Origin of the sequence: Marinomonas balearica, assembly GCF_004362145.1 — a bacterium.
In the GTDB taxonomy this organism is placed as follows: Bacteria; Pseudomonadota; Gammaproteobacteria; order Pseudomonadales; family Marinomonadaceae; genus Marinomonas; species Marinomonas balearica.
The window spans coordinates 1-101,842 of sequence record NZ_SNXC01000002.1; the positions used below are offsets into that span (position 1 = coordinate 1).

General features: G+C 43.8%; 95 protein-coding genes and 2 pseudogenes. 54 read left to right on the forward strand and 43 right to left on the reverse strand.

Annotated features, from left to right (window positions below):
- Positions 1-202 precede the first annotated feature (202 nt).
- The 11 genes from DFP79_RS00495 to DFP79_RS00545 are packed head-to-tail and all read right to left on the reverse strand — an operon-like array spanning position 203 to position 11,297.
- Positions 203-961, reverse strand: coding sequence for an enoyl-CoA hydratase/isomerase family protein (locus DFP79_RS00495; protein WP_133501915.1), 759 nt, complete (start codon positions 959-961; stop codon positions 203-205).
- Positions 962-984: 23 nt separating this feature from the next.
- On the reverse strand, positions 985-1,575 hold the full coding sequence (locus DFP79_RS00500) for a carboxymuconolactone decarboxylase family protein (protein ID WP_133501917.1): 591 nt from the start codon (positions 1,573-1,575) through the stop codon (positions 985-987).
- Positions 1,576-1,577: 2 nt separating this feature from the next.
- Positions 1,578-2,765, reverse strand: coding sequence for a CaiB/BaiF CoA transferase family protein (locus tag DFP79_RS00505; RefSeq protein WP_133501919.1), 1,188 nt, complete (start codon positions 2,763-2,765; stop codon positions 1,578-1,580).
- Between the two features lie 2 nt (positions 2,766-2,767).
- Positions 2,768-3,433 carry a glutathione S-transferase family protein gene (locus DFP79_RS00510; protein WP_133501921.1) on the reverse strand — a complete coding sequence of 222 codons (666 nt, stop codon included), beginning with the start codon at positions 3,431-3,433 and terminating at the stop codon, positions 2,768-2,770.
- Positions 3,433-4,221: an alpha/beta fold hydrolase gene (locus DFP79_RS00515; protein ID WP_133501923.1), complete on the reverse strand. Its 789-nt coding sequence runs from the start codon at positions 4,219-4,221 to the stop codon at positions 3,433-3,435. Before DFP79_RS00515 ends, DFP79_RS00510 begins: the two co-directional genes overlap by 1 nt.
- Before the next feature lie 2 nt (positions 4,222-4,223).
- Positions 4,224-5,426 carry a 3-oxoadipyl-CoA thiolase gene (gene pcaF / locus DFP79_RS00520; RefSeq protein WP_133501925.1) on the reverse strand — a complete coding sequence of 401 codons (1,203 nt, stop codon included), beginning with the start codon at positions 5,424-5,426 and terminating at the stop codon, positions 4,224-4,226.
- Positions 5,419-7,539, reverse strand: coding sequence for a 3-hydroxyacyl-CoA dehydrogenase NAD-binding domain-containing protein (locus tag DFP79_RS00525; RefSeq protein WP_208111371.1), 2,121 nt, complete (start codon positions 7,537-7,539; stop codon positions 5,419-5,421). The genes pcaF and DFP79_RS00525 overlap by 8 nt, the downstream gene beginning before the upstream one ends.
- A 10-nt stretch (positions 7,540-7,549) precedes the next feature.
- Positions 7,550-8,359 (reverse strand): alpha/beta fold hydrolase, encoded by an 810-nt coding sequence (locus tag DFP79_RS00530; protein ID WP_166637607.1) that lies wholly within the window; start codon positions 8,357-8,359, stop codon positions 7,550-7,552.
- Positions 8,352-9,890 (reverse strand): tripartite tricarboxylate transporter permease, encoded by a 1,539-nt coding sequence (locus DFP79_RS00535; protein ID WP_133501929.1) that lies wholly within the window; start codon positions 9,888-9,890, stop codon positions 8,352-8,354. The genes DFP79_RS00530 and DFP79_RS00535 overlap by 8 nt, the downstream gene beginning before the upstream one ends.
- Before the next feature lie 25 nt (positions 9,891-9,915).
- Entirely contained in the window at positions 9,916-10,344 is a 429-nt protein-coding gene (locus tag DFP79_RS00540) for a tripartite tricarboxylate transporter TctB family protein (RefSeq protein WP_133501931.1), read from the reverse strand.
- On the reverse strand, positions 10,341-11,297 hold the full coding sequence (locus DFP79_RS00545) for a tripartite tricarboxylate transporter substrate binding protein (protein ID WP_208111372.1): 957 nt from the start codon (positions 11,295-11,297) through the stop codon (positions 10,341-10,343). Before DFP79_RS00545 ends, DFP79_RS00540 begins: the two co-directional genes overlap by 4 nt.
- Positions 11,298-11,656: 359 nt before the next feature.
- On the opposite strand from DFP79_RS00545, the gene DFP79_RS00550 reads away from it, so the two are divergent.
- The 4 genes from DFP79_RS00550 to DFP79_RS00565 all read left to right on the forward strand — a co-directional run bounded on the left by DFP79_RS00550 (position 11,657) and on the right by DFP79_RS00565 (position 15,466).
- Positions 11,657-12,409, forward strand: a complete 753-nt coding sequence (locus DFP79_RS00550; protein ID WP_208111373.1) for a GntR family transcriptional regulator — start codon at positions 11,657-11,659, stop codon at positions 12,407-12,409.
- A 376-nt stretch (positions 12,410-12,785) separates the two neighbouring features.
- Complete coding sequence (locus DFP79_RS00555; protein ID WP_133501935.1) at positions 12,786-14,171, forward strand: ferredoxin reductase family protein; 1,386 nt, start codon at positions 12,786-12,788, stop codon at positions 14,169-14,171.
- 47 nt (positions 14,172-14,218) lie between these two features.
- Complete coding sequence (locus tag DFP79_RS00560) at positions 14,219-14,812, forward strand: transglutaminase-like domain-containing protein (RefSeq protein ID WP_133501937.1); 594 nt, start codon at positions 14,219-14,221, stop codon at positions 14,810-14,812.
- A 237-nt stretch (positions 14,813-15,049) separates the two neighbouring features.
- Entirely contained in the window at positions 15,050-15,466 is a 417-nt protein-coding gene (locus DFP79_RS00565) for a BLUF domain-containing protein (RefSeq protein ID WP_133501939.1), read from the forward strand.
- A gap of 50 nt (positions 15,467-15,516) precedes the next feature.
- On the opposite strand, the gene arfB is transcribed toward DFP79_RS00565, so the two are convergent.
- The 5 genes from arfB to DFP79_RS00590 all read right to left on the reverse strand — a co-directional run bounded on the left by arfB (position 15,517) and on the right by DFP79_RS00590 (position 19,545).
- Complete coding sequence (gene arfB, locus DFP79_RS00570) at positions 15,517-15,933, reverse strand: alternative ribosome rescue aminoacyl-tRNA hydrolase ArfB (protein ID WP_133501941.1); 417 nt, start codon at positions 15,931-15,933, stop codon at positions 15,517-15,519.
- An 85-nt stretch (positions 15,934-16,018) separates the two neighbouring features.
- Positions 16,019-17,737, reverse strand: a complete 1,719-nt coding sequence (locus DFP79_RS00575) for a flotillin family protein (protein WP_133501943.1) — start codon at positions 17,735-17,737, stop codon at positions 16,019-16,021.
- Positions 17,738-18,382: a YqiJ family protein gene (locus tag DFP79_RS00580; RefSeq protein WP_133501945.1), complete on the reverse strand. Its 645-nt coding sequence runs from the start codon at positions 18,380-18,382 to the stop codon at positions 17,738-17,740.
- A 30-nt stretch (positions 18,383-18,412) separates the two neighbouring features.
- Positions 18,413-19,096: a PspA/IM30 family protein gene (locus DFP79_RS00585; protein ID WP_243730162.1), complete on the reverse strand. Its 684-nt coding sequence runs from the start codon at positions 19,094-19,096 to the stop codon at positions 18,413-18,415.
- A 20-nt stretch (positions 19,097-19,116) separates the two neighbouring features.
- Positions 19,117-19,545 (reverse strand): YjfI family protein, encoded by a 429-nt coding sequence (locus DFP79_RS00590; RefSeq protein ID WP_133501949.1) that lies wholly within the window; start codon positions 19,543-19,545, stop codon positions 19,117-19,119.
- Between the two features lie 147 nt (positions 19,546-19,692).
- Here DFP79_RS00590 and DFP79_RS00595 point away from each other — a divergent pair, with 147 nt between their 5' ends.
- From DFP79_RS00595 to DFP79_RS00605, 3 genes are read left to right on the forward strand one after another with little or no spacing between them, the layout of a single operon-like run.
- Positions 19,693-20,037, forward strand: a complete 345-nt coding sequence (locus DFP79_RS00595; RefSeq protein ID WP_133501951.1) for a DUF6471 domain-containing protein — start codon at positions 19,693-19,695, stop codon at positions 20,035-20,037.
- Positions 20,031-20,318: a TfoX/Sxy family DNA transformation protein gene (locus tag DFP79_RS00600; RefSeq protein ID WP_133501953.1), complete on the forward strand. Its 288-nt coding sequence runs from the start codon at positions 20,031-20,033 to the stop codon at positions 20,316-20,318. Before DFP79_RS00595 ends, DFP79_RS00600 begins: the two co-directional genes overlap by 7 nt.
- Positions 20,318-21,334, forward strand: coding sequence for an oxidoreductase family protein (locus DFP79_RS00605; protein ID WP_133501955.1), 1,017 nt, complete (start codon positions 20,318-20,320; stop codon positions 21,332-21,334). The genes DFP79_RS00600 and DFP79_RS00605 overlap by 1 nt, the downstream gene beginning before the upstream one ends.
- On the opposite strand, the gene DFP79_RS00610 is transcribed toward DFP79_RS00605, so the two are convergent.
- The 3 genes from DFP79_RS00610 to DFP79_RS00620 form a co-directional block, all read right to left on the reverse strand.
- Positions 21,317-22,870 carry a coiled-coil domain-containing protein gene (locus DFP79_RS00610; protein ID WP_133501957.1) on the reverse strand — a complete coding sequence of 518 codons (1,554 nt, stop codon included), beginning with the start codon at positions 22,868-22,870 and terminating at the stop codon, positions 21,317-21,319. The genes DFP79_RS00605 and DFP79_RS00610 overlap by 18 nt on opposite strands.
- A 208-nt stretch (positions 22,871-23,078) precedes the next feature.
- The gene (gene hrpB, locus DFP79_RS00615) at positions 23,079-25,649 is read right to left on the reverse strand and encodes an ATP-dependent helicase HrpB (RefSeq protein ID WP_133501959.1); all 2,571 of its coding nucleotides are present in this window, start codon (positions 25,647-25,649) and stop codon (positions 23,079-23,081) included.
- Between the two features lie 151 nt (positions 25,650-25,800).
- Positions 25,801-26,130, reverse strand: a complete 330-nt coding sequence (locus tag DFP79_RS00620; RefSeq protein WP_133501961.1) for a 2Fe-2S iron-sulfur cluster-binding protein — start codon at positions 26,128-26,130, stop codon at positions 25,801-25,803.
- 91 nt (positions 26,131-26,221) lie between these two features.
- Between DFP79_RS00620 and DFP79_RS00625 the strand changes: the two genes are divergently transcribed.
- From DFP79_RS00625 to DFP79_RS00650, 6 genes are all read left to right on the forward strand, one after another.
- Positions 26,222-26,953 (forward strand): response regulator, encoded by a 732-nt coding sequence (locus DFP79_RS00625; protein ID WP_133501963.1) that lies wholly within the window; start codon positions 26,222-26,224, stop codon positions 26,951-26,953.
- A complete protein-coding gene (locus DFP79_RS00630; RefSeq protein ID WP_133501965.1) occupies positions 26,953-29,484 on the forward strand; it encodes a PAS-domain containing protein in 2,532 nt (843 codons plus the stop codon). The genes DFP79_RS00625 and DFP79_RS00630 overlap by 1 nt, the downstream gene beginning before the upstream one ends.
- 158 nt (positions 29,485-29,642) lie before the next feature.
- Positions 29,643-30,662 (forward strand): sugar ABC transporter substrate-binding protein, encoded by a 1,020-nt coding sequence (locus tag DFP79_RS00635; protein ID WP_133501967.1) that lies wholly within the window; start codon positions 29,643-29,645, stop codon positions 30,660-30,662.
- 131 nt (positions 30,663-30,793) lie between these two features.
- Complete coding sequence (locus tag DFP79_RS00640) at positions 30,794-31,879, forward strand: ABC transporter permease (RefSeq protein WP_133501969.1); 1,086 nt, start codon at positions 30,794-30,796, stop codon at positions 31,877-31,879.
- Positions 31,879-32,673 (forward strand): ATP-binding cassette domain-containing protein, encoded by a 795-nt coding sequence (locus tag DFP79_RS00645; RefSeq protein WP_133501971.1) that lies wholly within the window; start codon positions 31,879-31,881, stop codon positions 32,671-32,673. The genes DFP79_RS00640 and DFP79_RS00645 overlap by 1 nt, the downstream gene beginning before the upstream one ends.
- Before the next feature lie 48 nt (positions 32,674-32,721).
- The gene (locus tag DFP79_RS00650; RefSeq protein ID WP_133501973.1) at positions 32,722-33,678 is read left to right on the forward strand and encodes a substrate-binding domain-containing protein; all 957 of its coding nucleotides are present in this window, start codon (positions 32,722-32,724) and stop codon (positions 33,676-33,678) included.
- 47 nt (positions 33,679-33,725) lie between these two features.
- Here DFP79_RS00650 and dld read toward each other — a convergent pair whose 3' ends face one another.
- Positions 33,726-35,474, reverse strand: a complete 1,749-nt coding sequence (gene dld / locus DFP79_RS00655; protein WP_133501975.1) for a D-lactate dehydrogenase — start codon at positions 35,472-35,474, stop codon at positions 33,726-33,728.
- 294 nt (positions 35,475-35,768) lie between these two features.
- Between dld and DFP79_RS00660 the strand changes: the two genes are divergently transcribed.
- The 10 genes and pseudogenes from DFP79_RS00660 (at position 35,769) to DFP79_RS00705 (ending at position 44,770) form a co-directional block, all read left to right on the forward strand.
- Positions 35,769-36,986, forward strand: a complete 1,218-nt coding sequence (locus DFP79_RS00660) for a cystathionine gamma-synthase family protein (protein ID WP_133501977.1) — start codon at positions 35,769-35,771, stop codon at positions 36,984-36,986.
- A 124-nt stretch (positions 36,987-37,110) separates the two neighbouring features.
- A complete protein-coding gene (locus DFP79_RS00665; protein ID WP_133501979.1) occupies positions 37,111-37,992 on the forward strand; it encodes a LysR substrate-binding domain-containing protein in 882 nt (293 codons plus the stop codon).
- 90 nt (positions 37,993-38,082) lie between these two features.
- Positions 38,083-38,403: a hypothetical protein gene (locus DFP79_RS17935; RefSeq protein WP_133501981.1), complete on the forward strand. Its 321-nt coding sequence runs from the start codon at positions 38,083-38,085 to the stop codon at positions 38,401-38,403.
- Positions 38,404-38,565: 162 nt separating this feature from the next.
- The gene (locus DFP79_RS00675; protein ID WP_133501983.1) at positions 38,566-38,853 is read left to right on the forward strand and encodes a hypothetical protein; all 288 of its coding nucleotides are present in this window, start codon (positions 38,566-38,568) and stop codon (positions 38,851-38,853) included.
- Positions 38,854-39,857: 1,004 nt separating this feature from the next.
- The gene (locus tag DFP79_RS00685; protein WP_133501985.1) at positions 39,858-40,313 is read left to right on the forward strand and encodes a hypothetical protein; all 456 of its coding nucleotides are present in this window, start codon (positions 39,858-39,860) and stop codon (positions 40,311-40,313) included.
- A gap of 66 nt (positions 40,314-40,379) precedes the next feature.
- A complete protein-coding gene (locus DFP79_RS18135; protein ID WP_279526481.1) occupies positions 40,380-40,502 on the forward strand; it encodes a hypothetical protein in 123 nt (40 codons plus the stop codon).
- Between the two features lie 223 nt (positions 40,503-40,725).
- Positions 40,726-41,202, forward strand: a complete 477-nt coding sequence (locus DFP79_RS00690; protein WP_133501987.1) for a hypothetical protein — start codon at positions 40,726-40,728, stop codon at positions 41,200-41,202.
- 150 nt (positions 41,203-41,352) lie between these two features.
- A pseudogene (locus DFP79_RS18210) lies at positions 41,353-41,556 on the forward strand (transposase); the annotation flags it as partial.
- A 391-nt stretch (positions 41,557-41,947) separates the two neighbouring features.
- Positions 41,948-43,054: a GGDEF domain-containing protein gene (locus DFP79_RS00700; protein ID WP_133501989.1), complete on the forward strand. Its 1,107-nt coding sequence runs from the start codon at positions 41,948-41,950 to the stop codon at positions 43,052-43,054.
- A gap of 504 nt (positions 43,055-43,558) precedes the next feature.
- Positions 43,559-44,770, forward strand: a complete 1,212-nt coding sequence (locus DFP79_RS00705; protein ID WP_133501991.1) for an ammonium transporter — start codon at positions 43,559-43,561, stop codon at positions 44,768-44,770.
- 85 nt (positions 44,771-44,855) lie between these two features.
- On the opposite strand, the gene hisG is transcribed toward DFP79_RS00705, so the two are convergent.
- Positions 44,856-45,698 (reverse strand): ATP phosphoribosyltransferase, encoded by an 843-nt coding sequence (gene hisG, locus DFP79_RS00710; RefSeq protein WP_133501993.1) that lies wholly within the window; start codon positions 45,696-45,698, stop codon positions 44,856-44,858.
- A gap of 279 nt (positions 45,699-45,977) precedes the next feature.
- Here hisG and DFP79_RS00715 point away from each other — a divergent pair, with 279 nt between their 5' ends.
- Complete coding sequence (locus DFP79_RS00715) at positions 45,978-46,934, forward strand: acetylxylan esterase (RefSeq protein WP_133501994.1); 957 nt, start codon at positions 45,978-45,980, stop codon at positions 46,932-46,934.
- A gap of 69 nt (positions 46,935-47,003) precedes the next feature.
- On the forward strand, positions 47,004-47,732 hold the full coding sequence (locus DFP79_RS00720) for an esterase family protein (protein ID WP_133501996.1): 729 nt from the start codon (positions 47,004-47,006) through the stop codon (positions 47,730-47,732).
- 63 nt (positions 47,733-47,795) lie between these two features.
- Here the strand turns inward: DFP79_RS00720 and DFP79_RS00725 are convergent, their stop codons facing one another.
- Positions 47,796-49,640, reverse strand: a complete 1,845-nt coding sequence (locus DFP79_RS00725) for an ABC transporter ATP-binding protein (RefSeq protein WP_133501998.1) — start codon at positions 49,638-49,640, stop codon at positions 47,796-47,798.
- Positions 49,641-49,666: 26 nt separating this feature from the next.
- Positions 49,667-50,629, reverse strand: coding sequence for a LysR substrate-binding domain-containing protein (locus tag DFP79_RS00730; RefSeq protein ID WP_133502000.1), 963 nt, complete (start codon positions 50,627-50,629; stop codon positions 49,667-49,669).
- A 129-nt stretch (positions 50,630-50,758) separates the two neighbouring features.
- Here DFP79_RS00730 and DFP79_RS17940 point away from each other — a divergent pair, with 129 nt between their 5' ends.
- From DFP79_RS17940 to DFP79_RS00760, 6 genes are all read left to right on the forward strand, one after another.
- The gene (locus tag DFP79_RS17940) at positions 50,759-51,085 is read left to right on the forward strand and encodes a DUF1127 domain-containing protein (RefSeq protein WP_208111374.1); all 327 of its coding nucleotides are present in this window, start codon (positions 50,759-50,761) and stop codon (positions 51,083-51,085) included.
- Complete coding sequence (locus tag DFP79_RS18140) at positions 51,076-51,201, forward strand: hypothetical protein (RefSeq protein WP_279526482.1); 126 nt, start codon at positions 51,076-51,078, stop codon at positions 51,199-51,201. The genes DFP79_RS17940 and DFP79_RS18140 overlap by 10 nt, the downstream gene beginning before the upstream one ends.
- A 135-nt stretch (positions 51,202-51,336) precedes the next feature.
- Positions 51,337-51,612 (forward strand): hypothetical protein, encoded by a 276-nt coding sequence (locus DFP79_RS00745; RefSeq protein WP_133502004.1) that lies wholly within the window; start codon positions 51,337-51,339, stop codon positions 51,610-51,612.
- A 55-nt stretch (positions 51,613-51,667) separates the two neighbouring features.
- Positions 51,668-52,987 (forward strand): D-serine ammonia-lyase, encoded by a 1,320-nt coding sequence (locus DFP79_RS00750; RefSeq protein WP_341777636.1) that lies wholly within the window; start codon positions 51,668-51,670, stop codon positions 52,985-52,987.
- Between the two features lie 132 nt (positions 52,988-53,119).
- Positions 53,120-53,941: an ion transporter gene (locus DFP79_RS00755; protein WP_133502006.1), complete on the forward strand. Its 822-nt coding sequence runs from the start codon at positions 53,120-53,122 to the stop codon at positions 53,939-53,941.
- 345 nt (positions 53,942-54,286) lie between these two features.
- The gene (locus DFP79_RS00760) at positions 54,287-56,359 is read left to right on the forward strand and encodes an EAL domain-containing protein (RefSeq protein ID WP_133502008.1); all 2,073 of its coding nucleotides are present in this window, start codon (positions 54,287-54,289) and stop codon (positions 56,357-56,359) included.
- Positions 56,360-56,464: 105 nt separating this feature from the next.
- Here the strand turns inward: DFP79_RS00760 and DFP79_RS00765 are convergent, their stop codons facing one another.
- Both DFP79_RS00765 and DFP79_RS00770 read right to left on the reverse strand, forming a co-directional pair.
- Positions 56,465-57,031, reverse strand: coding sequence for a YbhB/YbcL family Raf kinase inhibitor-like protein (locus tag DFP79_RS00765; RefSeq protein ID WP_208111375.1), 567 nt, complete (start codon positions 57,029-57,031; stop codon positions 56,465-56,467).
- A gap of 64 nt (positions 57,032-57,095) precedes the next feature.
- A complete protein-coding gene (locus tag DFP79_RS00770) occupies positions 57,096-57,941 on the reverse strand; it encodes a helix-turn-helix transcriptional regulator (RefSeq protein WP_243730163.1) in 846 nt (281 codons plus the stop codon).
- A gap of 155 nt (positions 57,942-58,096) precedes the next feature.
- On the opposite strand from DFP79_RS00770, the gene DFP79_RS00775 reads away from it, so the two are divergent.
- The 5 genes from DFP79_RS00775 to DFP79_RS00795 all read left to right on the forward strand — a co-directional run bounded on the left by DFP79_RS00775 (position 58,097) and on the right by DFP79_RS00795 (position 62,540).
- Positions 58,097-58,462 carry a DUF6404 family protein gene (locus DFP79_RS00775; protein ID WP_133502010.1) on the forward strand — a complete coding sequence of 122 codons (366 nt, stop codon included), beginning with the start codon at positions 58,097-58,099 and terminating at the stop codon, positions 58,460-58,462.
- 328 nt (positions 58,463-58,790) lie between these two features.
- Positions 58,791-59,597 carry a transporter substrate-binding domain-containing protein gene (locus tag DFP79_RS00780; protein WP_133502012.1) on the forward strand — a complete coding sequence of 269 codons (807 nt, stop codon included), beginning with the start codon at positions 58,791-58,793 and terminating at the stop codon, positions 59,595-59,597.
- A 63-nt stretch (positions 59,598-59,660) separates the two neighbouring features.
- Positions 59,661-60,608, forward strand: coding sequence for an amino acid ABC transporter permease (locus DFP79_RS00785; RefSeq protein ID WP_133502014.1), 948 nt, complete (start codon positions 59,661-59,663; stop codon positions 60,606-60,608).
- Entirely contained in the window at positions 60,601-61,350 is a 750-nt protein-coding gene (locus DFP79_RS00790) for an amino acid ABC transporter ATP-binding protein (RefSeq protein ID WP_133502015.1), read from the forward strand. The genes DFP79_RS00785 and DFP79_RS00790 overlap by 8 nt, the downstream gene beginning before the upstream one ends.
- Before the next feature lie 218 nt (positions 61,351-61,568).
- Positions 61,569-62,540, forward strand: coding sequence for a sensor domain-containing diguanylate cyclase (locus DFP79_RS00795; protein ID WP_133502017.1), 972 nt, complete (start codon positions 61,569-61,571; stop codon positions 62,538-62,540).
- 47 nt (positions 62,541-62,587) lie between these two features.
- On the opposite strand, the gene DFP79_RS00800 is transcribed toward DFP79_RS00795, so the two are convergent.
- Together DFP79_RS00800 and DFP79_RS00805 are read right to left on the reverse strand one after the other, a co-directional pair.
- Complete coding sequence (locus DFP79_RS00800) at positions 62,588-63,160, reverse strand: nucleoside 2-deoxyribosyltransferase (protein ID WP_133502019.1); 573 nt, start codon at positions 63,158-63,160, stop codon at positions 62,588-62,590.
- A 76-nt stretch (positions 63,161-63,236) separates the two neighbouring features.
- The gene (locus tag DFP79_RS00805; RefSeq protein WP_166637609.1) at positions 63,237-64,277 is read right to left on the reverse strand and encodes a lactonase family protein; all 1,041 of its coding nucleotides are present in this window, start codon (positions 64,275-64,277) and stop codon (positions 63,237-63,239) included.
- Between the two features lie 85 nt (positions 64,278-64,362).
- Here DFP79_RS00805 and DFP79_RS00810 point away from each other — a divergent pair, with 85 nt between their 5' ends.
- Entirely contained in the window at positions 64,363-65,517 is a 1,155-nt protein-coding gene (locus tag DFP79_RS00810) for a mandelate racemase family protein (RefSeq protein WP_133502023.1), read from the forward strand.
- A 35-nt stretch (positions 65,518-65,552) separates the two neighbouring features.
- On the opposite strand, the gene DFP79_RS00815 is transcribed toward DFP79_RS00810, so the two are convergent.
- A complete protein-coding gene (locus DFP79_RS00815) occupies positions 65,553-66,137 on the reverse strand; it encodes an LURP-one-related family protein (protein ID WP_208111376.1) in 585 nt (194 codons plus the stop codon).
- A gap of 91 nt (positions 66,138-66,228) precedes the next feature.
- A complete protein-coding gene (locus DFP79_RS00820; protein WP_133502024.1) occupies positions 66,229-66,633 on the reverse strand; it encodes a hypothetical protein in 405 nt (134 codons plus the stop codon).
- A gap of 375 nt (positions 66,634-67,008) precedes the next feature.
- On the opposite strand from DFP79_RS00820, the gene DFP79_RS00825 reads away from it, so the two are divergent.
- Together DFP79_RS00825 and DFP79_RS00830 are read left to right on the forward strand one after the other, a co-directional pair.
- Positions 67,009-69,381 carry a bifunctional diguanylate cyclase/phosphodiesterase gene (locus tag DFP79_RS00825; RefSeq protein ID WP_133502026.1) on the forward strand — a complete coding sequence of 791 codons (2,373 nt, stop codon included), beginning with the start codon at positions 67,009-67,011 and terminating at the stop codon, positions 69,379-69,381.
- Between the two features lie 305 nt (positions 69,382-69,686).
- Entirely contained in the window at positions 69,687-71,594 is a 1,908-nt protein-coding gene (locus DFP79_RS00830) for a putative bifunctional diguanylate cyclase/phosphodiesterase (protein WP_133502028.1), read from the forward strand.
- Positions 71,595-71,729: 135 nt separating this feature from the next.
- On the opposite strand, the gene DFP79_RS00835 is transcribed toward DFP79_RS00830, so the two are convergent.
- The 5 genes from DFP79_RS00835 to DFP79_RS00855 all read right to left on the reverse strand — a co-directional run bounded on the left by DFP79_RS00835 (position 71,730) and on the right by DFP79_RS00855 (position 79,577).
- Positions 71,730-73,466: a SulP family inorganic anion transporter gene (locus tag DFP79_RS00835; RefSeq protein WP_243730164.1), complete on the reverse strand. Its 1,737-nt coding sequence runs from the start codon at positions 73,464-73,466 to the stop codon at positions 71,730-71,732.
- Positions 73,467-73,772: 306 nt separating this feature from the next.
- Positions 73,773-74,597: a nitrate- and nitrite sensing domain-containing protein gene (locus DFP79_RS00840; protein WP_133502032.1), complete on the reverse strand. Its 825-nt coding sequence runs from the start codon at positions 74,595-74,597 to the stop codon at positions 73,773-73,775.
- The gene (locus DFP79_RS00845) at positions 74,594-75,760 is read right to left on the reverse strand and encodes a methyl-accepting chemotaxis protein (RefSeq protein ID WP_166637610.1); all 1,167 of its coding nucleotides are present in this window, start codon (positions 75,758-75,760) and stop codon (positions 74,594-74,596) included. The genes DFP79_RS00840 and DFP79_RS00845 overlap by 4 nt, the downstream gene beginning before the upstream one ends.
- A 184-nt stretch (positions 75,761-75,944) precedes the next feature.
- A complete protein-coding gene (locus DFP79_RS00850; protein WP_133502036.1) occupies positions 75,945-77,669 on the reverse strand; it encodes a sensor domain-containing diguanylate cyclase in 1,725 nt (574 codons plus the stop codon).
- Positions 77,670-77,783: 114 nt separating this feature from the next.
- Positions 77,784-79,577, reverse strand: a complete 1,794-nt coding sequence (locus DFP79_RS00855) for a retention module-containing protein (protein ID WP_133502038.1) — start codon at positions 79,575-79,577, stop codon at positions 77,784-77,786.
- A gap of 146 nt (positions 79,578-79,723) precedes the next feature.
- Between DFP79_RS00855 and DFP79_RS00860 the strand changes: the two genes are divergently transcribed.
- A complete protein-coding gene (locus DFP79_RS00860; protein WP_133502040.1) occupies positions 79,724-80,014 on the forward strand; it encodes a DUF4386 family protein in 291 nt (96 codons plus the stop codon).
- A gap of 291 nt (positions 80,015-80,305) precedes the next feature.
- Entirely contained in the window at positions 80,306-80,749 is a 444-nt protein-coding gene (locus DFP79_RS00865) for a DoxX family protein (RefSeq protein ID WP_133502042.1), read from the forward strand.
- A 63-nt stretch (positions 80,750-80,812) separates the two neighbouring features.
- On the opposite strand, the gene DFP79_RS00870 is transcribed toward DFP79_RS00865, so the two are convergent.
- The gene (locus DFP79_RS00870; RefSeq protein WP_133502044.1) at positions 80,813-81,736 is read right to left on the reverse strand and encodes a LysR substrate-binding domain-containing protein; all 924 of its coding nucleotides are present in this window, start codon (positions 81,734-81,736) and stop codon (positions 80,813-80,815) included.
- Positions 81,737-81,817: 81 nt separating this feature from the next.
- On the opposite strand from DFP79_RS00870, the gene DFP79_RS00875 reads away from it, so the two are divergent.
- Positions 81,818-82,540, forward strand: a complete 723-nt coding sequence (locus tag DFP79_RS00875; protein ID WP_133502046.1) for a LysE family translocator — start codon at positions 81,818-81,820, stop codon at positions 82,538-82,540.
- Between the two features lie 93 nt (positions 82,541-82,633).
- Here the strand turns inward: DFP79_RS00875 and DFP79_RS00880 are convergent, their stop codons facing one another.
- Positions 82,634-84,106: an aminotransferase-like domain-containing protein gene (locus DFP79_RS00880; protein WP_243730165.1), complete on the reverse strand. Its 1,473-nt coding sequence runs from the start codon at positions 84,104-84,106 to the stop codon at positions 82,634-82,636.
- A gap of 20 nt (positions 84,107-84,126) precedes the next feature.
- On the opposite strand from DFP79_RS00880, the pseudogene DFP79_RS00885 reads away from it, so the two are divergent.
- Positions 84,127-85,002 (forward strand): annotated as a pseudogene (locus DFP79_RS00885) (NAD(P)-dependent oxidoreductase); the annotation flags it as partial.
- Between the two features lie 3 nt (positions 85,003-85,005).
- On the opposite strand, the gene DFP79_RS00890 reads toward DFP79_RS00885, so the two are convergent.
- The 7 genes from DFP79_RS00890 to DFP79_RS00920 all read right to left on the reverse strand — a co-directional run bounded on the left by DFP79_RS00890 (position 85,006) and on the right by DFP79_RS00920 (position 92,239).
- Positions 85,006-85,605 carry a LysE family translocator gene (locus DFP79_RS00890; protein ID WP_133502051.1) on the reverse strand — a complete coding sequence of 200 codons (600 nt, stop codon included), beginning with the start codon at positions 85,603-85,605 and terminating at the stop codon, positions 85,006-85,008.
- Positions 85,606-85,703: 98 nt separating this feature from the next.
- The gene (locus DFP79_RS00895) at positions 85,704-86,543 is read right to left on the reverse strand and encodes an AraC family transcriptional regulator (protein WP_133502053.1); all 840 of its coding nucleotides are present in this window, start codon (positions 86,541-86,543) and stop codon (positions 85,704-85,706) included.
- Positions 86,544-86,722: 179 nt separating this feature from the next.
- Positions 86,723-87,823 carry an SMP-30/gluconolactonase/LRE family protein gene (locus DFP79_RS00900; protein ID WP_133502055.1) on the reverse strand — a complete coding sequence of 367 codons (1,101 nt, stop codon included), beginning with the start codon at positions 87,821-87,823 and terminating at the stop codon, positions 86,723-86,725.
- 14 nt (positions 87,824-87,837) lie between these two features.
- Positions 87,838-89,739, reverse strand: coding sequence for a methyl-accepting chemotaxis protein (locus DFP79_RS00905; protein WP_133502057.1), 1,902 nt, complete (start codon positions 89,737-89,739; stop codon positions 87,838-87,840).
- Positions 89,740-90,320: 581 nt separating this feature from the next.
- Positions 90,321-90,851 (reverse strand): MerR family transcriptional regulator, encoded by a 531-nt coding sequence (locus tag DFP79_RS00910; RefSeq protein WP_133502059.1) that lies wholly within the window; start codon positions 90,849-90,851, stop codon positions 90,321-90,323.
- Positions 90,839-91,288, reverse strand: a complete 450-nt coding sequence (locus tag DFP79_RS00915; RefSeq protein WP_133502061.1) for a hypothetical protein — start codon at positions 91,286-91,288, stop codon at positions 90,839-90,841. Before DFP79_RS00915 ends, DFP79_RS00910 begins: the two co-directional genes overlap by 13 nt.
- 84 nt (positions 91,289-91,372) lie before the next feature.
- Positions 91,373-92,239 (reverse strand): DMT family transporter, encoded by an 867-nt coding sequence (locus tag DFP79_RS00920; protein WP_133502063.1) that lies wholly within the window; start codon positions 92,237-92,239, stop codon positions 91,373-91,375.
- A 289-nt stretch (positions 92,240-92,528) separates the two neighbouring features.
- Between DFP79_RS00920 and DFP79_RS00925 the strand changes: the two genes are divergently transcribed.
- The 11 genes from DFP79_RS00925 (at position 92,529) to DFP79_RS00980 (ending at position 101,665) form a co-directional block, all read left to right on the forward strand.
- The gene (locus DFP79_RS00925; protein WP_133502065.1) at positions 92,529-94,013 is read left to right on the forward strand and encodes a carboxypeptidase M32; all 1,485 of its coding nucleotides are present in this window, start codon (positions 92,529-92,531) and stop codon (positions 94,011-94,013) included.
- Positions 94,014-94,120: 107 nt separating this feature from the next.
- A complete protein-coding gene (locus DFP79_RS00930; protein WP_133502067.1) occupies positions 94,121-95,131 on the forward strand; it encodes a type IV toxin-antitoxin system AbiEi family antitoxin in 1,011 nt (336 codons plus the stop codon).
- Complete coding sequence (locus tag DFP79_RS00935; RefSeq protein ID WP_133502069.1) at positions 95,097-95,945, forward strand: nucleotidyl transferase AbiEii/AbiGii toxin family protein; 849 nt, start codon at positions 95,097-95,099, stop codon at positions 95,943-95,945. Before DFP79_RS00930 ends, DFP79_RS00935 begins: the two co-directional genes overlap by 35 nt.
- A 411-nt stretch (positions 95,946-96,356) precedes the next feature.
- Positions 96,357-96,770, forward strand: a complete 414-nt coding sequence (locus DFP79_RS00940) for a hypothetical protein (RefSeq protein WP_133502071.1) — start codon at positions 96,357-96,359, stop codon at positions 96,768-96,770.
- Between the two features lie 73 nt (positions 96,771-96,843).
- Positions 96,844-97,338, forward strand: coding sequence for a P-loop nucleotide/nucleoside kinase family protein (locus tag DFP79_RS00945; RefSeq protein ID WP_133502073.1), 495 nt, complete (start codon positions 96,844-96,846; stop codon positions 97,336-97,338).
- Between the two features lie 173 nt (positions 97,339-97,511).
- Positions 97,512-97,766, forward strand: a complete 255-nt coding sequence (locus DFP79_RS00950) for a type II toxin-antitoxin system Phd/YefM family antitoxin (protein ID WP_133502075.1) — start codon at positions 97,512-97,514, stop codon at positions 97,764-97,766.
- The gene (locus tag DFP79_RS00955; protein ID WP_133502077.1) at positions 97,759-98,022 is read left to right on the forward strand and encodes a Txe/YoeB family addiction module toxin; all 264 of its coding nucleotides are present in this window, start codon (positions 97,759-97,761) and stop codon (positions 98,020-98,022) included. The genes DFP79_RS00950 and DFP79_RS00955 overlap by 8 nt, the downstream gene beginning before the upstream one ends.
- A 623-nt stretch (positions 98,023-98,645) precedes the next feature.
- Entirely contained in the window at positions 98,646-99,842 is a 1,197-nt protein-coding gene (gene thrS, locus DFP79_RS00965) for a threonine--tRNA ligase (RefSeq protein WP_133502079.1), read from the forward strand.
- Positions 99,843-100,534: 692 nt separating this feature from the next.
- Positions 100,535-100,828: a YciI family protein gene (locus tag DFP79_RS00970; protein WP_133502081.1), complete on the forward strand. Its 294-nt coding sequence runs from the start codon at positions 100,535-100,537 to the stop codon at positions 100,826-100,828.
- Between the two features lie 102 nt (positions 100,829-100,930).
- A complete protein-coding gene (locus DFP79_RS00975; protein ID WP_133502083.1) occupies positions 100,931-101,119 on the forward strand; it encodes a hypothetical protein in 189 nt (62 codons plus the stop codon).
- A gap of 111 nt (positions 101,120-101,230) precedes the next feature.
- The gene (locus DFP79_RS00980; RefSeq protein ID WP_133502085.1) at positions 101,231-101,665 is read left to right on the forward strand and encodes a GNAT family N-acetyltransferase; all 435 of its coding nucleotides are present in this window, start codon (positions 101,231-101,233) and stop codon (positions 101,663-101,665) included.
- Positions 101,666-101,842: the final 177 nt, after the last annotated feature.

A 101,842-nucleotide genomic window follows, 5' to 3' on the forward strand; every position in this document is an offset into this window, starting at 1 on the left:
GTAGTGTGGGGGATCCCATGTGAGAGTAGGTCGTCGTCAAGCTTCTAATACAGAAAGCCCTGATCAGAAATGGTCAGGGCTTTTCTCGTTTCTGAGATACGCAATCCTGACAGAAGTCCTGAATCCTGAATTGAGATCAGAAACGAGAGACACACTTATTGAGGCGGTATGCTACTTTCTAGCAAACCGTATCGACTCAGCATTAATTGAAAAGAGGTTTTCTCTTTTCTTTAAAGGCTGCTAATGCTTCTTTAGTGTCTTTAGAGGCCGACAATATCTCAGTCTGAGATTGTTCGAATAAATACCCTTCGTGTAATGGTAGGTTTTCTGTCGTTAGAAAGGATTTTTTTGCAGCACGAACAGCAGATGGGCTCTTAGATGCAATCTCTTCAGCAATATTTTTAGCTAGCGGCATGAGCTCAGCTAATGGGACGGAATGAGAGGCAACATTCTTTTGTACGAGTTCAGGGCCAGAAACACGCTGAGCGGTCATAATCATAAGGCGAGCATTAGATTCGCCAAAATGACGACGTACATGAGAAACGCCTCCCGCTAAACCGACATTCACTTCCGTCATTGAAAGAAATGCTGTATCGGCTGTTACAATGATGTCACAGCATAATGCCAGTACGCAGCCTGCACCAATTGCAGCGCCATTTACAGCTGCAATCACAGGCTTTTTGCACTCAAAGACACAATCAAAACTCGCCCTGACTCTCCGGTTGTGCAGTGCATATGCACCTGCCTCATTAGCAGGACGCTCTTTAAGGTCTGCTCCTGCCGAAAAGGTTTTGCCTGCTCCGGTAAGAATGATGGCTCGCACATCCTCCTGATCGCCCAACTGGTCAAAGACTGTTGTAATTTCAGTTCTAAATTCGTTATTTTGTGCATTTACTGGTGGACGGTTTATTTCAACGATCGCTACATAATTATCGACTGTTACGGTGAAGCAATTTACCATGTTTATTCCCCAAGGAGAGTGAGTTAAGCCAGTTCTGGTATGGGATAAAGCCCACTGTCAGGAACATCCAATTGATTCTCTAGACCTTCAGGCATTGGAATTTCATGTGTGTTTAGTGTCATTGCAACCATTGAGTAATATCCGATGACTGCTGTTAACTCTACAACACCCTTTTCACCCCAACGCGCTACAATAGCTTTGTAAGTTTCAAGTTGCGATGTCCCATTCATAAGAATTTCACGGGCATAGCAATATACTTCTTCGCCTGATGTATCGTTGGTAAAGTCAGGTTTGCTTCCGGTTCGAATGGCCTCGATGACATCCGTCGAAAGTCCCGCTTTTTCAGCCTCTTTTGCATGAATAGACCACTCTACTTGAGCATTCCAGCGACGAGCTGTTAATACGATGGCTAGCTCATTGAGAGACAGGGGTAATGACGTTTCATAACGTAGTACCTTTCCTAGTTTTTGCCAGCGGTCGGCCAAATCTGGATTGTGAATAGCGGCTCTTAGTGGGCCAACTACCACGCCTCTTGGGCCAGCTACGACAGAGTCATATACTACTTTTTGAGCGGCTGACATGACTTCGCGTGTTGGTAAGCTAATTCGTCCCATATCTACTCTCCATCGATTCCTAATTCAGCTAAAATTTCGGAGGTATTTTCACCCAATTGAGGCGGCGCTTTGTCGAACTTAAGTGGTGAGTTAGTGAACTTCATTGGAGAAACAATTTGCGGCACTTTACCTGCTAATGGATGATCAATATATTGCAACATTTCGCGATGTTTAACCTGAGGCTCATCCAGGACCATAGGTACGGAATTAATTGGGCCGCACGGTACTTTGGCAACATTAAAACTGTCTAACCAATAGCGAAGTTCTTGTTTTTTTAGTTCGTCACAAATCAATGGATGAAGGACGTCGAGGTTATTCACACGTTCTTTATTTGTTGAGAAACGAACATCTTGTGACCATTCTGGCTTATTGAGTGCTTCTGAAAAGCGTTCAAACTGCTCGTCATTCCCTACGGCTAATACAATATGTCCGTCTTTTACCTCGAAAACATCTTGCGGCTGTATGTTGGGGTGCTTGTTGCCTTTACGAGAAGGTACATTTCCTGAGACAAGATAGTTCATACCTTGGTTTGCCAGCATAGCTGTTGCTACATCGAGCATGCCTATATCAATTACATCTCCCTCTCCGTTTTCTGCCCGTTTTGCTAACGCCGCTAATACTGAAATGGCTGCGTACATTCCAGTCATCATATCAATAATAGGAATACCTACTTTCTGAGGTCCCGCACCCGGAGAGCCGTCTGCTGCGCCGGTTACACTCATTAGGCCGCCCATTGCTTGGATCATGAAATCATAAGCAACATCTTTAGCTTGGGGGCCGTTTTGTCCAAAGCCTGTGACAGAGCAATAGATGAGCTTTGGATTAATCTGTTTTAAGTCATTTGCAGAAAGGCCATAGCGCTCTAAAGTTCCAACCTTAAAGTTTTCTAAAACAATGTCAGATGTCTTTGCTAACTCTTTAATAATGTTTTGGCCCTCGTTGCTTGCAAGATCGACTTCAATTGAGCGCTTGCCACGATTGACGCATAGGTAATACCCTGATTCCTTAGTTTCATTACCCTCAGTATCCTTCAAAAACGGAGGCCCCCAGCGGCGAGTGTCATCACCTACACCCGCACGCTCTACCTTAATTACGTCTGCGCCTAAATCGGCTAAAATCTGGCCCGCCCAAGGACCAGCCATAATACGGCTTAAATCTAATATGCGAATATGAGAAAGTGGACCAGCCATGCTTACTCCTTAAAAAACTGTATTTGAGGCGCTTTAATAGGAAACGCCGTGGATGAATCTTCAACTGCACTTGGATTTTCTTTGACTGAAGGGCGGTCGCTTACGTCTTGAGCCCAAGCTGCCAGCTCAGGGAAGCTTCGTCGCCATTCACTGCTTGACCATCGAAAATCTAATTGACCGAGAACGCAGAGAGTTGCGATATGACCGATACCAAACTTCTCTTGCCGAAACTGCTGTATATTGGTGTTTAAGTGAGCCATGGTCGCACCGACTTTTGTTTCAAAGTTGGCACATATCGCGGTTGATTTTGTATCTCCACGATTTATTTCTGTCCGCCATAACAGCAGTGTTTCGTTTAGGCCATCTGCTAGAGACTGCCAAATCAAATGGGTTGTATTTGCTTCATAATCTGTACCGTATAACGAGCCATTATGTGACGAATTAAGGTATTCACAGATTACTCTGCTATCCATTAAAACCTTCCCATTTTCTAAGATTAGAGCTGGGATTTTACCCAAAGGATTCACCTCTAAAATGGATTTAGGAGGTGTGATAGGTAACGCCAAATTGGTTAGCACTTTAGTCGTTTCGTCTTGCAGGTTTAGCTCATGCAAGACGATCGCGACTTTGCGTGCAAATGGCGATCTAGGGGACCAAAGTAGCTTCATTAGTACGCTTCCAAACGGTCAAAAAAGGGCGTTAATAATTGATTTACGTTATTTGGTTGTTCGTAGCAGGCCACATGTCCAGCTTTTGGTATCACGTGAAAATCAGCAACCGGAATGACGTGTGACATTCTTTCCATTGTATTTGGCATTTGCCCATCTTCAGCTCCTGCTATCAGTACACACGGCACAGAAAGGGACTCTAATACAGACCTATAGTCGTAGCTTTTTAGGGCGTTGGCGCTGGCAATAAAGCCAGCTAATGGCGTTGCGGCCATCATATCAAGAAGATCAAGGCGCTTCGCTGCGTGATTGTCTGGTGTGATCCATCGTTTAGACGTAGCATCGGCGAACATGGGAAGCCCGTTTTCTATTGCGGCTTCGATTCGGTTTTGCCATTGTTCGGCTGCAGCGGGTGCGCTATTGGGTTGACCGTCTATAAAAACCATCGCACAGAATGGCTCAGGCTGTTTTTCATAGGCTGCTATTCCGGTGGGAACGCCCATTGATAAACCGATAAATATGCATCGCTGGATGTCAAAATTCGATATCAGTCCTAATAGATCATCGGACAAAATATCGAAATTTAGGGGGTTTTCGGTTATTTCTGATCGACCGTGCCCCCGCTGATCATAGCGTAAAATGTTGAATCGCGATTTGAACTCATCGAACTGAGCGTCAAAAATAGACATGTCTGTCATTAATGAATTACTAAATACCAACCATGGAAGAGTTGGATCAAGTTGATTCACTGAGACATTTAATGAAGTGCTATTAACTGAAATTCGCATGATCACACTGCCTCCAACGCAATAGAAATACCCTGACCGACGCCAATGCACATGGTAGCAAGCCCTTGCTTACCTTTGCCTGCGGCAATGGATCGTGCCAATGTTCCTGTAATACGCACGCCAGACATACCTAATGGATGTCCTAGTGCTATACCACCACCATTAGAGTTAATAAAATCACCGTCATCGGGTAGATTTAAATGGCGGAGGACGGCAAGCACTTGGCTTGCAAACGCTTCATTTAGTTCAATAAGGTCAAAATCGGCGGGTGTAATGCCTAAGCGATCGCAGAGCCTTAAAGTAGAAGGAGCGGGGCCAAAGCCCATAATACGAGGCTCTACCCCCGCCGTCGCACCTCCTCTTATGCGTGCCATAGGAGTCAAGTGGTACTTACGAATACCTTCTTCCGTTGCTAGGATCATTGCTGCAGCACCATCATTCACTCCAGATGCATTACCTGCGGTGACGGTGCCATTCTCTCGAAACGGGGTTGATAACTTAGCGAGTGCCTCTGCGCTAGTGCTACGAGGGTGCTCGTCTTGGTTAAAAATAGTGGGATCGCCTTTACGAACTGGAATGCTGACAGATGTAATTTCTTCTTTAAACCAGTTTGATTCTATTGCTTGCGCACAACGTTGCTGGCTTCTAAGTGCGTAGGCATCTTGATCTTCACGAGAAATATTAAATTGCTCAGCCACATTTTCGGCTGTTTCTGGCATTGAATCGACACCAAACTGCCGTCTCATTAACGGGTTGATAAAGCGCCAACCGATAGTGGTATCTTCAACTGTGCTTTGACGAGAAAAAGCCGTTTGAGCTTTTGGCATGACAAATGGAGCGCGAGTCATACTTTCAACGCCTCCAGCAATAGCAATCTCTGCTTCCCCCATAGCAAGTTGTCGCCATGAAGTTAAGATAGCATCCATGCCAGAGCCACATAGACGGTTAATGGTTGTGCCTGCAATGCTGTTAGGCAATCCTGCGAGCAGTAGTGCCATTCTAGCGACACAACGATTGTCTTCTCCGGCTTGATTTGCGCAACCTAGAACGACATCACTTAGGTTTTTCCAATCGATGTTTGGATGTTTCTCCATTAAAGCTTTTAATGGGATTGCAGCGAGATCATCCGCCCTAATGGAAGAAAGCGCTCCTCCGAAACGTCCTATGGCCGTTCGGGTATAATCACAAATAAAGACATCATGCATTTGATTGGCCTCCTTTTTGAGTTAAGAATGAGACGATTTCAGAAACTGGGCCTGTCTTAAAACCATGGCCAACAGAATTAGAAAGTTGCTGTAAAATCTTTGTTAGGTGTATTGGATCTTGTTGGCTTGCCCAATAAATAGGACCGCCTTTATGGCGAGGGAAGCCATAGCCATTGGTGATAGCAACATCAATATCAGAGGCGCGTTGTGCTACTCCTTCATGAATCAAACAAGCGGCTTCGTTGACCATCGAGACAAGAAGTTGTTGCTGAATCTCTGATTCATCATAGTTTTGTATTTCAATTCCCTGATTGGTACGCGTCTCATTGATAAGCGTTTTGACGAATTCAGAAGGCAGTGCAGTCTTGTCTTGGTAGGAATACCAGCCTTGCCCTGTTTTACGACCAAAATGTCCCGCAACACATAGCGAATCGGCGAGGGTGACGTAACGCTCATTAGGATCTCTATCGGATGCTTTGCGTTTGCGCATCGCCCAAGCGATGTCTAATCCTGACAGGTCAGAGACTTCGAATGGACCCATAGCAAAACCGAAATTCTTGATTGCTTTGTCAACTTCGTAGGGACATGCACCATCAAGTACTAACAGTTCTGCTCGTCGTCTATAAGCGGCGTAAATGCGGTTGCCAATAAAGCCTTCGGCAACGTTTGCAACGACCGTTTGTTTGCCAAGCCTTTTAGAAAAAGCGAGAGAGGTTGCTAAAACTGATTCAGAGGTCTGCTCAGCACGTATAACTTCTAAAAGCTTCATTCGGTCTGCGGGACTAAAGAAATGCAAGCCAACAACGCGCTCGCGATGCTTGAGATTTTCACTCATCTGATTGATATCCAGATAAGACGTATTGGTTGCAAGGATGGTTGCACGAGGGACAATAGCATCAAGATCTTCTAACAACGCTTTTTTGATTTGCATATCTTCGAATACCGCTTCAATAATGAGCTCGCATTCTGTAACTGCCTCAAATCCAACAGTGCTGGATAAATTATCTAAATAATTCTGTACTTGATCTGGGCGATAGATCCCTTTTTTCTCTAAGTTTTCGTAGCTGGTTTTGATTGCTTGAAAAGCGCGTTCAGAGGATTCGCTGTCTCGCTCAATAAGTACGACTTTTAGCCCTGCATTAAGCACCGCCTTTGCTATGCCTTGCCCCATTGTTCCGCCGCCAACAATTCCTACATAAGTTATTTTGGTAGCTTTTGTATCATTGATAGCTTCGATTCTAGAGGCCGTTTTTTCAGCAAAGAAAAGGTAGCGCAATGCAAAAGCATCTTCACTCAAGCGCAATTTATTGAATGTTTGGCGTTCATCGATCAATGTTGCTTCCGCATGATCGTTACTGCTGGCTTGCACTAGACGTATTGCTTCACTGATGTTTTCACGGCCTTTATTTCGCTGCTTAATTTTGAAAATCGCCGCATTAAGCTCGCTTTCTGAATCTACAGGGACAGACTGCTCAATACTCAAACGTTTATCTAAAGGGTGATTATCTTCAATAAAGTGGATCACTCCTGAGAGCAAGTCACCTATACATACTGAATCGATAAAACCCATAGAAAGTGCCATTTCAGAGGTGACGCGCTTACCGCTACAGATAAGGTCAAGCGCTTTCAATTTCCCGATTAGACGCGGTAAACGTTGAGTGCCACCTGCACCAGGAATCATGCCCAGCAACACTTCTGGTAAAGCGACTAAGGCACCGGATTTTCCCACTCTATAATCACAACCAAGCGCAAGCTCTAAGCCTCCTCCCAGTGCGATTCCATGGATCGCAGCAATGACGGGAATCGGGTGCTGTTCAATCGCTCGTATCACATCGGGCACTTCAGGCGGAAGTAGTTTGGTTCCAAATTCTTTGACATCTGAGCCTCCTGAAAAGCCTCGACCTTCGCCAATAATGACAACGGCTTTTAGAGAGGCCGAGGTACATCCTTTCAACGATTCAACGATACCTGCACGAACAGGATGAGACCCCGCGTTTACAGGTGGATTATTAATTGCTATCACCGCAATGCCGTTGGCAATTGTTAAAGACACAGGGTTGCGACCTTTAGAGTCGACTTCTTTTAAGAGACTGTCTTTCATGGTTTTACTCATTGTCAGGTTCTTAGCTAGCGTTTAGGCTTTTTATGTACGTATGCATTACATGAGCGACCGCGTTGGGTTTTTCATCGGGCAGTGCATGACTTGCATCTGAAACGACCTCAACCGTAACTCGGTTCCCAAGCTCACTTACCAATGACATTCTTTGTTCAGGAATACGGAAAGGGTCTTGATCTCCAATGACATCTAAAATTGGAGCATCTCCTGCGTGCCACCACGTGCTTTTATCGGACGTTAATCGTATATGGCGTTGTGATGCGAGTAAGGTCGGTGACCATCCCTCTAGCCACTGCGGCTTTACGGCTTCCTTGCTCGCAAAAAATGCCTTGGCAAGCATGTCGATTTTTTCTTCTAGAGTGGCGCTTCCTTCGGTCAACAGATTGATAATCTGACTTAACTCTGGCGCAAAATTCTTTCCACCAGCGGCCAAAAGGATGATCGCTTTAATCGAGCTTGGAGATGCTGATGCACAAGCCCGTGCGACCATACTGCCAAACGCATGGCCTGCGACAATGGCTTGAGGAAATTCGTCAGATTTCTCTTTCTCGATAACGGCTAAAATGTCTTTTGCAACGTCCTCAAACAATAAGTTGTCAAGCGGACCTGTACTGCCATTTATGCCGCGAGGTTCGGGCAAGATCACTTTATAGTCTTGTGCGAATAGCAAATTGGCCAGTGTTACGAGATCTTCAGTGCCACGTGCAACCGAAGGTAATAAGCAAATGATTTGTCCTCTACCTATTGTACGATAGGCAATATTGCTATCACCTGATCGTATGTATTTACTGATAAATTCTGCAGTTGAGTTAGGCATTTTTTTCATCACCGGCTGTTACATTTTTCGCTTTCTTTTTCCTATTACCACGTGGACCTAAGAAAACTACAGACGCGACGGACAAAACAAGCAAAGCAATTGCGATTGGGTGATATACCAGCATTGTAATATCGCCATCCGTGATTAACCGGGCTTGGATAATAGACTCTTCAAGCTGGGGCGTTAGAATAAAGGCAACGATAAATGCAACAATTGAATAGCCAAACATACGCATTAGGTAGCCTACAACTGCCATTATTATGGCAATGAAGGCAGCGAACGTACCGCCATCTGCAACGTAAGCTCCGGTTAGACAAAGTAACAAAGCTGCTGCGAAGACCACTGTTTTTGGCGCAGAAATAACTTTTGCCCAAAAGCGCATACAAAACTGCGCAATGCCAAGGTTACAGAAGTTAGCAATCAACATAGCACCAAACATGCCGTAGACCAGCTCACCTTGTTCTTCGAATAATAGAGGGCCTGGTTGTATTCCGTGAATCATCAGTGCAGACACTAATAGCGCAGCGGCGATATTTCCCGGAATACCGAGCGTTAAAAGAGGTATTAAATTTGCACCGACAACGGCGCTGTTTGCCGTTTCCGTCGCAGCAATACCACGAGGATCCCCTGTTCCGAATTTCTCAGGATCTTTTGCACTCTGCTTGGTAATGGAGTAACTCAAGAACCCTGCTGTTGTTGATCCTAATCCCGGAATGGCGCCGATAATCGTACCGATAATCAAAGCGCGGAATGCGACAAATTTATTAGCGAGTACTTCTGCCCAACTAACGTGAGAGTCTTCTTTCGACTTGGAGTTGATCTTAATTGAGGCCGCAGATTTTTCCCCTCTGCGTGTGTTTACCATGCCATGCAGCAATTCGCTCATAGCTAAGGCTCCGATACTCAGCGCCGTTAAATGTAGACCATCGTAAAGGTCTAGCATTCCGAAGGTAAAGCGAGGGCTTGCAGTAGCAGGGTCTAATCCAACTGACGCCAATAGAAAGCCAAATGCGGCAGCCGTTAAGCCTTTGATCATAGAATTTCCTACGAGGCCACTGATAACCGTAAAGGCTAATATCATCAACGCAAGAATTTCTACTGGTCCCATTTGTAAGGCCAGTACGGCTAGAGGAGCGGCTATCAATATTAAGATAATATCGCTTGAAAGATCGCCAAAGAATGAATAATAAAGACCATACTTTAAGGCTTTAAGCGGCTTCCCTTTTTTCGCCATTGGGTGACCATCCAATGCGGTTGCAGCAGATTCTGGTGTCCCTGGAACATTAATAAGTATTGAAGGAACTGCACCGCCTACCGTTCCACCTTTGTTTACACTGATCAGAAACGAAATAGCGGTCAACGGATCTAATGCGAAAGTGATGGGGATAGCGATCGCAAGCGCCATAATGATGCTTAACCCTGGAGTCGCACCAACAATCTGACCGATAACAACCCCTGCGAGTATGTAGCAAATGTTAGTTAGCGTCATCGCGTTCGCTAACCCACTAATAATGAGATCTAAGTCAAACATAGTCGTAATCTTTCCAACATATCAGCTAAGGTAAAGGACGCTGTAAAATTTGTTCAAATAACAACCATGTCCCGATTGGTACACCTACAATGGTGAGCGCAATCCAATGAGGTCGCTTTTCAAATACCATTAAAACGATGACGGCCATTAATCCCATTGAATAGGGAAGGAACCCTACAATAGGCAAAAGGGACGTCCCAAGTACCATTGCTCCCACGAAAAGAACTAAGCGTCCCATTTCTTGTTTTGATGGCAGCGTTTCTTCCGACGGAGTTGCAAATAGAATTTGTAATCCCCCTAACACCAAAAATAGCCATCCCGCTATACGTGGAAAGAAACTGGGATCACCGCTTTCGGTGACTTCACCCGTTACGAATGTCGGAATTAAATAAAGTAAAAGGAGAGCGCCGAACAGCGCTCCTCCTACCCCTAAAAGGCGCTCTTTAAGGATCATTTTGCTAATGCCTCCTGATAGAATTTCGAGGTTGCTTGCAAATAGGATGTTGTACCCTCTGCGCCCAGATTAGATGCCGCAGCCTGAAGCTTATTCATCATGTCGGTGTACTCGGAGGATTCGGTTACTTCTGCGAGTGCTTCCGTTAAGCAGGTTTGAATCTGAGAATCGGTATGCTTAGGAGTGAAGAAAATAATATGGCCATCAATCGCGAGGTCTAAGCCGTTTTCAATTAAGGTTTTTGTTTCTGGGGCGTATGTCGCGCGTTCGCTAGTCAGAGTAGCAAGCTGAACCATTTTTCCGGCACGAATTTGTGATACATGTGCCGTTCCCTGAACTGTTGCATCGACATGGCCACCCAATGCATCTTTTAGTGCGCGAGAAGAACCCTTAGTAGGGATTGGGATCAAGCGCACACCATAATGCTTGGCGATATTTCGTACGGCAATTTCATATGACAACGAGCCGACGGATACGGTCGCTCGACCTTTATCACGAGCGTACTCTACAAACTCTTCTAAATTGGAATATGGCTTTCCTGATTTCGTTGTTAAGCCATAGTTCAGCATCATACCGGTGCCCATATAGTTGAAATCTTGGTAGGTATAATTTATGTCTTTGGACTTATATGGGTTGATAGCAAGTGTGGTGGTTGAACCGACGCCAATACTTAGTCCTTTGCTGTCGGCTTTTAGTAACCCTTTTGCCATTACGCCGCCACTTGCACCAGGGTGATTTTCAACATAAACCGTCCAGCCTTGCTGCTGCTGTAAGAGAGAGGCTGCTTTACGAGCGACTGAATCTGTACCGCCGCCCGCTGAGAAACCTACTTTCAGAGCGATGGGGCCATCTGGGAAGTCCGCAGGACAAGTCGCAGCAAGTGCAGGGGTTGCCAAAGCGCATGCTACTGTAGCGAACACGGGTGATGCTTTTTTCATGATGCTTGAGAACATATTAAGTCTCCGGTTTTTATTGTTTTTGTGTTGATATGCTATATTTATAGCACAATGATTTTAGGCCAGCAATATTCATATTTCGTTTTATTTATAGTCTAGTCGAAATGGTTTAGGTGACAGGAAAAAGAAAAAAATTGAGTGATTAACATACAATCTTGACAGTAAATCTCTTGATACTAAGCAATATGAAGGCGTTTCATTAGTGAAAAAATTAATGAAAATATGGAGTTAATTGAATCCAGAAAGCTTATGCCTTAATATAGCTTTTAGTAAAAAAGGCGATGAAACGATCGTTCTAACCGCTATATATGAGCGCCTCTTTCGCTTATTTAGCATCTACATTCAGGTGTAAAATTGTGTCTGTAAAAATAAAAAATACCACCGCTTCTGCGCTTGATAAGAGCTCGGTAGCTCGTTATATCCAGCTTGCAACGATTTTTCGAAAGCGCATAGAATCTGGTGAATGGACTGTTGGTTCTAAAATTCCGACCGTCGCTCAGTTAGTCGAAGACTGTGGCGTGGCCAGCATGACCATTCGGCAAGCTTTAGGACAATTGGAAAAAGAAGGGTTAATTGAGCGATTTAGAGCCAAAGGAACGTTTGTCAAAAAGCAGCCCCGCCGCGATATTTGGTGTGAAGTAAAAACCGATTGGAATGGCTTGCTCATTTCTAGAGCCGATGCACAGATTAGCGTCCTGTCTCAACGCAGTGATGTGGTTCTACAGCAAGAGAAGTTTGAAACAGGGAAGGTTGCAGCCTCTTATACGCATCTTACGCGCTTACATGTTCGTGAAGATGAGCCTTTCCTAATTGCAGATGTATATATAGACCAACGACTCTGCGAACAGCTGAGTGAATCTGACTACATGTCGAAAACTGCAATGCGCCTTGTGTTTGACCTACCTAATATTACGATTGTTGATGCACATCAAACGCTAACGGTAGACTCAGCGGATCTTGATACGGCGACTTATCTGGATATTGAACTTGCAGCGCCTGTAGTTAAAGTGCAGCGTATTGCGATCGATGACAAAGGAGACTTGGTTTTGATTGCGAATGGAGTATATAGAGGAGATATGGTGCGTATCGACATGCAGTTATTGAAATAGAATGTATTGTCCGCTCTATGCCTTCCAAGCACTTCCAATGTGACTTCGAATCCTTTAGTCATGATGTAAGGGCATTACGCATGCAGCCAAACAAGAGAGACTTACAGTTGAGCCGAACTAGCACGAGTTCGGCGTTCGCTTACCTATAAGGTCATTTGTAGAGATACTAATTGAATTACAACATGGCGACGAAGAACTGTACTTTGTTATGTTCCTCCACCGTAATAGTCAAATGAAGTCGACCATCGGCTATATCCGTTCCCTCTCATAAGACCAAGCATGTAATTTGTTGACCTATCGAGCCCCTCTTTAATATTTCCTTAAGCAATCATCCTTAATATTCTTAACTCACACTCTATCTTACTGGGAGATAAAAATGCGCCTTCCTGGCTTACTGTTGGTTGTCACTTTACTGCTTGTGCCAAGTTATGAGTTCTACACTCTTGCTGGTCAATATCCGGTTATGCCCTTAGTGAGTCAATTCTTTGGGGTAGCTGCGATCGTCGCGATGGGTTTTGTTCAGTTAATGGCAACTCGACTAACAGGGCTTGAGGCGCTCTTTGGTGGGATGGATCGTATCTATATATTTCACAAATGGCTGGGGATAGGGGCGTTAGCTTTGGTTCTATTGCATGACAATATAGATCCTGACATCCGCGGTTTGAAAGGTGGGAATCTGGCGGATTTTGGTGAGAGTTTGGGGGGCTTTAGTTTAGACGCATTGCAAGTTCTCATTCTAGTGACCGTGCTGACGACCATTCCTTATAATTTGTGGAAATTGAGCCATAAGCTAATGGGTGTGATGTTTATCTGCGGTGTTTTGCATTTTGTTTTTATTCCAAAGCCGTTTGAGCTGACCAGCTTTGTCGGTTTGTATACCTCAGTCTTTGGTGTGGTCGGTATTGTTAGCTATTTCTATTGTTTAGGTTTTCGGATATTTATGCGAAAGCACTATCGTTACCAAGTTGAAAGCGTTGAACGCAAAGGTAAAAGCGTTGCCATAACACTTTCGCCTATAGATAAAGCGATGAAACACTATGCTGGTCAGTTTGCCTTTTTGAAGTTCAATCAAGCTGACCTGTCGGAAGTTCACCCGTTTACCATCAGTAAAGCACCGGATTCAAAGGGTAATTTGCGCTTTACGGTAAGTGCTTTGGGGGACTATACCGAGCGCCTTCAAGCGCAAGTTGCGACTGGAATGCAGGCGACGATTACCGGAGCGCATGGTAATTTCCTCATGAAACGCACAAAGCATCCACAAGTGTGGGTTGCAGCGGGAGTAGGAATCACTCCCTTTGTTGCTTGGGCAAATGCACTGGGCAGTGAGCAAGAAGTTCATCTGTTCTACAGCTTTAAGGAAGAAAGCCATGCAATGCATTTGGATGAGCTAAGGTCCATTGCAAGAGAAAAGCCCAACTTCAAGCTACATTGTCTAGAATCCTCCCAAGGGGAGCGCTTAAGTACGGCTTTAATTACTCAAAAATTAAAAGGTAGTTGGCCAAAAATTTCGGTGTCGTTTTGTGGCCCAAAAGCAATGCGCCAAGACCTGCTGTCAAATTTGCGTAAACAGGGATTAAGTGGCCGACGGTTCTATTATGAAGAGTTTGAGATTCGTTCGGGTATTGGTTTGATGAAACTGATTCGTTGGGGAAATCGCCTATTTAAGTCGCGCTTCCCCGTACAAACTGTACGGTTCAATTTACTGTGGAAAGATGTGTGGAATAACACGGTTCGGCGTGTAGAATCTTGGTTGAAGTCATAAAGGTTGAATGACGAGCGTATCAATAGACATTGAATGGAAGAATGCACATGAATCAAGTATCTGGCAGTGTAGAAGACTATTTAGCGGAGTCGATCTACATAGACTGGCGTAATCCTAATATCGTGCAAAAAGCGAAGGCGTTAGCAAAGAGCTGCGATAGCGAATTGGAAGTGGTTAAGCGCTGTTTTGAGTTTGTTCGAGACTGTATTCGTCATAGTTGGGATTACAAGGCCAACCCCGTCACATGTAAAGCCTCTGATGTGTTAGAGAGTGAAACGGGTTATTGCTACGCTAAAAGTCATTTGTTAGCTGCGTTACTCAGAGCAAATGGCGTTCCAGCTGGCCTATGCTATCAACGGATTACTATAACGGATGATGTTCCTCCATTTTGTCTACATGGGTTAAACGCGGTTTATTTAAAAGAGTTTGGCTGGTATCGAATGGATGCCAGGGGCAATAAAGAAGGTGTCAATGCACAGTGTATTCCTCCAATAGAGCAGTTGGCATTTCCAATTAAAGTTGACGGTGAGTACGATTGTCAGGAAATTCATGCAGAACCGCTTGAAGATATTGTTGCGGTTTTGACGAGCAGTAAAACGTATTTAGACGTCGCAGAAAACCTTCCTGATATTGCAGAGTAGAGAGGGGTGATTGGCTTATTGATGGGTTTATTCTTATAGAGTAAAAATAACTGGGTGAGCCGAAGCTTCGTCGCCTATAGTTAGATACATTGTGAATAAAAAGTACCCACACGTCGAAGTGAGAGAGCGTGTCTGTTGTTTCTTTTAAGACATAAGTGTTAGTTAATAATCAAAGGTGAGTTTGTTGCCTGTGAGTATCTTCTAGCCAACCCCAACGTTCTCTAAAATGGATTTTCAATGTATTTAACCAGACTGATATACGCCAGCACGATCTCGAACGATATTTCACCTTCTGCGGTTGCGGATATTCTTGATAGTGCGAACAAGCACAATAAACTGAATGATGTAACGGGCGTCCTCTTTTTTGATGACAAGTATTTCTTACAATGTCTTGAAGGGTCTCGATATCAGACCAATGAAACCTACAGCCGGCTGCTTCTTGATAGTCGGCATTCGGATCTTGTGTTATTAGAGTTCAAAGACATTTCTGTACGCTCATTCCCTGATTGGACGATGGGTTTTATTCCTGAGTCGGTACTGTCTAAGTCTATCTACCTTAAATTTTCTCCGCAAAAAAGCTTTGATCCCTATAACTTAAGCAGTGAGAGTGCGTATAAAATGTTGTTGGAATTAAAAGAAGTGCTGCCAGAATAACGAGATCCCGAACCGTTAGAGGGGCATGAGTGATGCTTGAGCTTAGAATGTCAGTCCCAGTTCGATTTCCGTAAGGCTTTAACCTTCCCGCGTTGTTTTTTCGAATCGACTCGCTTTCTCTGTGAGGAACGAGTGGGTTTGGTTGCGCGCCGCGCTTTTTGAACTCGAGTAGCAGATAAAATGAGCGCTTTTAGTCGCTCTAAAGCGTCTTCTCTGTTTAATTCCTGAGTTCTGTGTTGCTGTGCCTTAATGATAATCTCACCTTCCTTAGTAATGCGTGAATCACTGAGCGACAGCAAGCGTTCCTTATAAAACTCGGGCAGTGACGACGCTTTGATATCAAACCGAAGATGAATGGCACTGGATACTTTATTCACGTTTTGCCCGCCAGCTCCTTGCGCTCGAATTGCAGTGAGTTGGATTTCATGAGGAGGAATGCTAACGGAGTGAGAGATGATAAGGTTCATTAGGAAGGTTGTACAAATACCCTAGTATAAAGGAACGAATTTAAATTCTTCATACTAGGGTAATGCATGTAGCGATGGATTTAAATCAAGAGTTGTTTAAATCGTTGCTGCTCTGCGTGCTATCAAGTGATTGGTTTAGCAAACTGTTGCCATTGACCAAGTCATTTAAACTGCCATTTTGGCTGTCTACTACGCCGAGCTCTTTTAACAACGAGTCCACCAACGGAGCATTTGCTCGGTAACTTAAGGCTGCATTCGTAACCTGATCTGCCATACTTGGGCTGGTGGATTCTCCCATCGAAATAGGATTAGATTGGCCGCCGTAGCCTTGTAAAATTTTAATTCCTTCGATGCTTTCAAGTGGTTTCACAGCATTTGCGACGAGTTCAGGAAGGACTTTTAATATTGCTAATGATTTTTGTAGGTCGATCTGTTCGTCCTTTAGCGTATTTTCGGCTTCATAGAGGGCTTCTTTACCGGCCGCTTCTACCGCCAATACTTTCTCATCTGCTTCTGCCTGAAGGATTTTTGCATCTGCACTTGCTTTCGCTTCTGTTAAAATTGCCTCAGCAGTGGATAGACTCGCTTCTTTTTTAGCGGCCGCTTCGGTTGTGACGCCAACGGCTTCTCTTTCGGCTTCTTTTTTAGCATCGATCACTTCAATGTCTTTGCGACGGTTTGCTTCTGCTAGATGCCTAACTGTGATGACCTCTTCTTCTTTTTGAGCTTTGATTTTTTCTGCTTCGGCAGCTTTTGCTCTTGCTGCAGATTCTTCCTCTGATTTTTCGGCTATGGCAATTTGTTTCACTTGCTCTGCAACTTCAACGGCTTGCTGTTGTTGGATCGTTGATTGTTCTAAGGCTTGGCGCTTCGCAATTTCACGTGTTTCTATTTCTTTAGATTTTTCAATTTCTGCGGTTTCAATTGCTTTTTCTTTGGCGATCATCGCCTCTCGTTCTTCGCGCTCTTTTTGTTCTCTTTGCTTCGCGATTTCCGCTTTTTGTTCCTGACGTTTGAACGAGAGAATTTGCTCTTGGTTTAGACGAGCTTCTTCTTCACTGCGCTTTACGTCCAACGATTGCTTTTCCGCTTCGAGGTTTCTTTGTTCGATTTTTATACGGTTTTCTTGTTGTATATCATTGGTTTCTTTACGTTTTTCTTCAATTATCTTTGCAAGTCTCGCTCGGCCTTCTGCGTCGAATGCGTTGTTTTCATTGAAAAACTCTAGATCTGTTTGGTCGAACCCTGTTAATGAAACGGACTCCAGCTCCAAACCGTTTTTCTCTAGATCATTGGCCACGTTTTGCTGCACTTTTTGAACAAAATCAGCCCTTTGTTCATGCATCTCAGTCATGCTCATTTCAGCAGCGACTGCGCGTAACACATCGACAAACTTGGACTCCATGAGCTTTTTGACTTCTTCAACCCGCGTGGTTCTTGTTCCAAGGGTTTGCGCTGCCATTGAAATCCCTTCGGCATTCGGTGCGACTCGCAGATAAAAGTCCGCTTTAACATCAACACGCATTCTGTCTTTAGTGATCAACGCGTCTTTTTGAGTTTTTTCGACTTCTATTCTTAGCGTGTTCATATTGACGGGGATCGTTTCATGGACAACCGGAAGCACGATAACACCACCGTCTTTTACTACTTTTTCCCCTCCTAATCCGGTTCTCACAAAGGCAACTTCTTTCGTAGCTCGAACATAGAGTCTCGCAAAGATTAAGCCGATGGCGATCAAAGCGAAAAACACTACACCGATTATGATGAGTGTGAAGCTTGCTGCTGTGTCGTTCAAAAATTCCATTTATTTCTCCTCATTGTTGATCATTGACGCACGCAGGAGTGAGCCTTTCCAAATCCCTGCGTCTTTTTCGATTAGTACAACCTGTTGCCCCTGCGAGAAAGTTTCTTCCGCTAAGGGTTCAACCATTACATAATGTTTTTGTTTATATTTATCGGTAAACGAGGCTTCGGCTGGGGAGCCTTGTCGCGCCGTTCCAATTGTGATGATGGCAACACCTCCGGTAAATGAATCGGTTGCCACTGCAGATGATTCATTGTTAGGCAATATTTTTATCAGGGCATTGCCCGCGATTCGAGTGATGAAAATACAGGCAACGAAAGCGATTGGCAGCGAAATCATGAAAGGTAAAGTGACGCCAAGCATTGCCCAAAAGACATAATTAGCCGTAAGTCCAGACAGAGAAAAGCTCGTGATTAACAGTATTAACCAGATGAGTACGGGGAGCCTGCCAAGGCACATCCACCCTAAAGTTTTGGTAAGCGCTCCTTCTGGAGCATCAATGTCTATTGGGGTTAAATTATCAATTAACGATGAAAAACTAAAACCCACCAGAGTGCAAAAACCTTCTAAACAGGCGATAACCAATACACTCGCCACGAGAAGCAGGTAGATGCTGTTGCCGTCCGCTATTATGAAATCAAGCATTTACGAATCTCCGATACTCTTAAATGCAGTTTATTCTGCGCGCGTTTTTATTTTGTCTAAAATGTTTTGAGCTGAAGTTACGTTTAGCGTAATGCCTGCGTTCTTGAGCTTTTCATCTAGGGTTGAGCGGCTCTCTAACTCTTGAGAAGCTTCTAGTCTCGCTTCAAAGTGCTCTTGTTTATTTCGAATGCGCTCCAAGCTTTCTTTTGCAGATGCTACGGAAGGTTTTCCTGTGAGAATATTGGCATGCATATTTTCTTGTGCTTTGTGAACTGAATCTGTTGCCTTCACTTGTTCTAATTGACGATAAAAGTCTGAAATGTCAGTTTCCGCTTTTTGGATCTGAGATCGCAATGTGTGTGCGCTTTTAGCGAAATGTTCTGCTTGGTCTTTGTTGTTTTTTTGTTCTGCTTCTAGGGTGGCGATGTGATGCGCAATCTCTAGTGCTAATGCTTCGTTATTTTGCTTTAGCGCGACAAACGCATTGTTCTCGTATTCTTCTATTTGGCTGGAGAGCTTTGCTATTTTCGCTTCCGCCTGTTTTTGGCTCGCTAACAGCGTAATTTCGCTCTCCTTAGCAAGATCCAATGACGCTTTTGATTCTCGTAGCTCTTGCTCAAGAATTCGAATTGCATTGTCATCAACAACGGCTTCTCCCATTTCTGAAGCGCCACCTTTTAAAGCGGTAAAAAGCTTACTGAATATGTTCATCATTCACTCCTTTGGATTTCAGTTTATGGCTTTAAGGTATTAAAACGGTACAGAGGTTCGAGCGTATCAATGACATGAAAGGTGTTCCTTACTAAGAGTTGCAGCTCTTCAATAATGACTTCGATCTTGGAGTTGGTTGAGAGCGCACCAAAAATGACATACCAATCAATACCGCCAATCGGTTGAATTCCTATTGTGCTTAATGGTAGATATTTGTGGGTTGTCAGAAGTCGGTAGTCGATTTCAGATGGATTTTCAAATTCATGTCGCTCCACCAAGGCAGCCTCTACAAGGATTTGCCCATCGCCTATTGCCATGATGATAGGCAAGTCTCCGAATTCATTGAAAATGAGGGTCAGTGTGCTTTCTTCAAAGGAAGCAGATACATGGTGTGATTGATAAAAGCCTGTCTGAGTAAAAGTGTTGTGAATACTTTCCAAAGTCCAATTCATGCTAACGTCCTTAAGCTTTTAGTTCTCTAAAACCATAACCATGTTTTTAAATATATTCAACAAAAATTAAATATATTTAACTAAAGTTGAAAATAAACGTTCATTTGCTATGCTGTCAAACACGTTACATTAGTGAGTCACATTGCCATGCCTAAAAAGGATCCTTCGATAAGCCAAGAAATGGAAAGCCTTCTTGTCGTGAGTAAAATGGAATGGAAAGAAACCTTAAAGAACTGGTTGCCTGCGTACATTAAGAGAGCTGGCCTCGATCATGAGACTCTGTCTAATCAACTGTGGGAGCAGTTTAATGTGCGTCAGAAAACGACGAATTTACGCTCAAAATTTAGTCAAGGCACGGTTGACGGGCAGCTATTGATGCAAATTCTTTTATTGTGCGACCAACAAGTGAATTTGACGGAAATCAGTGAGTGTTACGAAAGAGCTAAAATGAAAGTTAGGGATGCAACTACGCCGGATGACACAAAGTGTTAAAGCATGACGAAGGGGTTACGCATATTCGTCAACTTATGAATCTGGGCCCAAAAAGTGAGAAAGTACTCCACGATATTAACATTAAGAGTGTCGATGCTTTCTTGTCGGCAGATGTCTTTGATGCGTATAAGCGGCTCTATGAAAAGAGCGCGTCGGGAGTAAGTCTCAATATGTTGTATGCCATGATCGGGGCGCAAGAGAATGAGCATTGGCAACGTATAAAAGCAGAGCGTAAGACGGAGATCTTGTTACATCTGGATGACTTAGGAATTGCAAGGTAATGATTTCCCCTGAAATTTATATAAAGAGAGCGCTAAAAGCTAAGTATGTCGATCGGATCGAGTCTATTCAAACGTTATGGAGTGGCTATGGGGAAATTGTCCGATATAGGGTTCATGAGTCTGGGGTTATTGGAGAGCCTGACCCTCATTACGTCATCTTAAAATCCATCAGATTAGACAAGGTTAACGAGCATCCGCGAGGTTGGCAGTCTCACCATGCCCATGAACGCAAATTGCGATCTTATGACATGGAAGCGAATTGGTACGAAAACTGGTCAAGTCGGTGTTCTAAATCAGAACGTGTTGCGCAATGTTATGGCGTCTGGCGCAGCGATGATGCAATCTATATTTTAATGGAAGATTTGGATGCATCTCATTATTCGGTTCGAAAAGTGAAACTAGCGGTGCATGAATGTTTAGCCGTATTGGATTGGTTGGCCAACTTCCATGCTCGATTTCTGGGTATAGAAAATAGGACCGATTCTTTCGATCTTTGGCAGAGAGGAACGTATTGGCATTTAAGTACACGACCCGACGAGTGGCACGCTATGACAGACTCTTTGTTAAAGGAGCACGCCAATCGAATAGACTCTGCAATGGAAGGAGCCACCTATAAAACGTTATTGCACGGAGATGCGAAAGTGGCGAATTTTTGCTTCTCAGCGGATCTTAATCAGGTCGCGGCGGTGGATTTTCAGTATGTTGGGGTAGGGATCGGCGTTCAAGATGTCGCGTATTTTTTAGGGAGTTGCCTCAGCGAAGAAAATCTATCTGAAAACCTTTCGTTTTTATTAGAGCATTATTTTGGTGAGCTTTCGAGGTGCTTGGTTGCAAGGGGCGAATCGCCAGATTCTGCTGAAAAAGTTGTAATGGAATGGGACGCTCTATTTGTTGTTGCATGGGCCGATTTTCATCGATTTATTCTTGGCTGGAGCCCTGAACATGCCAAAAATACCGCCTTTAGTCGCAACATGGCAACTAAAGGCGTAGAGTTTGTTTTAAGACGCGATGGATAGACGAGCGTTCTCGTCGTCTTCTGCGTCATGTGCTAACGGTGACTCTTCAGATCGGGTTGGCGGTGGAGATTGTTGTTCTGGTTTCGCGTATATACGCTGCATATAAAGTCCCGCAATCGCCAAGAACACCCCAGTAACAGCACTGATGAAGGCTAATGAAGCGAACCAAACTAATGCAACTAAACCAACCGTCGATTTGGAAACCTCAATGGCTTGTTCCTTGTTTTCAACGTAAGCCGCCATACGATAAATTTGGTTTGAATTTACTAGGCGGTTTACTTCGTGTGCAATCAGTGTCTGTTGTTGCTTGTATTCGTAGATTTGAGCATCAATGCTCGTCACTTCAACTTGAATGCCATCGTACTGAGTAAGTAACTCTGTTTTTTCGTTATTTGCTCGGCTAACAGACACGCTGCGTGAGCGAGCAGCAACATCTTCTGTTTGTTCTAAGGTGGCTAACAAGGTTGCTTTTTGCGAACTGTTCTTTTGCTTTTGTTCTTCTATTTGCTGTTCCAAATATGTAATGCGATTTCGTACTAAGTCGATGCGTTTTTGGTAATCTTTGCCAAGCAACTGCAATTGATCTTGAAGCTGTTTTTCTGTTTGAGTGCGCTTTTCTAATGCGCCGTCGCCCGTGGTTCTATCTGTTACTTGATAGAGTCTTTCTTCTTTCTCTTTGATCAAAGCCCGATATTTCTTTTCTACCTGAGAGCGGGTAAAAAAGCCTGCATCAGCCACTTCACGTTCCATTTCCTTTTTCAGGTCTTCGAGCTCTTTTTCTTGCTTGCTTCTATCGCTTTCAGTGTTGTTCACATAACTGTTCAGCAACGCACGGAAACGTTTTTGCAGCGCGTTACGTTCTTGATCCCAAGCGTCATAGATGTCACGCTCTTTTGCGTTCAACGTTTGAATCTCTTGCTCATAACTGCCAGTGCCAACGTTACTTAGTCGATCAAGTTGTGCGTTTATGCGCTCTTTTTCTTGATTCATTTGAGCAAGGTAATAGCTATGAGCGGAATTAATTTTGCTACGGTAGTCCTTTTCGACTAATTCAGGGTCAATGGTATCTATTTCAGCCTTACGCGTTTCTAAATCGTCGATTTTGGCTTGAATCAGCAAAGACTCATTTTTTTGCTCATCAATGGTGAGGTTTAGATTCGAAAAGTTACGCTCAAATCCGTTCAACATAGTTTCAAATGTGATGGTCGCGAGTAGGGTTAGTCCTAAGAAAAACAGGATACGCCAGTAGAAGTGCTTCGCGTACATCATGGCTGTTGCCAATGGGATTTTTGCCGCTTCAACTACAGCCACTAAAACAAAAGGCAACGCAGCGACGACAATACTGCTGTAATCGCCCATTGAAAGTGATTCGCTTCCGCGGTTTCTATTGAGCTCGGTGTAAGCTGAAAATGAGACCACCAAAGAGATCATGAAACCGATGGAAACCGCTAGAATTTCCACAACCCATGCGAAACGTACCAATTTAACGCCGGTTTCAAAGAGTTTTTTGTTTGAGAGCGGGTTGTAAGTATCCATATAGTGAGGCGTCCGAGTATGAGATTAAAGTAAACGTAATGCTTATCGTATTAAAGAAGACTAATGATAAAAACATCTTATCTTTGTTCAACGACTGCCGTGTTACAGCCGAGATATAAGTGTAATATTTTGTTAAAAATAAGCAGCACAGTCTAACATAAAGCACGATTAGTGCCAGATTTAAGAATTCCTCACTTTCTTTCAAACATCAACGTTGAAGTGCTCGGTTGGTTTTACTAGTGGCCGTTGCAGTTAAAGGATCTTCAGGCCAAGGGTGTTTAGGGTAACGCCCTCGCATTTCTTTACGTACTTCTGGATACACATCCTGCCAAAAAAAAGTCAGGTCCTTAGTCACTGCAAGCGGTCTTCTCGCGGGTGAAAGTAACTCAATTTTCACCGGAATGCCCAATACTTTGGGGCTGCTTGTCTCGCCAAACATTTCTTGAAGCTTCACACTGAGAACGGGCTCACCAGAAGAGTAATCTACAGAATAGGACGACCCAGACGCGACTTTGATTCGTTCTGGTACGATATTGCCAAGTTGCGTTTGTATCGGCCAAGGCAAGTAAGCGTTAATAATTTGCTTAAGATCCAGTTTATTTAACTTAGCTTGGGATGTGACGCCGGTAAGGAAGGGAGATAGCCAATCGTCTAGTGACTGTATCAATCCGTTGTCTGATACATCCGGCAGTGAATCTGCCAGTGTTTTTAGATCGTTAGATACTGCGTTTCCGGCTTCTTGCATCGCGGAAGATTGAATAAAGCGCAACCGTGCGAGTAATGCTCTGCTGGAGTCATCCCAAGGTAAGGCATTGAGGCCTTCCGTTCTAACAAAATCACAAAAGGCTTGGTTTATCATGGATTGGCTGAGATCGTTTCTAGGAGTGGAAGAGATACAGAGTTTGTTGATCCATATTTGCTTTTCACCGATGAGGCGCTGTGTTTTTTTGTCCCACTCGGCCACTTCTTTTTTTATCAGTAAATTGGGACGATGTAGCAATAACGAGTTGATGTCGATTTCAGAAGCAAGAAAAATTCGATCGGAATTTCGGTTTGCGGCGCCGCCTAAATCTAATACAACAATATGTTCACAACGTGAAAGAGGGTCGAGCGAGCTGAGCGTGGCGGTGCGCCCATTGCTTAGCTTATAGAGTGTTTCTTCACCTTGTTGTCTAACTTTTTGAGCAATTCGGTCGGGGAAACCGTAGGACAGCATTAGACCCAAAGAACATTCAGAATCCATTAAGTTAGACTGCTCTTTTGCTGCCTTTATCTTTAACGCCGATAGTCGCTTCTCCCATGATTGAGCGGTATAAAGGTAGCGTTTTGCCTGCGCTTTTCCGTCACTTAGCCAAGTTAGTCTATGCTGTATATCGCTGTTATTCCCAGAATGTGATGGAAAAGGGTCTCCTTCATGAATCAGTGCGCACAGTTGTGTAATATCCCTTGGTTTCGTCGCGCCAGAGTGGTTCATCATAACGGCCAAACGAACAGGGGCGTTGAGCTTACTGATGTTATTGCCTGACGGTGTCAGTGACAACGTGTGTGGCGATGACAGTACACCAAGTTCAAACAGCAGAGATTGTGCTTGTCTCCAGTGCCCGTCTGGAGGGGGCGTAATCCAGTTTAATTCAGATTTGTTTTCGCATCCCCATAAGGCGAGCATAAGCACAACATCCGTAAGGTCTTCTAATTCGATTTGAGGCTGCGCTTGCTCCGACAATTGGTTTTGTTGCTCTTGAGACCACCATCGGTAGCATACGCCAGCTTGTGTGCGTCCCGCACGGCCTAAGCGTTGTGTGCTTTCTGCTTTTGTAACGCGGCGTGTGTGTAACCTTGTTGTGGCGGTATTAGCGTCTAAACGGGCCTCTCTGCTAAGGCCAGAATCAATGACCACTCGAATGCCTTCTATGGTTAAACTTGTTTGAGCAACGCTCGTTGCGAGCACTATTTTTCGTTTACCTTCTTTGGCGGGCGCAATGACCTTTTCTTGTTCCGCCATCGACAAATTGCCATACAACGGCAACACATCTACGTCGTCGAGATATCGTTCGGTTGTACGAGCGTTGAGTAATTCGCTCTCGACTCGTCGAATCTCACCTTGCCCTGGTAAAAACACTAAAATGGAGCCGGGCTCTTCAATTAAAGCTCTTAAAACGGTCTTGGAGACGACACTCGGAATCTCATAGTGTTTTAACGATTGGTTTGAATACTTAATCTCGACGGGAAATTGCCGACCCTCACTGACAATGCTTTGACATTTTAAGTGTTGCTCTAGCAACGTTGTATCTAACGTCGCTGACATGATCAGCAGTTTCAACGGGTCTTCATCACGAAATAATTGTCGACACTGTTGGGCGAACGCAAAAGCGAGGTCGGATTGTAAGTTACGCTCGTGGAACTCATCGAAGATGATGAGACCGACGTCTTCAAGAGAGGGATCATCTTGAAGCATACGAGTCAAAATCCCTTCGGTGACGACCAACAATTGAGTTCGTTGGCTTTTTTTTCCTTCTTGGCGTATTTGATAACCGACTGTTTCTCCAAGTGGCTCTCCCAGTTGCTCTGCAAGTCGTTTCGCGGCCGTTTTTGAGGCAATGCGGCGAGGTTCCAGCATGACAATAAGGCGATTTTCTAACCATGGCTCTTGCAATAATGCTAACGGAACAACTGTCGTTTTTCCTGCTCCCGGTGCTGCTTGCAGAATGGCTTCGTTATTATGAAGAAGCTGTTTTTTTACTTGGGGAATTACATCGTAGATAGGGAGATGTTCGTTCATGCTAATGTCATGGTCACTTACAGTCTGGTAGAAATAAAAGAAAACAGTATGACGCCAACGAGCTTGCAGCGGCGTTGAAACAACTCAGTGTAACGCATACTTAAGGTCTCATTATAACGGTTCTATAAAATATCCAATCTAGTAAAACGATCTATTTAGAGGAGCGTTTGGCGTATTTTGCTTTTGGAGGGCCAATAGTAACGGAGGTTTCGCACGTCGCAATGCAAGGTAATATATAGCCATCAAATTGTTCTTGTTCCGACAAACCGCGTGGAATCCGGTTGCTATAATGTATCTTGCCCTCTAGCAGAGGAGTAAGGCAGATTCCACACGCCGCATTTCGACAAGCGTGTTTAATATCGATACCCTCTCTTAGCAGAGCGTCAAGCAACGTTTCACCGTCTTGAACTGGGATTGTTACACTTTCTCGTTCTTTCGAGCTGTTATCAACTAGGCAGATCGTTATAGAATCTGAAGACATAATTGTGCGGATATCCAAATTGATGACGGTAAAATGGCGAATTCCGTAAGTCTGACTTAATTGTCCAATAATTAGAACAAGTATCATATTAATGACAGAATTAAGTAAAAAAACCTTGCTCGTGGTCGACGATGATCAAGATATACGAGAGTTGCTTTGCGATGTTCTATCGCAAAAAGGCTATGTCGTTATTACCGCCGAAAACGGTGCCGATATGTGGCCTCACTTGCAGAACCAAATGATTGATTTGGTTTTGATGGACCTGTTTCTACAAGAAGAAGACGGGCTGCAACTTGCTCGGCAAATCCGCGAACAGCATGCAATGCCCATCATGATGCTAACGGGGAAAGGCGATGAAACGGATCGAATTTTAGGGCTTGAACTCGCGGCGGACGATTACATGATGAAGCCGTTTAATATTCGCGAATTAACGGCTCGTATTTACGCATTGTTGCGCCGTGCGAGCGCGATACCTGTGACGCCAAACAGCGTCGAAGAAGAGCACGAATGTTTGCGTTTTGGAAATTGGATTCTAGATCGAACAGCCCGCACCCTAAAAGACATACAAGGAAAACAAATATCGCTAACACACGGTGAGTTTTCATTGCTAGAAGTGTTGGTAATGCACCCTGATCGAGTCTTAACACGAGAGCAAATTATCGATTACAGCCGTGGTTTAGAGACAGAAGTATCGGATCGAACGGTCGATGTGCTCATTCTCAGATTACGACGGAAAATAGAAGTTAATCCTAAGACACCTGAGTTTGTGAAAACGCAACGAGGCATAGGCTACTTGTTTCAAGGTCCCGTCAGGAAAAACTAATGAAACTGACCAGCATTCGGCAAAAAGCGTCACTTTCGATCCTGACCATCAGCCTCGTGGCATGCTTCATGGTGGCGATTGGTTGGCAGGCAATGCGTGTGAGTGAATCAAGTTTGGCTGAGTTCGAAGCTCGAACCTTACCCGAGATCAGTACCGCGCTTACGCTTGCTGAAGGAGTTGCTCAACTTGCTGCAACCGCGCCCTATACCGCCAGTTCTGCCCGCCCATTTCAATTGCAAACAGAAGCCAAGCATTTACAAAACGGAATTCAAGCATTGCGCAGTGTTGCTGAATCGCTCTTAGACCCTGATTTTAAATTAGAAGTGAATCAACGTCTGGATGAACTTCAAATGACATTGGAAGAGTTGGTCAGGCTTGTGCGCGAAGAATTGTATATTCGAGAAGACAACTTAGCACAACAGTTTCGCATACGCGTTTTGGAAAGCAGTGGCGTGAACGAAGGTGAGTTGAGTGTCGAGCGTACAAAAGTACTTTTTTGGCTGCTAAAACTCATCGAAGACTCAGGCCAAGTGTCGCAGGACATTGTGAGTGATTTAGATCTTCTGCATCAAGTGCAGCCAAGTAAAGACATTACAGAACGCTTTCTTGCTGCTCAAAAAAGAATGAATGAAATCACAGAGCGAAAGACCTATCTGTTGATTTCAACCCGAGCTAAGTCGGAGCTATTGAGTGAACGAGTCAGTAACTTCGTAGGAGCATTGAAAAAACGGGTCAGCCGGCAACGAGAAAAAGTTGCAGAAGTAGTAGCGAATGGCCAGCTCTGGATATTTGGTATTTCCGCATTTTTGCTGATTGGTCTAATGCGCCTTTACTGGTATAGCCAACGCATGACGAAGGATTTAGAGGCCGTCACCCGCGATATGGAGGCCTTGTCTAAAGGCGCGTTGGATTCCGATACCATCCAACTAGATCGGGACGATGAGATAGGAACATTGGTGGATGCGTTTGAAGTGTTTCGCCGTGATGCAATATATCGAATTGAAGTAACATCGGAACTTTCAGAGCAAAAACACTTACTTGAAACCATCTTTGACAATATGAACGATGGATTAAGTGTGTTTTCAGCAAAAGGTGAATTGGTTGCTTGGAACCAAGGATACGAAGCGGTATTTGGCTTGAATAAAGGCGATTTGAGCGTAGGAATGACCTTGCCCGATGTGCAGCGGCTCATCAGTCTAGTAACGCATCGCAATGTGAGTATCGAAAACGAACTGGTGTATATGGATGAGGTAAACGAATCCCGCCATCATTCGTCGCAGAGCTTTGAGCGTCATTTTGACGACGGACGTATTATCGAATTTCGCTCTAAACCGATGCCAGAAGGTGGTTTTGTTACCTTATATACAGACTTAACAGAACGAAAAAGTGTTGAAAGCCAGCTCAGACAGGCCCAAAAAATGGAAATGCTCGGTCAGTTAACGGGCGGCGTTGCGCACGATTTTAATAATCTCTTAGCGGCCATTATGGGTAACTTACAAATGCTGTCCGACAGTGAAAACTTATCTTCGGATCAACGTCGGTATACTGAGCGCGCGCTGGCCGTTTCGGAAAAAAGCAGCAACCTTGTACAACGACTCTTGGCGTTCAGTCGTCGGCAACAGCTCTTTCCCGAATGCACTCATATTGATGATCTAATTGAAGGAATGCTGGATCTGGTGGAATACAGTGTGGGCAGTCATATTGTCGTCAAACCCAGTTTAAATTGCCCCGACATACAGTGTTTAATTGACCCTTCTCAGCTGGAAAATGCACTGTTGAATCTGTCTCTAAACAGTGCAGCGGCCATGCCCAATGGCGGAACCTTAACGTTCTCAACCAAAGCTTGTACCTTACCAGACAGCGATATTCCCGCTATTAGAGTGGCGGTTGAAGATACTGGAGAAGGGATATCGAAAGACGTATTGGCGCGTATTTTTGAACCCTTCTTTACGACTAAGCCTGTTGGCAAAGGCAGTGGCCTTGGTTTGAGTATGATTTATGGCTTTGTCAAACAAAGTGGTGGCGACATCATCGTCACTTCTGAAGAGAATCAGTGGACAAAAGTGTGCATCTTCCTGCCTCAACACGCAGCATCCCACATCGCCTCTCGTATAACGACATCGGACGCGACTGATACAAGTGACACTGTGTCTGTATCGATCCCAGAAGATGCGTTAATTTGGCTGGTGGAAGATGACGAAGAAGTGCGAAATGTAATGCGCTCACAGCTTATTCAACTCGGTTTCATTGTGCAGAGTTTTGATCGCGTGGAAACCGTATTGGAATCCCTTGAGAAAGCCATTCATCCTGATGCAATCTTAAGTGATGTAAACCTCGCGGGTGTGAGGAATGGCGTGGAGTTGGCGCACTTTATAAAACAAAATGAAGCACTATCAAGTATTCCTGTGGTCTTGATGTCGGGGTTGCCAAAGCAAGAGCTGCATAACAAATATGCATTAAAAGAAGACGATTTACTCTTGTCGAAACCGTTTACCATTCGAACGCTAGAAGCGGTGTTTAAAAGTAAATAATCCTATTAATTTCTGAATTATTACAAATATTTCAAAAAAAAGTACGGCTTTGAAATTCTCCATTAGTTTTTATCAGCCATAGTGATGGTGAAGCAGATATAAACATCTGGCTTTAAAGTTATAAACCGACCGATAAAAATAATTCTGGAGTCGAACTAATGAAATTCATGTACCGTAAACTCGCTTGCATGGTTGCTGCTGGCGCCCTATCTACTGCTGCTATGGCAGAAACCCCTATCATTGGTCTTATTACCAAAACCAACACAAACCCATTCTTCGTAAAAATGAAAGAAGGCGCTCAAGAAAAAGCACAAGAGCTGGGTCTAGAACTTCGCACATTTGCGGGTCGTTATGATGGAGATAATGAAACTCAGGTTCAAGCCATTGAGAACCTGATTGCATCGGGTGCGAAAGGTATTTTGATTACACCAAGCGATCCAGCAGGTATTGTTCCTACCATTCAACGAGCACGAGAAGCTGGGCTTCTTGTTATCGCACTAGACACACCTCTGTCTCCTGCAAGTGCAGCGGATATGACCTTTGCTACAGATAACTTTAAAGCCGGTGAAATGATTGGTAAGTGGGCCAAAGCGAAAATGGGCGACAAAGCCAAAGACGCTAAAATTGCATTGCTTGACCTAAATACCAGCGAAATTTCTGTTGATGTTGCGCGTGACCAAGGCTTCTTGAAAGGCTTTGGCATAGATATCAAAGATCCGCATGACATCGGCGATGAAACTGACTCTCGCATTGTCGGTAACGACGTGACTCAAGGTTCTGAAGAGGGTGGACGTCGCGCGATGGAAAACCTAATGCAGAAAGACCCTGACGTTAACCTTGTTTATACCATCAACGAACCGGCTGCGGCGGGCGCTTATGAAGCACTTAAATCGTTTGGTATGGAAGACGACGTGATGATCGTATCGGTAGACGGCGGTTGCCCAGGCGTTCGTAACATTCGTGACGGCGTGATCGGTGCAACGTCAATGCAGTTCCCTCTAAAAATGGCCGCAGAAGGTGTTGAAGCCATTGCGACCTTCGCGCTATCTGGAACGAAACCTACTGCAACTGACGGGTTGGATTTCTATGATACAGGCGTGACCTTGATCACTAATTCACCTGCAGACGGTGTTCAGTCTGTCGACTCAAGTGTCGGCCTGAATATGTGCTGGGGTTAATCTAACGCTGAGAGAGAGCCGCACAGCGGCACTCTCTCAAAACGAAATAGTCTCACTCTTCCGTTTTTGTGCGGCTAGCAGCTCAGACGCTTGCTGCTGGTCGTCTTTTCTCGCTCGGAGTTACCGTAATTATGAGTTCAACCAATTCTCAAAGTGCAAACGACAAAGTCGCAGAGCACGATAAAGTGGCTGATCAGGCTGGCACGTATGTCGCTCAGTTTGAATCAAAAGGAAGCTTGGTTCATCGCTTTCAAAAATTTCTTCATCAATACCCGGTCGCTGCACCACTTATCGTACTTATACTTGCGATTTTCGGCTTCAGTTTGATTGTTGGGGATCGCTTTTTACATCCTTTCAACCTTTCTCTTGTGTTGCAGCAAGTTACGATCATCGGCGTGATTGGTATCGCCCAGACCTTGATTATCCTTACTGCGGGTATCGATTTGTCTGTAGGTGCCATCATGGTTCTGTCTTCCGTTGTGATGGGACGAATGGCAATCGATTATGGTATCGACCCTTCATTGGCTCTATTGATCGGGCTCGCAACGGGCGCGATAACGGGATTTATAAATGGCACCCTAATTACGCGCCTTAAATTGCCGCCTTTCATCGCAACCTTAGGCTCATGGAACGTATTCTTTGCGTTAAACCTATGGTATTCAAAAAGTGAAACAATTCGCTCACAAGAGATCGCAGCGAATGCGCCTCTACTACAATGGTTAGGTGAAACGATCAATTTATTTGGTGCTCGCTTAACGTACGGCTCTATATTAATGCTGTTGTTGTTTGTGGTGATTTGGTATGCCTTAAACTGGACGGCTTGGGGTCGCCATGTCTATGCAACAGGGGACGATCCAGCGGCCGCGAAATTAGCGGGTATTCGTACAGATCGCGTGTTGCTTTCAGTGTATGTTCTAGCGGGCGTTATTTGTGCTGTCGGAGCGTGGGTGCTGATTGGTCGTATCGGTTCTGTGAGTCCTCAAGCTGGGTACACGACAAACTTAGACAGTATTACAGCCGTGGTTATCGGCGGGTGTAGCCTCTTTGGTGGTCGAGGGTCGATATTCGGCACATTGGTCGGTGCGCTTATCGTCGGTGTTTTCCGAAATGGTCTAGCACTGGCGGGCGTTGATGTACTTTGGCAAGAATTTACCGTCGGTATTCTAATTATCGTTGCCGTTGGCGCGGATCAGTGGATCAGAAAGGGGACAGCATAATGAGCGTTGATATGACACAAACACCCGTTCTACAGGCAAAACGTTTAGTTAAACGCTACGGCAGTGTTACTGCGATTGACCATGCAGAATTTGAACTTTATCCCGGTGAAATTTTAGCGGTAATTGGTGATAACGGAGCGGGCAAATCGTCTTTGATTAAAGCCTTGTCCGGCGCGCTTGTACCGGATGAAGGTGAGATCTTATTAGATGGAAAGCCTGTTTCCTTCCAATCGCCTATGGAAGCACGTGAGTTAGGCATTGAAACGGTGTATCAGAATCTTGCTGTCGCGCCTGCATTAAACATTGCCGACAATTTGTTTTTAGGGCGAGAACTGCGTAAGCCGGGGATTTTGGGTTCGGTGTTCCGTATGCTTGATAAAAAAGCGATGGAAGAGCGCGCTCGTGCGAAAATGCAAGAGCTTGGTCTTTTGACGATTCAAAACATCAATCAGGCTGTTGAATCTCTTTCTGGAGGTCAGCGCCAAGGTGTTGCAGTTGCCCGTTCCGCTTTATTCGGCAGTAAAGTTGTGATTATGGATGAGCCAACGGCCGCATTAGGCGTGAAGGAATCTCGCCGCGTTTTGAACTTGATCAAAGAAGTACGTGACCGAGGGCTGCCCATTGTTCTGATCAGCCATAACATGCCTCATGTCTTTGAGGTTGCGGATCGAATTCACATACATCGTCTTGGTAAACGTGCTGCGGTGGTAACGCCTCAGTCTCATTCTATGTCTGATGCCGTTGCGATCATGACAGGTGCTATGGAAGTAGACGAATCCACTGAAGCGGCGTAAGGTAGGCGACTTCTTTACGTAAAGTGGCTTCTAGCAGGAAAGGCGGTTATGAGCAGGTTCACAGCAAGACTCAAGAAAACAGCTCGTTTAATTAAGAGTAAGCGCTTGCTGACCTGTATCGCCTTTTCGCTCTTCTTTACCTCATCTCCGTCTATCTCAACCGAACCGAGCGTATTGCGCTCAATCGGCATCAGTGTTGCCGATTTAGGCAACCCTTACTTTGTAAAATTGGTGGAGTCGACTTCGAGCAAAGCGGAAGAACTTTCTCCCCATCCCGTCAGAATGCACATTCGTTCGGATGCTTACGATTTAGAGCGCCAAACGGAGCAACTGAATCAATTCATCGACGAAGGCGTTGACCTTATCGTATTAACCGCAGCGGACGAATACGGTGTTGCCCCAGTGGTCGCAAAAGCACGGCGGGCGGGTATCAAAGTCATTGCTGTGGATGTGAACGCAGAAGGTGCAGACGCGACCATTACCACTGATAATGTTCAGGCTGGGCGCATTGCGTGTGAGGAACTAGCAGAGCGTATAGATTACAAAGGCAACTTTGTGATTATCAATGGCGTTTCTGTTTCATCCGTCGTGGAGCGAGTTGCGGGTTGTAAGTCAGCGATCAGTCGCTATCCAAAGATCAAATTACTCAGCGACAGACTAAACGGTACAGGCAGCCTTGAAGGCGGTATGGAAGCCATGACGTATCTCATGGAAGCCTACGATCATATCGATGCTGTATTTACGATAAACGACCCAACCGCATTGGGCGCGATGCAAGCAGCCGACCAAGCCAACCGGAGTGAGTTTCTACTCGCTTCTGTAGATGGGGCAGAATTTGCGAAACGTTATATTGATAAAAGCGACATTTGGATCGGCACCGCAACGCAGCAGCCTGTACAAATGGCAGAAAAAGCAGTCGAAATTGGCTTAGATTTGTTGAACGGTAAGCAAATAGATCAAAAATTTATACTGATACCGTCAGAATTTTATGAGGCTGAAAAATAAAGGCGCTTCAATTGAGCGCCTTTATTCTGTATTTCTAAAGTGGGTTTTTAATGACCCCCACAATCACTATTAGAGCAGCCACCTTCTTTCATTAATTCTTTCCAGTGTTTCAGTTTACTTGTGCCCCCGATGCCGGGATTGAAGGCGTTGGTTGGGTCGACTTTCTGGTAATGGTCGCGCAGTGCTTGCTTGGCAATGTATTCATGGCCAACATTATGCTCTGCGGGGTATTCGGCTCCACGAGTATCGAAGGATTCTAAAATCTTATTCTTCACCGCTTTCGCATCGACCCCTTTTTTCATAATGTAGTTTTGGTGCATGACATGACAGAAGAAGTGTCCGTAGTACATCTTCACTGCGATTTGCTCTTCAAGCTCTTTTGGTAACGTTTCGAACCACTCGCGTTCGTTACGAGGGAAGGCCACATCAATGGTCATAATGGAGCCAAGGTCTTTGCCCTCCATTAAGTGGTAACGCCCAATCGCGCCACCAGCAACAAAACGATGAAGAATGGCTTGATCCGCTTCGCGCTCAGTACAAGCGAAGAAATCGCCTTTGTTGTCTTTGAAGAACTCATCTAGGTAAGCTTGCGCTTCATCTACACCCGCGTTTGCTGTTTCCACAACCCAATGATGCTCGAAGCGTTCACGGAACTGTTCCATGCGTTGTGGTAGATGGTTCGGGAAAAAGTCTGCAATAAATTGCATAGCGCGATCAGAGAATTTGTTTGGTAAAAACGAAAATTTACCCGCGATACGGTCGACAGTTCGTTTCATGGCAAACATCTTAGGCATGTATTTCGTGCCCATCTTGTCGATGACCAAGTAGCTGTCTTTTCCGTATTTCTTACTGATGTCGTAACACGTTTTGTGCATGTACTCGCCAGAGACTGGCAAGTTGTCGAATTTTGACAGCATATCACGACGAATTTGTTCCATGACCGCTGGATCATTCGTGCCAATGTAGAACACTTGGTGTTTTTCAGGGATCGGAAAGGTGTCCATTCGTACGGCAAAGACAGCCAGCTTACCAGCACAGCCAGAAGATTCATGGAGGCGGCGAGGGTCAGCGTTAAAGCGAGACGGTGTTTCGGCATCGACATCACGAATACGCTTATTGTACTCGTTGTCAGAAGCCCGTTTATCAGGGAACAGGATGTCCGATTCTTTATACGTTTTGTTCTGAAGATTCGATAAAATTTCTTCAGGTGTTTCACCCAAATCAATACCCAAATGGTTCACAAGACGCAGCTCACCTTCAGGCGTAACTTCCGCATATAAGGTAAGTTCTGTATACGCTGGGCCGCGTTGTACAAGCGCTCCACCAGAGTTATTACAAATGCCGCCAACGATCGATGCACCAATACAAGAAGAGCCGATAACAGAATGCGGCTCACGACCAAAAGGTTTAAGGCGTTCTTCAAGCCCAAACAAGGTACTGCCGGGTAAGCCAACAATTTGTTTGCCTTCGTTAATAATATGAATGTCGTCGATGCGCATAGTGCTCACGACTACAATAGGGCGATCGTAATCGTTCCCGTTGGGTGTTGAACCGCCAGTTAAACCGGTGTTGGCGGCTTGCATGATGACAATGGCGTCAGCTTTGACACAAGCCTCAAGCACTTTCCAAGTTTCAACTAGACTCGCTGGTCGAACAACGGCATACGCTTCACCGCCACCCAATCGAAACCCTTTGCAAAACGGTTGTTTTTTGTCTTCGTCCGTTAGTGTATGCGCAGCGCCAACAATGCTTTGTAGCTCGGCAGCCAAATTTGAGTTGAAACTTGGGTTTGTCATAAGTGTCTTTCGTCGTATGGTGAATAGAGAGTGTAAGTATACTTGACTAAAGTTGGTGCAAAAACAGGCAGTGCCAGATTATTGTGCGTTACATCATTCAATTTAATTACGGTATCAAGAATGCTTATTGGTAAATGCCTAACTTGATGTTTTTCTTATTAAGTTAATTCGCGTCTATTACATGAAAGATTGCCATTAAAAAAAACCACCCTGAGGCTTGGAATAGATGATTACTCGACTGGCTCAATGTCCACTATATTTGCGCTAAGAAACGAGACTTACTGGGAGCCGTCCATGGACAATCAACATACGAATAAACCAAACCAAACAAAAGACATTAATGCTGTCGGAGTGGGAACACAGGCCGTTTGGGGTGGCGAAACGGTAGGTCATCCGTATCGTGCGACTCAGACGCCTATTGTTGCAAGCGCAGCCTACGGTTACGAAGACATCGACGAGTGGTACGACGTTGCTTTGGGCAAAGCCCCCGGTTTCATATATAGCCGTATGAGCAACCCAACGGTTGAAGTATTGGAAGCGAAGCTGTGTCAGCTAGAGCGTGCTGAATCAGCGGTTGCATTCAGTAGCGGAATGGCCGTGATCAGCAGTGTGTTGTACACCTTTTTGTCGCATGGCATGCGCGTTGTTTCGACCAAAGACAGCTACGGTGGCACGAATAAAATTTTTGAAGAGTTTCTGCCAAAAATGGGTGTAGAGGTGACACTTTGTGAAACCCAAGATCACGAAGCCATCGAAGCTGAAATCGCCAAAGGCTGCGACCTTCTGTATTTAGAAACCCCCACGAACCCGACTTTAAAAGTCTTGGACATTAAACGTCTTGCAGCCGCCGCGAAAGCGCAAGGTGCCATTGTTATCGCGGACAATACCTTTGCCACGCCGTTGAACCAAAGCCCTCTGACACTTGGAGTCGATGTTGTGTTGCACAGCGCGACTAAGTTTTTAAGTGGCCATGCGGACGCAATGGGCGGTATTGCCTGTGGTGCAGAATCTTTGATGAGCCAAGTTAGGCACTATCGAGAAATCAACGGAGCGTCTCTCGATCCATTTTCTGCTTACCTCATTATTCGCGGAATCAAGACGCTTGCATTGCGAATGCGCCAACAACAAGCCAGTGCAATGGCTTTAGCGGAGTATCTGCAAACCGAGCCAGAAGTCGAAGCGGTTAATTATCCGGGGCTACCGACGCATACAGGGCATGAGATTGCTAAAGCGCAAATGAAAGGTTTTGGTGCAATCGTTAGCTTTGTGCTCAAAGGCGGGATGGAAACCGTGACCAAACTCTTGCCCAAACTGCAATTTGCGCATTGCGCTGGCAACCTAGGTGCGGTGGAAACCATATACGGCCCAGCAAGAACGACAAGTCACGTTGAAAACACGCTAGAAGAACGTCTAGCGTTGGGGATTTCGGAAGGGCTCGTGCGTATCTCTGTTGGAATCGAAGACACTGAAGATTTAGTGGCGGATCTCAAACAGGCTTTTGCTTCTTTATAAGCACAACACCATTGCGCTCAAAGAGGCTTTGTTCAAAAGCCTCTTATGACCTCTTTTTTGTTAATGACTTTTCCTTTGGTAGCGGGAGCGTTACGATTACCTGACTATTTGCTGGGCGTTTCAAATGAATCAAAAAGTTCTCCCTCCACTCAATTGGCTGCGTGCTTTTGAAGTCTCAGCGCGTCATCTGAATTTTACTCATGCCGCATCTGAGCTGTGTTTGACGCAAGGCGCAGTCAGCCAGCAGATACGCCTACTCGAAGATCACTTAGGCATCCCACTTTTTAAACGTCTACCAAGAGGGTTAAGCTTAACCTCCGAAGGGCAGTCTTACCTACCTGTTGTTCAGGATGCCATCTCTCGTCTCGCCGCTGCAACCAGCGAACTCGTTAACAAAGGTGCCCATAAGCCGATTAAGATTCACGGTAGTTTATCTTTTTTTGTCCACTGGCTAGCGCCCAAATTGACCGATTTTAAGCAGCGTTATCCGAACATCGATATTCGCTACACCACCTCGCTTTGGGTCGACGATGTTGATGACGATCACGAGCTAGAAATACGCTGGGGCAATGGCGACTGGCCGGGCTTTATTGTCAGACGGCTCACATGGGACACACTGTTTCCCGTTTGCGCTCCTGCTTTGCTCGATACAATCAATGCTCCCTCCGACCTTGCTAATCACACTTTACTCCACACCATCGGCTACGAAGAAGGGTGGGGATACTGGCTTTCAATGGTTGGAGAGCAGAATGTCGACCCAGCAAAAGGCATGCAAGTAGACACACTCCTCGCCGCGCTCAAAATGGCGGAACTGGGGTTGGGTGTCGCACTGGCCCGCTCGTCCATGACAGAAGACCTGATCGCGGAAGGAAAGCTGGTGGAGCTGTTTGATAAAAGGCTCAACGCCAGCGAATCCTTTTATTTAGTGCATAAAACAGGAGCCGAGCTGAGTGACGATGTAAATGTGTTTTTGGAGTGGTTGGGTTATTTGAATTTGCGACACTAAACTTGCTCTCTAAAATACTCAAATTCGTTGTGTTATTATTTATCGGAGTGCTTACGGTATTGTGAATATGGTTGTCTAGAGGGAGTAAAAATGCCATCTAATCCAATTTTTTATTATTTCGTATCAATATCAATATCAATATATTTAATTTGTTACTTTTTTGCTAGCTCTTCGGCAGCAAAAAGACCGAAAACTAGCTTATCTAATCGTGTAGGTTTATTTTTTGTTGTTGCTTCATGTTTAGTTTCTAGTGTCCATTATGCTGTTTTTGAGGATGGAGCATTTAGAGTAGCCTCTTACTCATTTTTTGAGTTCTATAATGATTATAATATCAGGTTTTTTGCTTTCGTAATGATGATATTAGGGGTGGTTTTTCCTATGAGAATTTTTAGGAAAAACTGGAATAAATAGTCTCTGATATTTGTATAGGAAGCTTTATGAAAAGCTAATATCCTGGCTTCCTGTTATTTTATTTTCGTAAGCAATAAAGTGAGAGAGGAATAGTTCACCATTTATAAAAATCAACGAGCATATTTATTTTAAATCTATATAGATGGAGGGTGAAGTAGAAAAATGAGTCCATATTTATATTTAGCGTCATCTGTCATGTTAACTACATTTATATATGCTATTTCAGCATTAGCTGCTAAAACTCGTCATGGGAAAGATTTAGCATCTCTCGTTAGTATTGTTATTATACTTTTTTCTATATTTGTTGGTACAGGGCAATATACTATATCTAAAGATGGTGCCTTTTTCTTTGTCGATTTTACGGAGAATGGTTATATTAGAGTTTTCTCTCTTTTTATGGCCGGGTTAAGTGTTTTTATTCCAATTAGAAAACTAGGAAGAAAAAAATAATTATATGGTTGTTTTAAGTGGAATTAGGTTTTTTATATTAGTATTTTGGAGTGATATATTATCGGTCACACACTCCTTTTTTGGAACCAAAGTTCCCTAATTTAAAAGTATCGCACTTATTGTCTTAATTTAGGGAGGTATATTATGAAGCTGAATGAGTTTTTTTGCATTGCTATCGGTTTAGTTACTTGTATGTTCGGTTTTAAGATTTATTTCAACGGAAGTTATAAAAGCTATAAGTATGACGTGTTAAACTTTGGAAGTAATCATGAATATATAGGGATGGCTATAATTATTACTGGGATCTATTTGCTATATTTAGCGTTTAATAAGTTTATTAAGTATTAATACAGGCCATATATGGACGTTCCGGCTAGGTCAAGGCCGCACTTAACCGAACCACCCTTTTTAGGGCATTAATACGATCTTGTTGACCTCACCGGACGTGTTGTTCGGGAGGATAAAAGAGGGTCAATTGTTCTATCACTGTCGCCTATTTTACAAAGAGTAGGCATTTCTCACGAAAGTTGGATAACGATTACAACTCTGTTCGAATCAAACTCAAGCAGTATTGTAGGAGCGGAAGCGAGCTTAAAGGAATATTCGCACTCAAATCCTAAAGCCAGACCAAACCGAAGGTGCGCAAGGCTATTCGCATAGTTTAAATCCATTCCTAAACGGGTCTAAGATCATGCAATTTGAGTGGTATGAGGTCATTTCTTGCGTGAAAATTGAGACTAATCTTCAGTTCACCGTGAACTTCTAAGGTTGGCAGTTTTGCTTCTGGAATTAAATCGATAGATTTGATTGTAGAATTGGAAAGTGTTTCCTGATTCTATGTAGTGGGTGTCTGTTAGTATGTAGTGGGTGTCTGTTAGTATGTAGTGGGTGTCTGTTAGTATGTAGTGGGTGTCTGTTAGTATGTAGTGGGTGTCTGTTGGTATGGTTAATAATGCTTCTAATATGCACTTCGGTGAGATAGCTGAGTTTGATGGGTAATTTTGATGACTAAAGAACAAAAGAAGCTTGCAGAGCTTAACTCTATTCGGTCATGGTGCATGACCGTAATTGAGTATGCAATTAAAGTTGATAGCTCTTCTTCGCCGGTGATGAATCAGTTTAAGTCTATTGTTGATTCAACTTTTGAAATGAAAAACCTTAAGGGGTTAAAAACTCTCAAAAGCGATTTAAGAGAGCTTTTTGGTGACTTAAGCGTTTCACAGCGCGAGGAGCTTTCTAATCTGTTGGCTTTAGAATCAACTGACTCAGTGACAGATTTGAGTCAAAAGGCTGAAAGTATCTTATCTAAAGGGAGTATAGGTAACGAAGATGATTATCGCTTCTTGAGTAATTATATTGATTATCTCTTGGAGAATAATACGACTGAAAAGATTGAATCGATTAATAAAATATTACTTCAGTATGTGAGGCACTTAAATAAAAATCATAGCGATAAGTGAATTTACATTAATACAGGCTACCCATATCTTTATTTTTATGAGGCTACTATAAAAAAGACAGGGGTGATGGAAGATATTTTAGGTGTTGTTGGCAAATATTTTTGTGAAAAAGTAAAACTTGAAGAGGTCTTTAGAGTTACTATTGGAATAGGAATAAGTGAGCTGGGGAAAAATCTGGACATTTATTAGATGGCACAATTACAACCACTCACTATGTAACATATCGAGTTAAACAAAAGTATGTTTATAGCATAAAAACCGATTTATGCAAAACTTTCGACAGCTAGGGTTGTGCAAGTATCAAGAGGAAAATGGTTTAAACGGGAGACACTGTGCTTCTTGAGGAGCTTAATCGTGAACCTGTTACTGAAAGTACTTAGTGGGATTTTTGGGAATAGTTAAGGGTGAAAATATGCGGATAATACTAATAATATGTTTTACTTTTTTTCTAGTTTCTTGTTCGAAAGAAAAAGCTCATATTGTGTCAATATCATTTCCTTTTTATAAAAGCTGTCAAGATGAAATTGAGAGAGCAAGAGCGCTATTTAATGATTTGACAAGTAGAAAAGACTATAAACTCTCTGTCTCTATAGAAAAATTTGATGAAGTACCAAAGCTAGAGACAGAATTAGTCGGAATAGTACGTTTTATTTCAGAAGGGGATTGGAAAACATTAGATGGAGGAACTCCTTTGGACTATCTCAAGTTAGAAGCAAAGGGCGTCCAATACAGCTGTACTCCTAATAACTCAATAATTGTTCCAATCAATGATATTGCTTTAGAGTATTTTAGAGTGAAGTCGGAAAAAAAAGGTGTAGCATTAAAAATATTAAACCAAAAAGATGCCATTATCTATTTTAATGATGGAACGTTACCATATAATTATTAAGAGTTCGTAAATTTATACTGTTTATAAAAAGATTACCCAAGACACCCATTCAAATTGTTCATATTAAGAAATCTATACAGGCCATATATGGACGCTCCGGCTAGGTCAAGGCCGCACTTAACCGAATCACTCTTTTCAGGGCATTAATACGATCTTGTTGACCTCACCGGACGCGTTGTTCGGGAGGATAAAAGAGGGTCAATTGATCTATCACTTTCGCCTATTTAACAAAGAGTAGGCATTTCTCACGAAAATTGGATAACGATTGCAATTCAGTTCGAATCAACCTCAAGCAGTATTGTAGGAGCGGAAGCGAGCTTAGAGGAATATTCGCACTCAAATCCTAAAGCCTGAGTAAACCGAAGACGCACAAGGCTATTCGCGTAGTTTAAACCCGTTCCTAAACGGATCTAAGATCATGCAATTTGAGTGGTATGAGGTCATTTCTTGCGTGAAAATTGAGACTAATCCCCAGTTCACCGTGAACGTCTAAGGTAGGCAGTTTTGCTTCTATTAAGTGGGTGTCTGTTAGTATGTGGTTAGTATGAGCGTACAAAAAAATACAATATCGTAAAATCAAAATGACCGGATCATCTACTATCAAATCAAGTGTTTTTGAGATATCACTTTATTTCGATACAATAGAGCATAATGATAAAGAGAATCTATCTTATTTATCGAAAAACACAACGTTCTCTTTTACCAAAACCCGTACAACAAGCAGCTAGGAAATCTAGGTATTCTTATGGATATTATTCGAAAAACGTCCTCAACCACGGAAGCTGCGCTGCTAAAACCTCATGTATTTCGCGGTCTCCTCCTGTTCGCAATGAGTGCGTTCGCGGCCATTTGGTCTATTGATTATACAAGTGGCATCATCGCGTTTTTTGACGCTGTCTCTTATCCTATATGTATCGCAGGATTTGCCACAATCTATCTATTAAGTCGAACAAAAAAGGCATCTGAGCAATCCCTTCATCTTACTACCTACCTTATTGTTGCGGGTTACCTGACCAGCAGCAGCATTTGGCACCACATGGCAGAAAATGGCTTATTTTCAAACTCAGCTCAATGGCTAGGGTTGAATTACGTCATAGCCTATTTGTTTTTGGAGGTGCGTAAAGCGGTTATCGTGACAATAGCGTCCTTTATAGTTACCTTAATCGGACACTACCTCGCACTGATTCAACACTACCCACTGGATGATACGGTAGGTGTTGTTTTGAATATAGGCATCGCTCATACCGTTTATATCGTATTGCTTTGGACGGTCGTTCAAATGCGAGTGGAACATACTAAAACTCACGAACGACTGAGCACACTTGAACAACATGCGATGATCGACCAACTAACAAACGTTTTGAATCGTCGAGGCATTGAAGATGTATTTAAACACGCAGAAGAAAACTGGATAAGTCATAAACAGCCTTATGCCATTCTATTGATAGATATTGATCATTTTAAACAAGTTAATGATCAATATGGCCATTTAGTGGGCGACAAGGTTCTCGCTGACTTTGCCGCTTTACTGAATAAACTCACACTAGCGAGTAATAGCGTTGGTCGGTGGGGTGGTGAGGAGTTCATCATTCTCGTAAAAAGTAGAAGCAGTGAAGAGTGTTTCTCGCTCGCAGAAAAAGTGCGACAAACCGTTGAAAGGTCAACGTTAGGGGGGCTAAAAGAGCTGTCGATTAGTATTGGGATAGGCTATGCCAACGAGGAAAAAAGCTTGTTCGAAACGTTCCAGCAAGCCGACTCTTACCTTTACGCCGCGAAGAAAACAGGCAGAAATAAAGTAATTGACCGCAACCAGATTATTAAGAAGAGGCAGGAAAGCGCGGCAGAAGTCTAAGATCGCCTCTTTTTGCACATGCCTAAAGCCTATCTATATGCAAAAAACTTCATACAAACTGTTATAAAGTCTGTATGAAGCTTGAGAAGTTCAAATTATGGGTGTCTGTTAGTAAGTCCTTTTTTCTTAAAAATGCTACTGCTCTCATCCAGACTCCCGCTGTTCAAGCCAAATAGCAGCCTTTCTCCAAGATACTTATCAAAAACTCAACGCCAGTGAATTCTTTTGTTTGCTACGTAAAACAGGGAGTGAGCAGAGTGAAGATGTAACAAGTATTTTGCGGTTGCCTAGATCATAAAAACACGTTGAACTGATGGCTATTAATGTCTCTCTCCCCACTTTAATCCACCCTGAGCACCAAAAATAAGCAAAATAGGAATGAAAATTGCTTGTTTTTGTCTCGAATAGTCAATTTCAAGCCTTTTTTAGTCAATTGGTGCGAAAAAGGCGCAAAAATAAGAGCAATAAGCGCTTGCTTGGTGCAATTAAATAAGAGGGTTCTTTGTGACAGCCACAAACAGTGCAGTAGAAATGCTGATAGCCAATTCTAATACCTTTTTTATTCTCCTAGGCGCCATCATGGTGTTTGCGATGCATGCAGGTTTTGCATTTTTGGAGGTAGGAACCGTTCGCAGTAAAAACCAAGTCAACGCCCTTGTAAAAATCATGACAGATTTTGCGATTTCCGCTCTCGTGTATTTTTTCATCGGCTACCAAATCGCCTATGGCATTAACTTTTTCGAAAGTGCTGCAACCCTTTCTGAGCAAAGTGGCTACGCGTTAGTGAAGTTTTTCTTTCTAATGACGTTTGCTGCTGCGATTCCTGCCATTATCTCCGGTGGTGTGGCGGAACGGGCAAGGTTTTATCCGATGCTGATCTCCGCCGCTGTTATTGTTGGCGTGGCTTACCCATTTTTAGAAGGCCTGATCTGGAACGGTAATTATGGTTTTCAAGATTGGTTAGAAACACAATTCGGCGCGCCTTTTCATGATTTTGCGGGGTCTATCGTCGTACACGGTTTTGGTGGCTGGGTCGCGTTAGCCGCTATCATCTTGCTTGGGACGCGTAATGGGCGTTTTAGAGGCGACAAATTGGTCGCTTTTGCGCCGTCCAATATTCCTTTTCTAGCGTTGGGAGCATGGATACTTTGCATTGGCTGGTTTGGCTTTAACGTTATGTCGGCACAAACCTTAGACGGCATCAGCGGGTTGGTCGCAGTGAACTCGTTAATGGCTATGGTCGGCGGTATTATTGCCGCTATGATTTTGGGTAAAAACGATCCCGGTTTTATTCACAACGGCCCACTGGCGGGGTTGGTTGCTGTCTGTGCAGGTTCAGACATCATGCATCCCATCGGCGCATTGGCAACGGGTCTTGTAGCGGGTGCGTTATTTACTTGGCTATTTACGCTGATCCAACAAAAATTCCAACACATAGACGATGTCTTAGGCGTATGGCCATTACATGGTATTTGCGGAGCGTGGGGCGGTATAGCGGCAGGTATTTTTGGTCTTGAATCCCTAGGTGGGTTAGGCAATGTTAGCTTCTTATCACAATTGGTCGGTTCTGCCATTGGTATAAGCATCGCCTTAATCAGCGGCTTTGTTGTATATGGAACGGTGAAGGCCGTCAGCGGATTGCGCCTAAGTGAAGAGGAAGAGTACAACGGTGCCGATCTTTCTATTCATAAAATCGGTTCGGTGAGCAACGACTAAGGTCGGGTTTTATTGATAATAAAAAGGCGGTCTCTGTTGTGCAGAGACCGCCTTTTTTCTTGATCCAAACAGATTTGGCTAAAGGCTAAATCCTAGCCATTTCAATGTTTGTTAGTAATATGGCTTTGCAGCCTAACGCTTGTAGGCTATCAAGAATTTGATGTGCTTCGCTCTTCTTAATCATGGATTTCACGGAGCACCAGTTCGGGTCTTTCAACTGGCAGATCGTTGGAGATTCAAGCCCGGGGGTGAGTTCGCAAGCTGCATCAAGGATCTCTTGAGGAGAATCGTATTCCACTAACTGATAATCCAATGCGATCAGTCGACCAGTAATGCGATTTACGATTTTGTCCTGATCCGGCTTATTGGTTGGGCTAGGAGCTGAATAGAGAGCGGCATTTGACGTAAATATTGGGTCAGATACGACTCTTAATCCAGCGGACTTTAATGTAGAGCCGGTTTCAACAATATCAACCACGCAATCAGCAAGACCAAGGCTCACTGAAATTTCAACGGCACCATCAAGTTCGACGATTTCAATGTCATTACCTTGAAAGTAATCTCCCACGATATTAGGGAAAGAAGTCGCCACTCTGAGGCCAGAAATATCATCTTTATTGTTTAAAGTTGAGTTTTGCATGGCTGCAATACAGAGCTTTGAGTGGCCGAACGGCAGGTCTAAAAGGTTTACTGCGTTGCTCTTCTTCTCGCTGTGGAAATCTTTGCCTGTAATGCCGATGTCTATTATGCCTTTGCTTAAATACATCGGGATATCATTGGCTCGTAGGAAATAAAATTCTATTTCATTTTTTTCATCATAAAAAAACAGCCCTTTAGTAGGCTTTTTAACGTTGTATCCGCACGAGACAAGTAAGTCGATGCAAGGCTGATACAAGCTCCCTTTGTTCGGCAGGGCCATCCTAATCATTATAAACTCCGAATAAAGCAATTCTATTTGTGGGCTAAAGTAGCATTTTGTAGAGGCGTTTTATATAGCTCTGAGCCATCAATACAGCGTATTAAAGAATGCGTGCTGCTCCAGTTTCGATCTGTTAAGTGGCTAATTTTAAAATAAAAAAACGTCAAGTTTGTTACGCTATGGGCTTTAGCGTAAAACTAGCGCAAGAAGTGGCTTTCGATCGGTTCTTGTTCAATCCTCCCCTTTCTGCGATGATTTTCATTGTTTTGTTAATGATGTCATCACTCTATGTCCGAAGTCCGTTGTTCAAACCCCCACAATCGCTTTTCTCAAGAAGCGCTTTTAGGTATTAAAACGCCCGCATCTCCAATTGGGTTCCAATCGTTTTGGCAGCAAGCGTATCAAAGTACGCTTTTAAAAAAGCCAACAATGAGCCTGAAGGATTCTGGTCGACGTGTGAAAAATTGGAAGGTCATGGATGTCCAGTATGAATCAACGGATCAGGTTATGATCGGTGGTTGGCTGTTGCTTCCAATTGATCGTCCTCCTGTTAGAGGTTTTGTGGTTGGGCATGGTTACGGTGGACGTGAAGAGCCTGATCTTCATTTGCCTTTTACGGATTCTGCGATTTTGTTCCCTTGTATGAGAGGGATTTCCCGCAGCCCAGCGCCACCGATTTCTCCTGAGCCTCAATGGCATGTGCTTCACGATATTGACAAAAAAGACCGATATATTATCAAAGGGTGTGTTGAAGATACTTGGTTGGCGGTGTCGTGTATGGAGCAATTGTTTCCATATTTGAAGGGTAAGCTGGGTTATTTAGGCATTAGTTTTGGTGGCGGCATTGGCGCGTTGGCGATGGCATGTGAAAAACGGGTGTCGCGGGCGCATTTAAATGTCCCGACGTTTGGAGATCATCGTTTAAGGTTGCGCTTACCGACAGAAGGAAGCGGCAAATCCGTGCAAAGGTTCTTTAAATCCCATCCAAGGTTGGCGCTTAAGACATTGCGATACTTTGATGCAGCCAATGCCGCGCAATGGATCGATATGCCTGTGCACTATGCGTTGGCATTGAAAGACCATGTTGTTACTCCACCGGGGCAATTTGCTATTTACAATGCGACCTCAAAAACTAAGCGGCATCTAATGGTGTTAAAAGAAGGTCACAGTGATTACCCTGAAAAAGTACATGAAGACAGCGCATTGCTAGCGGAGTTGGATGCGTTCTTTGAGGCATTAAAGTAAAAGTGAGAGATAGGTGTTACGCGCGACATAAGGTTTATATTGATATGTAATTATGAGGCGAGGCTCAGCGTGAACAGAGAATATCACAAGTGGTGGAGTCCCAATCTGCAACGAGATATGGAGTTGTTGGTATTTGGTTCTGGTGGCGCGAAGGTGCTGGTTTTTCCGACGCGAGGAGGGCGCTTCTTCGAGTATGAAAACCTCGGTATGGTGGAAAAAATCCGCCATAAAATAGAGGCCAACCAGCTTCAGCTTTTTTGCATCGACGGCATCGATGCGGAGTCTTTTTATTGTTATTGGGCGCATCCAAGCGGGCGAATGACGCGCTATATGCAATATGAAGAGTATGTATTGCGCGAAGTTTTACCTCTTATGCATACGATCAATGCGCACCCCACGACAATCAGTCACGGGTGCAGTTTAGGCGCGTTTCATGCGGCGAATATCGCTTTTAAACACCCTCATTTATTTAATAAACTTTGTGCGTTTAGTGGGCGATACGATTTAACCTTACAGGTTGAGTACTTTCCTAACTTGCTCGACGGTCACTATGACGAATCAGTGTATTTTAATACGCCGACGCACTTTCTTCCCAACCTCCACGGTCACGATCAATTAAATGCATTAAGAGCAATGGACATTGTGTTAGTGATAGGAAAAGAAGACCCCTTTTTGGATAACAACTTACACCTGAGCCAAATACTGAACGAAAAAGGCATCGACCATCAACTGCACTTGTGGGAAGAGCGTGCCCATCGAGGGTATTATTGGCGACGCATGGTGCCTTTGTACTTGTGATAAAAATGCTGTCGCTACATAGTGATAATCGATAGGCCGTAATCGAAGACCTCAGGCTAGACGTTACCGATAGCCTTTGGCTTGCAAGGTAAATAAGTGTGCGTATTGTCCTTGTTGCTTTAGCAGACTTTCGTGTGTGCCGCGTTCTTTAATCTCTCCATGTTCCATTACGATGATTTCATGAGCAAGACGAACCGTTGAAAACCGGTGCGAGATCAGGATCGCCATTTTATCTTTCGTGTGTTCTTGGAAGTGTTGAAAAATCGTCGCTTCAGCTTGTGCGTCCATGGCAGCTGTCGGTTCATCTAAAACGAGGATGTCTGCATCTTGACGCATAAACGCACGAGCCAGAGCGATCTTCTGCCATTGTCCACCGGACAGCTCTTGTCCTCCTTTAAACCAGCGGCCTAGCTGGGTCTGATACCCTTGTTCGAGTTCTCCAATGAAGTCGCTTGCTTTTCCGAGCTGTGCGGCATGTTTCCAGCCTTCTTCGTCATCAAAGCGGCTGTCGTCACCCGCGCCTATGTTTTCTCCCACGATAAATTGGTAGCGAACAAAGTCCTGAAAGATGACGCCGATACGGGTAAGCAGGGCGGTTTCGTCCCAGTTTTTAAGATCAAGCCCGTCTAACAAGATACGCCCTTCTGACGGCTCATAGAGTCTTGTTAGCAGTTTAATTAAGGTTGTTTTGCCGGAACCATTTTCTCCGACAATCGCGAGACTTTGTCCGGGAGTAATATGCAAATTGATGTTCGATAGAGCGGGTTTGGCCGCGTCTGGGTAATGAAATGTCACGCCTTCGAAGCGTATTCCATCATTTGGTTGCGGGCCTTGCGTACTGTTTTTTTGTGGGAGCGGCGAGGTGTTAGCGGTTGGCTGTTCTAAATACTCGTAAAGGTTGGACAGATAGAGATTGTCTTCATACATGCCGCTGATGGAGGTGAGCGATGCGGATACGGCACTTTGGCCCTGTTTGAACAGAATTAAATACATGGTCATTTGACCGAGTGTGATAGCGCCTATAACGGTGTCTGTCACAATCCAGCCGTAGGCACCGTAAAACACGAGCGTGCCAATGATACCAAGGGCAAACCCCCAGCTTTCACGGCGTAAAATCAGGCGTTTGGTTTCATTAAAGATGGTGGTGAATATGTTCCGATAGCGTTGTAGAAAACGCTGTCCAAGTTGGTAGAGTCGTACTTCCTTTATGTGATCTTCACGCGCGAGTAAGGTTTCAACATAGTTTTGATGACGAAATTCAGGCGAGCGCCACCGTGACATTCGAAACGCATCACCCGAAAATTTCGCTTCAGCAATAAACGAAGGCAAGGCTCCTGCTACCAAAAGTACCAATACCCACGGGGAGAATTTCCACAGTAGAATGGCAAAGCTGGTCAGAGTGATGGCGTTTTGCAGTAGGCCAAATGTCTTATTCACTAAGGCGAGTGGTCGGCTAGAAGCGTCTCTGCGGGCACGAATGAGTTTGTCGTAAAATTCAGAATCCTCGAAATGCGCGAGACTAAGTGTCTGTGCCTTTTCCAAAATCATGGTATTTACTTTTTGGCCAAGTAATAGCCGCAGTATGGCTTGTTGTGCGGCTAATGAGCGTTGCGCCGCAGCGGTGGCGATCACCAATATGCCTTCGAGAACAACGTAGTTTAACGCCGTGCGATAGTCTAAGGTTTTACTGTCCTCATAATGCTGCATCGCAGCGACGACGGCATCGACAATGAGCTGGCCTACATACGCCATGGCGGCAGGTAGCAAACCGCTGATTAAGGTCGCTAAAGCGATCCCAATGGTCAGGCTTGGTGAGGTTTGCCAAACAAGCGTGATGGCTCTGCGACTGTAGCGAAAGACACCTAGCATGTTTTTATCAACCGTGTGTGAGCGGCTTTTCGGCCTCATAATATTTCCTAGGCGTTAACCCGTATTTAATGTTTCTCAGTGGAGTCGATTAGTTTGAGCCCTTCCGTCTGGTCTCGGTATTCCTCCCAGCTAGTTTGAATTTCTTTTACTTCCTGTTTGAGCCATTTCCTGAATTTTTGAACTTTTTCATACTTAAAGTGGCTTGGAGGCGCGACGAGGTAAAAGTGATAGGTGGATTTCATATAGAAGGGCAGCGGGCTAATCAGCTGACCTTTTTTAATCAAGTCATACGCTAGGCTAAATCGCATCATGCTGATGCCCTGACCTGATAAAAGGGCTTCGATCAAAATCGTCGCGTCTGACACTTTCAAGTAGGAAGGCAGCTGTTCGGAATCGTCGACTATGTGTTGTTGAAGTACGGACCATGTGGCACGCATATCCGGCCCTGTGTCTTCAATGATTTTTAGTTTGGCTAACTGTGGTTTGATGGGTTGGCTTTGATCAATTAAAGATGGGTGACAAATGGGAATCAAAAACTCTTCAAATAAGAGTTCGGACTTTAAATCGTCGTATTGCCCTTGGCCAAAGCGAATGGAGAGGTCTAGGTCTTGATCTTGAAAGCGCGCGATTTGAAGGCCGGGAATGAGGTACAAATTGAGCGATTGTTCAACGGCCTGAAACTGACCAATGCGAGAGACCAACCAACGACTGGCGAAGGAAGGTAAGGTGCTAATAATCAATTTAGTTGGGTTAGGGTCTTCTACAATCGTTCGCACGCCTTGTTCTAATAAATCGAAGGCTTGCTCCACGTATCGGTAAAGCTGTTCGCCTTCTATGGTTAAGGCCACTTGTCGTGTTTGACGCTCGAACAGTGTCATGTCCAACGTATATTCTAGTGTTTTTATTTGCTGACTTATGGCCGCTTGAGTCACATTGAGGTGTTCTGATGCTTCTTTGAAGCTCAACGATTTCGCAGCATGTCGGAATGCGAGCAAGGATTTGAGTGGCGGTAATCGAACGTGCGTCATAATGGTTTTGAGGTTTGAATGACCATAGTTAAGATAAACTTAATTATGGTGTGTTTTTTCTCGTTTGTCAGTGTTTGTTTATTGAACGATTATTTGATCATCAACAAAACGACATAGGAGAATAAAATCATGAGTCACTCAATTCACTTTCAAGCACAGTGTGCACTGCAAAACCAACAGCAAAGACAGCAGCAAAACCAACAGCAAAGACAGCAGCAAAACCAACAGCAAAGACAGCAGCAAAACCAACAAGAAGTATGCAGCGAGTTGTTAGGCAAGGTTCAGTTAACTCAGTCAGGCATGCTCATGCAGCGAGTTTTACGAGCGATTGCGCGAGTACGTCATAACTGGCGGACACGCAGTCAGTTAGCAAAGTTGAATGACGCTGCATTAAAAGATATTGGTGTTACACATGCGGATGCGTATAACGAGTTACGCAAACCATTGTGGAAGTAATCCGCACAATGGGAAACCGCAGTGTATATGATGTAGAGCTTGCAGCCATGATCAGAGTGCCAACCAGCGATGCGCCTTTTGTGTTTAAAGGGCGAATCGCTTTTCTATCTATGTAGGCTTGATAAGGACAATCAGTTCGAAAATTGAAAGAAATGGTTATTTTTTGAACACTAATTAGAAGAAATTTCATGGTTGTGCTTTAATAAAATGCTCTTGCCGAATGGTCGGCGCGTTTGATACGAGTCTCCCACATGAAAACAGATCCAGAAAGTTTGCTAAAAAAAAACGATGCGATGGTGCACAGTGACGCATTAAAGGTGAAATCGCACGTACAGCGTAATGATGAAGAGTGGGTTCAACACACATTGATGATTGAAGGTTATGACGTGCCTTTTCGTTTCCGTCGCAAAGGAAAATATCGGACGCTTCGAGGTGCAAGAGTAAATTTGACCTACTACCCTACAGAGGAAAACGTCGCCGGCATTCCGATGGAAATCATGAAGGTGGTACGCGTCAAACGTAGTTAGCGTTTTAATGTGTATGCTAGTCTGTTGATACAGTGATCAATGGAATCTACGCAGTATGCAAATGTCAGAACAACGCTTTTCTGAACTAAACCTTTCAAAAGAACAAACTGAAAAAGTCCAACAAGGCTCCCCTTTATTGTGGCCCAACCCAAGTTATCGCTCTGATGCTGCATTGTCTCCCGAGGTGGCTCTGATTCATCAGGCAGACGCGCGATTGCGTCGATTTTCATCTGTACTGACTGCATTATTTCCTGAACTAAGAGGTACGGATGGCATCATCGAATCCTGCCTAGTGGAAGTTTGTTCATTATTTCAAGCATTAAACCACGCTGGTGGACGTTTGTTTATCAAAGGCGATCATCAGCTTCCTGTTGCTGGATCCATAAAAGCACGAGGCGGCATTCATGAAGTGCTGCATTTCGCAGAGTCTCTCGCACTGTCTGAGGGGATTATTGAATGTACGGATTCCGATTACGCCGCTTTTTTATCTGAACCTGCCAAAACGTTATTTGCTCAATACACTGTTGCGGTCGGCAGTACGGGAAATCTAGGTCTTAGCATCGGTATTATTGGTGCTGCATTAGGCTTCAACGCCGTCGTACACATGTCTTCGGATGCAAAAAACTGGAAAAAAGATCGTCTACGTAAGCGAGGCGTTCAGGTTGTCGAGCATTCTGCCGATTATGGAGCCGCCGTGGAAGCGGGTAGAGTGCAAAGTGACGCAGACCCTTACAGCTATTTTGTTGATGATGAACGATCGCCGCACTTGTTTATGGGGTATGCGGTGGCCGCACTGCGCTTAAAAGCGCAATTAGAAGAATCGAACATTCAAGTCGATCGTGATCATCCTCTATTTGTGTATCTTCCCGCTGGCGTTGGCGGTGCGCCGGGTGGAATAACCTTCGGTCTGAAATCCATTTTTGGTGAACACGTACATTGTTTCTTTGCGGAACCTGTGCAGGCTCCTTGTATGCTTTTAGGCTTAGCTGGTGCGCCGCACAGTGAACCGACACCGGTTTATGAGTTTGGTTTGGCTGTCGACACGGATGCGGATGGCCTTGCGGTGGGGACTGCATCTCAATGGGTGTGTGACGTAACGCGCCATTTGGTTTCTGGTGTGTACACTCAAAGTGACGACACTCTCTATCGAGATCTTGAAAGGCTGAAACGTTTAGAAAACATTGAGGTCGAGCCCTCTGCCGCTATTAGTTGCAGCGGTGTGGAGATGCTGAATACTAATAGCGGACAAACTTATCTCAAACGCCATGGTTTGTTAGATAAGATGGAAAGCAGTACACACATTGCTTGGTTGACCGGAGGCTCTTTTGTGCCTGCTGAAGAATACGAGAAGTATCTCAAGCTAGCCTGCATTTAGGTTTACTTTATTGAATGGGCAAATAAGACCTTGAAAGTTTAGTCCGTCTCTCATTAGTATTGCCATCAGAATAAGCGTGTGTGAGGTAATCTCGTATACGAATACATTATTGATCCGAGAGGCGTCCCCCTGATGGAAGTAACCCCTTCAAACTCTTTTCTAGGTTTGGTTAAGCGCGTTGAACGCAGTGTCTGGTTTCAAGGCTTTATTATCAGCATTATTATCATTGCTGCATTGACGGTAGGCGCGAAAACCTATTCGCTGCCCTATGAAGTTGAGCTGGTGATTAACTACCTCGACACCGCGATTACGGTCTTTTTCTTAGTCGAGATTGTTCTGCGGTTTATTTCTTATGAGAAAAAGAGTGCTTTTTTCAAAGATCCTTGGAACGTGTTTGATATGGTCATTGTAGTCGGGAGTCTGATGCCAATTTCCGATACGGATATGATACTGGTGGCTCGATTGCTACGCGTATTCCGTGTTTTAAGATTGGTCTCGATCATTCCTGATTTGAGAGTGCTGATCAATGCACTACTGAAAGCGATTCCTAAAATGGGCTACATCGCTTTGCTCATGTTTATCATCTTTTACTTGTTTGCCGCAGTTGGCTCAATCTTCTTCGAAACGGTTAATGAAACACTGTGGGGTGATATTGCTATCTCCATGTTGACCTTGTTTCGTGTTGCGACATTTGAAGACTGGACGGACGTGATGTATGAGACGATGGCTGTCTACCCGTTCAGCTGGATCTTCTATGTTGTGTTCATCTTCTTAACCGCGTTTGTTTTTCTTAATATGATGGTGGGCGTGGTGTTGGATGTGATGACTCAGGAAACATCAGCAAAAGAGCATCAAGAGCAAGAAGACAATCATCAAGCTTTGGTTAATCAGATCTCTGAATTGCAAAAACAAGTTCAGGCATTGAGTGATAAGCTCGATAAAGGGCAAGATTAACAAGTCGATAATTTGCAATATGTGTGAGTTGTTTGTTTTACCCATTCGCAGCTCACACTACTATGGATTATTGAAGAAGAGTTTAATGGTTAATTTTTTGTGGGTTTAAGCAATCTCGTATTTCGTTATTGAGGCTGTTTTGTCGAAGCGTTTACATTTTCAGGCTTTTTAAAGTAAACGTTACGTATTTAGCAAGGAATGTGAGTGACTCGATTCATTTTAAGCGGTACGATGTTTCAAGTTTATGGATTATATTTTGTGAACGCCCGCTATATTACATTGCTATATATGCTGCATGTTTGGCGTTTATTTGAGGGAAGGTAGAGCGTAAAGAGCTAGAATAGTATGCCTAAAAAATACGAATCATTGGTTATTACTCGCGTTTATTCGCGATTTTTTGCCGTCGTTGCAATTGTTAGCGTTGTCCTCATGGCGTTTAGCCATTCGTCTTTTAATCAAAAGGCGGCTCCTCTTTTTACCGACCCTCTCAATGACATTCGTGCGAACTATACCGTTAATGAGCCCGTTACAGATCAAATTGCGCAATTTCAGACCATTGAAAATGGTTTTATACTGCAATGCCATGTTTCATTAGAGCACCCTATTGAATATTGTGGTGGAAGCCTCGTATTCCCGCGAGAAGCCGGAAAAGAAGTTTCATTTGAAGACATCGATGAATTCTCTTTTGATATTGAGTTAGATTCTAATGCGCCTGGTTATGATGGACGTTTCCGCATGTTTATCAAGTCGATTATTGATGGCGGATTTGACCCCCACCCTGAGAATAGCCATGTAAAGTATCATGCGGTTCGAGTTGATGGCAGCGGACATAAAAGCATTCCTCTTAATCGCTTCGACGTTGAAACATGGTGGGAAAACAAATACCAAATTGCCTTTTCTGAAGCATATAAAGACTTTTCCAAAATCCACAGTGTAGAGTTCGCTATTAATGATGTGCCAGTAAAGGCGGGCGATTATAAAATCCGAGTCTCAAACTTGGTTGCACATGGTCGTGTTATCGATGTCGACCAGTTAAACCAGTGGCTGTTGTATGGCTGGGTATCCAGCTTAGTTCTATTTCTGCTTCATTATGCTTGGCTTAATAACCGATTGCTGAGCCTTGTCCGACGTAATGCGCTTCATGATGCGAACACTGGCCTGCTAAATGCCGCTGGTTTTGAGGATTCGTTACGCACTTTTGATCGTAAATCAGGCTATTTTTACCTAATTAAACTGACTAACTGGCAAAACCTCGTTAAACACTTCGGGGTTATAACGGCTCAGGAGCTTATTAAGAAGAGTCAGATTCATGTCTCTAATCTTCTGGACGACGACAGTATCATCATGGCGAGTCTCGAGAGCGATGAGCTTGCGCTATATTCACCAAAAGGTCGCTTGAGCGTAGCGCAGGAAAAGGCGCTAATTGAAACACTAAAAGAAGGTGAAACGTTCGAGCAGCTGGGGCACATCTGTCTAGAAGTTAAAGTCGGCATTATCGAAGAGAGTTTACTAAAGCGAGAAAGCGATACTTGGATTCACAGTGCGCGTGAAGTGATTGATTCTATCAGCAGTGTGCATGATGAAATTAAAGTGTACACCGATGAGGTGCATGAGGCGGTACGTTATTCGGCTTATATAGAACAAGAAGTGCGAAAAGGGCTAGCGGAAGACAAGTTCCACTTGTTGTTTTTGCCTGTCTATGACGCTACTCGTAATCAAATTATTGGAGCGGAAGCATTGTTACGTTCAAGCTTAGACAGTTTGAGCAATTTGTCTCCTCAGGTTTACGTCACTGTTGCGGAAAAAACAGGTTTGATTCGTGAAATCGATTGCATGGTGATGAACAAAAGCTTGAAAGCGCTGGAAAGCTTATCCTTACCGGACGACTTTATCATATCGATTAATATATCTGCTCAGGAACTGCTTGATACAACCTTTATTGATCGATTTGAAGAGGCGGTTGGCAAAAGTTCCATTTCCCCTTCTCAGCTGCGTTTGGAAATTACTGAAACCTCGTTTGTCGATTTAAATCAAGCCAATACGGATATGTTGGAACGCGTTCGAGAATTAGGGTGCAGTATCTCGCTGGATGATTTTGGCACCGGTTACACATCGTTTAACCACCTTAAAAACATCCCTGTTGATGAAATCAAAATCGATCGTGAGTTTGTTAACGAGATGGACGAATACGAGACAAGCGTTATTATTAAATCCATGATTACGATTGCCCGTTCGTTTAAATATGACCTTGTTGCAGAAGGTATAGAAACGCAATCTCAAATAGAGAGCCTGTATGCGTTAGGGTGTACACGTTTCCAAGGTTATTTCATTTCAAAGCCAACTCAATTAACCGATGTCATTGATTTAAACGAGCGACTTAAATCGAACGAGTTAACGTTAATCAATGCCATCGATTAGTTCTGAGTAGGCTTGGACAGAATGTGTTAATTATGAGTCCAATTGACATCCCTCCCACTAAAAAAATGAAGCCTGTCATCAAGTAATAACGCGGATGAAGCGAGGTTAATCTCTTTTATATAAAGACTCAATGGTGCTGGTGGCAATAGTATTCGCGTTAATCATGTAACCTGTGAGTGCTCCAGATGCATTCTCAGGTAGGTCGATTTTTTCAACTGAAAGGGCGTGTAGTGTGAAACGGTAGTGATGAACGCCGTGGCCTTGAGGAGGGCAAGCACCGCCAAAACCATGCACACCATAATCGTTCGCTGTCTGAACGCTGCCTTCGGGAGTGAATTGGCTGTTCGGGGTTCCTGCGCCTTGTATAAGTTCTTGGACATCAAGAGGGATATTAATAATCTGCCAATGCCACCAGCCACTGCCGGTTGGTGCGTCAGGGTCATACGCCGTGATGGCGAAACTTTTTGTTCCGTCAGGTATGCCAGACCAAGTAAGCTGAGGAGATAGATCATCGCCCGAACAACCGAACCCATTAAACTCTTGGGCTTTTGTCATAAACTCGCCATCGGAGATGTCCTTACTGGTCAGTGTTAATTCTCCCGCCCAGTTTAGCTGTGACACACACAGAGTGGAGATGACGCATAATTGTTTTAAATTCAATGTAATATTCATTAAGTGTTCCCTTAAACGTAGTTAATAAAGACCGTATAAGGGTAGCCTTCTATTCCATGCAGCATTATTCAGATGCTGTCAGACTTTCGCTCAAATCCGCCAACTTTGTTTTTCGCAAATCGCTTGGTGTTAAGCCGAAACGGGTTTTAAAGCGATTGGAAAATCTTGATTGAGAGAGATAGCCACACCGTTCAGATATGATTGATATGGGTAAATGAGTGGTTTGCAGCAAGTGCAACCCCAGACCCAATTTGACTTGGTCTTTGATTTCTTGAACCGATGTTCCTTCGGATTTAAGTCTGCGACGCAAGGTGGATTCGCTCATTGCTAATTCATCACATAGTGTATCCAGAGAAAGATCTTTTTCCGGCTGCAAGCTGATGATGTGATGCAATTTTTGGCTTACTTTATGATTAGAAACCATTCCTAATATGTCGGAGTGCCCCGCTAGAGAAAGTACATGAAGAAGCTCTTTGCGTCTCAACGACCAAAGTTCTTTCGGTGCCCACCGTGCAAACTCAATAAACTGATAGAGACTTTCGTTTAGTTCATGGGATACGTCTCCAATGTAATAGGAGTCTGTATTTTGCGAATTTGTCACATGTGATAACTCGGTGAAATCCTGCCGCTCAAATTCAATGACGAGAGCAAAATAGTGGCTTGGGTTGGGGAGGTTGCGCATATGTACATTCGGGTTGTCGGACAGAAAAACGAATTGCCCTGATGCGCAAAGGTGTTCGCTCACAGAGCCAAGAGATTTCTGGCCGCCCAGTACGACAATCAAGAGCGGATTTACAATGGGAACATTCTTCATCACCTGCTCATCTTTAGCGGAATAAATCGAAAACGGTAAAGGTCTTTCGGTATATGTTACGTCCGTTATCAGATCGATCATCTTGCTGGGTTCCACAATAAGCTCCTTTAGTGATAGATGAATCGCCGCTTCTGTCTCGAAGGCAGAGCCTATGCGTCAAACGTTATCATTAAAATTGAGTAAGACTACAGAAAATAGCCGAAACCTTTTACAATACGGCAAAAATTAAACTCTATCTAATGGGTGATACCTTGTCTTCAGAAAAGTCTTCAGAAAATACTAGCTTCGAAGTTCGATTACAAATGGCGCATGACGAGCTGGAGAAGCGAGGAGTGTGGCGTTCAAATTATAATCCGCCAATATACAGCTTGCTTCGTCGTCTAGGTATTAAGTTACCGCCCCCGTACTTCCTTTCATTTCACGCTAATGTGATCGTAAACTTTGTCTATATGTTAGCGTTAGCCTCAATTATTTTTGCGTTTACTCAAGGCGGCTTTGATGCCAGTGTGTTTGATAAAACACTGCTCTGGAGTATAGCTTACAGTATTTTTATGGCCGTTTTTTATCTGTGGCGTCGCACACAATTAAAATTAGGTGCGTGGAAAAACATAGGATAACCATAAAGCGCAATTAGCACATAATATCGATAAGTTAATGAAATTATTATCGTTTGATAGCTTGACCGTATTTGTCTATACAAGATGCGTCAAAAGAATGTTATCTATCCGTTTACTTGCTGACCAATTGGATATATTGTGCATAAAATGAGATGGCTGGAGTGATGTATTTAAGTACGGCTATTTTAAGGCTAGAAATGAATAATGTTTTGCCTTAACGGTTGGCAGGTTTATTGCTTTTTAAAAGCAGTGAGATAGACATTATTCTAGCAATCTAATGGTAAATTAATCTTTTAAGTATTCTAAAAAACAAACAATGGGGACACTTATGAAATTGGGTATTAAAAAAGCCTTAGCGGGTTTGGCGTTGGCAGGTTCTCTTGTCGCTACAGCAAACGTTAATGCTGCGTCTGCAATCGATGGTATCCTATCAAGCGATGAGCTTAAAGTGTGTTTCGAAGCGGGTTACATTCCGTTTGAAATGAAAACGAAAGACGGTCGATTCATTGGTTTTGATATTGATATTGGCAAACACATGGCTCGAACCATGGATGTTAAGTTTGTTCCTGTTAATACCGCTTGGGATGGCATCATTCCAGCTCTTCAAACTGAGAAATGTGACATCATCATGGGTGGTATGACGATTACGGCTCAGCGTAACCTAAAAGTGATGTTTGCTAACCCGTACATTACGATTGGTCAAACTGTCGTGATAAAGCCTGAGCTAGAAGGCAAAATCACAAGTTATAAAGACCTAAACGATCCAAAATATACAATAACGTCTCAGCTTGGTACGACCGGCGCAGAAGCTGCGAAAAAGTATTTGTCGAAGGCAAAATTGGATTTGTTTGAAACGTCCGCAGACGGTGTACTGCAAGTAGCAAACGGAAAAGCGGATGCGTTTGTTTATGACCTTCCATTTAACGCTTTGTACTCTTCTCAGCATCAAGACACAGTCGTTCATTTAGATGAATCGTTCACTTACGAACCTCTTGGCTGGGCTATTCGTCAAGATGATCCGAACTTCCTTAACTTCTTGAATAATTACCTTACACAAATTAAGAACGATGGTACGTATGATCGTATTTACTCTAAGTGGTTCGAATCGGACTCTTGGGTAGACAGCATTCAATAAGACTCCTTCCCGAGAGGGCTCATAATGTTATGGGCCCTCTTTCACTGCTAATTAAGAGATATCATGGAAACACAATCTAGTCGCTGGCTGGGTCATGGGCTTTATTTGCTTATAATGGCTATCCTCATTTCCGGAGTGTATTTCTCTGGACAACGTATCAACTACACTTGGCATTGGGAGCGTTTATGGCCGTATATTGTAAACACTGACCCACAAGATATTTTTGCTGAGACAGACGGAACCGTAGTGATCGATGAAAAAGGGACTCTAAGCATTGAACCTGATTACGGTGGCGATCCTCAGATTGTTAGAGAATACACAACGTTAGTCGCATATGATGGCGATTTAATCTTTCAAGGCGATACGCTGGCACGATTGGAAGGGTGGCGTTTTGGCCCAATTGCCGAAGGCCTTTGGGTGACGATAAAATTATCGTTTATATCGCTGATATTTTCGATCATTTTAGGGCTAATATTTGGCTTGATGCGGATATCGCACCGGCAAGTGATGCGCAATCTCGCCGTTACGTATGTTGAAGTCATACGCGGTACACCATTATTGGTGCAGATCTTTATCGTCTATTTCTTTATTGGCACTGTATTTGATCTCGATCGATTTACGGCTGGGGTAGCAGCACTGTCTATCTTTACGGGCGCCTATGTTGCTGAAATTGTTCGCGCAGGAATTCAGTCAGTGCCGACAGGTCAAATGGAAGCTGCTCGATCGTTAGGCATGAATTATGTCCAAGCGATGTGCTATGTCATTATGCCGCAAGCCATCAAGCGAACACTACCGCCTTTGGCTGGGCAGTTTATAAACTTAATTAAAGATTCCTCATTGGTTTCTGTTATTTCTATTACAGACTTAACAAAAGCTGGCCGTGAAGTTGTGAGTGGCAGTTTCGCACCGTTTGAGGTGTGGTTTACGGTCGCAGCTCTGTATCTCATCGTGACGGGAGCGTTGTCTTGGGCCATTCAGATCTTAGAAAAGAGGTTATCTGCAAGTGACTGATAAAACATTAAATGCGCCCATTATTCAGGCTCGTCATGTTGATAAGACCTATCCCAATGGTTGTCATGCATTAAAGAAAGTGTCGCTAGATGTTAAACGCGGTGAAGTGGTGGTTATTATTGGGCCAAGTGGTTCCGGTAAATCGACGTTTCTTCGAACATTGAATCAGCTTGAAACCATTTCTACTGGCGCAATCGATATTGATGGAATCGAACTGACCGACAGTTCAACCAATATTAATAAAGTTCGTGAAGAAGTCGGCATGGTGTTTCAGTCGTTTAACTTGTTTCCTCATAAGACCGCATTGGGAAATGTGATGTTGTCGCCGATGAAAGTAAAAAAGGAAACTCGTGCTGAGGCTGAAGTTCATGCTCGTGAGTTACTCACGCGTGTTGGCTTAGCGGAGCGTATGCAGAACTACCCTTCACGTTTGTCTGGTGGACAGCAGCAACGAGTGGCCATTGCGAGAGCATTAGCGATGAAGCCTAAGATCATGTTGTTCGACGAGCCGACTAGTGCGCTGGACCCTGAAATGGTGGGTGAAGTGCTGGATGTTATGAAAGGCCTTGCTCAAGAAGGCATGACCATGGTGGTTGTAACACATGAAATGGGCTTTGCTAAGGAAGTCGCAGACCGAGTTGTTTTCATGGAAGAGGGCGAACTTATTCTAGAAGAATCGCCCGATACCTTCTTCGAATCCAACCACCCTCGTTTGAATCGCTTTTTGGGACAAGTACTGTAATAGTTTGAGTGGCTTTTTCGAAGCCACTATTTCGATTGTTTCTGTTGTCAGGAACGGAAATGGAAACAATCGGAAATATCCATTCTTTACCACTCTTCAGACATACATCACGTTACACATTACTCAACAAACAGACACAATTGAGCCTTCAACGACTGCTATTATTATGTAAATACCTTTATTAGGGTATCAATTTATAGTTTTTAGTGGTGCTCTCGGTGAAAAAACCTGATATTCCTACCAACGATGAAGCGCGTTTATACGCTTTAAACATTCTGCGTATTTTAGACACAGAGCCAGAACAGCGTTTTGATTGCATTACCCGTTTGGCCAGCAATATGTTTGATGTCCCTATTGCCTTAGTGAGCTTAGTAGACGAAGAACGTCAGTGGTTTAAATCTAAAGTAGGTTTGGCGGCCTGTGAAACGAGTCGAGATATTTCGTTTTGTGGTCATTCAATTAACGAAGAAAATCATCTTATTGTTGAGGATGCGACGAAAGATATTCGCTTCTTTGATAACCCTTTAGTAACGGGGGACTTGTCGATTCGTTTTTATACAGGGAAGGTATTGCGAGATCACCAAGGCTACGCTTTAGGAACATTGTGCTTAATTGACACTAAACCTCGGCAGTTCAGTGATGAGAATCTCCAGTCTCTCAATGATCTCGGTAGCATCGTTGAGCGCGAGTTACTTGCACTGCGTTTGGCCAAGTTGGATGGATTAACCCAATTGCTTAATCGCATCGGGTTTGTATCTGACACTGAAAAGTTGTTCTCTTCTGCAAATGATGTACGCTTAAAAGCCTATTATTTTGATTTGGATAACTTCAAATCTCTGAATGACAGTGGAGGTCATGACTTAGGAGACAAGGCACTTAAAGTGTTCTCCTCAGGCTTGCAGGCGAGTTTTCATCATTCTGATTTAGTGGGACGATTGGGTGGTGATGAATTCATGGTCGTGTCCAAAGCAGAGAATAGCAGCGATCTAAACGTGAGCGACCCTATTGCTCAACTAGATCAATATTTGAATACAAACCCCTTGTATGATGAAGGCAATACGTCGGGGCTAAGCTACTCATGGGGAGTAACGGACTTTATCGTTACTCCTGAGACAGACTTTGAGCATATTCTTAAATGCGCAGATCGTGCAATGTACGATCAGAAAATGCGGAAAAGTGATTGCTCTTGAATTCACCGTTCTCTAATGTACTGTTTTCTAACTCATTGCTTATATATTCATGCATTGTATCGTTTTTGCAGCTGAGAAAGTAACGTCTCAAAGACGGTTAAGTCCGTATACAAAGCAGAAGGGTCGACATCGCCCGTTAGAAATAGCCCGTTAGCGATATGGATGCCGCCTTCAAGCATGAGATTATCCATTAAGCCAAATTCTTCTATTTTGTGATCTAGTTTGTCTCGTATTTCTCCTTTAGGTGCATTCGCAAGGTCACCTTCGCCATATTGGTGCCATACTCGATCTAAAAAAGGCGTCGTCGTGTTGCTGTAGGCGGCCAACTTTTTACGTAACCCTCTGCCTAAACCTAGCTCGTAAATTGTCCCTGCGTCTGCACTGGTTCCCCGAAAGGGCGTGAGATTAGCGACTACGATATCGCATTTTTCTACCAACAACTCATTTCCCTTGCTTATTGCTAGGGCCGTATCTAGGGGAGTGGCCTGAGGTGCAATGGTTTTATCTAAAGGAAAAATACCAGTAAACCCATATTTTTCGCACAGCGCTTTTTTCGTTTCGCCGATTTCTTCCGCATTTGGTAAGAATACCTCGGGGCCCGCTAAGTATATTTTTTGCAAAGTAATCTCTCCGTAAATTAAGGCTTATGATGCTAAAGAGAGCGGAGCATAGATTCAAGTCGTCAGATCAATAGTTTTAGACGGGTCGTAATTCTATCCAATCAGGGCTTTTTCCAACCTTAAGTCGGCTCTTGAATGTGAGATGGCCTGAGTGTGGGTGAATCGCGTAGCAGGCAATGTGGTTGGACGATTGACCAGCAGCAATTAAAAATACACTGTCGCGAGTAAGTGCAATGCTTCTCGGACGCTCTTCTGTTTGAACCGTTTGTACATGACTCATTGCCCCTTTCTCGTTTAATGCAAAAACATCGATCGTTGAGGAGCATTTTTCGGATGCATATAAAAATTGCCCATCGTGGCGAATGTGGATGTCTGCCGCCGCAATGTCATTGCGTGGGTTGTATAAGCAGGCGGAAAGCAGCATTTCTTGCTGAACTGTGAGCTTATTTTGAGTGTACTGTATGGCAGTTATTGTGCCGTTTAACTCTCCGATAACGTAAATGAAATTGAGCGTAGGGTGAAAGCCAATATGCCTTGGCCCTGTGCCTTTAGCCAGCTGTAACGTTGTGTCAGGTTGTTCCAACGCTGCGTGCTTTATAAAAGGGGCGGCGCTCCACATACAAATCTGATCACTGCCCAAGCTGCTCGCAAAAGCAAACATTTGGCCATCGCGTTTTATTGAACGAAACATATGAGAATGAGCGCCGATATTGGCGCTTATTGGCGACTTACCTATCGTGTGATCGTTATCTATTTGATAAAGGGAAATATCATGATCTACATACGATGCAGAATATAAAATGTCATCGTATTTGGACGCCCAAATGTACGCGAGATTCTTCTCAATATTTGTTGTTTTTTGATGAACAAGGGCGCCATTATTCTTGATTAAAAAGGTGTGAATGGCGTGTGGTTCTCCGCGGCACGCTGCGTAAAGGTGTTGGCCTTCTGGCGATATGGCTAATGGTAATGTACCGCCAAATTTTTGCACATCAGGTAAAGCTAGGTGACTTACTTTGGACAAGAAACCTGATTGCGCATTGAGCCGACAATGAACAATGTCGTTGCTCCGCGCACATCCAATGTAAAGGTCATAACTCAGCTCAATCTGATCCAAAATTGTACGCTCGAAGAGTAGATTTAAGTATGCTACCTTTAATTTAGGAATAAATAAAACGCCGTTTTATAAAAAAGAGGTGAATATGGATATCGTGTCAATTGAGGTCAATGTGATTCAGTACCTGTCTCAGATATCTCGTGATCAAGCAGGACATGCTCATGCTGGAGCACCCTCAGAGGCTCAAATTGCGATGCTCCGACTTACCTCTGATGACGGCCGTGAAGGCTATGCGTTCGCTCCCCCAGAGGTGATACGTCCTTATGTCGTAGAGCAGTACTTTAAAAAAGCCGCGCTGAATGTGTCAATCCATGCGCGGGAGAGAATCTGGCAAAATTTGTGGCATAGACAGCGTGGCAGTGCAGGTCAACTGACGGATCGTGCCATGGCAGTATTGGATTCTGCATTATGGGATTTAGCAGGGCGGCAACTGAAAGTGCCAGTACATCAATTACTGGGTGGGTATCGAGATAAAGTAAAGGCGTACGGAAGCACGATGTGTGGTGATGAAGTGAGTGGTGGTCTGTCTACTCCAGAGGAGTACGCCGACTTTGCCAATCAGCTCGTACAGCTCGGTTATAAAGGAATTAAGCTCCATACATGGATGCCACCGGTACGCTTTGCCCCCAGCGTTGACCGAGATATTCGGGCATGTGAAGCAGTGAGAGAAGCGGTTGGAGCGGATATCGCTCTCATGTTAGATGGCTACCATTGGTATTCGCGTACTGACACGCTAAAGATAGGGAGAGCGCTTGACCGCTTGAACTTCTCTTGGTTTGAGGAGCCCATGGTTGAAGAATCAATGGAATCGTATCGATGGCTTCAAAGCAAGATAGAAACTCCGATCGTAGGTCCTGAAACCATCGGGGGTAAGCATTTTAGTCGGGCGAGCTGGGCCAAGCAGAATGCATGTGACATTTTACGAATAGGGGTGGCAAACGGGGGCGGTATTTCTCCCTGCATGAAAACTGCCCATCTAGCCGAGGCGTTTGGAATGAATTGTGAGATTCATGGAAATGGTGCCGCAAATTTGGCAGTGGTGGGGGCAATAGGAAATTGCGAGTGGTACGAACGGGGGTTATTACACCCTATGTGTGACTATGATAAGCCGCCAGCGTACCTTCATTCTTTAATTGACCCTATGGACGGCGACGGCTACGTTTCTCTTCCCAAACGACCTGGTTTGGGTGAGGACATTAATTTTGAATACATAGAGTGTAATACAGTGAAGCGTTACTAAGGGCTGCGACGCTACTGCACTTCCCTCTTTCTCGATTATTCCTTCAAAACCATGTCTATGCACATGACCGCAGCAATAATCAGCTGTCTTGCTGGGCTGTTGGCTGCAATATGATCTGATATCTCAAGCACATAATTGTCCGCACTGGTGAACATTTCTTTTCCTATCCCTGCCCATTGTTTGCTTACATGAGCCATTTCGACATCACCATAGAGGAACTTGAAATCCCAGCCAGTCCATTTTCCTTTAAGCTCACAAACTTCATTGCCATCTTGATCATGAATGGAAAATTTTCCTCCAATTGAGAGGAGCTTTTGATGGAAGCTTCCGAGTAAGCGATCGTTTTCGTCGAGCACTTCTACATGAGACCGAAGCAGAGAAATCCCCCTTTTTACTCGAACAACCTGACGGCCATCTTCGGTTCGAATGCGTACATCAAATGGCGTGTATGTTTTATAGTCTGTAAATCGAAGTATCTTAGTGATTAACCCTAAATTTTCTTCGCGACATTCTAGAATTTTGTTGCCCGTCTCTGGGTCAAAAATGTCAAAGTTGTTGGCCGCTTTGAACATACCAACATGTTCTTTAACTAGATAGAGGTTACGAGTTAAGGTGTCCACAGAGATTCTCCTAATGTGTTGAGTCAATACTACGACGATGTGCTCGGAGCATCACGCGTTTAAGAGATTCGACTTTACCATAAAGACGGAATTAAGGTGTGAGTACGTGTTGTTGATGATTTTTCGCGCGCTCGATTAGCATTAAGTAGAGCTCGTTAACGACCGCAAAGCCGTATCCATTAGGGTCGTCACAACTAGAACGGTACTTATGAAGCAGCCGCATTAATTCTGGCAGCACTCTTTCAAAGTACGATGATATGCTTTCGTCTTCTTGCCACTCGACAATATTATGTGATTCCAGCAAAGCCTGCTCGATGACCCAACCGGTATTGCCCCAAAAGTACGATGCGGCTTTCTTACTGTTTGCATCTTTCATCTGTTGTTGCAATAAAGCACTTATTTGGTTTTTCAGATTGGTTTTTAGTTGGAATTCGGTATTTGTGTTTCTTTCATTCGAGTCCGTTTTATTCAACTTACTTAGAATATAGTGTTTCATGAATGCATCCTGCAATAGCTCGAAAGGTAGAGAATATAATCTCTCATGCATTAGATTAGCAGACAAGTGTATTTACACGAGTATTTTTTATTTGCGCTAAGTTTCTTTTTTGATTTTCATCAGGCTCCTGATTCAAACGAGTCATTGTTGGAGTTCGGAAACAATTTTTTTCTATTAAATTATTGACACATTCTGAAATTATTCAGCATACTCTTTTAACTTTTGTAAGGGATATGCAGGATAATTCATTTTATAATGTTCTGTAGTTTGCACTGAAATCTTACTGATATAAATAACAATTATGTGGTTATCTTTAGGGTAATTATTTCATTCGGATTTATTGCAGCGTCGTTATTAAGGAATTAGAGGTTGGGAATGTTAAATACGTTGAAGGGAAGGCTGTACTTAATTGCATTGTTGATTGTGTCGCCTTGTTACGTATTTATTTATCTTAGTTTTGATTACAGTAAAGCTTCTGAAAAGAATGAACTGCATCGATACGCAGATCTGATTTCTATTCAAGCGGTACAAAATCAGGATGCTATTATTGCATCAACGCGTCAGTTTCTTACTTCTCTCGCCGCACAGCCTCCACTGCAACGCCCGGATTCAAAAGAGTGCCAACAATTTGTCCAACGATTAACCTATCTTGATGATCGATACGCTAATATTGGGGTTCCAAATGCCCAAGGTATACTGACTTGCAATGGAACGAAGCTTAACGCTCCTGTAAATGTTGTAGATCGAGGTTATATCAAAGAAGCGTTGACTGAAAAACGCTTTACGACGAGCGGAGCATTAACAGATCGTGCGATTGGTCAACCGACGATCAATTTTGCCTATCCAGTTTGGAGTGACGCTGACCCCGAGGGAAATAATGTCGTAGGTGCTGCTGTCGTTGTTATTTCTCTCGATTGGTGGGCTGATCTCTTAAGCAGTATTGAGCTGCCTAACAAAAGCCTTGCTTACGTCTTAGATGCTAAAGGCAATGCGGTGGCGAGCTTCCCAAAAAACAGTGAATACGAACCTGTTGAAAGTCCGTTCTTGGCCTCAGATATCATAAAAGGCCATGATGGCGTGGAAAGAATCTTCATTGAGTACGATGTTAAAGATGATCTCGGAAGGGTCATGTTAACTTTCGTTACCGGCATCGCAGTCGATGAAGCGTTAGCGGACATTGATGCGCGTTATTCTTTTATTTTTGCTCTTTTTACCGCTTTTGTCGTGGCTCTATTACTTTTACTTCGTATCTTCTTTTTAAATTCCATTCTTGGGCCGCTGAATACTTTGTCAAATATGACATTTCGTATGGGGCTAAATGAAAAGATAACCGAGAAAGACGCAACGGGCGTAAAAGAAATGGACCAGTTGCAAAACCGGTTTATGGTGATGGCTGAGAGAAAAGAGCAGGCAGAACAAAAGATGATTCAGCAGGCTCAAACTGACTTGCTGACAGGAATTGGAAATAGGGAACGCTTCAATCAAGGCTTAATAAACGCGTTGCAAGAGACAAAACGTCATAATCACCAATGCGCTCTTTTACTCATCGATTTGGATCTCTTTAAAGAAATAAACGATACGCGAGGACACCAAGTTGGCGATGAAATCTTGCGTGTTGCGGCAAAAAGGTTGCAGGCTCTGTGTCCAAAAGAACAGCTTATTTGTCGCTTAGGAGGCGATGAATTTATTTTTTTGTTGAGTGGTGCTGGCGTTAACAACGATTACGTACATGATTTTTGTCAAAATATTCAATCTCAAATTTGTACTCCGTTTGATATTTATGATGAAGAAATATTTATCAGTTCGAGTATCGGGATCGCAACTTTTCCAAGGGATGGCTCTGACGAACGTGAGCTAATGGCGGCGGCAGATCAAGCGCTGTATTCTGCAAAACATGCCGGTCGAAATCAGATAAAAGATTTTAATGTCGAGTTGAAATACGCATTACTGGAAAAAATTGAACTCGTAAAAGATCTTCGTAATGCGATTGCGAACAACGAGTTTCATCTGGTTTTTCAACCTATTGTGAATCGATTTGGGAAAGTGGTGAAATTCGAAGCTTTGATTCGATGGTCGCATCCGACGAAAGGCCTGATACCCCCAGATCAGTTTATTGGTTATGCAGAAGAATCTGGCCAAATTATTATGATTGGTGAATGGGTTATTTTGGAAGCGAAAATGGCGTTGGAGAAGCTGAAGGGTTTATATGGAGAGGAGATTCAAGTCAGCGTAAATGTTTCTCCATTACAGCTTTCAAACAGTCAATCTGACAGTACAAAATTGTTGTATGAACTTTTGACGGGCGTGTTCAGTGAATCGACGCCGAATAAAAACGGATTGATCGTTGAGATCACAGAAAATGTATTTATGAGTTCAGAAGAAGGCGCGCAACAACAGCTGTTGAATTTTCGAAAGCATGGTATTCAAGTCGCTTTGGACGACTTTGGAACCGGCTACTCGTCCCTTGCTTATATAATGAATTATCAAATGGATTACCTGAAAATTGACAAAACGTTTGTCAGTCGTCTAGATGGGCCAGAATCATCGGTTTCGTTGTGCGAAGGAATGATTGCCATGGCGCACTCACTGGGTATGACGGTCGTCGCCGAAGGGGTGGAAACATCAGAACAGGCGGCGCTTTTGTGTGAATATGGTTGTGATTATTTACAAGGGTATTATTACTCAAAACCGAAACGATTAGATGAGATTTTGGGCCGCGAAGTGGATCAAAATGTTACTAATACGTAAACACTATTCACTGCTTTAGCTGTTGAGTTTGTAACGATTCCCTTTTTTAACATGTAAACATCCGTAATGCTTAACAGCGTTATGTAGCAGAGGCTTGTAAATTGCTCTCGACCGGAGTAAACCTTGAGTATTAGCGCTTAAGTCGTAAATTAACGACTGCCAAGTTGGACAGTACGAGTTGGATAGTAAGAGTAGATCGTGAGAGCTGGACAGTACTAACTGTGTGCGAAGAGCGTTTGCGATGATGTGCTGCCGCTTTCGTCGTCATCCAACACATACGACAAGGGGGAAAAGTGGAGCAAGCTGTGAACAATGTTTATTCAGACAGTTCCCATTCAGAGAGGCGAGAAGTTCTCAGCCTTCTTTATACTCGCAGTTTAGTCGGTATAGGCGCTGCTCTGGTCTTAGCTTTTGTCTTGGTTTTTGGATTCGACCATCCTTTTGATATGGCGCAACGGCTTATATGGCTTGCTGTGATGACGACGATATTAATGGCTCGGGTGGTGGACCATTTTTGTTACGTTTTCGCAGTTAAACATAATCAAGAACGAATTTATCCTCGTTATATAAAACGCTTTTCTATTTGTCTTATTCTGACGGCGCTTACGTGGAGTGTTTATGGTGTTTGGTTTCACGAAACCTCTACTTTTGTATCCAATATTTCGTCGGTGGTTATTCTAGGTGCGCTGGCAAGTGGCTCAGTTAACTTTTTGTCGGCAAGCCGTTTTCTTTCGGCTGCCTACTCCACGTTGGTGTTGTTGCCGTATTCAATCGTGTTAATTTTCTCTTCCACAGCGAGCTTTCATATATTTGGCTGGCTCGGTATATTTTTTACATCGATTATATTTGCCAATGCGCTTTCTGCCTCTCGTTTTACCAAACAAGCCATTTCACACAAGTATCAGAACCTGCACCTCATATCCCACATGGAAAATGAGATAGAGCAAAGAACGAAACAGCTTGATCATCTGTCGCGGTTTGATTCGTTAACAGATTTACTCAATCGTTATGGTTTTTTAAAAGCGTTAAAACACATTCAAAAAGAGAGCAGACATTATTCTTTAATGTTCGTCGACCTAGATGGGTTCAAATCCATTAATGATCGCTTTGGTCATGCTGTTGGTGACGATTTATTAAAGCAAACGGCTGAACGATTAAAACATTTACTCAATGATTCTGATGTGGTCGGACGATGGGGCGGCGATGAGTTTTTGATTCTGACGCTGGATCAAGAAAAGCTCGAAGAGAAAGCGAATGGCTTGATTCAGAAACTTTCACAACCTTATCTCATTAACCGTATGAGTTTGTCTGTAGGTGCCACGATTGGTGTGGCAAGTTATCCAGAACACGGAGATTCTCATAGCGCACTGATTCAAAATGCAGACATTGCGATGTATCAGCAAAAAAAGATCGAGAAAGGGCTCGTTGGTTTTTTCAACCAAACATTGATTGAAAAGTACAACAGAGAACTCATGCTGAAGAAGAAGCTCGATGAGGCCATCCGAAATAATAGTCTCGAACTGTATTATCAACCTATTTTTGATGCGCGCACGAATGAAGTTGTGTCTTTTGAGGCACTGTGTCGTTGGCAACTTAACGGAGAGTTTATTTCACCAGATGAATTCATCGTCATCGCTGAGCAGCATGGTTTGATACAGGCCTTAGGGAATTGGGTGTTAAAAAGAGCGTGTGAGGACAGCGCGTCATTGAGTCAAGCGTATCCAAATGCCGCAATAGGCATTAACGTTTCTGTTATCCAGTTTCAAAACGATGAGTTTGTTGATCTTATTGAGAAGGTGTTAGCTGAAACAGGCGTAGGTTCATCAAAAATCCATTTAGAGCTGACCGAATCTGTTTTTGCAACTGATAAAGGCGCACTGCTAAAACGTATTGAACGTGTGCGAGATATGGGTATTAAAGTTTCAATTGATGATTTTGGTACAGGGTATTCCTCTCTTTCTGTTATTCAAGACATTGGTGTGGACGTTATAAAAATCGATCGCGCTTTTATAAACAACATATTTAAAAATGGTTCTGCCATTATTGGTGCTGTTGTTCATATGTCTCAATCTATGGGGCAAGGCGTGGTTGCGGAAGGTGTGGAGACGCAAGAGCAAGCGGACAAGCTCATTGCTAATGGTATTTATCATCACCAAGGTTTTTTATATAACAAGCCAGTGCCGCTCTCTGAGTTATTGAAACAAAATTGTTGATAACCCCAGAATAACCCCTCAATCTATCCCCAGATCACTTTTAACGGTTCGAATTGTGGATAGATTGACATTGGGTGATAAACATCGTCAGCGCGTCTGGTGAGCCTGTAATGAGTGCTGAGGGTTGTCTTCGTTCTAAAAAGAGTCCTTATTTGAGATATCTAGCGTCGAAAGCGCATCATCAGCCGAGGCGAAAAAATGATCTTCGCCGATATTCTCCATTAATCCGTAGTTTCTAATTTCGTCCATTACGGTATTTTTAAGTGCGCAAAAGTAGAGAGAGCAGCTTTCTTGTTCAAGGCGACGAGCTTCACGTTCCAGCATTTCCGCTCCGGATAAATCGATAAAGTTGATGCCAGGGCCATGTATGAGAATGTGTCGTAATTGTGGGTCGGCTTTTTGGCGCAACTGAATTTCTTTTTGAATGTGGTTAACAGCGCCAAAAAAGATCGAGCCATCAATTCGAATAATTTTGACCTTTTCAAGCTCGTCTAGATCGAAACGTTCGACGCTACGAAGATCAATGCTTGGTTCGTAAGATTTTGGTGCGACATTCATGACTCTAGGCTGAGACGTGCGTTTTAAATACATTAACAAAGAAACCAATACGCCAAGATAAATGGCAAATTCCAGTGCCATAAAGAGTGTCGCAAAAAAGGTAACTAATAGAATGATGGACTCTTGCCGGTTACTCTTAAAAATATGATGGATATGTTTTGAATCAATCAGATTCCATGCAATAAGCATAATGGCACCGCCCATTGCAGACAGCGGTAAATAAGCCGTTATGTTGGGCACGAACCAAAGAACCAATATGAGCATAAAAGCCGTGAACAGAGCTGCCAGTGGTGTTCTCGCGCCAGCGTCGTAGTTCACTCCAGAGCGTGTAAACGATCCAGAAGCCGCATGACACGAGAAAAAGCTTCCAATCATATTTGCCAGCCCTTGGCCGATAAACTCCTGATTACCGTCAATTCGCTGGCCCGATTTAATGGCGATGGCGCGAGAAATAGAAACCGCTTCTACGAGTCCTAAAATCGCCAGTGCTGTTGCACCGGGTAATAATGCACTGAACAGGTCCTGCGACCAATTCGGCACATAAAAAACAGGTAAACCAGACGGCATTGCACCCACCATACTGACATTATGTGATGTACCTTGAAGCAAGAAACACACTAAAATGCTGGCAAGCATTCCCAACAACATAGGAGGAATAGGCGACTTTAATCGCTTTGCGATCAAAGTGAAGACGATGGTACTGGCAGCAATGACGATATCATAAACATTAGCTTGCCCTAGTGAAGTGAATACGTGGTTCCATGTTGCTAGAAACGACAGCCCTGACTCAAGCTTAACCCCCAAAACATACTTAAATTGACTGGTCGCAATTAAAAGCGCTGCACCCGCGGTGAATCCAATCACGACCGTATGTGAGATAAAGTTGACGAGAACGCCCAACCGAGCGATACCGAGCCCGAACTGGATTACCCCGACCAAAAATGTCAGCAACAGAACCGCAGAGATAAAGTCCGATTGAGTGCTGTCGGCAACACTGCTAGCAATACTTAACACGACGATTGAAATGGCCGCAGCGGGGCCTGAAATAAGATGCCAAGATGAACCAAAGAGTGCGGTTACAATAGGAACGATAATGGCGGTATATAAGCCGTACTCAGGAGGCACGCCCGCAATTAAGGCGTACGCCACACCTTGAGGAAGAACAACGATCAATCCCGTTAAAGCTGCGAGAAAATCAGAATAGATGGATTTTTGGGTCGATGCTTTCATCCATGCTAGGAAAGGCAAATACTGTGCTAACTTCGCGTGGGTAAGATCTAAAGCTAAGCCTGACTTCTCTCTCTCGTTATTCAATGTTTGGTCTCCGACAAAACAACTTCTTTTAGGCAGTGACAAGCGATGAGTCGCGCGCATGTAGGTGCATATACATGTTGTACCATGTAGCAATGGGCGTATCTACTCAATCAGTGTGTGAGTGTAGCCAGTTTGAAGCGCTTTTAAAATGACGTAGATTGATTACTCTGAGGAATGACAGAACACTTATCGTCATGGTCAATTAAAGGGAGCCAAAACGAAAGGAAAACATAATTTGGCTGCCATCCGGTATTTTTCGCACCATGAGAGCTGCCAAATTAAGGTTTTCAGCAGCTTAATTGGTCGTTACTTGATGACTTTTTCTCTCAAGGTTGAATAGCCTTTTAGTACGCCTTCGTACAGTTGATCAATGACTTCTGTGGCTTCTTTGAACAATACATCTGGGTCTTGATCTCTTAAACTTTGGTTTTCAATTCCTTGGCGAATTACAGCGATAAAGCTGGAAATATGTTTAATACTGCGCTCTGGAAAATGCTGATCCAACCCAACTAATCGAGATTCAATACGCGACAAGGTGTACAACAGTTGCAGCTTTTTGTCGGCGCTGACTTCATTATGGCTTGCCGCTTGAACGGACAATGCTCGTATCTGACCGATCGATTCTGTTAGTTCTGGAATGTTTCGGACGAATTGCGCTGCAAGCTCTCGAATTGCGGCATCAGGGTGCGTTGTTAACCCAAACTTGTCTGATACATCCCAGAGCGTGTCTAAAAGCCGAGAAATCAGCCCAGAGTGTGCTCTGAAGCTTTCGTTGCTGGATTGAAAGCTTGCTTGAGTGAGTCGCTTCCAACGGTGTTGAAGTTCTGTTGCTCCGAAACCTTGTTTAAAACTGTGTGTTTCCTCAAATTGTTTAAGTACGGTAAAGCGATGTTGAATATCCGTTTCCAGCGACGCGAGTTTACCTTTGTAGTCGGTTTTACCGTTTAAGTAACCTGAGTGAATACCTCGGTGTTGTTGAATCAGTTTAATAATACCGATGAGCTGTTTAAGGCCTTCTAGACCATTTATGGCTCGGTCTTTTGCCGCCTTTTTAGACCAAACAGTGCTAAAGACGGCGAGGAATGACAAGCCGACAATGATAGAGAGGGCTATAAAGAGTGTCAGTGTCATACAAGTTCTCCTTGCGGTTTGAGCTTAGAAGAAAGCCATTCTAAATAACGAACCATGTCTTTTGTGTCTCGGCTACTCTTTGAGTTTAGTTCACTTACGGAGGCAAGGTGCTGTAAACGTTGCGACATTTGTTCATTGGCTAGACGAAATTCTTCCATCGTTGCACGTGACATGACGACTTCTTCCTGTGTGTCATTCGCGGCAGACTCAATGGAGCTGAGTGATGAGGTAACGTGTTCTAAGGTTTGCTGTGCCTGATTGGTTAATGTGTCGAGATGCTGACTGTTTTTATACGACAGCGTGACCCTGTCATTCATACTCGAAACCAGCTCTGAAATGTCTAAAGTGGCGCTTGCCGTATTTCTCGCGAGAGTTCTGACTTCATCAGCGACGACAGCAAACCCTCTACCTGCTTCTCCCGCGCGTGCGGATTCGATGGAAGCGTTCAAGGCGAGTAGGTTGATTTCCGACGTTATGTCCTTAATACGATCGACAAAGGACGAGATTTCATTCGCGCTTTGAGTGAGTGAATCAATGTGCTCTTGGTTGTGAGTCACCATGCTGCCCACCTCTTTTAGCCGATGCGTTAAATTCAGCAAGACCTCTCGACCTTGCTTGGATTCCGACAACGTACTGAGTGCTTTGGCGCTGGTGCTGTCCAAGTTACCTGCAATATTAGAAATAGTGGCGTTCATTTCTTCACTTGTAGCGGCCAGCGAGTCTAATGCTTGAAACTCTTGCTCAGCGCCAGAGGCAACTTGAGAAGATGAGTTTTGAAGCTCTTTCGCGGTGTATTCCGCTTCCATTGAGCAGTTTTTTAACAGCTCTTCTTTTCGGTCTAGCTCGCGAAGCAATCCATTCACTAGGTTTGCAATATTGTTGAAGTCCTTGTCTTGCTCTGTCAAAGGAAGGGTTTGTTCCTCGCGCTTGAGGGCGGTGATGTGTTCCATTAATGAGCGTATTCGCATACGGCTCAGCCGTTGGCTTGCTATAAAAAAATAACTGGCCAGCAGGAAAGAGACCAAGGGCAGGTCTGTACTGGAGGGCAGCGCATTTAATCCAACATAGGGCGTGAGTGCGCATAGAGTGAGGATTCCGAATAGAACAAGTTTTCCACTATCTGATAGATGTGACAGTACGATTATGCCAGGCGTTAGCAACATACTATTTCTCCTAAGGGCTTTTAGGGGTATAAGCAACAAGTGCGCCATACTTAAAATGGACTTAAGAAGTGAGAAAGACCTTTTTTAGCGAGGAAAACGCCGGAGTATAGAAACTTTGCACTGTAATGGTGCTGGTATTGTAATTTTTTGTAGGAGGGAATGAGTGAGTGTTAAGTTTTCATACTCACTCAGGCTGTTGATAAGCAATGACACAATTTCGACCGTTTCTTTTTGCTTGATACAGAGCGTGGTCTGCTCTACTTACTAATTCATCAAGGCTAATTTCTAGGTCATCGTTGCTACTGACACCGCATGATACTGTAAATTTGACAATATCTTCGGAGCCGTCAGGTGTAGACAATTTGGCAAGCTCCTGTCGGAGAGATTCGGCAATACTGGTCGCTTGTAGTAAGTTTGATTCAGGGAGCAGAATCGTAAACTCCTCTCCACCAAGTCGCCCGACGACTCCTTGATTACCGATGACATGCTTGCTGCATTTCGCTAACGCTTTCAGTACGTTGTCTCCGACTATATGACCGAACTGATCGTTGATTTTTTTAAATCGGTCGACATCAAGAATAACAACAGACATAGGAATGTGTTGTTGGTAAGACTCTACTAGAGAACGTTCGGCTAATTCAAAGAACCGGCGGCGGTTCACCAGTCCTGTTAAATGGTCGGAAAAAGCCCAATTTTCAAGGTCTAGTTGGGTTGAGCGGTTTTCTATCGCTATGGCCGCTAGGCGAGCAGCGAAACCAATGAGATCGATATCGTCATTATTAGGGCTTGATGGCGTGTCGTTGTAGATTGCAAACGTACCAAGAACATCGCCCGCAGAGTTTAAGATAGGTTGCGACCAACAAGACTGTACTCCAGCTAGCTGAGCGAGTGCGGTGAAATCGCGCCAATATTCATTTGTCATGATGTCTTCGACAATCACTCTTTTGCCAAGATACGCAGCGGTGCCGCAGGATCCAACCCCCAATCCAATTTGAACACCGATTATGGCGTCGTTGTAGTTTTTAGGGAGACTCGGCGCGTAACTTTTTTCGAATGAGGTGTGCGTCTTATCCAGAAGCAGCACCGAGCACCGCGATCCTGTATTAATATTGTTTTCAATACGCCTAACAATGGAAATAAGGACTTCATCCAACGTGGCGTTTGTAAGCAGCATTTCGAGCATGCCATATCGCGTTTGCATTCGGTTTTCCGTTTCCGACAATGCAGACAGATCCATATAGCTGGTGACCCTGTGTTCTCCTAGCCAACGCACTCGTTGAAGCACTTGGCGTGTACTTCCATCTCGGCAAACGACATGAGTTCTTATATCGGGAACCGGAAGGCCAAGCGTGCGGTAATCCGCAATTTTCTGTGACCGTGATGCAATTATGTTATTGCGAAAACTTTCGTCTGGGTAGGCGCGCTCCAACCAATCATCCATCGTTGGAATATCGTCTAAGGAGTAACCAAACACTTCTTGAAACATTGGGTTTATGAACTCAACGTTCCTTGTTTGACCATTTATGTAGCTAATCGCAATAGGGGCGGCGTTGAGAATATCCCGAAAATGATGGTTTTCATTGTTCTCTGAAGTTACGTCTTGATCTAACGAAGATTCAATAATTTGCTTAACGCACATCATGATTGCATCCGCTTTATCTGGGTCAATAACGTTCAGTTTTACGGTGCCAATGCGTTCTAAGTGGTGAACAAGTATAGACGTCACCTGATGTTGAGCCTGACGTGTACGAAGGGATGAAAATCGAAAAATCTCTGTTCCATTCGCTGAATGCAGTAGCAACCCTGAATCTGTCGCTTCGCAAAGGTTGGTAATTGCTTTTAGAAGAGTAGGGTTATCTAGCCTGCAATCAAATTGACTATGGCATAGTGTGTCGAGAGAGGGAGTCATACAAAATCAACCTGATAAAATGGGCTTTCCTGAAGCCAAGTGTATGAGGGACGAAAGTGTAATGGCAAGTATAACTCCGTAAAAAATAAAATAGCGAGCGATTAGTACTCTTAATTACCCGTCGATTTGGATAGCGTACCCGAAATCAGATGTGAAGTAATCGGAGTTTGCGGCTGACAAGGTGCTGTCTAACATTGTGTTTAATTCAGATCTTTCGCTCAGTATATCACTGTCTTGGTTGGTGTTTTTATCTATTTGCAGAGTCTCAGAGACACTTGAATTACCTGCCGCGTCAGTAGCGCTTACAATCACTGACAGTGTTCCGTCACTTAAAGCGCTCATGTCGATATTAGATTCGAAGTAGCTCCACCCGCTTTCTTCTTCAAGGGTAATGGCATCGGAAATATTGATAGCATTGCCGCTTTCATCGGAAATCTCGATCGAGAGCACGTCACCACCTGATTCTATCCAGCCGCCGACTTTAACGCTTTCTTGCTCGTCAAAATCGATTTGCTGGTTTCCATTCGCTTCATCGATAAATACCTCAATATCTGCGTACAAATCGATTTTATAAATTTCAGTGCTGCTGGCGCTGCCCGTTTCTGACGCGTCACTCACGGTTGCAGTAATGAACGGGCTTTCGAGTGACGTTTGTGCAAGTGTAGAGCCCAATACTTTGACGTTAAACAAATAGCGGCCTTGTTCATCCTGCTCTTCACTTACAGCGGCTTCGCCAATGACATTATTTTCTAACGATATGGCAACCGAATCTCCCGGTTGAGCATCTCCAGATACCCAGCCTGAAATGCTGACGGTTTGTTCTGGCGCTGATTCAACAGAGCTGATGATTTTGTCAGAGGTAATGAGATTAACGTCGATACTGGCACTGTAGATATTGGATGCGTCATAATCGACTTTATAAATTTCAGTGCTGCTGGCGCTGCCTGTTTTTGACGTGTTGCTCACGGTTGCTGTGATGAAGGGATTTTCGAGTGACGTTTGTGCAAGCGTAGAGCCCAATACTTCGACGTTAAACAAATAGCGACCTTGTTCATCCTGCTCTTCACTTACAGCGGTTTCCCCAATGACGTTGTTCTCAAGTGATATGGTAACCGTATCGCCAGGTTGAGCATCCCCAGACACCCAGCCTGAAATGGCGACCGTTTGTTCAGGCGCTGATTCATCTGAGCTGATGGTTTTGTCTGAGGTGATGAGATTGACATCGATACTTGCGCTGTAGGTATCGAATTCGTCACTCGACGGCTGCAGGTCAGTTGTGGGTTCAATCGGAGGTGTATTAGTACCGCCTGTATCAGTACCCTGAGGGATAGAAGTACCAGTTATTGTTTCAGAGGTATTAGACGACGCTGAATAAGTGCGGCTTTCTCCAATGTCGGTGTCGTCATTACCACTGCTGATTAATATGGGATTGAAATTGTCCGTATCGTAACCAAAGGTAGGTGTATTTATGACATATTCGCTGTCGATAGAGACATATACGGGGGATTCTTCGCTGTTGATTAACGAGTCACCTGCCGCTGGCGCGTCTTGAATTAAAGTCGGGTCTTGTCCTGCTAAAATAGCCTGTTGCAAAGCTTCTTCCGAAACCGTATCAGTGTCAACGCCTGTATTTTCATTGTCAACGACGTCATTGTCGAAGTGGTATACAGAATCGTTAATTTCTACCGTTGACTGGTTGTCGATGAATAGCTCTGTACCGTCATCAAAGACAATCGTCGCACTGCCGTTGCCAACAGCAATAATGCTTTCCGCGTAGAAAATCGAATCCTTGATTTCTAACATTCGCACCTGTCCATCAATGGAATGCACTTCGACATTGCCAGATACTTGTTTCGCGTATCCGATCGCTTTGCCTAGTGTTGCGAAAGTTGTTTGATTGTTGTCCATATTAAAGCCTGCGGGTCGTTATTTCACTTTCCGGCTACTTTATGGGCTAACGTCAACACTATCTATTGTACCTTGGTACATTTTTACATTCTTACAACAAAACGTGGCTATGTTTACACCTTTCCTAGCGAGAGGTTTTCACAATCATGTTTTCTGGAGCTGAAGCAGACAATGTAATGTTGTTAATTCAGTTGAATCAATTTGGCGAATTAATTTGGGCAATCTTCTTTGCTTACCATGGTGTCGTGGTAGTGGGGGTGATTGTTAAATCGGAATTTATGCCGAAAATACTTGGATCTCTACTGTTGATTGCAGACCTAGGATACGGTCTTCATGGCTTTGGAATGATTTCACGTCTTTCACTTGAATTTCGCGTGGAACCAGTAACGGTCGTTGCTGCCACTACTGGAAAATTGCTATTCATATTTTGGCTGTAGTTTAAAGGTATTCAAAAAAAGGCCTCGCGTGCTGCTCAGATTGACTCATAAATATGCAAAAATAATGAATAAAAAATAAAAGGAGAACTTTTAAATTTAAGTCGTGTCTGACTCTTTTATAGCCTTAATTATCATTCAAAAAAATTGAATTTATTTTTTAAATATATCCGATTTTCATTTTTTCTTGAGCCGTTATAGTAGGCATTATTGAGAAACGACGCAGCGGTTGAACCAGATGTATCGACCTATGTGCTAAGACGACAGACTTTAAATTTTAATAGGAACACGATTATGAACGCTTCGCTTATTCGCACAGTACTTCACTCCAATGCCGGTATCGCCAGCTTAATTTTGCGCTTACCTGTTGGGATCATCTTCATGGCCCACGGTGCGCAAAAACTGTTTGGCATGTTCGGTGGTTATGGCCTTGAAGGCACCGGGCAGTGGATGGCATCCATGGGCATGGAGCCAGGTTACCTAATGGCATTATTGGCAGGAAGTGCAGAGTTTTTTGGTGGGTTAGCATTAGTCATCGGCTTGTTGGTTCGTCCTGCTTCCGTGGCTTTGGCTTTTACTATGCTCATCGCTATTGTAACGGTTCATTTTTCTAATGGTTTATTCATGGCCAGCAACGGCTATGAATACGCGTTAAGCCTTTTGGCTGTGACGGTTTCTTTGTTCTTCAGTGGAGCAGGCTCTTACTCTGTAGATAAGGTAATTGCAGATAAGATCTAGGCGATCGCTGTACCGAATTTCACTATTCCCTTTGTGATATTATCTTTGCCCGATTGAGTTAACTTAATCGGGCTTTTTTTTGATTTGACTTTGATTCAAATGCGTCAACAACCATGTCTGGAATGCGTCAATTCTCGGATCAATTGTAAGTGCGTTAAGGCTTAGCATAACGTAGCGATATCCTGTTGCATTAAGTCCAAATGGAGCCATTAGCCTTTTTGAAGTTAAATCGTCTGAAATGATCGGCTGAGATCCAATGGTAATGCCCAAGTGACTTTGAGCTGCTTGTAAAGCATAGAAAAAGTGATCGAAGTACTGCGCTGTTTGTTGTGTTTCTTTTTGTGATGTTATGGCATTGGTAGCATTACGCCATTCTTCCCAAGCATTGGGTCGTGTTCTGCTATAAAGTAATGTGGCCTTATCAAGGTTACTATCGATACTGCTCCAGTAGAGGGAAGTGCAAACTGGGCCAGACGTTTCTTCGAATAAGTCGGTCACTTGGTGATCGTCGGGAATACCGAAATCATTGCGGCGTATGGCGAGGTCACATCCGCTGGCAATTAAATCGATTGGACCGCCAGCCATTCTCAGCTCTACATTTAATTCAGGGTGCAAGGCGTGGAACTCTCCAAGCCTTGGCATGAGCCAACGCATGGCTAAACTCGGCTCGCAGGAAACCACCAAAAAGGGTGAGTGGCTTTGGTGTCGCTGCATGTCTTCTGTCGTTTGATTCAGCTCATCTAAAATGCGCTCGGTGGTTTTAAACAGCCGCTGCCCTTCCGTAGTTAAAAATACCCGACGATTTCGTCTAGTAAAGAGCTTGATTCCTAGGCGTTCTTCGATGAACAATACGGCACGACTAACCGCGCCATGGGTAACGTGCAATTCTTCTGCTGCTTTTGTAAAGCTCTGATGGCGAGCCGCCGCTTCGAATGCTGGCAGGGCACTTAATGGCGGCAATGAGCGCTTTCTGTGAAAATTACTCACACTATTTCCTATAAAAACTCGATTTTATTCATTAAATAAAGTGTTCATCCTTACATTATTCACAGAATGTTGAGGTTTTCTATGTTCAATTTATCTATCGAGTTGTTTTCTGTCGTTGTGATTACGCTTTTAGCGGTGATCAGTCCGGGGCCGGATTTTGTATTGATAACCAAGCAGGCTATCTCCAACGGAAGGCGGGCAGGAATTATTTGTTCCTTGGGTATCGGCGCGGGGATTTCTGTGCATTTGCTTTACACGCTGGTGGGGCTTGGAATGCTGCTTTCTGAACAAGAGTGGTTGTTAAATACGATGAAAATATTGGGAGCAGGCTACCTGTTATGGCTTGGTGGTAGTGCGTTGTGGCCAGATTTGAGAAAGATAATGAAATGGCGTCGATCGCATTTAGGCGAGCGAAACTCAGACGAACGAAACTCGATTAACCCCGTTGTTTCGAATGAAAGCTCGAATGCCAGCCTGAATGCAAGCCAACCACTTGAACTGAAGACTCAAAAAGGCTTAAAAGCGTCGTTCATGTCGGGATTTATATGCAATGTACTTAATCCGAAGACGATGCTGTTTATTGTTGCTCTGTTTAGTCAAGTGATTAGTCCAGAGACAAGCATTGGCGTGCAACTAGTCTACGGTGTTTATATTGCGATCGCGCACTTTATTTGGTTTTCACTCGTGGCGTGTTTGTTCACCACGAGTGCGATCCAGTCCCGAATTCAAAACGCTAAGCGTTGGCTAGAGCGATTGTCAGGCGGCGTTATGTTTTTGTTCGGGATGAAACTGATGAGTCAGTAAAAACAGTGAGGCGACGAACGAGGTAACACGCAGACAGGGATGTCGGTCTGTGTGTTTGCCATCGTATCTCCTTGCATCCTCTTAACGGGCTCTTTACGTTCGAGCTAAATCCTGCAATAGAGATTTCAGCGCGTTTAGCCCTTCAACCAATCTATCATCGTCCGCGATTGCCATTAAGGAAAGTCGAACACTTGATTCGCCTTGTGTGTGACTGAAGAACTGGCCGCTGCTGACGATTAAGCCCTTCTCTTTCGCTAATGTCACAAAGTCAGAAGCGCGTATAGCGTGCGGAAGATGCAGCCAAATATGATAACTGCTCGCTTGTGATGCCAGCTTAAAATCGCTCAAAATCTGTGCAGCAGTGTCTTGCCGTTGCACTGCAATGGCTTTTTGTTTGCTTGCGTATTCAAACGCCTTTTGTGATTTTATGAGTTGGGTGGCAAACTCAAACATTAAGGGCGCGCTTAACCAAATACTCGTCCGGATGAAGGACGCTAGGTGTTCTGTTTGAGAAGGCGGTGTTTTAATGTAGCCGCAACGAATACCGGGGCTGATCGCCTTTGATAAGCTGCTAATGTAAAAGCCTCTATCTTTAGATAGATTACAGATAGGGGCAACAATTTCATTGTTGAGAAAGGCATACAGATCGTCTTCTACAAGCCAAATTTGTGTTTTATTAACAACATGAGCAATCGCCTTTCGACGGCTTTCTGGCATAGTTACTGTCGTCGGGTTTTGATGTGATGGGATGACAATGACCATCGTCACGGACTGCTCTAAACACGCTTTTTCTAACGCGTCGGGGCACATGCCTTCTTCGTCCATTTCAATTTCTATTGCATGCCTACCTAATGATTGAATGATGGACAGTATGCCAGGGTAAGTCAGCGCTTCAACGGCAATGTTATCCCCCGGTTCCGAGTAGCATTGAATAAGAGTTGATAGCGCATGTTGGGCACCGTTGGTCAGCAATACTTGCTCAGGCTCGTCTATTTCTAAGCCAAAATGACTCATCCATGTTTTACCTGCCTCTTTATGAGATCGATCTCCCGTTTCTTCGATATAGCCAAACAAAGCGGGGTTGTTGATATCGTTAAAACAGCTCTTAAGCTCATTATTAAGAGAATCGAGGTGTTCCCCTAAACAAGGTTGTAAGATCGAGAAATTCCATTCATTCTGATCAGGTTGTGAGCGAATGACATGTTTGAGTGACGTGTCTTTTTTGACAAAGCTACCTCGGCCAACATGGGATTCAATGTGCCCTTGTTCCGCCAGTAGTTGATAGGCTTTTGCTGCCGTCATAGGTGTCGTGCCGTATTCTTTTGCGAGGGCTCGATGAGTTGGGAGTTTGCTACCCTCTTTAAAATGTCCTATCTCGATTTGGTTGCGAATTTTACGCGCTAACGTTCGAAATTTTGCCTCGCTCAATGTACTGCACTCATGTTGTGATCGTTGATGCAGAAGAGTGTAACGGAAGGTCAGCGAAATATCGATTTTGAAATTAACATAGGTCAATTCTATTTTTATATTGACATAGGTCAATTTGAGTTTTAATGTAGTTAACACGTTCTAACACCACGAAGGAGAAGGTTATGCAAAAACAAAAAGTCGCGTTTATCGGATTAGGTGTAATGGGATACCCAATGGCCGGACACCTTGCAAAAGCGGGTTACGATGTCACTGTTTATAACCGTACTTCGAGTAAAGCGGAACAGTGGGCAGTGGATTACGATGGCAAGTTCGGCGTCACTCCGAACCTCGCTGCAGACGGTGCCGATGTGGTGTTTGTGTGTGTCGGCAACGACAATGATGTTCGCAGCGTAATCTATGGTGATGAGGGCGTATTATCCTCCATGAAAGAAGGAGCTGTGCTCGTAGATCATACAACGACCTCTGCCAATCTTGCTCAAGAACTGTTTGAAGCCAGCCAAAAGCAGAGTGTTGGCTTTATTGACGCGCCAGTGTCGGGTGGGCAGGCTGGGGCAGAAAACGGTAAATTGACCGTAATGTGTGGCGGCGAAGCGTCCGTATTTAATTCCGTCAAAGACATCATAGACAGCTACGCACAGCAGGTTCAGCTAATGGGAACAAGCGGCCAAGGGCAGCGAGCGAAGATGGTTAACCAGATCTGTATTGCGGGTATTCTGCAAGGTCTGAGCGAAGCCTTATTGCTAGCTGAAAAAGCCAATCTGGACGTGCCCCAAGTGGTGGAGACATTACAACACGGTGCTGCGGGTTCATGGCAGATGGTGAATCGTCTAGAAACCATGGCGCAGGACAAATTTGATTTTGGCTTCGCCATTGACTGGATGCGTAAAGACTTGGGTATTTGCCTTGAAGAAGCTGAGCGTATGGGCATCAATATGCCGATGACCAAAGAAACCGATGAGCGTTACGCTCGCCTTCAAGAACAGGGGCTTGGTCGCATGGACACATCCGTGTTGGTGAAATCTTTCAAATAACCTTTATGATTGTGTTATGGCATTGCTAATAAACTGAATAGCAATGTAGAACAAAAGCAGTGCCATAACGCGGTTGACCCATTTCATAACATTCGGATTCAACGCCGCTTGTTTCAGTTGATTTCCCGCCAGTAAATAACTCGTTGGTGCACCAAAAGCCAGACAACCCAAAGCCAGCGACATTATGGCGATCATGATTCCTTCGACATGAGCCGCTGGAAACTGAACCGTCGCCACGGGCAGAATCACCACCGGTGCTTTCGGGTTGCTCAACTGCATAAGTAAGCCCGTCGAAAAGCGCATATTGGTCGTGTCCAAGCTCGTTGCAACCGACGACTTAAAGCTCGCTTTCATGACCTTGTAACCAAGGTAAGCGATATAAAGCCCCCCTAGTATCGCAATCACACTTTGCACCGACTTAGGGATAATGGCATTCCCCGCGTAGCCTATCCCGATAAACATGATGGCCATCGCACTGCCGACGCCAGCACAGAAACGCAGTGCCCGCCAGCTTTCGCCACGAATACCCGCAAACAATGAGATCATATTAACGGGACCTGGGGTGTACATGATACCAAAGGCGAATACAAAAATTTCCAGCATAACGATTCCTCTAATGTAGGCAATTACCGTCGTTAATGACGACAGACAATGGCTACAGATAATGAAAGTATAAAAATGGAGGTTTGATCAAAAACGCGTTACGGCGACAAAATGAGCCGTTGATATTGATAAGGCGTCATCCCAAATACGGGTTTAAAACGTCGATTAAAGTGGCTTAAATCGTTGAACCCAAATGTATTTGCAACGTTTGAAACGGGTATGCCACTTTTGAGCGCTTGTCTGGCACGGTTAATTCGTATGTTTAACCAATACTGATGTGGCGTCATACCAGTATAGTCTTTGAAGCTTCTTAAAAAGTGGAACTTTGACAAACAGGCAACCTGACACAACTCGTCCAGCGCCACCTCTTTGGTGTAGTTATCTTGCAAGTATTCTTTCGCGTTGTTGAGTAGGCGATGCATCCGTGAAGCGGGTTGTAAGACACTTTGTTCTTGCATAGGAACCAACTGCTCCGCCAGTTCGAACAGCCCGGATTCGTACTCGCTGGACGTTGTGCCGTCTGATTCGATTAGCGATGCCAATCGTAGAACCTGATCGCGTAATGTATCCTGTTGACTGACCGTATGCTTGACGCGAAAATGCTCTGGATGTGGCATGCCTAATGCGCTCAACGCAGGTGTCAGTTGCTCTGGTTTAACGTACAGCATTTTGTATTCTAAGGCTTTGTCTCCACCTGACTCCCCATCGTGTGCGTCGTCTGGATTCAGAATGATAACACTGCCTGGATGGCTTTTATGGAATTGGCCGACGGCAAAAAAATCTTGTCGCCCTCTGAGTGTGACACCAATCGAAAACTCTTCATGGGCATGTTTGCCATAGGTGAAATCGGTCATAGAAGCGTTGAGCAGGACAATATCGTCTACAGCACTGCTTTTAGCGAACTGAAATCGATTTTGATCACTGCATTGACTCGACATGCGAACCTCTCACTGTTCTTTCTATTGAGTAGGTATCTTACGTCTTAATTATACATGAGAGTGGGACAAAATTGCTTAAGTTAGCGGATGCTTTTGACGATGGCGAATGGATACATCGGTATTGGTTAAATCGTTTAAATAACGGATTAAGAGCGTCTCGCCAGAGACGCTCTTAATCGCTAGACGAACGTGGCGCCGCGCGTGTTAACGTACAGCGAATAAACAGAGTGCGAGCTGGCGATAAAGAGTCGATTGCCTTCTGTTCCGCCAAAGCATAGATTGGCACAGTATTCAGGTATTAAGATATGTCCGATCGCTTTCCCTGATTTATTGAACACCATCACACCGTCCAGTTCTTCGGATTTAACTCCCAATGCCCCCGTGCTTCCCCAACCACACCATAAGTTATCGTCTTGATCGCATTTAATGCCGTCAATTCCGCCATGGTTGATGCCTTCGATAAATTTACGGCGGCGTCCAAGGCGACCGCTGTCTTTGACATCGTATGCCCAAATAATACGATTGGGTTTCGATAAGCATTCAACAACGTAGAGAACGGATTCATCCGCCGAGAAGCATAGGCCGTTAGGGCCAGCAATGTCTGTAATGACGGCTTCAATCTCTCCAGTAACAGGGTCCAGACGATACACGCTGTCTGGAAGCTCATTGTCGACAATGTGACCTTCGTACATGCTGCCGGATTGAAACGGTGGATCAGTGAACCAAATCGTACCGTCACGCTTCACCACCACATCGTTAGGTGAGTTAAAGCGTTTGCCTTTGTAATTATCGGCCAATACGGTAATTTTCCCATTATGTTCTGTGCGAGTAATGCGTCGGCCTTCCTGTGATGTGGTTGAACCTTCACAAGCAATGAGACGACCTTCTAAATCTCGGCACAAGCCGTTAGAGAAATTTGAATTATGGCGATAGGTACTAAATTGATTCGTGATCTCATCCCAACGCATGATGCGATTATTCGCAATATCGCTGACCAAAAGGTAGCGGCCGTCTCCACTCCATACAGGGCCTTCTGCCCAACGCATACCGGTTGCTAGTCGCTCGACACTGGCGTTGAAAAGGCGATATTTTAAAAAGCTGTCATCGAGTACTTTGACGTTCACATCTGGGTAGCGCAGCGTCAAAGGATCGGCTACAGCACCACCTGAAAAGCTGGCGCCTACCGCGGCAGCTCCCGTCAGTGCTAATGTGTTTTTAAATAAACGTCTTCTGGATTGTTCCGGTTGATCTGAATGGCCTTTACCGTTTGCTGTATTCATAGCGTGTACTTCCCTTATTTATAGGTAAAGAATGAAAGAGCTTCTTTTTGAGAAAGAGCAAGCCCAGCGAGTTCTTTTGCCGCTTCTTGAGTTTGTCCGACTGCCGAAACGTTTTGATTGACCAAATCCACTGTATTGGTGGTATTGCGGTTAATATCAGCGGTTACGCTAAATTGTTCATGCGCTGCGGATGCGACCATGGTGTTGATGTCGGTGATGGTGTTAACAAAGGCCACCACTTGGTCAAATGAGCTTTTGACGTTTTCGGAAAGATCAACGGATTGCTTTATTGCGGTAACGTTCTTGATCATATTGTCATTGGCGAGCTTAGCTTGCTCTTGCAGCGTAGAAATAATGGTTTGGATCATCGACGTTGATTCTTGGGTCTTCGCGGCAAGGCTGCGCACCTCATCGGCTACCACGGCAAACCCACGACCTTGCTCTCCTGCACGCGCCGCTTCAATTGCAGCATTCAGGGCCAGCAGGTTCGTTTGCTCAGAAATGGAGCTGATTACATCGGTTACTTCTCCGATGTTCATCGTTTCCGTTCTCAGTTTCTCGATCATGTCGGCGGTGTTCTGCACTTCTTGGCTGATTGAATGAGTCAGTTCTTGAGACTGAGCAAGATCCTTATTGCCTTGTTCGATGCTGTCTATTGCTTGTTTGGCTTGTTCTTCCGCCTGAGTCGCGTTTTGGCTGACTTCTTCCGACGCATTGGAAAGCTCATTTACCGCATTGGCGATCGACTCTACTTCACTCAGTTCATTGTGAGAGTTATCCGCTGTGTTTTGCATCACCACGGTAAGCTCTTCCGAAGCAGACGAAACACTGTCAGAAATAGAAAGACTATTGCGGATGATTTCTGACAATTTGGTGTTCAAAACAAGAATGGATTGATAAATGCCTGTTTCAGAGCCAGATTGCGTCAGAGATTGAGACAAATCACCGTTTGCTATGTTCGATAATATTTCTGAAATGTGTTTTGGTTCTCCCCCAATCGGCTTGTATATCAGATGGATGAAGCCAAAGTACACAACGCCCAGAGTGATCAGAATCAAAGGGATTACCAAGGCAAATGAGTTGATAAGCATTTCTATACTGGGCTTAAGGACTTCATCATCGGCACTGAATGCGACTACATTCCAATCCCGATTGGGTAGGTGAGCATGTACAGCGGTCAAATCGACGTCTTCGCCATCAACGTCAATTTGGTAGTGTAATGTCGAGTTACTTGGGCTGAATTCGCGGAATTTGGATTCTTCTTTGTAGATGTCTTTACCCAGCAGCTCTTGGATCGGTGCTGCCAATATGTAGCCTGCGTCATTAAATACAAAGATTTTATTGGACGGTGTTAACTGATCAATAAAGTCAGTAAAAGCGGAGACTTTGAGGGTGATGGCAACCACCGCAACGATTTGGTTGTTATGATAAATGGGAGTGGCAAACGCGAAGACATCCGCTTGTTCTCCCTCACCAAAGTAGGTTTCGGTGATGATGTTTTTCTCATTATTAAAGGCTCGTACATACCATTCTTTTTGCAGATCTTTGGCATTAAAATTCGGAAAGAAGCGACCATTTTCGAAAGAACGACCATCTTTTAGGGCAACAAAGGCGGCTTGTGCATCAGGTAGAGTGCGTTTTAATTGATCTAAATTTCGTGAAACCTGATCGGGGTCGGCGAACGTATTTTTGTCGTTGAAATCGATAGAAAAGCTATTAAGGGCATTAAAGTAAGTGTTAATTTTCTGCTCAAGCAACTCCGCCATAAGAGACGTTTCTACCTGACTTTTTTGCAGAGCATCTTCTTCATTGAATTTACTGAATTCGTCGTAACCATTCCAGGTTAGCGCCCCTGATATCACAATAATAAGTAATGAGGTAAAACAAAGGATTTGATATTTTAATGACAGCTTCATGATGTCCCCTTTTAAGATGTCGGATGGCCAACGAGCTGAATTTAGGCAAGCAACTTGGTTCGACTTCACTAAATGCTCGAACCTAAACTACCTTAGCAAAGATGAATGAAGCTATATGAAAACCAGAGATCCACAATTTATTAGAATATGCACTTAAACAATAGAATTAATATAAAACATTGATGTTTAAGTCTTTATTTCTTCATATTGTGGTGTTGGTTCGGTTGCTTTAATTTAGATAAAACTAAATTAGATCGGTGTGTTTTAATCAGGCTTTGTGCTGTAACCAAGAGTATATGCCGCTTTTGTTATTGAGTTAAATAAACGGGGAAGTGCGCTCGTATAAGTGCTTTTTATTCTTTAAAACTGAATCTGATTTCATTAAGTAAAGCATTTATTTTGGAGGGAACTTCTATCTTAAGAGCTTTAGATCAAAAACGGGTTGTTTTATCCTTATTTTTAACTAAAACGAAGTATTTTGTGTCAAGAAGGTAAAGTTGGCTCCATTAAAATTGAGCCTTGCTCATAATTAACCTCGCGGCCTTAAATTTCGGGATAATAATAGAGACGGAAAAAAACATTCAATTTGGATCTGTATGCTCGCTTCGTCTTCTAACGTGTTCTCGCTCCCTTTGGGACATCCCAAGGTCTTTTAGAAAGCGTTCATGCTCATCTGGAAACCGTGCTTCAAATCGGTCATGCCACGCCCACATGTCTGCCTCGCTCAAACCGCTTTCGCGTAGCATTTGACTCCAACTCTCTTTTGTTAGCTTCGCTTGGCTCGTCCATTCCTGTCGTTTGAGCAGCTTAAGCAGCTCCGTTTGTTGAGCTTGTAATGCAAGGATATCCTGATTAATGCGCTCTAATTGCTTCTCCAATAATGTTCGATCAGAGTGTGTTTCTCCGTCGAGTATTTGCAGAATGTCTTTCACAGGAACACCAACCTGACGATATAAGCAAACTTGCGCCAGTCGTTGTTTGTCTTTGTCTGAGTACATTCGATAATTGGCGGAGTTACGCTCCGGCGCTTTAATTAAGGTCATTTTTTCATAATAGAGAAGCGTAGACCGAGATAAGCCAAACTCGTCACACAGCGCTTTTATGGAATACATACAGACACCTCTAAAGTGTTAAAAATCGAAAGATAAGGTTCAGGGATGATTTGTTTATCAGGCGGTATAAAGCCTAGTCGAGCATCGTCAGAATACAGTGTCGCTTCATGGTAAAACGACCTTAACAGTATCGGAGCCTCGCTGATCAGATCAGAGTTGATCACCATAAACTCAGCGAGTGATTGTGTTTTCTGAGCACGCTCCATACGTTGAAAAATGAAATAGCACAGCGCGCAAGTGAGCGTAACATGAAATTTTGATGTGGCTCCTAAATTCTCCGCATAGCCTTTTATCAAGCGTACAACTTCCTGTGTCGCCTTTGCGGAGCTGAATTGCTTATTAAGAATAAACGCCAGCCGTAAATGACCGTTGTGATTAAACTGCGCTGGAGGCAGCGTTTTATTCTCGACGTGTTTAAGAAACTCATGATCTGTCATTGTCTTACCTCGTCATTCGTTGAGATAGGAATGCTAAAGTATAAAGCGGTAGACAGGTCAAAGGTTAAGGATGAAGAAAGTGTATTAAGCCGTATTTCTCGCATTCTTAATAATATAAGTGCCGCTGGCAACAATGACGATCGCTCCGACAAGTGTTGTCGTATCGGGCATTTCTGTCCAAAAGAGCCATCCTAAGAGCGTTGCCCAGAGCAGCCCAGTATAATCAAGCGGCGCAATAACGACCGCAGAGCCGAGCCGAAAGGCTTGCGTCATCAATGCCATGCCAGTTATACCAAACAGAGTAATTGCAGCAAACAGCCACAAATCCTCAACGCGAATGGCCGTCCATACAAAGGGTACGAGCAAGCCGCTTAATATTCCGCTTATGCCTGTGAGATACAGAACCTGTGTCCAGACACTCTCGCGAGGGTCTATTTGGCGAGCGCCTAACATCAAGAGTGCGTAGACCACCGCCGTGGCAATCGGCAAGGCTGTCACGGCGTTGAACGCAATCAAGCCGGGACGCACAATGATCAGCATTCCGACAAAGCCCGCTAAAATGGCCAACCATTTCGCGCGGCTGACAGACTCTTTCAAAAAGACCGATGAAATAATGGCAATAAACAAAGGCGCGACGAAGATCAACGCAGTGGCTTTGGCCAGATCAAGGTACTTAACACTGGTGAAAAACATAATGGTCGCAGCGATCCACAGTAAACTGCGCACAACATGAACGGCGGGTTTATAGGAGCGCAATGCGCTTGTACCGCCAGAATAAAGCGCCAAAAATAACGCAAAAGGGAACGCCAGCACGGTTCTGATAAACAATATTTGAAACGGGGAATAATGCGCCATCAATATTTTGGCAATCGCATCGTTAATACTCAAACAGGCCACGCCCGTACACATCATAAAGATCGCGGTATTGGTATCGCGGTTCAGGTTCGGCATGTTAGGCGCTTCTCAGGTATTAAGGTTTTTAAATGTTTGATTTGTATACAGTGTGCCCTGAATTACCTCGTTCGTCATCCCTTTGTCCGTCACTGCAATAAGAACAAAATACACAAACCTGACTGAATGAGATTGAGCGTGACTTAAAAAGAGCCTTGTGCGGGAAAAGGTGCAACTTGTGGTCAACTCCCGTGATGATACTGTTCGGATGATTAACGGTGTAATACTATGATCGAAACCCAAACGCCCCCAAATCGCACCGTATATGAATTGAAGAGAGCACTGGAACATGTCTGATTACGATAAACTTACCGCCCATTACCAAACGATTAACCGCTTCGGCCATGCTCAGTCCATACTTGGCTGGGATGCCGCCGCCAATATGCCTTCTGGTGGCAACGATGCCCGTGGCGATGCCATGGCGGAATTGTCGGTTCATATTCATCGCCTTTCGACCCAACCGCAACTGGCAGATTGGTTCGCAGGGGCAGAGCAAGCAGCGTTAACGACTGAGCAAAAAGCCAGCCTACGTGAGATGAAACGCAGTTGGCAGCACGCAACGCTCGTACCTGAAGACCTAGTGCAAGCGCAATCCGTAGCCGGCTCTAAATGTGAACACGCGTGGCGAATACAGCGTCAGGAAAACGACTGGGTCGGGTTCGAGAAAAACTGGAAAGAAGTTGTCACGTTATCGCGTGAAGAAGCCAAAATCCGCAGTGAAGCGCTTGGTTTAACGCCGTATGACGCCATGCTCGATAAGTTTGAACCCGGAACCAGCTCTGAATCACTGAATACTTTATTCTCAGACGTGAAAACATGGTTGCCAGAACTCATTGAAAAAGCACTCGACAAACAGAAGTCTTCAAACATCATCATGCCATCCGGCACCTACCCTGCTGAGACTCAAAAAGCGTTAGGGCTTGAAGTCATGAAGCTACTGAAGTTCGATTTCGATCACGGGCGATTGGATCAAAGTGTTCACCCATTTTGTGGCGGCGTGCCGACCGATGTGCGTATCACCACACGTTATGACGAGCAAGATTTTGTACAAGCGTTAATGGGCATCGTTCATGAAACTGGCCACGCTCGTTACGAGCAAGGCTTGCCAAAAGCCTACGCAGGTTTACCCGTTGGCGAAGCGCGTTCCATGGGGATTCATGAGTCCCAATCGTTATTCTTTGAAATGCAAGTTGGCCGCAGCAAAGCGTTTGTTTCCCACTTGTCGCGCTTATCTAAAGACGCCTTCAACGCACACCAAGACCCTGTATTCGCCGAAGAAAACCTGTCTCAACTTTATACGCGAGTTGCAAAAGGCTTCATTCGAGTAGACGCCGACGAACTGACCTACCCAGCCCACGTCATACTTCGCTATGAAATTGAACGCGATCTGATCAACGGCGTAATCGAACACACCGACGTGCCTGAACTGTGGGATGAGAAAATGAAAGCCGCATTAGGCATCTCAACCAAAGGCAACTACAAAAACGGCTGTATGCAAGACATCCACTGGACTGATGGTGCGTTTGGCTACTTCCCAAGCTACACCTTAGGTGCCATGTACGCTGCCCAATACAAAGCTAAAATGACACAAACCGTCGACATAGACGCAGCAATTCAAAGCGGCGACCTAAGCCCCATCTTCCAATGGCTCAGCGACAATATTTGGTCACAAGCATCACTCCACACCACGGATGAACTGGTCACACGAGCAACGGGTGAAGTGCTGAATGCTGCGCATTTTAGAAAGCATTTGGAAGAGCGTTACCTAAAATAAATTGAGAGGAGACTTTCGTGATTTTGATGTTCACAGTGTATTTATGTTCATGATTCATGAACGACGTGCTATTGTGAACATTGATTTTTGATAACGTGATATTAACTATGCCTAAGCCATCATCATTGGCGGTCAATGCACTGGCATTACTGCCTACTCACATTAAAGCTCAGTTTATGCCGAATGATAAAATCATGAAGCATGACGCGCTAAATAGCAGCAGCTTCGCCTGTGGTGAACTGTGTCTGACAGTTAATGATGATAACTATCACTTTAATGTTGCGGTAAAAAATATACATCGAAAGGAAAGCCTAGAGGCGCTATTGAATGAAAGCGCTTCAAATACCTTATTGATTTGTAATCGTCTTACACCTTATTTGGCAGGTATATGCTCGAAAAATGGGCTAAATTTTATTGATGCTGCCGGTAATATAAGAATTGATAATGACGGCTTACATCTTTGGGTTGAGTCGCAAAAAGGCAACGCTAAAAAAGCACTAGTTAATGAAACTAAATCCAACAAGTTCGGCGAAGGTTCAGCGAAACTTCTGTTTGCTTTACTGTCCCAGCCCGACATTCTAAATTGCTCTTACAGAGAAATAGCAGAATGCGCGAACATTTCATTAGGAATGGTGAGCAAAGGCTTAGGAATTTTCGAAACTGAATCTCTCGTTAGCTTAGGGAAAAAAAGACGAATACTCGATTCAAAGCGCATGCTCGCTATTTGGGTAGACGTTTATCGTTTTGCTATTCGACCTAAGTTGGGTGGAATTCGCCTTGAATATAAGGGCAATGGGCAAAACATAGCAATGGACGAGTTCGATTACTGGGGCGGAGAAGTTGCAGCGCAAATGCTCAACGATTACCTTCACCCCGAAGACCTGCAATTGTTTACCCGTTTACCACTTCAAAAAAAGTTGGCTCAACTGAATTGTCGACCGAATCCAGAAGGTAATTTATGGCTCGTTCCTGTCTTTTGGAGTGATAAATTAGAATGGACGGAGAAAAGCCAAGCTTTATTGGCTGTAGCAGAACTGGAAGCGAGCATGGATAGCCGCAATCACGAAGTCGCAAGGATGATTTATGAAAAGTATCTATACACTGAAACACCCGCTTAACCCCGCATTTGAAACGGTACTTGAAGTCATTATTAGTGTGACATCACGGCTTGGTATACCTTATTTTATTGCTGGGGCTACAGCACGGGATTTGTTGCTTTATCATGTCTTTGATAGAGACCCAGGTCGAAAAACCCATGATATAGACACGGCCATTTTGGTCTCTAACTGGGACGACTTTACATCAGTTAAAAATGCATTATTGGAAGAACCTGAGTTAAACGATACAAAATTGCCCCACCGTCTAATGCACAAAGAAAGCAGACTGCCTGTAGATATAATTCCGTTTGGTTCCATTGCCGATAACGCTGGTGAAATTCAATGGCCACCAGAGCATGCTATCACTATGTCTGTTGCTGGTTTTCAAGAAGCTTTTGATCATTCTGTGTTAATCGACATTGGTAAAGGCATAAACTTGAAGGTATCTTCGTTGGCTGGCTTTGTGCTGCTTAAGCTACTTGCATGGCAAGAGCGGAAACTAGAAACCAGTAAAGATATCGCTGATTTTCTAACGATTTTGACGGAATACCCCAATGTCGAATTCGATCGTTTATACGAAGATTTTATACCTGCGGAAAGGCTCAATTATAATATTGAGCGGCAAGGGGCGTTTTTATTAGGTTATGACCTAAATATGCTTTTGTTACATCCAAACACTAGCTCGAAAACGCTAAGCCAACTAATAGAACTCAAAACGACTCAAACGGAGCTGTTAATAAGCAGCTTGCTCAGAATTCGTAGTCCACATCTTCCTGATCAAATAGAACAGTTGCTTGGTGATTTTTGGGATGGAGTGAACTTGGAACATTCGTGATCGACGGGGTCTTTGTTTACTCAACATACTGCCTTGGCGCTGCAATTATTTAACTCATCGCTTTACTCACAAACATATCGCGTTCCTTCTCCTTACCAAAGGGAAGGATGGTGTATATAACCCGTTTATTTTTGCCTTATCTCAAAATGGCACACTATTTCTGAGGTGAATGATATTCACCTTCTCGCTTTGTCTATTACGCTTTTTCAAAGTGTACTAATATCAGGTGTATTGTGAATGGATGGCCGAAATAGTGTGCCATACCGAGAAATACATAGACGTATGTCCGTCGACATGGCACGGTTTTTCTGAAAGGCTAAAACCCTATTTAGATCAGAGTTTTAGAGATCGGGTAAAAATCATACCTGTGCGGTTGAGCATGCCTATTAATAAAATGTTATAAGGCAAAACATGAACCCTGATCGAGATACAAAAAAAGCACTTCGCTGGGATGCCGGTTTAAGAACTAGCGAACCTAAAGCAAAAGTGTCTGGGCCCGAGTATTCAATGTCATATGCATGCCTTTCTTGTAAAACTGCTCATAAGCGTCATATCGACGGTGCTCCATCCGAATACCCTTTGAAAATGGAATGCCCGATATGTAAAGGAGTAACATTCAATCTAGGAAGGCACTTTAAAGCGCCCAAGAAATCCGACGATACTCAATGGAAAAAAGTATCATTCCTTATTGAGCATGGGTTCCTATTTCAAAAAATTCGACTAGATCCAAATAGCTCTGAATCAGTTCCATACCCAAAAACATTGGCGGAAGCTAAAGAGTTCGTGATCAAATACAAAGATTGGGCAATAACCCATGCCTTATAACAAGCGCGTCAAATACGACGCTCGTACCTCGCGCGTTTTACGCGGGCGTTATGCATCAAAATAGAGAGCAGTTATGAACAAAGGTGAATTGACTTTTTTCTGCGGGAAAATGGGTGCGGGAAAGTCAACTAAAGCTTATGAGGTTGCACAGCATGGCAACACAGTATTGCTTTCAGAAGATGAATGGCTTACGTCACTGTACCCAAATAAAATCTCATCACTAAATGACTATATTGAATATTCAAATCTACTTAAACCACAGATTAAAAAACTTGTTCAATCTATTTTGTCTTCGGGCACTAATGTAGTTATGGACTTCCCAGCAAATACTCGTTCGCAAAGAGATTGGTTTCGGAGTATTTTCTCCGAAATCGGGGCTCCACATAATTTGATATACATTGATTTGCCAAATGAAGTCTGCCTAGAACAAATCGAAAAAAGACGTATAGAGCAGCCTGAAAGAGCGGATACTGATACGCCAGACATGTTTGAGCAGGTTACAAAGTATTTTATGGCTCCAGCATCCGAGGAAGGTTTCAATACAACCAAAGTAACGAAAAATGCATAATAAGCACATTAAAAGTCGCCCACAAAAAACGTGGGCTGGACTCGCTAACGCTCGCATTTTTCCGGTGAGCAAGGTGTTAGCTGCCAGGACAAAGTAATGCACAACATCCTGTACATGTACTTAGTTTTAAACCAAACTTGTTCCATATACTGTACAAGTGAGGTGCAAAAAAAATGAGAATAGTCTCTTTTACCGAAGCCCGAAATGGCCTAAAAGCCGTTTTGGACAATGTAATTAACGATGCGGATACTACTGTAATCACTCGTCGTGACTCTGAAGATGCTGTTGTAATGTCATTGGATTACTACAACAGCCTTATGGAAACTGTTCATTTACTTCGTTCTCCAGCTAACGCTGAACACTTAAATCGTTCAATTGCACAGTTTAAAGCGGGTAAAACGACCCAGCGAGCGCTTATTGATGAGTGACAGGTTATTATCATGGACTGATGAAGCTTGGAATGGTTACGTCTATTGGCAGACTCAAGACAATAAAACATTGAAACGAATCAATAAGCTAATTGCCGATGTTAAGTACTCTCCATTTGTTGGGATTGGAAAACCAGAGTCCCTTAAAGAAAACCTTTCTGGCTTCTGGTCTCGCAGAATAGATGATACCAATCGTTTGGTATATGCCGTGGATGATATAGCAATTACGGTTATCTCGTGTCGGTATCATTACTAGCGAGTGCCAGCTAACAAATCAACAATCTATATAGGCCTCCCATAACTTTATTGATGCCAAATCGATAACTCGCTGGTCTCAAATAACAAATTCAAGGATGACGGAATTCGTTATGCCTAGACCAAGAAGTCAACAGGTCAGCTTGTCAGACACGTCTTATTATCACTGTATTTTACGATTTAGCGCGTAAACCTTGGTAGTAAAGCGACGCCACGAAAGAATAACAAGCCACCCATGTTTTAAAAAATGGTAATTTCTAGGTTTTAAGTATGTGTGCCCTAATTTATTATTCGTGATCGACGGCGTCTTTGGTTACTCAACATATTGCCTTGGCGTATCAGTTATTTTACTCATCGCTTTACTCACAAACATATCGCGTTCCTTTTCCTTAACAAAGGTGCTTTGACCCAAAGGAATTTTCACTAATTTCATCTAAATTAGTCGTTGATGGAATCAATGTTAAGTGTTAAAAATGTTTGTTATGAATTCATTATTAAATTTTTCTCAAACTAGTTTCTCTACCACCACGACCACAAGGTTGTTTGGGGGGTAGCTTTTTTTATGTCTACTTCTTGTTATTCGCTCAGAGTTTTTCGTTAAAAACCTTTTATTAGGAGAAAGGTATGAAAACTCATCGCGAACTTGCGGAACAACTCGATTTATTTCATTCAGAACAGCAGGCACCTGGAATGCTATTTTGGCATCCCAATGGCTGGCATTTATTTCAAAATATTCAAGAACATATGCAACGCTGTTATCGTCAATATGGTTTTAAAGAAGTACGTACACCTCAGTTGATGAAAAAAGAGCTGTGGCATATATCCGGCCATATGGCTATGTATGCACAAGATATGTTCTTTGGCGGCGAGCAAAATGGTGACCAAGAATACGCGTTAAAACCGATGTCTTGTCCTGCTCATATACTCATGTACAAGCGAGGTGTTCACAGCTACCGAGACTTACCTATGAAACTGTTTGAATTTGGTTTGGTGCATCGCAACGAATCATCGGGTTCATTAAATGGTTGTCTACGCTTGCGGCAGTTTACTCAAGATGATGCACATGTTTTTTGTGCATGGTCACAGGTTAAGCATGAAGTTGGCCAGTTTTTGCAGCGTGCAAAACAAATTTATAGCGATTACGGCTACCAAGCTTTGGAAGTAAAAATCTCCACTCAACCAGAGCAAGCATTAGGCGATGATGCCTCGTGGCAGAGGGCGGAAGAGATACTTAAAGAAGCGTGTCAGGCAGAAAGTGTCTCTTTTGACATTCAAGTGGGTGAAGGGGCTTTTTATGGACCGAAAATTGAACTGGCATTGCAAGACGCGATAGGACGAATTTGGCAATGCGGTACAATCCAGCTAGATTTCAACTTACCTGAACGCTTTGATTTAGAATTTAAGAACGATCAAGGGGAAAGGGAGCAACCTATTATTTTGCATCAGGCTGTCTATGGATCGATAGAGCGCTGGATAGGAATATTACTCGAAGCATCTCAAGGCGTGTTACCAGAATGGATACACCCTCAGCCCGTTGTATTAGCTACAGTGAACGATTCCGTTTTGGCCTATGCCAATAAAATACGGGTTGATCTAGAACAACAAGGTATCAATGTCTTATGTGACTTTGGTGACCGCTCCGTTGGTCGCAAAATAAAACGCAGCTTTGAACTTAAAATTCCTAATATCGTCATAATCGGTGAACAAGAAGCTCAAACTGGAAAGCTATCTGTTCGTCGTGGGAAACAGGTTGAAAGCATCCAAGCAAGCGAACTTTTCGCCTTTTTAAAAGGTAAACAGAATCTATTATTAAAGGAGTGAATTATGACCACCGAGACCAGATAGGCCGCCAAGCGATTGGCGGCCTTTTTAATGAGTTCAATATCGTACTAAAAATGCAGGTTACTTTGAGCACAAGACAGACGGTGCGTCTGGTTGCTTCTCAAGCGACACCTTAGGCGCTATGTACGCCGCCCAATACAAAGCCAAAATGACACAAAACGGCGACCTAAGTCCCAACTTCCAAATCAGTCTCAACACTTCGATACGACTTAATTACGAAGTGACATTCAAATAGTTAGCTCATTGCTTTGACAAAAAAATTCGCATTCCTTCCCGTTACCAAGAAGGTTTGCATGGGGTCAATTACTTGCATTCACATTGAAGTTACAGGCAGCGTGAGCGAATAAGAAACAGGGTATATAACCCGTTTATTTATGCCCTATCTCAAAAATGGCACACTATTTCTGAGGTGAATAGCATTCACCTTCTCGCGCTGTCTTTTGTGCTTTCTGAAAGTGTATTAGTATCAAATGTATTGTGAATGGATGGCCGAAATAGTGTGCCATACCGAAAAATACATATGCGTATGCTCATCAACATGGCACGGTTTGTCTGAAAGGCTAAAACTCTATTTAGATCATAGTGTTAGAGGTCGGGTAAAAATCATACCAGTGCGATTGAGCATGCCTATTAATAAAATGTTATATGAAGTTAGAAATTGGAGAAACGTAATGCGCTGGGTAGTTCTGTTTGATGATGCTCCTGAAATGATGGAGCATCGAAAAGAAAATAAGCAGCAGCACGTCGATTATGTCAGGCGAAATAAATCTGAAATAGTGATCGGCGGTGGGTTCAAGGAAGACCAAGAAGGTATATTTGTAGGTGGTATGTGGATACTAAATGTTGACAGCCGAGAGCGGGCTATTGATCTAATAGAAAACGACCCGTACTTTAATCCCACCCATAGAAAGTATAAATTATTGCTTTGGGGAAAAGTGCTGGAAGATGAAACCGTTGAGCTATAAGTGTTCATATAACAATCAGCTCCAATTGACTCCGGCGCTGTCGCGCCTCCGCAATTGAGCTAAGCGTTATGAGTCTTAAGTGAGTCAGAAGGAAGGTTGCACTTGAATGATAATTTGGAACAAGAAGCTAGATCAATTTTGGAGCTTTTAGAGGGAAAGCGTATCTCAAAGGTGTTTAGGCCAAGGGTCGGCGAAATATGTATTGAGTGTTCTGATGGAACACGCTTATTTGCCAATACCAAAGATGGTAGTGCCTTAGATTTTTCAATTACAGGTGGGGCAGGCGAATAAATCTGTAGTCTCATTCAAACTCATAACAAGTCAAGGCAGCCTCGCCACTTCGTGGCTGGACGCGCTAACGCGCGCTGCTGCTTGAGGCGTTAGTTGCAGGAAATAGGCTTCATGAAATACGTTAAATCAACCCAATCTGACGGGAATAAGTTAGCTGAAATAAGAGCAGCTGCAATGAAGTCAAGCTTAGAGGCTTTAGGTCGATTTGATGAAGAGAGAGTTAGAAGAAGGTTTCTAGAATCCTTTGTACCAGATGAGACCTTTAAAATTGAATCGGATGATGAGATTTTAGGGTTCTTTGTGGTGCGGGATAAAGGTGACCATGTTTTCTTGGACCACCTTTATGTAGAGCCGCGCTTTCAGAATATGAAAATTGGTAAGGATGTTGTTAATCTAGTGAAGAAAGATGCAACTCAACGTGACTTGCCTGTGCGGCTAGGAGCATTAAGAGGTAGTAAGTCGAATGACTTCTACAAACAAAATGGTTTTGTAAAAACCCATGAAGATGAGTTTGATATTTACTATGAGTACCGCAGTAGCAACTAACAATCCATTGTTGTTCAAGCCCGCAATAAACTTGCTACGCAAGCGGGCTTCGGACTCGTTAACACTCGCCGCAAAATATTGGTGTTAATGGTCATGAGTGAAAAATACCTAGTCGATACTATTTCTAATATTCCTGAGATTATGGAATTACTGAAGATTCTGAATGATGTAGAGCTT

Coding starts and splice junctions, on each gene's coding strand:
- DFP79_RS00495 (WP_133501915.1), bottom strand. CDS start 961: ATGGTAAATTGCTTCACCGTAACAGTCGATAATTATGTAGCGATCGTT.
- DFP79_RS00500 (WP_133501917.1), bottom strand. CDS start 1,575: ATGGGACGAATTAGCTTACCAACACGCGAAGTCATGTCAGCCGCTCAA.
- DFP79_RS00505 (WP_133501919.1), bottom strand. CDS start 2,765: ATGGCTGGTCCACTTTCTCATATTCGCATATTAGATTTAAGCCGTATT.
- DFP79_RS00510 (WP_133501921.1), bottom strand. CDS start 3,433: ATGAAGCTACTTTGGTCCCCTAGATCGCCATTTGCACGCAAAGTCGCG.
- DFP79_RS00515 (WP_133501923.1), bottom strand. CDS start 4,221: ATGCGAATTTCAGTTAATAGCACTTCATTAAATGTCTCAGTGAATCAA.
- pcaF (WP_133501925.1), bottom strand. CDS start 5,426: ATGCATGATGTCTTTATTTGTGATTATACCCGAACGGCCATAGGACGT.
- DFP79_RS00525 (WP_208111371.1), bottom strand. CDS start 7,539: ATGAGTAAAACCATGAAAGACAGTCTCTTAAAAGAAGTCGACTCTAAA.
- DFP79_RS00530 (WP_166637607.1), bottom strand. CDS start 8,359: ATGCCTAACTCAACTGCAGAATTTATCAGTAAATACATACGATCAGGT.
- DFP79_RS00535 (WP_133501929.1), bottom strand. CDS start 9,890: ATGTTTGACTTAGATCTCATTATTAGTGGGTTAGCGAACGCGATGACG.
- DFP79_RS00540 (WP_133501931.1), bottom strand. CDS start 10,344: ATGATCCTTAAAGAGCGCCTTTTAGGGGTAGGAGGAGCGCTGTTCGGC.
- DFP79_RS00545 (WP_208111372.1), bottom strand. CDS start 11,297: ATGTTCTCAAGCATCATGAAAAAAGCATCACCCGTGTTCGCTACAGTA.
- DFP79_RS00555 (WP_133501935.1), top strand. CDS start 12,786: ATGCGCCTTCCTGGCTTACTGTTGGTTGTCACTTTACTGCTTGTGCCA.
- DFP79_RS00560 (WP_133501937.1), top strand. CDS start 14,219: ATGAATCAAGTATCTGGCAGTGTAGAAGACTATTTAGCGGAGTCGATC.
- DFP79_RS00565 (WP_133501939.1), top strand. CDS start 15,050: ATGTATTTAACCAGACTGATATACGCCAGCACGATCTCGAACGATATT.
- arfB (WP_133501941.1), bottom strand. CDS start 15,933: ATGAACCTTATCATCTCTCACTCCGTTAGCATTCCTCCTCATGAAATC.
- DFP79_RS00575 (WP_133501943.1), bottom strand. CDS start 17,737: ATGGAATTTTTGAACGACACAGCAGCAAGCTTCACACTCATCATAATC.
- DFP79_RS00580 (WP_133501945.1), bottom strand. CDS start 18,382: ATGCTTGATTTCATAATAGCGGACGGCAACAGCATCTACCTGCTTCTC.
- DFP79_RS00585 (WP_243730162.1), bottom strand. CDS start 19,096: ATGATGAACATATTCAGTAAGCTTTTTACCGCTTTAAAAGGTGGCGCT.
- DFP79_RS00590 (WP_133501949.1), bottom strand. CDS start 19,545: ATGAATTGGACTTTGGAAAGTATTCACAACACTTTTACTCAGACAGGC.
- DFP79_RS00595 (WP_133501951.1), top strand. CDS start 19,693: ATGCCTAAAAAGGATCCTTCGATAAGCCAAGAAATGGAAAGCCTTCTT.
- DFP79_RS00605 (WP_133501955.1), top strand. CDS start 20,318: ATGATTTCCCCTGAAATTTATATAAAGAGAGCGCTAAAAGCTAAGTAT.
- DFP79_RS00610 (WP_133501957.1), bottom strand. CDS start 22,870: ATGGATACTTACAACCCGCTCTCAAACAAAAAACTCTTTGAAACCGGC.
- hrpB (WP_133501959.1), bottom strand. CDS start 25,649: ATGAACGAACATCTCCCTATCTACGATGTAATTCCCCAAGTAAAAAAA.
- DFP79_RS00620 (WP_133501961.1), bottom strand. CDS start 26,130: ATGTCTTCAGATTCTATAACGATCTGCCTAGTTGATAACAGCTCGAAA.
- DFP79_RS00625 (WP_133501963.1), top strand. CDS start 26,222: ATGACAGAATTAAGTAAAAAAACCTTGCTCGTGGTCGACGATGATCAA.
- DFP79_RS00630 (WP_133501965.1), top strand. CDS start 26,953: ATGAAACTGACCAGCATTCGGCAAAAAGCGTCACTTTCGATCCTGACC.
- DFP79_RS00635 (WP_133501967.1), top strand. CDS start 29,643: ATGAAATTCATGTACCGTAAACTCGCTTGCATGGTTGCTGCTGGCGCC.
- DFP79_RS00640 (WP_133501969.1), top strand. CDS start 30,794: ATGAGTTCAACCAATTCTCAAAGTGCAAACGACAAAGTCGCAGAGCAC.
- DFP79_RS00645 (WP_133501971.1), top strand. CDS start 31,879: ATGAGCGTTGATATGACACAAACACCCGTTCTACAGGCAAAACGTTTA.
- DFP79_RS00650 (WP_133501973.1), top strand. CDS start 32,722: ATGAGCAGGTTCACAGCAAGACTCAAGAAAACAGCTCGTTTAATTAAG.
- dld (WP_133501975.1), bottom strand. CDS start 35,474: ATGACAAACCCAAGTTTCAACTCAAATTTGGCTGCCGAGCTACAAAGC.
- DFP79_RS00660 (WP_133501977.1), top strand. CDS start 35,769: ATGGACAATCAACATACGAATAAACCAAACCAAACAAAAGACATTAAT.
- DFP79_RS00665 (WP_133501979.1), top strand. CDS start 37,111: ATGAATCAAAAAGTTCTCCCTCCACTCAATTGGCTGCGTGCTTTTGAA.
- DFP79_RS17935 (WP_133501981.1), top strand. CDS start 38,083: ATGCCATCTAATCCAATTTTTTATTATTTCGTATCAATATCAATATCA.
- DFP79_RS00675 (WP_133501983.1), top strand. CDS start 38,566: ATGAGTCCATATTTATATTTAGCGTCATCTGTCATGTTAACTACATTT.
- DFP79_RS00685 (WP_133501985.1), top strand. CDS start 39,858: ATGACTAAAGAACAAAAGAAGCTTGCAGAGCTTAACTCTATTCGGTCA.
- DFP79_RS18135 (WP_279526481.1), top strand. CDS start 40,380: ATGGAAGATATTTTAGGTGTTGTTGGCAAATATTTTTGTGAAAAAGTA.
- DFP79_RS00690 (WP_133501987.1), top strand. CDS start 40,726: ATGCGGATAATACTAATAATATGTTTTACTTTTTTTCTAGTTTCTTGT.
- DFP79_RS00700 (WP_133501989.1), top strand. CDS start 41,948: ATGGATATTATTCGAAAAACGTCCTCAACCACGGAAGCTGCGCTGCTA.
- hisG (WP_133501993.1), bottom strand. CDS start 45,698: ATGATTAGGATGGCCCTGCCGAACAAAGGGAGCTTGTATCAGCCTTGC.
- DFP79_RS00715 (WP_133501994.1), top strand. CDS start 45,978: ATGTCCGAAGTCCGTTGTTCAAACCCCCACAATCGCTTTTCTCAAGAA.
- DFP79_RS00725 (WP_133501998.1), bottom strand. CDS start 49,640: ATGAGGCCGAAAAGCCGCTCACACACGGTTGATAAAAACATGCTAGGT.
- DFP79_RS00730 (WP_133502000.1), bottom strand. CDS start 50,629: ATGACGCACGTTCGATTACCGCCACTCAAATCCTTGCTCGCATTCCGA.
- DFP79_RS17940 (WP_208111374.1), top strand. CDS start 50,759: ATGAGTCACTCAATTCACTTTCAAGCACAGTGTGCACTGCAAAACCAA.
- DFP79_RS00745 (WP_133502004.1), top strand. CDS start 51,337: ATGAAAACAGATCCAGAAAGTTTGCTAAAAAAAAACGATGCGATGGTG.
- DFP79_RS00750 (WP_341777636.1), top strand. CDS start 51,668: ATGCAAATGTCAGAACAACGCTTTTCTGAACTAAACCTTTCAAAAGAA.
- DFP79_RS00755 (WP_133502006.1), top strand. CDS start 53,120: ATGGAAGTAACCCCTTCAAACTCTTTTCTAGGTTTGGTTAAGCGCGTT.
- DFP79_RS00760 (WP_133502008.1), top strand. CDS start 54,287: ATGCCTAAAAAATACGAATCATTGGTTATTACTCGCGTTTATTCGCGA.
- DFP79_RS00765 (WP_208111375.1), bottom strand. CDS start 57,031: ATGAATATTACATTGAATTTAAAACAATTATGCGTCATCTCCACTCTG.
- DFP79_RS00780 (WP_133502012.1), top strand. CDS start 58,791: ATGAAATTGGGTATTAAAAAAGCCTTAGCGGGTTTGGCGTTGGCAGGT.
- DFP79_RS00785 (WP_133502014.1), top strand. CDS start 59,661: ATGGAAACACAATCTAGTCGCTGGCTGGGTCATGGGCTTTATTTGCTT.
- DFP79_RS00810 (WP_133502023.1), top strand. CDS start 64,363: ATGGATATCGTGTCAATTGAGGTCAATGTGATTCAGTACCTGTCTCAG.
- DFP79_RS00820 (WP_133502024.1), bottom strand. CDS start 66,633: ATGAAACACTATATTCTAAGTAAGTTGAATAAAACGGACTCGAATGAA.
- DFP79_RS00825 (WP_133502026.1), top strand. CDS start 67,009: ATGTTAAATACGTTGAAGGGAAGGCTGTACTTAATTGCATTGTTGATT.
- DFP79_RS00840 (WP_133502032.1), bottom strand. CDS start 74,597: ATGACACTGACACTCTTTATAGCCCTCTCTATCATTGTCGGCTTGTCA.
- DFP79_RS00845 (WP_166637610.1), bottom strand. CDS start 75,760: ATGTTGCTAACGCCTGGCATAATCGTACTGTCACATCTATCAGATAGT.
- DFP79_RS00850 (WP_133502036.1), bottom strand. CDS start 77,669: ATGACTCCCTCTCTCGACACACTATGCCATAGTCAATTTGATTGCAGG.
- DFP79_RS00855 (WP_133502038.1), bottom strand. CDS start 79,577: ATGGACAACAATCAAACAACTTTCGCAACACTAGGCAAAGCGATCGGA.
- DFP79_RS00860 (WP_133502040.1), top strand. CDS start 79,724: ATGTTTTCTGGAGCTGAAGCAGACAATGTAATGTTGTTAATTCAGTTG.
- DFP79_RS00865 (WP_133502042.1), top strand. CDS start 80,306: ATGAACGCTTCGCTTATTCGCACAGTACTTCACTCCAATGCCGGTATC.
- DFP79_RS00875 (WP_133502046.1), top strand. CDS start 81,818: ATGTTCAATTTATCTATCGAGTTGTTTTCTGTCGTTGTGATTACGCTT.
- DFP79_RS00890 (WP_133502051.1), bottom strand. CDS start 85,605: ATGCTGGAAATTTTTGTATTCGCCTTTGGTATCATGTACACCCCAGGT.
- DFP79_RS00895 (WP_133502053.1), bottom strand. CDS start 86,543: ATGTCGAGTCAATGCAGTGATCAAAATCGATTTCAGTTCGCTAAAAGC.
- DFP79_RS00900 (WP_133502055.1), bottom strand. CDS start 87,823: ATGAATACAGCAAACGGTAAAGGCCATTCAGATCAACCGGAACAATCC.
- DFP79_RS00905 (WP_133502057.1), bottom strand. CDS start 89,739: ATGAAGCTGTCATTAAAATATCAAATCCTTTGTTTTACCTCATTACTT.
- DFP79_RS00910 (WP_133502059.1), bottom strand. CDS start 90,851: ATGTATTCCATAAAAGCGCTGTGTGACGAGTTTGGCTTATCTCGGTCT.
- DFP79_RS00915 (WP_133502061.1), bottom strand. CDS start 91,288: ATGACAGATCATGAGTTTCTTAAACACGTCGAGAATAAAACGCTGCCT.
- DFP79_RS00920 (WP_133502063.1), bottom strand. CDS start 92,239: ATGCCGAACCTGAACCGCGATACCAATACCGCGATCTTTATGATGTGT.
- DFP79_RS00925 (WP_133502065.1), top strand. CDS start 92,529: ATGTCTGATTACGATAAACTTACCGCCCATTACCAAACGATTAACCGC.
- DFP79_RS00930 (WP_133502067.1), top strand. CDS start 94,121: ATGCCTAAGCCATCATCATTGGCGGTCAATGCACTGGCATTACTGCCT.
- DFP79_RS00935 (WP_133502069.1), top strand. CDS start 95,097: ATGAAAAGTATCTATACACTGAAACACCCGCTTAACCCCGCATTTGAA.
- DFP79_RS00940 (WP_133502071.1), top strand. CDS start 96,357: ATGAACCCTGATCGAGATACAAAAAAAGCACTTCGCTGGGATGCCGGT.
- DFP79_RS00945 (WP_133502073.1), top strand. CDS start 96,844: ATGAACAAAGGTGAATTGACTTTTTTCTGCGGGAAAATGGGTGCGGGA.
- DFP79_RS00950 (WP_133502075.1), top strand. CDS start 97,512: ATGAGAATAGTCTCTTTTACCGAAGCCCGAAATGGCCTAAAAGCCGTT.
- DFP79_RS00955 (WP_133502077.1), top strand. CDS start 97,759: ATGAGTGACAGGTTATTATCATGGACTGATGAAGCTTGGAATGGTTAC.
- thrS (WP_133502079.1), top strand. CDS start 98,646: ATGAAAACTCATCGCGAACTTGCGGAACAACTCGATTTATTTCATTCA.
- DFP79_RS00970 (WP_133502081.1), top strand. CDS start 100,535: ATGCGCTGGGTAGTTCTGTTTGATGATGCTCCTGAAATGATGGAGCAT.
- DFP79_RS00980 (WP_133502085.1), top strand. CDS start 101,231: ATGAAATACGTTAAATCAACCCAATCTGACGGGAATAAGTTAGCTGAA.